This is a genomic window from Antarctobacter heliothermus, from assembly GCF_002237555.1.
Taxonomy (GTDB): domain Bacteria; phylum Pseudomonadota; class Alphaproteobacteria; order Rhodobacterales; family Rhodobacteraceae; genus Antarctobacter; species Antarctobacter heliothermus_B.
Genome location: NZ_CP022540.1, coordinates 2,269,798 through 2,381,205 on the forward strand (window position 1 = coordinate 2,269,798; position 111,408 = coordinate 2,381,205).

Here is a 111,408-nt window from a genome sequence, read left to right on the forward strand (position 1 = left end):
TGACAGTGCGGGGGCGGCGGCGGAACTGGCGCGGACCGAGGCGCGTGATGAGGGGGTTCTGGCGTCGGATCTGGCGGCGGAGATTTATGGGCTGCACATTCTGGCCCGTCATATTGAGGACCACGCCCACAACACCACGCGGTTCCTGTTGATGGCCCCCGATCCGGACACATCGCGGCGGGGCAGCGCGCGGATGATCACGACCTTTGTCTTTCAGGTCCGCAACATTCCGGCGGCGCTGTATAAGGCGATGGGGGGCTTTGCCACCAATGGGGTCAACATGACCAAGCTGGAAAGCTATATGGTGGGCGGGTCTTTCACGGCGACTCAGTTCTATGCGGATATTGAGGGGCACCCCGAGGATCCGGGTGTTCGGCGGGCGCTGGAAGAGCTGGACTATTTCACCGACATGCTGGAGATTCTGGGCGTTTATCCGCGTGATCCACGTCGGGATTGAGGCACGGAAAATGAGGGTGTCCACGCGTGGACAGATCCTCGGCTTATAAAAAATCAATGGGTTGCAGAGGCGTTTTTACCTCTGCTTAACCTTTTGGCCCGCTGCGACAATCTTCAGGTGCGAGGTTGCGCGCCCCGGAGCGTGTCGCGTTCAATTGAATTCATTCGTCGGGCTGAACGTGTTGTGCTTTGCAAACGCTGTCTCAGCCCGACGAAAGCATTGCTGACTCCGATCAAACGCGACACGCCTTAGATCAGCAGCCCGCCCGCGCCTTCGTGCCGCAAAAGCCAGACCTTGGTTTCGACGCCTGTGCCGCCGGAAAAACCGCCCAATCCGTTGGCGCCCAGTACCCGATGACACGGGATGAGCAGCGGGATGGGGTTGCCGCCACAGCCTCGGCCAACAGCCTGTGCAGGGGCGCCGAGGGCCTTGGCAATCTCACCGTAGGTGGTGGTTTCGCCAAAGGGGATGGCGGCGATTTTGGCGCAGACCTGTTGCTGAAAATCACTCGCCGCAACCGTCAGGGGCAGGTCGAAATCCGTCAGCGTTCCGTCGAAATAGGCGGCGACCTGTTCGGCGGCGCGGCGCAACAGCGGTGTGTCGTCGGCGGCCGTGCTAGTGATCCATGTCGCACTTGTGATCTGGCCACCGGTTTCAGTGATCTCAAACGGGCCGGTGGGTGTGGCGACGCAGAGGCGGGGCATCAGCCTGCCCACCAGTTTTGCGGTTTGACGCGTGCGCCGTGATCCCGGGCCAGCCAGAGCGCGAGACGGCGAAACCGTGACAGGGCCAACCGTCGCCAGACCCGTGCCGTCCAATGGGTATAGTCGCGGTTGAAGGGGCAGACCCGCAGGCAGATGGCGCAGTCGGAAGCGAGCTTGGCCCAGAAGCCGAAGCATTTTTCCGCATCCGAGGTCCATTTGCGCACGCCTTTGATGGCAGAGCGGTTGGGGCGGTCAGTCGAGGGCGCGCCATAGGGCAGGGCGGCCACCGGGCAGGCATCGGCGCATTTGGTGCAAATGTCGCAAAAGGCGGCCACACCCAAGGGTCGCGGCGTGTCATGGGTCAGAGGCAGGTCGGTGAAGATCTTGGAGAACCGCAGGCGCGGGCCAAGTTGCGGGGTGATCACCAATTGGTTGCGGGCGTATTCGCCCAAGCCCGCCTTGACCGCGTAGGGAATGACCAATGCGGTGTCGTTCATCGAGGCCACCGCCTGATAGCCAAGGTTGCGGATGAAGGTGGCCAGTTGCAGTGCCACAGCCGCCTCATGGCTATACGCCTTGCCAGTTGCGGCCCCCGCCAAGGCCGAGGGGTAGGTGGCGACCAGATCGGCGTCCATCTCATGACCCAGCACGATGACGCTGGTCAGCCCCTCTGGCAGGTCGTGCGGGGCCTCTGACATGTCGCGGGTGTCGACGCGGGCGGAGTAAAGCCAGCGGCGGTCGAAATCGGTGATGCCGCAAAGCTGCGCACCAAAGAATCGCGCGGTGCGTTTGACCTCTGCCGCCATGCGGGCCGGATCATCGACGGGGACGCGATCAGGGGAGACGGGGGTGTCGGCGCTGAGCGCCGCCTGAAACCCCTCACGCCGACCTTGGGCGGCGTGGCGGTCGGTCATGATGTCGGAAATCAGCCAAGACGCGTTGCGCAGGGCAAAATCGCGTTGGGTAAAGCCGTCTCCGCGTCGGGGCGCGGCCTCGATCCTATAGGAGGCGAAAAACGCGTCGGTGCGCGGGGAGCGGACGGACTCGTCCCACATGGCGCGGCTGAAGATGTCGTCGCGCTGGGCGAAGGGTTCAAAGGTTTCGTCCACCTCGATCCCGGCGGCGGCGTCGTCTGCGTGCTTTGCGCTGTTGGCGGGCCATGTCATGCGGCAACGCTAGGCGCGGGCGACGCTGCGCACAAGAAACATGTCGCTATCGGGATTGACCCCCGCGCGCCTGCACCGAAGGTTGGGCGCAAACAGGAGGGCATCATGGCCACGGGATTTATCGGACTGGGCGCGGTCGGCGCCAAACTGGCGGGCAACCTGCACCGCAATGGCGTGGCCTTGCGGGTCTTTGATCTGGACCCCGCCAAGATGGCGCAATTCGTTGAGGCCGGGGCCGAGGCGGGCACATCGGCGGCGGATGTCATGGCGGCCTGTGACATTGTCATTACCTCTCTGCCCAGCCCGGCGGCCTCGGAGGCGGTTCTGGCGCAGATGTTGCCGGAAATGGCACCGGGCAAGACATGGGTCGAAATGTCGACCACCGACCCGGCCGTGATCGTGGAACAGGCGGCACGGGTTGCGGCCAAGGGGGCGATTGCGGTCGAGGCACCGGTGTCGGGCGGCTGTCACCGGGCAGCGACGGGCAATATCTCTGTCTTTTGTGGCGCGCCGCGCGCGACCTTTGAGGCGATTCTGCCGCTGTTGACGATTCTGGGGCGGCAGGTTCTGCACACCGGCGACGTCGGCACCGCGTCCAAGCTGAAGGTGATGACCAACTATCTGGCCACCGCAAACCTGCTGACGTTGTGCGAGGCGCTGACCACCATGCAGGCCGCCGGGCTGGACATGGCCACGACCTATGAGGCGATCCGGGTGTCCTCTGGCACGTCGTTTGTGCATGAAACCGAAAGCCAGTTGATCCTGTCGGGCAGCCGCGACGTGGATTTTGCGCTGGATCTGGTGATGAAGGATGTGGGCCTGTTTCAGGCGCTGGCCGATGCGCATGGCGTGCCTCTGGAGCTGTCGCCGCTGGTGATTTCGATGATCAAGGACGGGCAGGCGCGGTTTGGCGCGCAGGCGCAGTCCGACCGGATGATCGAGCGGCTGGAAGAGGCCACCGGCCTGTCCGTGCGCGCGCCGGGATTCCCGCAGGAGTTGGTCGACGATGAGCCGCCCGCGCGCGGGGCCGAGGTGATTGTGCGCCGGGAGACCGTGTAGCGCCGCCAAGAATCCGGGGCCGCGAAGCTATCCGGGGCTTTCCCCTGTGCGATGCGCCCAGTAGGAGGGATGAGCGCAATGGCGGGGAAGAGACATGGCACAGGAAGAACTGGCACGGATCACGGCCTCGGCCTCGCGGCGGGTGATCGGTGTGGGCTCTATGATGGGGCTGGGGGCGTTGGTGGTCTATGTGGCCCTCAGCACGCCCGAGATGGCCCTTGGCTGGAAGGCCGTGTTGGTTGCGCTGGGCATCGTCGGGCTGGTTCTGGCGCAGTTGATGTGGCAGTCGACCGGCCATGTGCTGATCCTGACCGAAGAGGCGCTGACCGACAGCGACGGCACGGTTGTGGCGCGGCTGGAGAATGTGGCCAAGGTGGACCGGGGCATGTTCGCGATGAAGCCGTCGAACGGGTTTCTGGTGATCCTCAAAGAGCCGGGGCCGCGCGCGTGGCGGCCGGGCCTGTGGTGGCGGTTGGGACGGCGGGTGGCCGTGGGCGGTGTGACCGCCGGATCGCAGACGCGCCCGGTGGCTGACGTGATGATCCATCTGCTGCACAACCGGGACAACGGGTAGGCAGCGGGACGGGGCCGACGGATTGGACTTGATCTGACGAAAAAGGGCTGCGGTCGATGCCGCAGCCCTTTTTGTTTTGCAGTCGGGTCGGAGGTCAGGCCGATTGATCGTAGACCACCTGCGGCGCATAGCGCGGGCGGGTAAAGCTGTAGGTGCGGATTTCAAAGGCATCGAGACCCACGCTGATGGCCGGATTGTAGGCATCCCAGGTTTCCACCATGATCAACTGGTCGCCATTGGTGCCCGAGGGCAGTTTGTCGGCGTAGGTGGTCAGGTCGCCGGTGTTGAGCACCGGCTGATCGCCGCGTTCATCGGACCAGACCACGCTCCAGCCGCCATGGCTGTCGCTGTACTGGACCACCGTGACGCGCAGGTCGCTGTCTGCGCCGTTGGTCTTGGTCAGGTGACGCAAGAGGCCCTGGGCGTTGGTGAGGTAGTCCGGGGTGATCGCCGCCGTTTCGCGTGAGATCATGTCGCCGATCACATAGTTGGCTTTTTGGTTGACCGCCTGCTGGCGGAAGGCGTCGAAGTAGGTCCAGCCGACGCCAAACAGAAACAGCAGCGCAGGGAAGACGATGACCGCCTCGACGTTGACGAACCCACGGGTGTCAGTCGCGAAACGCTTGAGGAACGAAGGAAGGCGCATGGCTGGATCTCCTCAGCTGGGTTCGTAGACAAAGGCAGAGGTCGACACGATGGCGGTATAGCCCTCGTCGTCCTTGGGCAAGCTGGCGTTCAGCGTGGCCGCCGGGGTGGCGGGACGGAACTTGAAACAGGCGCGCAGGAACATCAGCTGCCCGCCGCCGCCGTGGCTGAAGGCGCGTTGCGGTGTGGCCTCTTGGCTGACGTCGACGCAATCGGCGGTGGCTGGCGGTTCAGCGTAGTTGCGCATGTTCAGCGGGACCATCTCAAGGTGCAGCATGCTGGTGCAGTTTTGCAGCACAGTGGTCTTGTCACAGATCGCCGCCTTGAGCGCGTCATGGGTGGGCGCGGTCACGCCGATCTTGACCTCACGCACGGTCTGATCCAGCGCGCGTTCCAGTTGGGTGTGGCGCACGGTGATCGTACCGATTTCGACCGTGGACACGATCAGGCCGACGAACAGCGGTAGCCACAGAGCGTAGGGGACAATGGCGTTGCCGGCCTCGTCGGCCCAGAAGCGGCGCAGGGGGGAAAGAAAGGCGCGGGTCATTGGGTCAACCTCAGTTGGGTGATGGTGTTGGCGATAGAGGCAAAGGTTTCTTCGAGGTCGGCTCCGTTGACGTCAAAGAAGTGGGCGGGCGACGAGGCGCAGTTGCGCATGGCATCCAGACCGCGCTGCGGTGCCTCAAATCCGATGGCGAAGACAACGACACCCTGTGCCTTGGCCGCGTCGCAGATGCTTTCGAGGCGGTTGTCGGCCGGGTCCGCGCCCACTGTGGCCTCATAAGCGTAGTAGATGTCGCTGTAAGTGCTGTAGGTAACGTAGCCATCATAATAGGGACGCTGGTACATCTTGCTGCCGACGGCGCGTGTGCCGAAGCGGGCGAACAGTTCGGCGTTGGTCATGCGGCGGGCGTTGGAACCACCGTCGGGCGTGCCACGATAGCGGTAACTCGACGAATATCCCTCATAACGCTGCCAGAAATAGGTGTCGTTGTCGCTGCCTGTGTTGTCGACCACGCGCAGTGAGAACCGGTCGTCCGACGGATCGCTGTTGCCGCGTTCGTCGATCCAGACGTCCGAATACCCGTATTTGTGCTGTGGTTTCAGGTCGTATTGGGTGGTGTTTTCACCGTCGGTCATGATGACCACATATTTTGAGCTTTCCGGGTCCGCGTAGGACGCCGGACGCACGGCGAAATCCGGATCGACCAGCCCATCGTCGGACATCGCGGCAATCGCCGGGCGCGCCGCCGGATCAAGCAGGGCGGCCCCCCATTTCATCCCAAGGTCGATGGCAGTGTTGCCGCCTGCATTCAGAGAGTCGATGTGGGCCTTGAGCGTCGCGGGATCGGACCGATGCGCGATGACGGCGCTGGTGTCGCCGGTGCGGCACCAGGGGCTGGCGATCTCTGTGGAATTGACGTTGGTCGAGTTCAGATCGAAATGCGCAAGGCGGGTCAGTTCCTCACTGGGGGAGATTGCCGCCTGATCAAAGTCGGATTGGTCGAACGTCACGCAGTTTGAATAGTCATGCAGGTCGTCCAGCGTGAAATAGCTGGCCGTTGTGGCGCCGAGGTTCACGGTCGCGTTGTAGGGCACGATGGATATCGTGGTTAGCGCCTGACCGTCCTCCGGCATCATGATGTCGACAAAGCTGCGCGCGGCATTGCGCATGTTGATGATCTTGCTGTTCCAGCCCATCGAGCCGGACACATCGAGCACCATGGAAATTTCGATATTGGCGGTGGCGTGTTCGGCGGTGGCCCTGCCGAAGGCGTCCAGCGTGTCGACCCCAATCAGCGACATGAAGTCGGATGAGATGGCGGACTGACCGATGGCGGACACCCGTTTGGCGGTCATGCTCTGCTCGACGTCAATCGAGGTCAGCGCTTCGCCCAGCCCCATGGCGGCAAAGTACTCTTCGACAACCTGCTGGGGCGCGATGGTGTTTTCGATGTTGGCGGCGGCCAGCACGGCGCGGTCCAGTGTGTTCTGCACTTTGATGCGCTTTAGCTCGGCGTGCATCATATCGATGCCGACCCCGCCAAAAACCATCATGACCAGCGATCCAACGATGGCGAGGTAGGACATGTTCCCGGAGGTATCTGCGGCAAACGCGCGAAGGCGCGACGAGAACGCGAAGCGGCTGTCTATGACGCCGGTCAGGCTGGTGGTCGATTTCAACATTTTGGCACCTTTTCAACCGCGTCGCTCAGCACCCCCATGCCGCGACCGGTTCAGTTTGATGACAATTTTATGCCATTTTAAAATGGCCAAACTTGGGCAATCGAACCCGTCTTTGCCTTGTTTCAGACGTGGCCCGCGCCACAGTGGGGCATGAATCGCAGGGTTTGTTTCAAACTTTCAGGCTAATCCGGGCCTTGTGCGGCTGTGATCCGGTCGATGCACGATTCGGGCAAAAGCAGGGTTGGGATGTGGCAGGGGCCGGGCTAGGCTTGGTTTTGCGGGTTCCCGTCAAGAGGAGCCACAGGCGCAGGGCGTATAGTCCGCGCGCGCAATGGAAAGGAAGGAAACCCATGTCCATCGCAAAATCCCGACCCGTCGTACCCTTGAACGAGCCGACGTTTCGGCAGTCTGTCGATCTGATGTACAACCGCGCCGTGGCGCTGATGGACCTGCCGCCGGGACTCGAGGAAAAGATCCGGGTCTGCAACGCCACCTATACGGTGCGTTTCGGCGTGCGGCTGCGCGGCAAGATCCAGACCTTTACCGGGTATCGGTCGGTGCATTCCGAACATATGGAGCCGGTCAAGGGCGGCATCCGCTTTGCCACCTCTGTCAATCAGGACGAGGTCGAGGCGCTGGCCGCGCTGATGACCTATAAGTGTGCGCTGGTGGAGACGCCGTTTGGCGGCTCCAAGGGCGGGCTATGCGTTGATCCGCGGCAGTATGATGAACATGAGATGGAGCAGATCACCCGCCGTTTTGCCTATGAGCTGATCAAGCGCGACCTGATCAACCCATCGCAGAACGTGCCCGCGCCTGACATGGGCACCAGTGAGCGTGAGATGGCATGGATCGCCGACCAGTACCGGCGCATGAACACCACAGACATCAACGGCAACGCCTGCGTTACGGGCAAACCCACCAATGCCGGGGGTATTCAGGGCCGGACAGAGGCGACAGGGCGCGGCGTGCAATACGCGTTGAAAGAGTTCTTTCGCCATCCCGAGGACATGGCCAAGGCGGGCCTTGACGGCACGCTGGACGGCAAGACGGTGATTGTTCAGGGGCTCGGCAACGTGGGTTATCACGCGGCCAAGTTCCTGCAGGAAGAGGACGGCGCGCGGGTCATCGGCATCATCGAACGCGACGGCGCGCTGTTCAATCCGGCGGGGTTGAACGTGGAGGCGGTGCATCAGTGGATCGTCAAACATGGCGGCGTGACGGGGTATCCCGATGCCAACCACACCGCCGAAGGCGCGGCAGTGCTGGAGGAAGCGTGTGACATCCTGATTCCGGCGGCGCTGGAGGGGGTGATCAACCTGGGCAACGCCCACCGGATCAAGGCCTCGATGATCATCGAGGCCGCCAACGGGCCGATCACGGCGGGGGCCGACGACATCCTGCGCGAAAAGGGCACGGTGATTATCCCCGACATGTATGCCAACGCAGGCGGTGTGACGGTGTCCTATTTCGAATGGGTCAAGAACCTCAGCCATATTCGATTTGGCCGGATGCAGCGCCGACAGGAAGAAGCCCGTCATGAGCTGATCGTGCGTGAGCTGGAGCGGCTGGACCGCTATCTGGGCGATGCGTGGTCCATGTCGCCGGACTTCAAGGCCAAGTATCTGCGCGGCGCGGGAGAGCTGGAGCTAGTGCGCTCGGGTCTCGATGACACCATGCGGATCGCCTATCAATCGATGCGTGAGGTCTGGCACAGCAGGCCCGACGTGACCGACCTGCGCACCGCCGCCTTTATCGTGGCAATTGGCCGGGTCGCGGCGAGTTATCGCGCCAAGGGGCTCTGACTCTGATGCGGATCTGGTGAACAGGGCGGCCCGAGAGGGTCGCCCTTTTCGATTGAGGCAGAGAGGATGCGGCGCGACTTTGTCAAAAATCCTCGGCGTTCGCCACATTCTCGCCGCAGTCCTGACCAGAGCCTTGACCGAATCTTACCCGAAAACGGCCTCTGTACCGCGCACCAATCCCGGCGGCGTCAACGGAGACCCATCATGGCACGATTTGCATTCTCCCCCCGTCCGGCCCAGCTGCGCGCCTCCGGCGCGATCGGGCGTTTTTGCGATAATGATGGGGGCAACATCACGATCTATTCCGTCTATATCGTGCTGCTGACGCTCACTATCATGGGCGCGTCGGTCGATCTGATGCGGCAAGAGGCGTCGCGTGCCCGGCTGCAGACCACGCTGGACCGCGCGGTTCTGGCCGCCGCCGATCTGGATCAGTTCCAAACGCCCAGCGACGTGGTGAGCGATTACGTCGCCAAGGCCGGGTTGGACAGCTACGTCACAGGGGTCGACGTCACGCTGGGCCTGAATGAGCGGACGGTCAGCGCGGATGCCGCCTCTAGCCTGTCGACGATCTTTCTGCGGATGTCGGGACGCGACATGTTGCCGGCGAACGCACTGGCCACCGCCGAAGAGCGGATCGCCAATGTCGAAATCAGCCTTGTCCTCGATGTGTCGGGGTCGATGCGCTACGACGAGCGGATGGACAACCTCAAGCCGGCCGCCAAGGCCTTTGTGGAAAAGGTCATGTCCGGCGGCACTGAAAGTGTTACGACCCTGAACCTGATCCCCTTCGCCGGGCAGGTGAACCCGGGCGACATCATGTTTGACTATTTCCTTGGCAAACGACCCAAGATCAAGGGCAACAACGGTTGGGGCAACGGCGATCAGGACGCGCCCGGCGGGTCGCTGTGCAACAACAACGCCGAAAACTACGATGAAGGACTGGCCGACCCTTCCTGCGCGGATGGCGCGGACGGACCTGTGGCGGGGGGCTTTTTCTCAGCCTGGCCGCAGGCGATCTCGAACGTTGTGGTCTATTTCGACACCGATGGCGACGATATCTATGATGTCGCCCACAAGATCGAGGATTTCCCCGAGGACGCCCCGCGCGATGCGGACGATTTTTTCAAGGGGGCGGTGGCCTACTTGATGGCACAGGACAGCGACCTGACCGATCCGGCGCAGTTCCTTGGCATCTCGATCAAGGGCGGCAAAGAAAAGAACCGCTATTTCCAAGTCAAAGGTAACCTGAACGGCGCCACCTCTGATCTTGGCCCGACCAAGAACAAAGGCAAGATCCCCGGCAACACCTATTCCTATTCGCAGATTGACTATCTCCTGTGGGAAGCGGCCTATGCCGGTCCCGAGGCCGAAGAGACCGGCCCGGCGGTCAACGTCAACATGCCCGGCTCTTGCGTCGAGATTGACGGTTTCGAATTTGCCAACTCCAGTCTGCCACTGTCCGATGAATACGTTCCGATCTTTCACCATTGGGCGATTGACCCTTCGGTCATGGACTGGGGCTGGTGCCCGGGCGAACAAATGGCCATTCAGTATTATTCTGATAACGCCGCAAGCCTGACGCAGTTCATTGACGACATCCGGATGCATGACGGCACGGGTGCGCAGTTCGGCATGAAGTACGCATTGGCGCTGCTGGACCCCACAACCCGCGATGCGGTCAGCCACCTGATCGACGCGGGCCTGATCGAAAGCCGCTTTGAGGGGCGCCCGATTGACTGGCACGACCCGGAGACCGAGAAATACATCGTTATGATGACGGACGGGCAGGTGACCGACCAATTCCGGCCCAACGATCCCGATGCGCCAATCAATGGTGAGGTCGAACTGCTTGATCAGGGCGCGAGCAGCTACAACGTTCGCACCGCCCGGGCCGCCAACCTCGACCATCTGTATCAACAGTGTGAGCTGGCGCGCACGCGCGGGGTGACCGTCTTTACCATTGCCTTTGAAACCACAGTGCAGGCGGCCGAGGAAATGCGCCTGTGCGCCTCTTCTGATAGCCATTTCTTCCATGTTCATGGCGGGGAAATTGTTGACGCCTTTGACAGCATCGCGCGTCAGATCAACAATCTAAGGCTTATCCAATGAACTGTGTATCTGGGCGTTTACTCGGCGTTAACTATTCTAAAGGGTATGTTAATTCATATCAAATCTTGAATAAGTCCCGAGTCTCGCCCGAATTTGCCGCAAAAACGGCCCAATTGTTAACCATTGCTTACTTCCGCCAAAACAGTCTTATTCGATGGGAGTGCAACTATGAACAGCCGCAAGATGCTAAGGTCGAAGCTGGTGCGCTTCCGGACCCGGGACGACGGCAACATCACTATCTTCTCTGTCATGATGGCCCTTTTGATCCTGGTTATATCCGGGGCAGCGGTGGACATCATGCGATTTGAGGCCACACGGGCCGTCCTGCAGACCAATATGGACCGCGCCGTTCTTGCGGCGGCGGATCTTGATCAGGTGCAGACATCGGATGCGGTCGTCGCCGACTACATGGCCAAAGCCGGGATGGACCATGTCCTGTCCGGTTCGCAAATTACGCATGGTGCGAACCACCGGACGGTCAGGGCCTGGGGCGAAACAACGATCCCGACCTTTTTCCTGAAAATGAGCGGCTATGACGAATTGACCCCACCCGCCGTCAGCGTGGCCGAGGAAATGATTTCTAACGTTGAAATCAGCCTCGTGCTCGATATTTCAGGCTCCATGCGGTACAACGACCGCATGACAAAGCTGAAGCCGGCGGCGCAGGCCTTTGTCTCCAAAGTCATGACCGACCAGACAGAAGGCGTGACCACCCTGAACCTTGTTCCCTTTGCGGGGCAGGTGAACCCGGGCGACATCCTGTTTGACTACTTCCGCGGCGAACGCCCGAAGCAAAAGCAGAACAACGGCTGGGGCAACGGCGATCAGGACGCGCCCGGCAATTCGCTGTGCAACAACAATGCCGAAAACTACGACGAAGGACTGGCTGACCCCTCTTGTTCCGATGGCTCTGACCCGACGTCTGTGGCGAATGGCCATTTCCCGACCTGGGGCAACGACATCTCGAACATCGTGCTCTACTTCGACACCGATGGTGACGACATCTACAACCGCGCCCACAAGATCGAGGATTTCCCCGACGACGGGCCGCGCGATGCCGACGATTTCTTCAAGGGTGCGGTCGCCTACATGATCGCACACGACAACCAAATCACTGATCCAAGCCAGTTCCTGGGTATCTCGATCAAAGGCGGCAAAGAAAAGACGCGCTATTTCCAGGTCAAGGGCGACCAGAACGGCACCGAGTCCGATCTTGGCCCGACCAAGAACAATGGCAAGATCCCCGGCGACACATTCGATTACGGTGATATCGACTATGACGCGTGGGAGGCTAGCTATGTGTCGCCGAACCCCGAGCCGGACCCGGATGCGGAAACGACGGAACCTGATCCGGTCAACATCAACATGCCAGGGTCCTGCATCGAGATCTATAACGCTGAGTTCGACACCACCGAGATGCCGCAGTCGGATGACTATGTCCCGCATTTCATGTTCTGGCCGATCGAGACCTCTGTGATGGACTGGGGCTGGTGCCCGGGTGAAGACACTGCAATCCAGTACTATTCCGACGACAAGGACTCTTTGATCCAGTTCATCGGTGACATGCGGATGCACGATGGTACCGGCACGCAGTACGGCATGAAGTACGGTCTTGCGCTGCTGGATCCGAACAACCGGGACGAGGTGAGCCACCTTATTGCCAACGGTCTTGTGGCATCGCGTTTCGAGGGCCGCCCGATCGACTGGCACGACCCCGAGACCGAGAAATATATCGTGCTGATGACGGATGGGCAGACCACGGACCAATTCCGCCCGAACGATCCGCGCGATCCGCTGAACGGCGAGACCGAACTTCAGGTCCAGGGCGGCGGCAGCTACTACACCCTGACGTCGCAGTCGACCAACGTGACCAACCTGCAAAAGCAATGCAACCTGGCCAAGGCCAATGGCGTGACTGTCTTTACCATTGCCTTCGAGACCAGCAGTTCGGCCGCGGACGACATGCGCCAGTGCGCCTCTTCGGACAGTCACTTCTTCTACGTCTACGGAGACGAAATCGAAGATACGTTTGACACAATCGCCCGCCAGATCAACAACCTGAGGCTGATCCAATGACAAATCGCCTGAACGCTTTCCTGAACAGGTTCCGCCGTGAAGAAGACGGGACAGCCACGATCGAATTCGCAGTCTACTTTACGATCTTCTTCTTCATTCTCGCGGCTGCAGTCGAGATGGGATACATGAACCTGCGCCACGCGCTGCTGGAACGGGGGGTGGATCTTGCAACCCGCGAAATCCGCCTCAACACCGGCGACATCCCGACCTACGAGGAAGTGCGGCAGAAGATCTGCGATGAGGCTGTGATCGTCGACGGCTGCGCCGACAACCTCCGGCTGGAAATGCTAGAGGTCGATCCGCGCAACTTTGCCGCCATTCCGCCGGGGGCCGATTGCAAGAACGCCGAGGAAGAGCCGCGCCCACTGCGCAGTTTTGTGGCCGGTCTGGACAACCAGTTGATGCTGGTCCGTGCCTGCCTGAAATACAAGCCCGCCATGCCGACCACCTCCTTTGGTCTGGCATTGAACAAGGACGCGCAGGGCTATGCCCAGATTGTCGTCACGTCCGCCTTTGTCCAGGAACCGAGGTAAGCGCCATGACATTTCCCAAGATCCAATCCCACCTGAGCCGCTTTGCCGAAGATACCAAAGGCAACATCGCAATCGAAAGCCTGATCTGGTTGCCGTTCATCCTGTTCCTGCTGGCGGCCACGTTCTCGCTGCATGACGCGTTCCGCTACAAGGCGCTGAACGTCAAGGCAGCCTACACGATCTCGGACGCGATCTCACGCGAGACGGACCCGATTGACGGCACCTATCTGGACGGCATGGTCGAACTGTTGGACTTTCTGGTCCGGCCGGGCGGCGAGTCGTCGCTGCGGGTGACACTGGTGCGTTACAACGGCAATACGTCCAGCTATGAATCCGAATGGTCACGGACGCGAGGCGGTCTGGGTGAGTTGCAAAGCGCGCAACTGTCTCAGATGCACGACAAGTTGCCGACCATGTTGCACAATGAACGTGTGATCGTTGTCGAAACTGAGACAAATTACGCGCCGCCGTTCGCTATTCCGGGTCTCACCGGGGCGGGACTGTTCTACAACTACGGCTTTACCCGCCCACGTTTCGCGCCCAAGATCGTGTGGAGCGACAGTTAAGCACAACATTGCTGCAACTGCACAAAAACGTCATGTCCTGTCGCTTGGGGGAATTGATCCCGGGCGGCAGGACTGCTTTTGTGCATCCCGGTTCACTTGGAGGGGGCGATGCGCTTTTCCGGACTCAGAGTTCTTGCTGAAGGGCTTACAGGAAATCGCGGCTGGAAGCCGCACTGGCGCGACCCGGCGCCTAAGGCAGAGTATGACGCCATCATCATTGGTGGTGGTGGGCATGGTTTGGCCACGGCTTTCTACCTTGCCAAGGAGCACGGGCTGACCAACATCGCCGTGTTGGAAAAGGGCTATCTGGGCGGCGGCAACGTCGGTCGGAACACGACCATCGTGCGCGCCAACTATGGGCTGCCCGGCAATTCTGAATTCTATTCCCATTCCCTGAAGCTGTGGGAAGGGATGGAACAAGAGCTGAACTTTAACACGATGATGAGCCAGCGCGGCGTGCTGAACCTGTTTCATTCGGACGGGCAGCGGGATGCCTATGCCCGGCGCGGCAATGCAATGCGCAATCAAGGCGACGATGCCGAGTTGCTGAATGCCGAAACTGTGCGCGAGATGGTGCCCTTTCTGGATTTCGACAACGGGCGCTTTCCGATCTACGGCGGGCTGTTGCAGCGGCGTGGCGGCACCGCACGGCATGACGCGGTTGCCTGGGGCTATGCGCGGGGCGCGGACCAGCGCGGCGTCGATCTGATTCAGAACTGCGAAGTGACCGGCATCGACATCGAAGGCGGTAAAGTGACCGGGGTGCAGACCTCTCGAGGGGCCATCCGGGCCAAGAAGGTGGGCATTGTTGTCGCCGGCCGTTCCGGGCAGGTGGCGGGGCTGGCCGGGATGCGTCTGCCGATCGAATCCCATGTGTTGCAGGCCTTTGTCACCGAGGGGCTGAAGCCCTGCATCGACAACGTCGTGACCTATGGCATGGGGCATTTCTACATCAGCCAGTCCGACAAGGGCGGGCTGGTCTTTGGCGGCGATCTGGATTTCTACGCCTCATATGCGGCGCGCGGCAACCTGCCGATGGCGGAGCATGTAATGGAGGCGGCCATGACACTGATGCCGATGATCGGCAAGGCGCGGGTGCTGCGCAGTTGGGGCGGCATCATGGACATGTCGCCGGACGGTTCTCCGATCATCGACAAAACCGGGATCGAGGGGCTCTATCTGAACTGCGGCTGGTGTTACGGCGGCTTTAAGGCGGTGCCGGGATCGGGCTATTCCTTTGCGCATTTGCTGGCCACGGACCGCCACCATGAGCCTGCTGCGCGGTTCCGGCTGGACCGGTTCACCACTGGCCACGGGTTGATGGATGAGGAGGGAACCGGTGCGCAACACAACCTCCACTGATGCCGTTCGTCTGCAAGACATGTGCATGCAATCTGCATGGGATCTGCGCGCTGTTTGTGCGGCGTGCTTGCCGGGTTGCGAACCTGGATTGCTACGAGGTGTAAAAACATGCGGCTGACCTGTCCGATTTGCGGGCCGCGCGACCGGCGCGAGTTTTACTATCAGGGTGACGCGATGATGCTGGACCGTCCGGATGCCGACGCCGCGCCGCAGGTTTGGGCCGATTGGCTGCATCTGCGCGACAACCCGGCGGGCCGCACGCGCGAACTATGGTATCACGAGGCGGGCTGCTCCGCGTGGTTGGCAGTGGAACGCGATACCGTCACGCATGAGATTTTTGCGGTCGAACTGGTGGAGAGCGCAGATGCGGATTGACGGCAAAGGCCGGGTGGATCGTAGTCGCCGGCTAAGCTTTTCCTTCGACGGCAAGCCCTACACCGGGTTTGCGGGCGATACGCTGGCCTCTGCTCTGTTGGGCGCGGATGTGCGTCTGATGGGGCGCAGTTTCAAATACCACCGTCCGCGCGGGCCTGTGACTGCCGGGTCCGAAGAACCCAACGCGCTGGTGACTGTGACGCGGGACGGGGATACCGATCCCAACATCCGTGCCACGGTGCAGGAGATTTACAGCGGGCTGGAGGTGGTTAGTCAGAACCGCTGGCCTTCGCTGGATGTGGACCTGCTTAGCGTGAACAACCTGGCCGCGCCGTTCTTTGGCGCGGGGTTCTACTACAAGACCTTCATGTGGCCCAAAAGTTTCTGGGAAAAGCTGTATGAGCCGATGATCCGCCGGGCGGCGGGTCTGGGCGCGCTGTCGGGCAAGTCCAACGCCGAACGCTATGAAAAGGCCTATGCCTTTTGCGACGTGCTGGTGATTGGCGGCGGGCCTGCCGGATTGATGGCGGCCCATGCCGCCAGCCGGACCGGAGCCGAGGTGATCCTGTGCGACGAGGGGTTCGATTGCGGCGGGCGACTGGCGTCCGAAGAGGAAGAGGTGGACTGTCAGCCGGGCCATGCATGGGCGCATGCCATGGCGGCGGAACTGGCGACTCTGCCGAATGTGCGCTTGATGCCACGCACCACGGTTACGGGGGCCTATGACGGCGGCACCTATGGCGCGCTGGAACGCGTGACGCATCATCTCGCCAATCCGGGCGACGCTCCGGTGGAATGTTTCTGGCGGATCGCTGCGAAACGCACGGTGCTGTGCGCCGGTGCGATGGAGCGACACATCGCGTTCCGCGACAACGACCGCCCCGGCGTGATGATGGCGGGCGCGCTGCGCAGCTATCTCAATCGGTGGGGGGTGGTGCCGGGGCAGCGGGTGGCGGTCTTTGGCAACAATGATGATGCGCACCGGACGGCGCGTGACATGCAAGCGGCGGGTGTCAAGGTTGAGGCGCTGGTGGATAGCCGTCATGACGCGCAGAACCTTGCGGGCGACGTGCCGTTTTTCCCCGGTTGGCAAGTGTCCCGCGCGCTTGGCGGCAAGGGGCTGGAGGCGATTGACCTGACGGGGCCGCAAGGTGCGCTGAAACGCCTGCAGGTCGACGCGCTGGGCGTGTCCGGAGGGTGGAACCCGTCGGTGCATCTGACCTGCCACCTGAACGGGCGTCCGGTCTGGAACGATCAGATCGCCGCATTCGTGCCGCGCGATGGAGCTGTGCCGGACATGAGTGTTGCGGGTTCTGCGCGCGGCACTTTCTCAACCACAGGCTGCTTGCGCGAAGGCGCAGAGGCGGGGTTCGAAGCGGCCACTGCGCTGGGCTTCAGCGGAGCGATGCCGGTGATCCCCGAGGCCGAAAATGCGGCTTACCGCGTGCGGCGGCTGTGGGCGGTGGCGGGCAAGGGGCGTGCTTGGCTGGATTTCCAGAACGATGTGACCGTGAAGGACGTCAAACAGGCCGCGACCGAGAATTACAAAAGCGTCGAGCATATGAAGCGCTACACGACGCAGGGCATGGCCACGGATCAGGGCAAAAGCTCGAACGTGTCGGCCTTGGCGGTTCTGGCCGATGCCACGGGCCGCGACATTCCCGAGACCGGCACAACCACCTTTCGCCCGCCTTATGTGCCTGTACCGATTGCAGTGATGGGGGCGGGGGCGCAGGGCGCAGGTTTTGCCCCACAACGCTATACCACCTCGCATGAGGGCAGTGTGGCGCGTGGTGCGCCGATGGTTGAGGCGGGGCTGTGGTATCGGCCCTCGTATTTTCCCAAACCGGGCGAAACCACTTGGCGCGAAAGCTGTGACCGTGAGGTCCGGATGGTGCGGGAAGCGGTTGGCGTCTGCGATGTGTCGACCCTTGGCAAGATCGATTTGCAGGGCCGCGATGTCGGCGCGTTCCTCGATTTTGTCTACTCCAACACCTTCTCGACGCTGAAGCCGGGGCGGGTGCGCTATGGGCTGATGCTGCGCGAAGACGGGCATGTCATGGATGATGGCACCACGGCGCGGCTGTCTGACACCCAGTGGGTCATGACGACGACAACCGCAGCGGCGGGGCCGGTGATGAAGCACCTCGACTGGGTGCGGCAGGCCTATTGCAGCCACATGGATGTGCGGTTCGTATCCGTCACCGAGCAATGGGCGCAGTTTGCGGTTGCCGGACCTAAATCTCGTGAGTTGTTGAACGCGCTGCTGGATCAGCCCATCGACGACGACAGCTTTCCGTTTATGCAGAACGGGCCGGTTAGCATCGGCGGTATTGCGGCGCGGCTGTTCCGCATCTCTTTTTCGGGCGAGCATGCCTATGAAATCGCGGTGCCTGCGCGCTATGGTGCCAGCCTCTTTGAGGTGTTGCTGGGCCGGGCCGAGGCGCTGGGCGGTGGTCCCTACGGGATGGAGGCTCTGAACGTTATGCGGATCGAGAAAGGGCATATCACCCATGCCGAGATTCACGGCCGCACAACCGCCTTTGACATCGGCTTTGCGCGGATGGTGTCGGCCAAGAAGGACTGTATCGGTAAGGCGCTGGCGGCCCGGCCCGGCATGGTGGCCGAGGAACGAGAGCAATTGGTTGGCTTGCGGCCCGAGACCGTGGGCAACACCCTGACCGCAGGGGCGCATCTGTTCGACGAGGGGGCCGAGGCGGTGCGGGTCAACGATCAGGGCTATATCACCTCGGTCGGTTTTTCGCCGACGCTGGGCACCTTTCTGGGTCTGGGTTTTCTGCGCAATGGGCGTGCGCGCCATGGCGAAAAGGTGCGGATGGTCGATCACCTGCGTGGGGTCGAAGAGGTCTGTGTTGTGACCGACCCGGTGGCGTTTGATGCGGATGGAGGACGGTTGCGTGGTTGAATTGACAGCTTTGACACCCTGCAACGGGATTTTGCCGATACAAACGGGGGAGACGACCCTGAGCGAGGTCGATCCGGGCCGGATCACCGCATTGATGCCGTTCAAGGGGCAGTCCGCGGATCTGACGACCGCGTTGCAGGCGGCGCATGGCCTGCGCTTTCCAGAACCGGGGCAAACCACCGTGGCCGAGGGCGCATCCTGTGTCTGGACGGCGCGGGGACAGGCCTTTTTGATGGGTCCGGCGCCGGATGACAGCCTAGCGCGCTTTGCCTCTGTGACAGATCAGTCGGACGCCTGGACGGTCGTTTTGTTGGCGGGTCTGGATGCCGAGGACGTGCTGGCGCGGCTTGTCCCGATTGATCTGCGCCTGTCGGCCTTCCCCGAAGGGGCGGCGGCGCGGACGTTGTGCCAGCATATGACGGTTCACATCAGTCGGCGGGCGGAGGGGCTGCAACTGATGGCGTTCCGGTCGATGGCGCGGACTCTTGCCCATGACATCGGTGAGGCCATGGCCTCGGTTGCCGGGAGGCGTGCGGCGGGCTAAATGGCCCTCTTGCCGCAGGTGAGCCAGAGGAGAGTGAGTGTCATGCGTGTGTTGGCAATGATCGCTGTGATCGGAATGACGGCATCCGGCTCTGTGGCGCAGGATGTCGATAAATGTGCCCTGACGGAAACATGGTTCAACGCCGCCGTGCAGGCGCGGCTGGACGGTGACACCATCGGCACGGTGCGCCGCGCGTTGCGCAAGGATATGGACCGGACGGCCGCCGAACAATTGGCCGAGTTCGTCTTTGCCCTACCCGAAGAGGCGCTGACGCCCGAGGTGGCCAAGGCCGCCCGCACCCAGTGTGAGGCGCTCTGATTCACAGCAGGACGGGACTGTTCGTCTGTCACGCGGTTGACGGCCTCTTGGCATTGGCGCCGCAAAGCCCGATATTGGCTGCATGAGTCTCCCCCCCGGTTTTCTGGATGAACTGCGCAATCGCTCCAGCCTCGCACAGGTGGTGGGGCGCAAAGTGCTGTGGGACAACCGGAAATCCAATCAGGGCAAGGGCGACCTGTGGGCGCCGTGCCCGTTTCATCATGAAAAGACCGCGTCCTTTCACGTCGATGACCGCAAGGGGTATTATTACTGCTTTGGCTGCCACGCCAAAGGCGATGCGATTTCCTTTGTGCGCGAGACGGAAAACGTGAGCTTCATGGAAGCGATCGAGATTCTGGCACAAGAGGCGGGCATGGAAGTGCCCAAGGAAGATCCTCGCGCGCAACAAAAGGCGGACCGCCGGACGCAACTGGTCGAAGTCATGGAACAGGCTGTCGGGTTCTTTCGCCTGCAACTGAAGACGGGGGCAGGGGCCGAGGCGCGCGCCTATCTGGCGCGGCGCGGTCTGGATGAGGCGGCGCTGGAACGCTGGGAAATCGGTTTTGCCCCGCCGGGTTGGGAAAACCTGCGAGAGGCCTTGGCGGGGCGGGGCGTGTCGCCCGACCTGATGCTGGCCGCCGGACTGGTCAAAGCGTCGGACAAGGGGCGCGCGCCCTATGATGTGTTCCGCAACCGAATCATGTTTCCGATCCGTGATGCGCGCGGCCGGGCGATTGCCTTTGGCGGGCGGGCGATGGACCCGGATGACAACGCCAAATACCTGAATTCTCCGGAAACCGAACTGTTCGACAAGTCGCGCAACCTGTTCAATTTCAAACCCGCGCGCGAGGCATCGGGACGGGGGCAGACCCTGATCGTCGGTGAGGGCTACATGGATGTGATCGCGCTGTCCGAAGCCGGGTTCACGGCCTCTGTCGCGCCGCTGGGCACTGCGGTGACTGAGTCGCAGTTGCAATTGATGTGGCGCGTTTCGGATGAACCGGTGATTGCGCTGGACGGCGACAAGGCCGGGTTGAAGGCTGCCTACCGGGTGATCGACGTCGCCCTGCCGCTGTTGGAGGCGGGCAAAGGCCTGCGCTTTGCCATCATGCCAGAGGGCAAAGACCCGGACGATCTGTTGCGGGCCGAGGGGCCGGAGGCCGTCAAGACGGTGTTGGATGCGGCGATGCCCATGGTGCAACTGCTGTGGCGGCAAGAGACCGAGGGTTTGGTGCTGGACAGCCCGGAACGCAAGGCGGCGCTGGACAAGGCTCTGCGCGCGCGGATCGGCAAGATCCAAGACCCCAGCCTGCGTCATCACTATGGCGAGGCGATCAAGGAACTGCGGTTTCAGGCCTTTCGCGCGCAACGCCCGCAGCAGGCCCCACGCCAACAGCAGGCCTATCGCGGCAAGGGGTTCAAACCTTTTCAGCCTCCAGCAGTGCCAACGGCTGGGGCAAAGGCGTCATTCCTCGCCTCGTCCGGTGAAGATGGGGAGCGCCGCTTGCGGTTGGAGGTGATCCTGGCCGCCGTTCTGTCTGCGCCGGGCATCGCCGAGGGGTTCGAGACGGAGTTAGAGGACATGCCCTGCGCCGACGGGACGCTGGCGGCCTTGCGGGACGCGATTCTCGACAGTATCGCCGAACCAGAGACGATGACCCGGCGCGCAGAGGCGGTGATCGGGGCGGAAGCCCTTGAAAATCTTTTGATGGGACGCCATGTGGCGGTGGTGCCCTGTATTCGCACGCCCGGAAATGCCGACCAAGCGCGGCTGACCGTGGCAGAGGAACTGGCGAAGCTCGCCGCCGCCGACGGGTGGCAAGTAGAACTGAACGAAGCCGTGGAGGACCTGGCCGACCATGCTGATGAGGCGCTGACATGGCGTCTTGCAGAGGCCGCAAGGGTTCGCGCGCAGGCGGGTCGCCGCCGGGATGAAGATGATGCCGAATATGACGTGGGGCCAAACGGGGCCCCGATTGACCGTGAGGAACGCAGCGCGTTCGATTCGCTCCTGTCGCAGATTCGATTCGACAAGGGCCGAAAATGAGCGTCGTATTGGTGACGAACTGGTAAACAAATAAGGTTAAACGGGTGTGCGAATCACTTTATCGCGTTATTGAGACGTTTCAACGAATCGCCCCGTTCCCGAGCCCCCCATCAGGAGAGCCGCATGGCAGCCAAGGACAATGAAGACGTCAAGTCCGAAGACCAGGAAGAGGATGCCGGCCTCGACATGAGCCAGGCGGCGGTCAAAAAGATGATCGCCGAGGCGCGTGAACGCGGCTACATCACCTACGATCAGCTCAACCAGGTGCTTCCCCCGGATCAGGTCTCCTCGGACCAGATCGAGGACGTGATGTCCATGCTGTCCGAAATGGGCATCCAGATCACCGAAGAGGAAGAGCAGGAAGACGACGACAGCAAGGGCTCGACCGATCTGGTCGAAACCAAAAAGCCTGGCGAAGTCACCTTGGCCGGGTCTGGAAACGAAAAGCTGGACCGCACCGATGACCCGGTGCGCATGTACCTGCGCGAGATGGGCAGCGTCGAACTGCTGAGCCGCGAGGGCGAAATCGCCATCGCTAAGCGGATCGAGGCCGGTCGCAACACCATGATCCTCGGGCTGTGCGAAAGCCCGCTGACCTTTCAGGCGATCACGATCTGGCGCGAGGAATTGCTGTCCGAGGACATCCTGCTGCGCGACGTGATCGACCTTGAGACCACGTTTTCTGGCCAGATGGGTGAGGACGGCGAACTGGGTGAGCCGGTGGTTGACGCCACCGCCAATGTCGACGCCGCCGCCAAACCGAAAAGCGATGAGCCGGAATACGACGCCGACGGCAATCCCATCGCCAAGGACGACGACGACGACGAGGACGACGAACAGGCGAACATGTCGCTTGCCGCGATGGAAGCCGCGCTCAAGCCGCGCGTGTTGGAAACGCTGGACCGGATCGCGCAGGACTATGAGCAACTGGCCGAAATGCAGGACAGCCGGATCTCGGCGACCCTGAATGAGGACGGGTCTTTCTCTGCGGGCGATGAGGCACTGTATCAAAAGCTGCGCTCTGAGATCGTTGAGCTGGTGAATGAGCTTCACCTGCACAACAACCGGATCGAGGCGTTGATCGACCAGCTTTACGGCATCAACAAGCGGATCATGTCCATCGACAGCGCCATGGTGAAGCTGGCCGATCAGGCCCGCATCAACCGCCGTGAGTTCATCGAAGAGTACCGCAACCACGAGCTGGACCCCAACTGGCTGGAGCGGATGGGCGAAAAGTCCGGACGCGGCTGGCAGATGTTCGTCGAACGCTCGACCGACAAGGTCGAAGAGCTGCGCGCCGACATGGCGCAGGTCGGCCAGTACGTCGGTCTGGATATTTCCGAATTCCGCCGCATCGTGAACCAGGTCCAGAAGGGTGAGAAAGAAGCCCGTCAGGCGAAAAAGGAAATGGTCGAGGCCAACCTGCGTCTGGTGATCTCGATCGCCAAGAAATACACCAATCGCGGGCTGCAATTCCTTGATCTTATTCAGGAAGGCAACATCGGCCTGATGAAGGCCGTGGACAAGTTCGAGTATCGTCGGGGGTACAAGTTCTCGACCTACGCAACGTGGTGGATCCGTCAGGCGATCACCCGGTCGATTGCCGATCAGGCGCGCACGATCCGTATTCCGGTCCACATGATCGAGACGATCAACAAACTGGTCCGCACCGGTCGCCAGATGCTGCACGAAATCGGACGTGAACCGACACCAGAGGAATTGGCAGAAAAGCTGCAGATGCCTTTGGAGAAGGTGCGCAAGGTGATGAAGATCGCCAAGGAGCCGATCTCTCTCGAAACGCCCATCGGCGACGAGGAAGACAGCCAGCTTGGCGATTTCATCGAAGACAAGAACGCGATCCTGCCGCTGGATTCCGCCATTCAGGAAAACCTGAAGGAGACGACGACCCGCGTTCTGTCCTCGCTGACGCCGCGTGAGGAACGGGTGCTGCGGATGCGTTTCGGCATCGGCATGAACACCGACCACACGCTGGAAGAGGTGGGTCAGCAGTTCAGCGTGACCCGCGAACGGATCCGCCAGATCGAGGCCAAGGCGCTGCGCAAGCTCAAGCACCCCAGCCGCTCGCGCAAGTTGCGTTCGTTCCTGGATCAATAAGCGATGTCGTTGTTGAAACGTCTTTTCGGGGGTGGCGGCGCGGATAAGACGCCCGCCGCCCCTGCTGCTGCCATCGACTACGAAGGCTACAGGATCATCCCGCAGCCGTCGCCCGAGGGTGGTCAGTACCGCATCGGTGCGCTGATTGAGGGTGAAGTGAACGGCGAGACCAAGAGCCATCACCTGATCCGCGCGGACCTGATCCGGGATGCGGATGAGGCTGCGGATGCGTCGATCCGCAAAGCCAAGCAGATGATCGACCAGATGGGCGCCCGCCTGTTCGACTGAACAGCGATTGGCCCCCGATGATATTTGCGGACATGACGGACCGGATGGTCCTTAGCCTGGGCTTTTTCGGGCTTGCCATCTTGGTTAACCTGCTGGCCTTTGCCTTGTTTGGTCTGGACAAGCGGCGCGCGCGCCGGAGGCAATGGCGGGTTCCAGAACGCAACCTGTTGACCCTTGCTGTGCTGGGCGGGTCGGTCGGTGCCAAGATCGGCCAGCGTGTCTTTCGTCACAAGACGAGCAAGCAGCCGTTTGCCGGGATATTGAACGCGATCTGTCTGATGCAGGTGGTTGCCGCCGTGGCCATGATGATCCCCACCAGCCGCGAGTGGATTTTGTCCGGCGTGTCGTTTCTTTCGAGGTGATCCGGATGTGATGGGTGCGGGACGCGCGGTTGACCAGCGCGCCCCGACTGGCTCAGGTCAGGTGCTCGTTGAAAAACGCAATTGTGCGCTCCCATGCGAGTTCTGCAGCCGCCTCATCGTAGCGGGGGGTGCTGTCGTTGTGGAAACCGTGGTTCACGCCGGGATAGATATGCGCGGTGTAGGTCTTGCCGTGCTCTTTCAGCGCGGCCTCATAGGCGGGCCAACCTTCGTTGATGCGCTCATCCAGTTCTGCGTATTGCAACAGCAAGGGTGCCTGAATTTTCGGCACGTCCTCGACGCTGGCCTGTCGGCCATAGAACGGGACAGAGGCCCCCAGTTCGGGATAGGCCACCGCCAGCGCGTTGCACACGCCGCCGCCATAGCAGAACCCGACGCAGCCGACCTTACCCGTGGTGTCCGCGTGATCGGCAAGGAATTCATAGGCGGCGAAGAAGTCGTTCATCAGCTTTACGCCATCGACGGTTTGCTGCAGGTCGCGCCCGTCCGCGTCGTTGCCGGGATAGCCGCCGACGCTGGTCAGACCGTCCGGGGCCAATGCGATGAACCCGGCCTTGGCAGCACGGCGTGCCACGTCCTCAATATAGGGGTTCAGGCCGCGGTTCTCATGTACGACCACGATTGCCGGCAGCGGGCCGGTGGCATTTGCGGGTCGCACCAGATATCCCCGGACGCTGCCGTGCCCGTTGGGAGAGGGGTATTCGATATAGTCCGCAACGATTTCGGGATCGTTAAAGCTGACCTGTTCGGCCATGGCATAGTTCGGTGACAGCATGTTCAGCAGGGCAAGTGCGGTCAGGCCGCCAACGGCAAATTTGCCTGCCTGATCCAGAAACTCGCGCTTTGTGATGCGCCCGTGCGCGTAAAAATCATACAGATCCAATAGATCCTGGTCAAAATCAGCCGCCGTCATGCGGCGTTGCGGGGTCTGGTCGTTCATCTGTAGGCTCCCTGAAATCCGCCTCGGTCCGTTGCGGCGCCGAAGTTCGGGTGCCAAAAGGATAGCCATGATTTGACGCGAGGGAAGAGGGTGCCGAATAACGTTTTCACGATCAGCACGCGCGGGCCGGGCCTGTATGAGATTACCGCTGAGGTGAGGGCGTGGGTTGCGCAGGCCGGGTTGGCTGACGGGCTGTGCGCCTTGTTCGTCCGCCATACCTCGGCCAGTCTGGTTGTTCAGGAGAATGCCGACCCGGACGTGCGCCGCGATCTGGAGGCGTTCTTTGCTCGGCTGGTGCCCGATGCGGATGCACCAGAGATGGCCTATCTGACCCACCGCTATGAGGGGCCTGATGACATGCCCGCCCATATCAAGGCGGCGCTGTTGCCGGTCAGCCTATCGATCCCGATAGTGAATGGCCGGCTGGCGCTGGGCACATGGCAGGGGATCTATCTGTTCGAACATCGCAGCGCGCCGCATCGCCGCGACGTGGTGTGCCATCTTTCCGGGTGAGGAATTCCGCCATTGTTCCGACCCGCCGGACTGATAGGGTCAGCGCCATAACTGCCAAGCTTTTCAAACCGTTTGTTTCGGGAATGAACACATGTCACGCATGACCAAAGGTCGGGCGTTTTTCGCCGTTGGTCTCCTGCTCGTCGCGGGCGGAGCGGGGGCGGTGATCGGCCTGCCGGAATATCTGGCCCGCCAGAGCGGCGTGGCCTCGACCTGTCTGGACGTCGAAGACCGCGCGCGGTTCTGCCGCTTTATCGGCGGCCCACTGCAGATGTCCGGTGAACCGGTGTTCATGGAGAATTTCCACCACGCCTTTCTGCCGACGCTGGCCAAGATCGATTTCATCGACGCCACCGGTGACAGATGGACCGCGCCGCCGAACACGCTGACTGATGGGGCCACGATCCCGGTGATCTTTGCGCCGCTGATCGGGGATCGCCAAAGCCGCGAGTACCTGATGGCGGCGGCGTTGCACGATGCCTATTGCGGTGTCGGGAACGAAGGGCTGGCCACGTTCCGGACCCGGTCGTGGCGCGAGGTGCACCGCATGTTCTTTGAGGCGTTGCTGGTCAACGGCACACCGCCCAAAAAGGCCAAGATCATGTATGCCGCCGTCTTTCTGGGCGGCCCCCGCTGGGATGAACCAGAGCGGTCGCTGAGCCACCTGCCAGAGGCAGTCTTGCGGCAGGAAATGGAATGGTGTCTGAAATGGATCGAACTGACCGATCCTACGCCAGACGAAATCGAACAATGGATGGAAGAGCGGGAAAAGGCGCTGTTGTCTGGTGAACCGCAGGCCATTCCCGACTATCTTCGTGATGCCAAGGACCCGAGAAACCTGTGACCAAAGCCATTGACGCCGCCGATGCCTGGATCGCGGACCATGCCGGGGATCTCTCCGACTGGTGTGCGCAGATTTTCGACTATGCGGAACCCGCGTGGCGCGAATACCGATCAGCGGCGTGGTACGTCGAGCGACTTCGCGCTGAGGGGTTTGAGGTAGAAGAGGGCTCTGGCGGGATGCCAACGGCGTTTTGCGCCCGCTGGCAGCAGGGGGAGGGGCCGATGGTCGGCATGTATGCCGAATACGACGCCGTCCCGGCCAATTGTCAGGCACCTGTGCCTTTTGAGGCCCCGCGCGCCGGGCTGGGCTCGCTTGCCGCCGGCCACACCGATCCGCATTCGGCCTTGGGTATGGGCGCACTGGCTGGCGTTCTGGCCACCAAGGCCGCGATGCAGGCGCAGGGCATCCCCGGCGGATTGCAGATCACCGGAGAGCCCGCGGAAAAGATCCGAGGCTCAAAGCCGATCCACGCCGCCGCCGGGTATTATGACGGGCTGGCGGCGATGCTGTCATGGCACCCGTTCTACATGCTTCCGCTGTGCAACACCGTGCGCTGGGACACCCATTGCGGCGCGGCCTACAGCTTTGTCTATCGGTTTCGGTGTGAGGTGCCGCAGGACTGGATGCGGGGCGGGAACGGCGCGCCGCCGATCCCGCAAAGCCATTCGGACGTGCGTGCGCCCGGGGCCAATGATGCACTGATTACAATGTACCAGCTGGGGCGGTCCCTGCGGGAGTCGATGCTGCCGCATCGCGGCGGCTGGTCCGTGTCAGAGGCGATCCTGTCCACCGGGCAGGCTAGCGCCGACAATCTGCCCGCTCGGCAGGCCGATCTGCAATACATGATCCGCGTGCCCGATCTGGACATGGCCGAACAGATCTCTGCGCAACTGGACCGGCTGGCAGAGAATGTGGCCCAGATGACCGGCTGTACGGTCGAAAAGATATGGGTCAGCAAATCCCGCCCTGGACTGCCCAATCATGCGCTGGCCAACCTTGCGTGGGAAGCTCTGCAGGAGGTCGGCGCGCCGGAGTATGGTTCTCGGGCGCTGGGTCTGGCCCGGCAGGTGCAGGCGGCCTGTGGGCAGGATCGTACGGACGATCCGCTGATCCCCGAATGCACCCGTCTGATCGCGCCGCAAGAGGCAGAGGCGATCCTGCGCCGCGATCTGCCGCCAGCCCAGCTAAACAGCACCTCGGATGACTATACCGACATGTGTTGGCATGCGCCCACGGCGCGGATTTACATCGCGCGCCCGGCGCTGCGTGGGGGGCCATATCCACCTTGGGCGATGAACGCGCAGGGGGGAATCCCTGAACTGATTGACCCAACCGTTGTGACCGCCGGTCGCGTTCTGTCGCGTACTGCGTTGCGATTGCTCACCGATTCCGGCGCACGCGACACCGCAGCCAAGGAGTTCACCCGCCGCCGCGCCGCCAATCCGATCCCGCCCTTGGCCGATTATCCGCCCGCGGTAGATTTGCCTTGGCCCGAATATGTTACCACCGCACGCGGGCGGCATTGGCACATTCCGGGCTGAACGCGCCTTATCTAGCGGCGGCAAATCACCACTACCCAAATTCTGGCGGCTCCCCTATACTGACTGTGGATAAGTGGGGGCCAACCCCATGACCAGAGGCAGGATCATCAAGAAAAACGAGGGGATGGGCCTATGCGCTGCCCGTTTTGCGGAAATATCGACACCCAGGTGAAGGACTCTCGCCCGGCCGAGGACCATGTATCGATCCGGAGGCGCCGGTTTTGTCCGGCGTGCGGCGGGCGGTTCACCACCTACGAACGCGTGCAGTTGCGCGACCTTGTCGTCATCAAGACGAGCGGTCGGCGCGAAGATTTTGACCGGGACAAGCTGGAACGCTCTATTCGCATGGCGTTGCAGAAACGCCCGCTGGACCCGGAACGCATTGACCAGATGATCTCTGGCATTGTGCGGCGACTGGAAAGTATGGGCGAGACGGACATTCCGTCCAAGATGATCGGTGAGATTGTCATGGAAACGCTGTCGCGGATCGACACTGTGGCCTATGTTCGCTTCGCCAGCGTCTATAAGAACTTTCAGGCGGCCGACGATTTCGACAAGTTTGTCAGCGAGTTGCGTCCCGAAGGTCAGGTCGAAAAGTGACATCGAACGACCGACGCCACATGGCCCACGCGCTTGGGTTGGGTCGGCGTGGCATGGGGCAATGTTGGCCGAACCCGGCGGTCGGCTGTGTCATCGTCCGCGATGGCCGTGTGGTCGGTCGCGGGTGGACGCAGCCGGGCGGGCGACCACATGCGGAAACCGTGGCGCTGGAGCAGGCTGGAGAGGCCGCGCGCGGAGCCACCGCCTATGTCACGCTGGAGCCTTGTGCGCATCACGGTAAGACGCCGCCTTGTTGCGAGGCGCTGGTGGCAGCGGGGATCGCCCGCGTCGTCGCGCCTATTGCCGACAGCGATCCCAGGGTCGACGGCCAAGGCTTTGACTACCTTCGCAAAAATGGGGTTGATGTCACAACCGGTATCGGCGCTGAACAGGCGCTGTTGGATCATGCCGGGTTCTTTTTGCGCCTCTCTCAGGGGCGGCCTTGGGTCACGCTTAAACTTGCCATGACGCTGGACGGGCGGATCGCCACGGCCACCGGCGAAAGCCAGTGGATCACCGGACCCGCTGCGCGGCGCGCAGTGCATGGTCTGCGCGCCACGCATGATGCGGTTATGGTCGGGGCAGGGACAGCGCGGGCCGATGATCCGCAGCTGACGGTGCGCGGTTTTGGCGACCGCCAACAGCCTGTACGTATTGTCGTGTCGCGCCTGATCGACGTTCCTTTGATGAGTTATCTGGCGCAAAGCGCCAGAGATGTGCCGCTGTGGTTTTGTCACGGCCCCGAGGCGCGCAGCGAGTTGCGCTCTGCCTGGGACGGGATCGGTGCACGACTTCTGTCCTGCCAGATCTCTGGTGGGCGCATAGATCCCCATGCGATGCTGCGCACCCTCGGCGCCGAGGGGCTTACTCGGGTGTTCTGTGAAGGCGGCGGGCAATTGGCCGGATCGTTGCTGATGCATGACCTCGTGGATGAACTGCACGTCTTTTCTGCTGGTATGGCACTGGGCGCGGAGGGCCATCCAGGGATCGGAGCGCTGGGCGTGGCGCGCCTTGACGAAGCCCCCCGGTTTCAGCTTGTGGATGTAATGTCCGAGGGTGCGGACATCCATCACGTTTGGCGTCGGCGGCTGGACGGCTAAACCAGCACGTTAACAAATGGTTAACAGAGCCATTTGCGTGGCTGACCATGCGTCTGCGTCTTGTGGATATATCTGGAAATAACTTTTAGATCAGGTTGATGGACCAATGAGCTGCCATGGGACGTTAACGGCGCCAAAGATGGGCCCGGCTGGCCAGCGCGCCTTGTAGTTTTGCCAGTCCTCGGTTGAGAGGGCCGGGCGACGGAATCCTGCCGGATTTCAAACGGCTGACGACCGTTTCGACCGAACAAGGTGAAGATGTCGTAGGGTCGAAATAGCGGGGATAGTCAATCAGAGTGGCGTGGGCCAATGCGTCCAGAGTTGGGCGCGGGCCATGCAACCTGCGGGCGGGCACCGGCGCCAGATCGCGCGTCAGACCCCACCCCGCGTAAAACGGCGCGCCCAGCGTCACCACACGACATCCGCGCATCAACGCCTCGAACCCGGTGAGTGAGGTCATGGTCCAGACCTCATCGACCTCTCGCAACAGCGCGCCGATATCGCAGTTTGACAGCACGGCATCGGCCCAACGATCGGGATCGTCGACCTTGCCGGACCGCAATCCGGCTTCGACGTCGGGATGGGGTTTCCAAAGGATCACGGAGTCGGGGTTTTCGGCCCGGACACGGGCCAGAAGATCCGCGTTTCGACCCATAGTAGGGCTGCCTGTGAGGATCGACGCGTCATCCTCGACCTGTCCGGGGACAAGAATGCGATGCCCGGGCGGGAGAGTTGGCGGATCTCCGGAAAGATTGTATTTGGATAAGCCGCCGGCCACCAGTGCCCGAACAAGGCTGTGGATACGTTGGGTTTGGTCCGGTCTCATCTTTGACGCTCGGCGCTGAATCCACGTCTCAAGCGCCGATGTGCGGGTCGGATCGTAGTAAATTCCCGCATCATCCAGCACCAAAGAGAGCGGCGGCACCAAATCAGCGCCCAAACCGCGTGATCTGAGGAATCCATCTTCTACCCGCACCGTTTCGCCCTGTGCCTTGCCCGCCCAACACATCTGTCGGCGAGCCTCGGCCCGCGCGATGTCCCCAGCTTTACCCACATCATCTTCAAAGCGCAGGCGCTTTTGCTGGCCAAAGAATTTCTGCAACGGGGCTCTTTTCCACAGCCGCATCCCCGAGGCGACCCAACCGGCTCGATCCTCGCGCCATGCGCGTGCGCGGGCCTCCAGCGCGCCCAGAATATCCTCAATGTCGCACAGGGTGTCGCTGTGCGGATCGTACCAACGCGGATAGAGGATCATCGCACCCGCGCAAAGCTGCGCCCGGGTCAGGGGGCGGGTCCGGCGGGCGATGACGTCTTCGTCCTCTGTAAGCCCCCATCCGGCGTAGAAGGGCAGGCCAAACACCCGAGGACGGTGCCCGGCCATGATCGCCTCAAACCCCATCTGCGAGGAGACGGTGTACACCGCCGTCGCGCCCCCCAATAGCAACCAAGGTGAGGCTGGCCCGTCATAGAGCGACACGGTCTCGCCAGTGTCGGCATCGGTGAAGTGGCCATCGCGATAGCCTGCGCCTGTTTCCGGGTGTGTTTTCAGTACGATGCGCGCGCCGGGGTTCTCCTCACGCGCGACAAACAGCATCTCCAGAAACCGCGACCGATCCGCGCCACTGGCCCGCACAGAGGCATCGCCACGGGTCTGGTCTATGACCAGAACATAGCCGGGCTCGGGCACATCGACGTCCAGCCGGGTGGCGGAATACTTGCTCAGATGCGCCTCTTGCATCCGGGCTGCAACACCGCGCGCACGGTCCAGCAGCGCGGTATCGTCCAGCGGATGCGTGTTCAGAAGCGTCTCAAGGTCGGACGGCGCGCGCCCGTCGAAATGCACGCCCGTGTGGTCGATCAACAGCCCCAGAGGCGGCTCTCCGGCGCGCCCCGGGTGCAAAGAGCGCAGAAAGGCGTCCTCGACCCGCACCAGCCCCGCGCCGGTCTTTGCGGCCATAGCCTCCCCCCGGTGGGCATAGGGGGACTGGCCCCAGACACCGATCAGGTCGCCAGCGCCGGGACGTCCCAAAGACACGCGGTAGCCCGCCAGCGACAGAATTCGCCGCAGCCTGCGCTGCCACACAAACCCGCCGTTGTAGACAAAAAAACGCCGGGGGTCGTGGCCCCCGGCGTTACCTGTCTTTTCACCCGATCCCTGCAAGGGAGGTCAGCCCCCGGTCAGCGTGTCGGCGGCAGAGGTGATTGTGGTCACCGCGCCCAAAGTGCCGGTAAACGAGGCGATGACCTTGTTCCACTGGGTAAAGGGTGCTTCGGTCACATACAGCGTGTCCTGATCGCGGATGACGAAATCGCGCGCCATAAACATGCCGTTGGGCTCTGTCAGGTCCAGCACATAGACCATCCGCTGTGCGCCGATTAGATCGTCGCGGCCCAGCACCTGATTGGCGATCTCTGCCGGTTCATTGCGCAGCACAAACACGCCGGTCGGATCGGCAGAGGCGGACAGCAATCCGCCGACCTGCGCGATGGCCTCAACCGCCGAGATAACCTGTGTTTCAAACGGCACGCGGGCCTGTGTGCCGGTCGCGCCCAAGGCGGTGAAAGAGCGGGTGTCTTCCTCGACCAGAACCCGGTCGCCGCCGCGCAGGGCGATGTCGAACTTGGGGTTCTCGTAGAGGTCCTGGAACCAGATCTTGCCCTTTTGGTCGCCGCGCAGGACTGTCACCTGCGCGATTTCCGGCTGGATCGTGATGCCACCTGCGCGCGCCAGCATGGCCGACAAGGTGCGGGTGGGGCGCTCGATCGCAAAGACGCCCTGACTGCCGACCGCGCCGACAAGGCTCACGGTGGATCCGTCACCCGCCAGACGCCGCACCTCGACCTGCGGGTCGGGTGTCTGGTCTTCGAGGCGTTCGGTGATGATCTGGCGAATGCGCTCTGGCGTGTTGCCCGCCGCGCGGATGCGGCCTGCGTAGGGGACAAAGACAAAGCCCGGAGATATGCGCAGAAGTTGGTGACGCGTGATCAGGCGGCGTTTTGAAGTTGGCGGACGCCGTCGCGGAACTCAACCCCGCTGATGACCTCCGGGAGGCGATTCCGCCCGTCGAGTTTTCGCCATTTCGTCTGAGCAGACATCATCAGCCGGAAAGCCATGGCGAGCCCAGTCTTGCGGCTGAGGCAGCCCTTGGTGCGTTTCGTCCTGTGTCTGACGGTGGCGAACGTGCTCTCGATCGGATTTGACGTCCGGATGTGTTTCCAGTGTTCGGCCGGGTAGTCGTAGAAGGTCAGTAGTGCATCCCGATCCTTGACCAACTTGGCGACTGCCTTGTCCCATTTCACGCCGTAGGCATCGACGAAGAAGTCGAAGGCGGCCGACGCCGCGGCTCGGGTTTCGGCCTGCCAGATGTCGTGCAGGTGCGCCTTGGCCTTGGCTTGCACCGATTTCGGCAGCGCGTTGAGCACGTTCATGGTTTTGTGGAGCCAGCACCGCTGCTCCTGTGTCGAGGGGAAGACCTCGCGCAGTGCCGCCCAGAACCCCAGGGCGCCGTCGCCTATGGCGAGCTTGGGATCCTGCTTCAGTCCGCGGCGTTTGAGATCGAGCAGAACCTCGCGCCAACTCTGAGTGCTTTCGCGGAAGCCGTCGGTCATGGCCAGCAGCTCCTTGCGGCCGTATTCATCCGCACCCACGATCACCAAAACGCATTGTTTTTCCTCGGCCCTTCGCGGCTTGAAATAGACGCCGTCGGCCCAGATGTAGAGAAACCGCCGGGTGCCGAGGTCACGCTTTTCCCAGGCCTCGTACTCGGACCACCAGTCCGCTTTCAGCCGCGTGATCGTAGTGGCCGAGAGGCCCTTGGCGTGTGGCCCCAGCAGGGCGGCAAGCGCCTCACTGAAATCGCCGGTGGACACGCCCTTCAGGTAAAGCCAGGGCAGCAGCTCTTCGACCGACTTTGCCTTGCGCAGATACCGCGGCAGGATGCTGGGCGTGAACGCGATCTTGTCCGTGCCCGGCTTGCGGTCCCGCACACGCGGCACCGTCACGGCAACAGGCCCGACACCGGTCAAAATCTCACGCTCGGGCAGGTGCCCATGACGAACCAGTCTTGCGCGACCATCCTCAAGCTTGTGATCGGCAAAGGCGCCAAGCAGCGTGGACAGTTCCGCCTCAATCGCCTGCTCGATCAGCTTGCGCGCGCCGTCCCGGATGAGGTCGGTCAGCGGGTCCGGCGAAATCCCGGATGGATCAGATAGCTGGGTGATGGTATTCTCTTGCATGTGGCATATCCCTTTCTCGGTTGAGAATTGACGGCGCTTCGACACCGCCATGATATGTCGCCCCTCAGGGCATCACCAACTTTCGCGCATATCTCCAAAGCCCGCGCCATCCACCTGAACCTCTTCGAGGATCGTGGCATTGGCGGTTTCTGCGGCCAGCAGCCCGTCGTCGACGTTTTCCCAGATCGTCAGGCCCAGCGTATCGCCGGGGCGGATCGTGTCCGATCCGAGCAGGCTGGCGTTTTTAAAGGTATCGGAAAAGCCAAGTGAGGGCACCACGGCGGTAGCGCGCGTCACCCGGTCATTGACGGAGACGATGAAGGCATCGCCTTCGCGTTGTACGGAACCGGCAAAGATTTCACGTTTGTTGGGACCAACGCGGGGCAGGCCGCAGGACGCAACAAGCGATACCGCGACCAGGAACGCGATTCCACGCGCCCACCGGGAAATGGGTTGTTTCACTGCTCGGTCTCCTCGACCTTGTTATTCTGCCTCAGGTTTTTTGTTTAACCTACGGGACTCCGGCATTAATTGCCAGTCCGGCGTTCCGCGTGGCCTAGTGCACCACGCGCAACTGTTGCCGTGGGGCCGCGGTGCCATGGCTGAGCGCATCATAGGGATCATCCGGCGACAGCATCATGTCGACCACCTGCCGCAGCAGTTGCCGCCGCCCTCGGGCAGAGTAAAAACCACCCGGAAGTTGCGAGGTTTCCAGCAGATAACGCCGGTAATCCTTGTAGGCGCGGTTGTCTGGCCGGGTCGGCATGTCAAAGAAGTCTGGTAGCGATTGGGTCGAGACAAATTCAGGTTTGGCATAAACCGCGTCGCCAAAAACCTTGAGCGGGATTCCGCGCCACAGCACCTGTTGCGCGGCGGTGGAATTGACCGTGACCGCACTACGCGCGTCGTTCAAAAGCTGCGCCAGCTTGCCGCCACGGACATAGTGCACCCGGTCAAGGACGCCGTGTTTGCGCGCCGATACGGCCACCGCTGCGCGCACCCGCGCCCGGCCGTCCTCCAGTGGATGCGCCTTGAACACCAGATGGTGATGCCCCGGCGCGCCCTCTGCAAAGCCTCCGATCACCAGATCGACAAAATCCGGCATCGTCTTGAATGGAGAGTGTTTTTGAAAACTGGAGTCATGTTCCAACTGCATCAGCGCCAAATGGTAGGGGAACCCGCCCAGTCGGATGCGCGCAGTCGAGATCACCCTGTCCAGCCAACTGACAGGCATCAGGAACAGCCGCCGCAGATACAGCAGAAACTCCTGAAAGACACTGATGGACCGGTGGGGTTGAAAGTTGCGGTAGTCGCCGTTTCGGAACATCACGAACCAATGGTAGAGCGCGCCGTAAAAGATGTGCTGGCGCATGTCTCCCCAATGGGCCGGGGGCAGGGGGGCCTCCATATCGGACAGTTCCAGCGCGCGGCGCATGTCCTCCACGCTCATCTGCATCAACCGCGAATGGCCGTTGCTGCCGCCGCGTTCATAGGTGACCCAATAGGGCCGCATATAGCCCTCTTCGAAGACATGGACGGTCAAGCCGCGCGCGCGGGCCTGTTCCACCGCCTGCGCGTGGATGGGGCGGACATCACCGTACAAGACGATGTCGGTCACATTGCGTGTTTCGATCAGGTCGACAAACCAGGCGCACCAATCGTCGGGTGTGCCGCGATAGGGCAGATAGCTGCGAGGGTGGAACCAGAATGCGCGGTCGCCGGCGTTGAACCCGACTCGCCAGACCTCTGCCCCCGTCTTGCGCAGCATTGTGCCAAGTCGGTGAAAGAACGGTCCGTGGGGGCCCTGCAGGAACAGAAAGACCCGTTTGTCGCCGGTTGCCTTGGTCATTGTGCCGCTTTATGTCGGGTGTCTGAACACATCTTTACCGCCTGAGTTCGTCGAAAATAAGGCTCTGCGGCAGGGGAAAGGGCACATTCATGTTCACCGGCATCGTCACCGATCTTGGCACTGTCCGCACGCTGGACCATCGCGGCGACCTGCGGGCGCGGATCGCCACCTCTTATGACACGGCCGGCATCGACATGGGCGCATCAATTTCCTGTAGCGGGGTCTGTCTGACGGTTGTGGGTCTGGGCGACGATTGGTTCGACGTGGATATCTCGGCAGAGACGGTGTCCAAGACCAATGTCGGCGACTGGGTCGAAGGCAAGCGCATCAATCTTGAGCGCGCCTTGCGGGTCGGGGACGAATTGGGCGGGCACATCGTGTCCGGTCATGTGGACGGCGTCGCAGAAGTGGTGGGCATGGCGGATGAGGGCGACAGCACTCGCGTCACCTTTCGTGCGCCTGACGCGCTAGCGCGGTTCATCGCACCCAAGGGATCGGTGGCGTTGAACGGGACGTCGCTGACCGTGAATGAGGTCGACGGATGTGATTTCGGGATCAACTTCATCCCGCACACCAAGTCCGTCACCACTTGGGGAGAGGTCGCAGTGGGCGACCGGATCAACTTAGAGATCGATACGCTGGCGCGCTACGTTGCCCGTCTGCAAGAGTGGGGCTGACCGACGGGCACATGCGCGTTTGGCCGCGCTTGGCGCGTCCGGATCACTCTGCCGGTTGAAACCCGACAATCAACTGCCGCAGTCCCAGTGCCGCCCCGGCAAAGATCGCCGCAAAGGTCACCGGGGCAGAGATTGCCAGCACCGAAAAGGCCGACAGGCCCTGACCGATGGAACAACCCAGCGCCACAACCGCGCCGCCGCCCATCAGTGCCGCACCAATGATCTGGCGGCGCAATTCGCGCGGATCTTCGCAGGCTTCCCAGCGGAAATGCCCCTTGATCAGTGAGGCGATAAAGGCCCCGCCCCAGACGCCCGCCACCGATCCGACAGCGAAACTCAGCGGTCGGGCACTGCCGGTCATCCACCAAAGGATCGTGTCGCCCAAAGGTGCTGCAAAGCTGTGTGAGACCACCGGCAGCGCCTCGAACCCGCCGCGCGCCACCCATGTGGTGCCCGCCCAGGCCCCGACCACGGCCAGACCCACCGCTGCGGCCCAACCCACCTGCGCCGGCTTTTTCCAGACCTCGCGGGACGCGGCCGCGCCCGCAAGGATCAACAGGCCGACAACGATTCCGATCACATTCACTGACACGCCGCTGAGCGCGGACAGCTGGTGCGCAATCCCCGGCGGCACATCCGTTGTGACCTCGGTCTGTGGAAAGACCATCGCCCGCACGGGGGCCAGCGGACCGGATAGCACCACAAAGGTGGCCACCCCCATCACCAGCACAATCACAAAGCTGCGCAGATCGCCGCCGCCCAGCCGGGCAATCGCGCCGTAGCCACAGTTGCCCGACAGTGCCATGCCATAGCCAAACACCAATCCGCCCAGAATCGAGGCCATCGGTGCCCAGCGGATCGACAGATAGAAGGTGTCCGCGCCCGTCAACAGGCCCGTTGCCATCAGGGTAAAGCTACCGACCACGGCCAACCCGATCGCCATGCCCCACATCCGCAGCCGTACGGTCGATCCGCCATACAGCGCGTCCTCGATCGCCCCAAGCGTACAAAACCGGCCCAGCCGTGCGGCCAGACCCAGCGGAATCCCCGTCAGTAGCCCAATCAGGGCCACCAATTGGTGTTCGGACAAAAATGAGATCATGGCGGGGCCTCCTCCTGACACGCCGAAACTCAATTTATCAAGTATGCAGGGGCCACATGCCTGCGGCAAGCATCGCGCCTATGCGGACGGATCAGTCGTCGTCGCGACAGAACAGGTCGTAGACACATTCCAGCATCTTGCGCGGCCGGTCGTCGGCCAGCCGGTAGTAGATCGCCTTGCCGTCACGGCGCGGCACCACCAGCCCCTCCAGCCGCAAGCGCGACAATTGCTGGCTCACGGCGGCCTGGCGCGCGGCCAGCAGTTCTTCAAGCTCGGTGACAGATTTCTCTCCGGTGACCAGATGGCACAGGATCATCAACCGCCCTTCGTGGCTGATGGCTTTCAGGAACGACGACGCGGCGGTCGCCTTTTCGACGATTGCATCAAGCTCATCGTCGGTCATGTTGTCATGCAATACCGGAAGCGCCATCAGTCCTGTTTTTCCTCAGTCATTGCTGCCAGGTGCGAAGGTCGTGTGCTCGTCGAGAAGGCGGGCGTAAAGCGGCCAGAAGAAATCCTCGCCGACATAGCCCTCCATACGGGCAAGCTCTTGGCCGTCCTTCACAAGGATGAATGTCGGGGTAAAGTTGACCCGGCGGGCATAGGTCACACCGTCAGGCGGTCCCATGTGCAGGTCCGCACGCTCCAGCGGGGCGAATTTACCCTCGTCCGTGTGGGGGTACGCAGGGGCGATCTGATCATTCCACGCAGCGCAATAGGCGCATCCCGGCTGTTCGACCATGATCAGTCTGACATCGCTTGCCAGCGCAGAGGTGCCAGTCAGCACAAGGCTGAACAGGGTCGCGAACAGGAAATTCAAGGTTCTCATGGTGCACCAATTGACGTCGGCCTGACAAACAACTTAATCTGAATATGTGAATTGATCAAGGAAAGGCGCGCCAGGTGCTCGACATTTCATTTGCGGGTGCAGCATTTGCTGGTTTGCTCAGCTTCTTTACCCCCTGCATCCTGCCGATGGTGCCATTTTACCTGTGCTACATGGCAGGCATTTCGATGTCTGAACTGCGCGACGATGCGGGCATCACCCCCGGCGCGCAGCGGCGGCTGATCCTGTCGTCGGTGTTCTTTGCCGCCGGTGTCACGACAATCTTTGTCTTGTTGGGGATGGGGGCCACGGCGGTTGGTCAGGCTTTTGCCGACTACATGGGCTATCTGAAATGGGTGGCGGTGGTCGTTCTGGCCATCTTCGGCCTGCATTTCCTTGGCGTTCTGCGCATTGGCCTGCTGTACCGAGAGGCCAAGATCGAAAGCAGCGCAGAGCCGACAACCATCTTTGGCGCCTATGCTATGGGCTTGGCCTTTGGCTTTGGTTGGACGCCTTGTGTGGGCCCGGCGCTGGCCTCGATCCTGATGATTGCCAGCGGCATGGGCGACATCGGGCGGGGGGGGCTGTTGTTGCTGGTCTACGGTGTCGGCATGACCGCGCCGTTTGTGATTGCAGCGCTGTTCTCGGGTCCGTTCCTGCGCTGGACCGCGCGCCACCGGGACAAGCTGCAATATGTCGAGAAACTCATGGGCGTGATGCTGATCCTGTTTGCGATCCTCATTGCGACCGATACTGTCAACCTGATCGCCCAGTGGATGATCGAGACGTTTCCGTCTTGGACATCGCTGAGCTGAATACGCTGCATTTGCGGTCGCGGGGCCGTCTGGCCCCCGCCGTGCCACTTGGGAGGACACCCTGATGAAACACTGGATCGGAGCGGCGCTGGCCGTGGTCATGGCGCTGCCCCTTGCGGCGCAGGAAATGGGCGACGACGGGCTGTATAAAAGCCCGTGGATGCGCGACACCTTCAAGGATCTGCGCGAGGATCTGGACGAAGCAAACGCCGAGGGCAAGCGGCTGGTCCTGTTCTTTGAACAGCGCGGCTGCATCTACTGCAAGAAAATGCACGAAGAGGTGTTTTCCGATGCGCAGGTCTCGGAGTTCATCGACGAGAATTACTTTGTGGTGCAATTGAACCTGCATGGCGACATCGAGGTGACGGATTTCGACGGTGAGGTGCTGACCGAAAAGGACATGGCCCGCAAATGGCGCGTCCTGTTCACCCCCAACATTGTTTTCCTCCCCGAAGAGGTGCCAGAGGGGCAAAGCGCGCTGGACGCGGCAGTTGCCGTGATGCCGGGCGCTTTTGCCAAAGGCACCTCGTTGGACATGTTCACTTGGGTCGCGGAAAAGCGTTACGAGATGGCAGATGAGACTGGCGAGGACTTTCAGCGCTACCATGCCCGCCGCATTCAGGAACGCAACAACGGCAGTTTCGACTGAGCACCATAGGCCCCGAATCGCCCCCTGTGCCTGACAAACTGCCGGGGGCGGGCCGCGATTATCAGCACGCGGCCCGTCGATGTGGGCGTTGTCCGGCTTCGCGTCCGCGCATTTGGTCGAGATTTCCAATTGTGGGACATGTCATGGCCTGAGATTTTCGCCTGATTGTCATGACCGGCGGCACGGATTGACGCATCCATGCGGTGACAATGAACTGATTTTTAAGATGAAATTCAGGTGTTCGTTGCCGATCCGGCGTCCAAGGGGCGCAAGAACGGGCCTCGTGGCGTGCGGCGAAACGGAGTAAAAATTCACATCACTGAATTTGTTGTTGCGTGGAGGTCGCCCGGTAGCCTACGGTATACACCAACAGGTATAAGCGAGGGCCTCCTTTCGGGGGCCCAAAAGCCTAGGGAGGGAACATGAGGCTTACAGCAATCACGGCGGCGGCGGTCCTGGCGACCGGAGCGGCGTTCGCGGACACGGTCGCCCCCGGCGACGTCCAGTTTGGCGAATATGGCGAAGTCGCCACCTCACTCAGCGGCATGGACGGGGATGCGGACGCCGGACGCGTCATCTTTTCGTCGCGGTCCAAAGGGAACTGCGCGGCGTGCCACGCCGTTGCCCAATTGCCGGACGTTGCCTTTCAGGGCGAAGTTGGCCCCGAACTGACCTGGACCGGCGAGGCACGCACCGCCGAAGAACTGCGCGGCATCGTGTCCAACGCCAAGATGACCTTCCCGGACACGGTGATGCCCGCCTTCTACAAGACAACCGGCTTCACCCGTCCCGGCGACGGCTACACCGGCAAGGCCGCCACAGGTGAGTTGTCACCGATCCTGTCGGCTCAGGAAATCGAAGATGTGGTCGCATTCCTGCTGACACTGCAGGAAAGCTGACCCCCGATCACATTAGGAGAAACATGATGATCTTCACGCGACGTGATACACTGGCGTTGGGTGCCGGCGCCACCGCACTGGCCTTGTTGCCGCTGCGCGCCATGGCCCAGGCCGATCCGAATGCCGAAATGGTCGGGACCCCCGACGACTTTCTGGCTGGCGCGACCGCCGGAACGGGTGATCTGACCCTGACCGCCCCGGAAATTGCCGAAAACGGCAACACCGTTCCGATCTCTGTCGATGCCCCCGGTGCCGTCGAGATCCGCGTTTATGCTTTGGGCAACCCGACCCCGGGCGTGGCCAGCTTCCGCTTTGGCCCATTGGCTGGTGCGCAGGCGGCATCGACCCGTCTTCGTCTTGCCGGAACGCAGGACGTGCAGGCAATCGCCAAGATGGCAGACGGCAGCTATGTGACCGCGATGAAGACCGTCAAGGTCACCATCGGCGGCTGCGGCGGCTGATCAGCGGAAACCTAGAGGAGTTCTGAGAAAATGGCATCTGGTGTCAAACCCCGCGTCAAGGCCCCCAAGAAGGCATCCGCCGGTGAGGTCGTGACCATCAAGACCCTGATTTCCCACAAGATGGAATCGGGTCAGCGCAAAGACGGATCGGGCAACGTGATCCCGCGTTCGATCATCAATCGCTTCACTTGCGAATTCAACGGTGAGAGCGTGATCGACATTGTCCTTGCTCCGGCGATCTCGACCAACCCCTACTTCGAATTCGACGCGATCATTCCGGAAGCGGGCGATCTGAAGTTTACCTGGTATGACGATGACGGCGACGTCTACGAAGATACCAAAACGGTCGCTGTCGGCTGACCTGGCAAGAAAAATCCTGTCCCGCACGACGCGGGGCAGGATCGCCAATTGGGAGGGATACCTATGAAATTCAGGGCATTGACGGCAGTAGCCGCACTGCTGCTCGCGCCTGCGGCCTTTGCCGGCGGCGCAGATGACGATACGTTGACCATCAACGGCGATCTGGACATGGTCACCAAGGCCGCCGCCCCGGATCACCTGTCGGACGTGTTGGACGAGGTCATCTCGGGCTGGCACTTTCGCTCGGACGAAACCCAGCAGCTGCAAACTGACGATTTCGAAAATCAGGGCATGATCTTTGTCGATCAAGCCATCGATCAGTGGAACACAGCCGAAGGCACTGAGGGCAAATCCTGCGCGGATTGCCACAGCGATCCGGCGGACAGCATGGTGGGCGTAACGACCACCTATCCGAAATGGAACGAAGACGCTGGTGAGATGCGCACCGTCCAGATGCAGGTCAATGACTGCCGGACCAACCGCATGGGCGCCGAGGCATGGAAATACGATGCCGGCGCTGCCGTGTCGATGGAGGCGCTGATTGCGTCTGTCTCGCGCGGAATGCCGGTGGACGTGGCCATCGACGGCCCGGCTGCCGAATACTGGGAGGCGGGCAAGGACATCTACTATACCCGCTATGGCCAGCTCGAACTGTCGTGTGCCAACTGCCATGAGCAGAATTATGGCAACTACATCCGCGCCGATCATCTCAGCCAGGGCCAGATCAACGGTTTCCCGACCTACCGTCTGAAGAACGCCCAGCTGAATGGCGCGCATTCGCGCTTTAAGGGCTGCATCCGCGACACCCGCGCAGAGACCTTCAGCGCCGGTTCGGATGAGTTCATCGCGCTTGAACTGTATGTGAAATCGCGTGGCAACGGCCTCTCGGTCGAAGGCCCCTCGGTCCGCAACTAAGATACACGAACCCCGCGTCAGGTGACTGGCGCGGGGTTTCTTTTCCCTGATAAATTCACACATGCGCATGTGTGTCATGAGATAGAAAGACCCTCCCATGATCTCAAGACGCGATTTCCTGCAGGTGTCCATGGCGGCCTCGGCGATGCTCGGGGCCTCTGGCTTTGGCAACTGGGCGCGGCTGGCGGCCCAGCAAAAGCTGACACAGGACCAGCTGCTGCAATTCGACACCTTCGGCAACGTCAGCCTGATCCACGTCACCGACATCCACGCGCAGCTAAAGCCGATCTATTTCCGCGAACCGTCGGTCAACATCGGTGTCGGCGGCAACAAGGGCGCGGTCCCGCATGTCACCGGCGCGGATTTCCGCAAACTGTACGGCATCGAAGACGGATCGCCCTCGCATTACGCGCTGTCCTCGGGTGACTTCAGCGCGCTGGCGCAGGGCTATGGCCGCGTCGGCGGCATGGACCGCGTCGCAACGGTTGTGAACTCGATCCGCGCTGATCGCCCCGATGCGCTGCTGCTGGATGGCGGCGACACATGGCACGGCTCTTACACCTGCTACCACACCGAAGGGCAGGACATGGTCAATGTCATGAACGGGCTGAAGCCCGACGCGATGACCTTCCACTGGGAATTCACGCTGGGCACCGACCGCGTCACAGAGCTGGTCGAAGGGCTGCCCTTCGCAGCCTTGGGCCAGAACATCTTTGACGCCGAATGGGACGAACCCTCGGAGCTGTTCAAACCCTACCAGTTCTTTGAGCGTGGCGGCGTCAAGATCGCCGTTATCGGGCAGGCCTTCCCCTATATGCCTATCGCCAACCCGCGCTGGATGTTCCCCGAATTCTCCTTCGGCATCCGCGACGAGAATATGCAGGCCATGGTGGACGAGGTCCGCGCACAGGGGGCCGAACTGGTTGTTTGCCTGTCGCACAACGGCTTTGACGTCGACAAAAAGATGGCTTCCAAGGTCACCGGCATTGACGTGATCCTGACCGGCCACACCCATGACGCGCTGCCCGAACCTGTTCTGGTGGGGGAAACGATCCTTGTCGCCTCCGGGTCCAACGGCAAGTTTGTCAGCCGCGTCGATCTGGATGTGCAGAACGGCCGCATGTTGGGCTTCCGGCACAAGCTGATCCCGATCTTCTCGGACGTGATCACGCCCGACCCGGAAATGGCCAGCCTGATCGAGGAACAGCGCGCGCCCTACAAGGCGGACCTCGAAGAGGTTATCGGCCAGACGGATTCGCTGCTGTACCGCCGTGGCAATTTTAACGGCACATGGGACGACCTGATCTGTGACGCCCTGCTGTCCGAACGTGAGGCCGACATCGCCATGTCGCCCGGCGTTCGTTGGGGGCCCTCGCTGATCCCCGGCGACGACATCACCCGTGAGGACATCTGGAACGTCACCTCTATGAGCTATGGTGAGGCGTATCGCTCGGAAATGACCGGCGAATTCATCAAGGTGATCCTAGAGGACGTGGGCGACAACATCTTCAACCCCGATCCCTATTACCAGCAGGGCGGCGACATGGTTCGCATTGGCGGCATGGGCTATCGCTGCGACGTGACCAAACCGCAGGGTGAGCGGATCTCGAACATGACCTTGCTCAGCACCGGAGAGCCGATTGATCCGGCCAAGACCTATGTGGTCGCCGGTTGGGCCAGCGTGAACGAGGGCACCGAGGGGCCAAAGATCTGGGATGTGGTCGAAAACCACATCCGCAAGCAGGGCTCCGTCTCGATTGCGCCCCGCGACAATGTCGAGGTGGTGGGCATTTAATCCCCCCACAGCTTTCAGCGGGCCTCGGCCCGCCGATTTTTCAGCCAATTCATTCACATAGATGAATGAGATGATCCGTAAGGAGAACGCAATGAGCAAGGAAGCAAACGGCCCCTCGCGCCGCAAATTCCTGACCAGCGCCGCCGCACTTGGGGCAGGGGCGGTGGCTGCCACCGGCGCCCGCGCCGCGGGCCCCGATCCGCTGATCACCGAAATGCAGGACTGGGCCACCGGCTTTGGCGCGGGTGTCGATGAGGTCCCCTATGGCTTGCCGATCAAGTTCGAAGACGATGTCATCCGGCGGAACGTCGAGTGGCTGACCGCCGATACGATTTCCTCGATCAACTTCACCCCGATTCACGCGCTGGACGGCACGATCACTCCGCAAGGGTGCGCGTTTGAGCGCCATCACTCGGGCGCAATCGAGCTGTCCAAGCCCGACTACCGCCTGATGATCAACGGATTGGTGGATAAGCCGCTGATCTTCTCCTACGAGGATCTGGAACGTTTCCCGCGCGAACAGCACGTCTACTTCTGCGAATGCGCCGCCAACACCGGCATGGAATGGGCGGGCGCACAGCTGAACGGCGCGCAGTTCACCCACGGCATGATCCACAACATGGAATACACCGGCGTCCCGCTGCGCACCCTGCTGGCAGAGGCCGGTCTGGACGCTGCGGGCGACTTCAAGGACAAATGGGTCTACGTCGAGGGCGCGGATGCCTCCTCCAACGGTCGTTCGATCCCGATGGAAAAGGCGATGGACGACGTTCTGGTCGCCTTCAAGGCCAACGGCGAGGCCCTGCGCAAGGAACACGGCTATCCCGCCCGCCTTGTCGTTCCCGGTTGGGAAGGCAACATGTGGGTCAAATGGCTGCGCCGGATCGAGGTCATGGATGGCCCGGTCGAGAGCCGCGAAGAGACCTCGAAATACACCGACACGCTGGCCGATGGCACCTCGCGCAAGTGGACCTGGGTTATGGACGCCAAGTCGGTCGTCACCTCGCCCAGCCCGCAAGCGCCGATCAAGCACGGCCACGGCCCGCTGGTCATCACCGGCATGGCGTGGTCCGGCCACGGCAAGATCACCCGCGTTGACGTGTCCAAGGACGGCGGCATCACATGGGAAACTGCCCGTCTGGCGGCCCCGGGTGAGGACAAAGCCCTGACCCGCTTCTATCTTGACACAACATGGAACGGTGAGGACATGTTGCTGCAATCCCGCGCGATGGATGAGACCGGCTATGTCCAGCCGACAAAGGCCCAGCTGCGCGATGTGCGCGGGCTGAATTCGATCTATCACAACAACTGCATCCAGACATGGCACGTCAAAGCCAATGGGGAGGCCGAAAATGTCGAAGTCTCTTAAACTCTACGGTGGCGTCGCCGCGGGCATCGGCCTGATGCTGGTGGGCGCGTATAACTTCGCCGATCGCAATATCGCGGGCTATCCCAGCAATCCGCAGGTTCTCGCAGACCTGCCCGCCCCCATCCCCGAGCCTGTGGCCCCGGTGCAGACCGCTGCCGCCCCGGACGCGGCGGACCCGGCGGCGCTGGATGGCGGCATCGTGGCGGCCGCCCACGCCGACAATGGCGACAGCACCGGCCTGCGCTTTGGCCTTGGCCGTGAGGCGCTGGCAGAAGAAATCGCCGCGTGGGACGTGGACGTCAGCCCTGATGGCACCGGCCTGCCGGTGGGCACCGGCAACGCACTCAACGGCGAACCGCTGTTCGAGGACAACTGCGCCGCCTGCCACGGCTCTTTCGCCGAGGGCGTTGGCAACTGGCCGAAACTGGCCGGGGGCGACGGCACGCTGGCCGACGACGACCCGCTCAAAACCGTGGGCTCCTACTGGCCCTATACTTCGACGATCTGGGACTATGTCCACCGCTCCATGCCCTTTGGCGCGGCGCAGACCCTGTCGGACGACGATGTTTACGCCATCGTGGCCTATATCCTCTATTCCAACGACATCATCGACGATGAATTCGAGGTCTCCAACGAAACCCTGCCGACGATCACGCTGCCCAACGCCGACGGCTTTATCGTCGATGACCGGGCAGAGACGGAATATTCGATCTGGCGGACAGAGCCCTGCATGGAAAACTGCAAGGATAGCGTCGAAATCACAATGCGCGCCACTGTGCTGGACGTGACCCCCGACGAAGAGGGCACAGAGCCCGCCGTTGACCCAGCCCCCGCTGCCGCCCCGGCAGAGGCGGCCGCCGTCGACCCGGAGCCGGAAGCAGAGCCGGCCGCCGACCCCGCCGCCGCCCCGGCTGAGGACACACTTGATCCCGAACTGGTCGCCGCTGGTGAAAAGCTGTTCGGCAAATGCAAGGCCTGTCACCAGATCGGCGAGGGGGCCAAGAACCGCGTCGGTCCGCAGCTGACAGATGTGGTGGGCCGCGACATCGGCGCAATCGAGGGGTTCAAATACTCCAGAACCATGGCGGACATGGGCGGCACCTGGGACGAAGACATTCTGGGCGCTTTCCTTGCCAATCCGCGCAGCGCGGTGAAAGGCACCAAGATGGCCTTTGCCGGTCTCAAAAAGGATGAAGAGATCGCGGCAATGATCGCCTACCTTAAGTCCGTCTCTGACTAAGGCACACAGATGATGAAGCGGCTGATAACAACGGCCCTCGTCGCGCTGGCCCCCCTTGTGGGGCCAGCCACCGCAGAGGAAGAGGCCCAGCTGATCGGCGATGCCGAGCGTGGGGCAAAACTGTTTGCGCAATGCTCTGGCTGCCACCAGATCGGACCAGAGGCGCAGAACCGCATCGGCCCGCATCTCAACGGGATCTTTGGACGCCGGGCCGGCAGTCTGGAGGGGTTCGACTACTCCAGATCCATGGAACGCGCCTCTGGCGACGGCTTGACGTGGACCTACCAATACCTTGACGCCTATATAGAAAACCCGCGTGTCCTGTTGTCTGGCACGCGTATGTCGTTCCGGGGCATCAAGAACGAACAGGACCGCCATGATGTGCTGGCCTACCTGCGCCAGTTCTCCGCCAATCCGCAGGATATTCCAGAGGCAGCGCCCACCGCCATCGCGCGTGAGGTAGACTTGCCGCCCGACATACTCGCTATCGTGGGCGACGTGGCCTATGGCGAATACCTCGCTTCGGAATGCCTGACCTGCCACAAACGTGACGGCAGCGATGACGGCATCCCCCCGATCGTCAAATGGCCGGAAGAGGATTTCGTTATCGCAATGCACGCGTACAAGCGTAAACTGCGGGTGCATCCGGTGATGCAGATGATGGCCGGACGCTTGTCGGATGAGGAAATCGCCGCTCTGGCGGCCTATTTCGCAACCATCGAATGACAGGGGGTCAGGTATTCCGCAATTGAGCAAAAGCCGCCCAGATAGGAAAGTGCTCGCGCGGGGCAGACAGTCCCGCCGCAGCGGGTCGATTTTTGCCCCTGCGTGTTTGCGTTCCGCCGGGGCTGCCCCGGCCAGTTTGGATGGATTTCATGCGGATGCCCTTCGCTACCCGGATACTGATGTTGGGCGCTTTGCTGGCGCTGGCGGCGTTTTTCGGCCTCCTGCCGACTTGATGCCGCCGGGCCATATCGTGCCCCAACGACCTTTTCTGACACCACGTCGCCCCGCGCAGCCCCGTGCCGCGCGGGGTTTTTTGTGGGTTTGGAAAAGCCTTCCGTGCGTTCGATTTTCGACCCCGAAAGGGGGGTGCACCAAGAAACCTGTCCAATAAGGAGGAGTACGGACATGACATTTAACAGACGCACATTTCTGGGAACCGCTGTTGCCGCCACGTCGCTGACAGCACCGATGGTGCAGGCCGCCAGCCATGCCCGCCCGCGCGCCGTTGTGATCGGCGGCGGGGCAGGGGGCGCGACCGCGGCCCGCTATATCGCCAAGGACAGCAACGGTGAGATCGATGTCACCCTGATCGAGCCGTCGCGCAGCTATTACACCTGCTTTTTCTCCAACCTCTACATCGGCGGCTTTCGCGATCTGCAAAGCATCGCCCACAATTATGCCAAGCTTGCCTCAGACTACGGCGTCAATGTCGTTCATGACTGGGCTGTGGGCGTAGACCGGGACGCAAAGACCGTGGCACTGGCCGGGGGCGGCAGCGTGCCCTACGACCGCCTTGTGATCTCGCCGGGCATCGACTTTGTCGACGGCGCTGTGCCGGGCTGGGACGTCTCTGCGCAGACCGCAATGCCGCACGCCTACAAGGCCGGAACCCAGACCGCCCTGCTCAAGGCGCAGATCGAGGCGATGCCAGAGGGCGGCACATATGTCATGGTCGCCCCGCCCAATCCCTACCGCTGCCCGCCCGGCCCGTATGAGCGGATTTCGATGGTCGCCCATGTGCTCAAGGCCACCAATCCCACCGCCAAGATCCTCATCGCCGACCCGAAAGAGGGCTTTTCCAAACAGGCGTTGTTCGAGGAAGGCTGGCAAAAGCACTACGGCGGCATGATCACCCGCATCGGCCCGGATTTCGGCGGCGGCAACGTCACGGTGAATCCCGACACGATGGAGGTCGACATCGACGGAGAGGTGGTCAAGGCGAATGTCTGCAACGTCATCCCGGCGCAAAAGGCGGGCATGATCTGTGCCGCCGCTGATCTGACCGATGGCAATTGGGCGCCGGTCGACGGTCACACCATGCAATCGCGACTGGATGAGAACATCCACATCCTTGGCGATGCGACCAATCAGGGCGACATGCCGAAATCCGGTTTTTCCGCCAACAGTCAGGCCAAGGTCGCGGCGATGGCAGTGCGCGGCGCTCTGACCGGCAGCCGCGTCTTCCCGGCCAAGTACTCCAACACCTGCTGGTCGCTGATCGCCACCGATGACGGCGTCAAGGTTGGCGCCGCCTACGAGGCGACGGATGAAAAGATCGCATCGGTTTCCAGCTTTGTCAGCCAGACAGGTGAGGATGCGGCGATGCGCAAGGCCACCTATGAGGAAAGCATCGGCTGGTACGCGGGCATCACCTCGGACATGTTTGGCTAAGGGCAGACACGCCGGCAAAACTGGGTCCGCCGCGCATTCCCCGCGGCGGACCACGGTTCGGCGGTTTAGCGCGCGCCCCGGTCGCGGGCGGGCGGGGCTCCCTTGACCCTGCCTGAAAACGGGCGCTTCCTCGGCCCATGCCACACGGACACCACCACCATCACCACGTCGACCCTGAGGCCGGGGATGCCCGCATGGCCGCCGCCGTCGGTGTGAACCTCTTGCTGACCGTCGCGCAGGTCATCGGCGGTGTGCTGTCCGGCTCGCTTGCGATGATCGCCGACGCGCTGCACAACTTCTCGGACGCGGCCAGCCTGATCATTGCCGCATGGGCCCGCCGCATCGCCCGCCGCCCGGCGGATGCGGACATGACCTTTGGCTATGGCCGGGCCGAGGTGGTGGCCGCGCTGATCAATCTGACCACCCTCATCGTGATCGGCCTCTACCTGATCTACGAGGCGGTGATGCGCTTCTTTCAGCCGCAGGAGGTGATCGGCTGGCTGATTATCGTCATCGCCGCGGTGGCGCTGGTGATCGACCTTGTGACCGCCGCACTGACCTACCGTATGGCGCAGGACAGCGTGAACATCCGCGCCGCCTTTTTGCACAACCTCGCCGATGCGATGGGATCGGTCGCGGTGATCGTGGCGGGGGCGCTGATCTGGGCCTTTGACTGGGCATGGGTCGACCCGGCCATCACCCTGCTGATCGCGGGCTATATCCTGTGGATGGCATGGTCCGAAATCGGCGGCGTCATCCGCATCCTGATGCTGGGCACTCCGCCGCGCATAGCCCCCGAACAGGTCCTGCACACCGCCGAATCCGTGGACGGCGTGCAAAGCCTGCACCACGCCCACCTGTGGCAGATGGATGAACATGCCGCTGCCCTGCAGGCGCATCTGGTGATCGAGACCGGCGCATGGGACCGCGCCGACGCGATCAAGACAGAGGTCAAGACCCAACTGGCCGCAGCGCACGGGCTGACCCATGTTACGCTGGAAATGGAATGCGCCGAACACATCTGCGTGGACGCGCGCCGCATCGGGCACTGACCCGCGCCGCATCCCGGCGCGCGGATGGGTCTTGAATGGCCCCCGCGCGTCGCTATCTAAAACGCTCACCCCGAAACCCCCACCAGCCCCCGAAACCGCAAGAGGCCGCGCCGCGAAAGCGACCCGACACCAGCCCCGCGACCAATCCGTTTTGGCCTGCGCCCCTTGCAGCCCCCCAAGGGCAACACTAAGACTCAGGTAACACTCAGGCGTTACATCTTTGACAGCAGTTGCAGGCAGGCCGAAATGACAGATCCCATTGAGACATACATGAACCTCGTTCCCATGGTCGTTGAACAGACCAGCCGCGGGGAACGCGCCTATGACATCTTTTCCCGACTGCTGAAGGAACGGATCATTTTCGTCAACGGTCCGGTCCATGACGGCATGTCCTCTCTGGTGGTGGCACAGCTGCTGCACCTTGAGGCGGAAAACCCGTCGAAAGAGATTTCGATGTACATCAACTCACCCGGCGGGTCGGTTGTGGCGGGCCTGTCGATCTACGACACGATGCAATACATCAAACCCAAGGTGTCGACACTGGTGTGCGGTCTGGCGGCCTCGATGGGCTCTGTCATCGCGATCGGTGGCGAAAAGGGCATGCGCTACTCGCTCCCCAACGCCGAATTCCTCGTGCACCAGCCGTCCGGCGGCGCACAGGGCACCGCGGCGGACATCCTGATCTCGGCGCGCCACATCGAACAAACGCGCGAACGGATGTACAAACTGTACATGCGGCACTCTGGCCGCGACTTTGACACCGTCCGTGAGGCGCTTGACCGTGACAAGTGGATGACCCCCGAAGAAGCCAAGGAATGGGGTCATGTGGACGAAATCGTGACCTCGCGCGTTACCGAAGGTGATAGCGACGCCTAATGAGGCAGCCCCGCGCCACAGGGTGGCCCGGGGCGAACTTTCGGATTGTCGCGCCCGGCGACGTGGCCTAAGCTGTGCGGATACTGGTGGCAGGTCGCGTTGTGGGGGCGCAAATGTCGGTCGCTGGCGAAGCAGGAAACCGGAACTGAAACCGGGAAAGGTGCACTATGGCAACGAATTCAGGCAGCGATAGCAAGAACACTCTCTATTGCAGCTTCTGTGGCAAGAGCCAGCATGAGGTGCGCAAGCTGATCGCGGGCCCCACCGTGTTCATCTGCGACGAATGCGTTGAGCTCTGCATGGACATCATCCGCGAGGAAACCAAAGGCGCCGGGCTGAAGGCGGCTGATGGTGTACCCACCCCGCGTGAGATCTGCGATGTGCTGGACGATTATGTGATCGGGCAGGCAACGGCCAAGAGGGTTCTCTCTGTCGCCGTGCACAACCATTACAAACGTCTCAACCACGCGCAGAAATCGTCCGACATCGAACTGGCGAAATCCAACATTCTGCTGATTGGCCCCACCGGCTGCGGCAAGACGCTGTTGGCGCAGACCTTGGCGCGCATTCTGGATGTGCCCTTCACGATGGCCGATGCCACCACGCTGACAGAGGCGGGGTATGTCGGTGAGGATGTGGAAAACATCATCCTCAAGCTGTTGCAGTCGTCGGAATACAACGTGGAACGCGCGCAGCGCGGCATCGTCTACATCGACGAGGTCGACAAGATCACGCGCAAGTCGGAAAACCCGTCCATCACCCGGGACGTTTCGGGTGAGGGCGTGCAGCAGGCCCTGCTAAAGCTGATGGAAGGCACCGTTGCCTCCGTTCCGCCGCAGGGCGGGCGCAAGCATCCGCAGCAGGAATTCCTGCAGGTCGACACCACCAATATCCTGTTCATTTGCGGCGGTGCATTCGCCGGTCTCGACCGCATCATCAAGCAGCGCGGCAAAGGCTCTGCCATGGGCTTTGGGGCCGATGTGCGCGATGACAGTCTGATTGGCGTCGGTGAGACGTTCAAGGAACTGGAACCAGAGGATCTGCTGAAATTCGGCCTGATCCCTGAATTTGTCGGTCGTCTGCCGGTCATCGCCACGCTTGAGGATCTGGATGAAGACGCGCTTGTCACCATCCTGACCCAGCCCAAGAACGCCTTGGTCAAGCAGTATCAGCGCCTGTTTGAGATGGAAGACACCAAGCTCGACTTCACCGAAGACGCGCTGTCGGCCATCGCCAAAAAAGCGATTGAACGCAAGACCGGCGCGCGCGGGCTGCGCTCTATCCTTGAGGGCATTCTGCTCGACACCATGTTCGAATTGCCGGGCATGGATGAGGTGACAGAGGTTGTCGTCAATGAGGAATCGGTTGTCTCCGAGGCCAAGCCGTTGATGATCTACGCCGATGCCAAAAAAGAGGGTGCCTCGGCCGGGTAAGGCCGCGACATTTCGAACCACGTAACGACACCATGTAGGGCGGGGATTTTCCCCGCCTTTCCTATGTCCGGAGGACAGACACCATGACCATCACCCGCATCTCGTCCGGCAGTCCGTTTGAGGAACAGATCGGTTATAGCCGCGCGGTTGTCGCTGGCGGCTTTGTCCATGTCGCCGGAACGGTGGGGCAGGGCGAAACGGTGCAGGAGCAGTGTCGCGCCGCTTTGGCCACGATCCAGTCGGCGTTGGAAAAGGCAGGGGCCAGCCTGTCCGACGCGGTGCGGGTCACCTATTACCTGCCGGACCGGGCCGAATTTGAACCTTGCTGGCCAATCCTGCGTGAGACGTTCGGCGCAAATCCCCCCGCCGCCACCATGGTGGAATGCGCGCTGATCGACCCGAAATATCGGATCGAAATCGAGGTCACGACGCTTGCCCCCTGATCATGGCGCAGGGCGGGATTTACCCCCGCCCACGCCTGAAACATCGCGCGCAAAGTAAAGAGATAGTTAAACCGTCTCTGCAAGCCATTGATTTTATTATGGCGTGCATCTGTCCACGCGTGGACAGCCCTTATCCCGCCAGCCGGCTGCCCTCGTCGAGCAGCTCAAAATCCGGCCCCAAAAGCGCCCGAACCTCATCCTCTCCGGGCTGCTCCCAAACCGGGCCGGGGGCCACGAATCCGCTCCCCAAAAGGGCCGCCTGAACCGCCGCAAAATCCGGCTCCCCCACGGCCAATCTTTTTCGAACCTGCCCGGCCGGCATCCATGCCCGGCGCAGGGTCTCGATCCACAAAGGCGCCCGCCCCGAAAAGCTCTCAAGATGCGTCGAGATATGCTGCGTCGCCCCGGAGCGCCGCCGCAAAATCATCGCCACCTGCTGATCCGGCCGCGCCACAAAAGCCAGAAAATGGAGCGACGATCCCTCCGCCGCCACGATCTGCTTGGCCGCCTTGTAGCGGGCCACCTGCTCGGTCAAGGAATGCGCCTGCGGGTGGAAAATCTCATAGCCCTCTGCCGCCAGATACGCCTCCAGCCGCGCCTCCCCCAACAACGCGCCCTTACCAGTCCCAAGCCGAGAGCGGCTGATATACAGCTTGTCAGACCCCTCCGGCGCGACGCTCTGACCGAACCGCAGGGCCACCGCCTCGATGAACCGATCCGTGCCGCGACTGATCTCTCCCAGACCAAAGCCCTGACCGGGGACGATCAACTGATCCGGAATGCAAGGCACGCGCGCCTCATGGATCGGCAGATCACATCCCATCAGGGACAGGAACTCACGATGAAACGCGGGCAAGGGCTCCGTATTGGCCGGGTTCTTGGGCGTGAACAGAATGCCATCAAAGCGCGATGAGTCGATATGCTCCAGCGCCCAAAGTCGGGTCACGCTTTCGGTCACGAAATGCGGAAAATACCGCCACAGGACACCGCCCCACAACCACCGTCCCGGCAGCCGCTCTGCCTGCAGCGGGCGCGCGGGCGGCGGGGTCAGCAACCGCGCGGCCCGCCAGGTCGCCGCGTGCGGCACCACTTGCCCCTCGGCGGTCAGAACGCCTAAGGGCTGAACATGAGACCGATGTGTCGGCGGGACGACCACGGGGTTTTTCAGCCGCGCGATCTGACAGGACCAGCCGCCGACCGGATTAGGCGGTTCCATCCGGACAAGGTTGCGCGTGCAGGTCCAGACATGACGAGTAGAGACGTCTTCGGACTTGCGGAATCCCATCGACCGCAGCCGATCCTTGCAGGTTCTGGTGCCGCCAGCACCATAGACCGTTGGATGAAACTCGACCACCACCGCGCGGATACCCTTGAGAGTGGCGTGTTCAAGAAATTCCAGTTCACCGCCTTCGATGTCCATGATCAGCACGTCTGGGCGAAACTCTTCGATCACGGCATCAAAAGAGGCGGTCGGCACCTCGACAGGGCGCGTCTGACGGTTGTCCGCATCCACCAGCGAAGAGCCAAGAAAGGAGTTACGCAGATAAAATGTGCGGGTGTCCGGCCGTTCGGGCGCGCTCATCAACACCTGATTGCGCAGTTCGATCCGGTCCTGAAGTCCGTTCAGGTCATGCAAGGCGCGGATGTGGGGGATCAGGTCGGGGTTGGCCTCAAACGACAAGACGGCCTTTGGGTTGGCGTTCTTCGCGATCACCGCCCCGACAACGCCTAGCCCTGCACCCAGTTCCAGCACCCTGTCGCCGGGCCGGACAACGGCCAGAGCGCCTGCTATTTCATCGGCCTCATAGCGCTCTTCGGCCATGCGTCGCTGGCGCGTCTCGGTCAGAAAGGGAGAGGCGGGCACAGCCACGCCCCGACAAGTGACTGTCGTCAAAGTATCCTGCATCACTGCTTGCCCGTATTTGGTCTTTTTGGTTCCAATTTTGGTGCCACCCGTTTGTGTTAAGATTATGTTCACCACGATTGTCGCGCCAGAACCTTCATCAAGTGAGGTAAACGGGAAACATGCGTCATGGCTGCCACTGGACCCCGCGCCGGGAATTCGCCATACAAGGGCCAGACACACGAGGAGTCGTCCATGGGCATTCTCAATACCCTTTTGCGCGCCGTGACATGGTGGAATGGCGCCACTCTCAACACCTTGATCTACACCAGCCGCAAAGGCGTGAAGGTGGGGGAAGATGAGCAGGGCAACACCTTTTACCACACTCGCGACGGCAAGCGCCGCTGGGTGATTTTCAACGGCGAGGCCGAGGCCACTCGTGTCAGCCCTGACTGGCATGGTTGGCTGCATCACACCTTCAAGGAAGCGCCGACAGACCGCCCGCTGCCGCACAAGGCATGGGAAAAGCCGCATATTGAGAACCTGACCGGCACCGCGCTGGCCTATGCGCCTGCCGGGTCCATTCGCCGCGAAGTACCAGCAGATCGTCGCGACTATGAGGCATGGTCGCCCAAATGACTCATTCCGTGGCCGAAGTGACCGTCGGCGGCGCTGTGCTGGCGGCGGCGATTGTTTTTGGCGCCTACACCGTTCAAAGCACCGGCTTTTCCTTTGGTTCAACCGGGTATGAGCTATCAGCCTCTTTCCGGTCAGTCGAAGGGATCAGCGTCGGCACCGACGTGCGTCTAGCAGGCGTCAAGGTGGGCACCGTCAGCGGGATCGACCTGAACGCTGAAACCTATCGCGCCGACACCAAAGTGGTTCTGAACGACGGCGTGCTTGTGCCCGATGACAGCGTGATCGCCATCGCGTCCGAAGGACTACTTGGCGGCAACTACGTTGAGATTTCTCCCGGCGGATCGCTGTTCTATTATGGCGCGGGCGAAGAGATTCTTGATACCCAAGGCTCTGTCAGCCTGCTCACGCTTTTGCTGCGCTATGTTGGCGGCGGGAGCGAGGATACAGCGGAATGAACCTGCGCGTCGTGGGCGCCTTGCTTGCGCTGGCCGTTGCTGGGCCGGTTGCGGCGCAGGATACGGTCACGTCCGGGACCGGGGCCATTCTGCGCGGTCTGGACAAGCTGAACGCCAAAGTGACCGACATCGTGCTGCAAAACGGTGAGACAGAGGTTCTTGGTCTGATCGAAATCGCGCTGAAAGACTGCCGCTACCCCGAGGGGGATCCGTCGGGCGATGCCTATGCGTTTCTGACTATCCGAGAGGCAGGGGTGGCCCAGCCGCTGTTTTCGGGCTGGATGATTGCCTCTTCTCCGGCATTGAACGCCATGGATCATGCGCGGTTTGATGTCTGGGTCTTGCGTTGCACCCTGCCGGACTGATCGCTTTTTCCCTTAGAGAAATCAAAGGCTCAGCCGTCGAAGGCCGGGTCAAATAATGGTAACCCAATGGCCGGACTGCACACAGTCCGGCCATTGGGTTTTCTTCGTCAGGCTGCGGCCTTGGCCGCCGCAGTGGCTGCGGCGTCCGCCTTGCGTGCTTTCGGGAAAAAGCTGAAGTACAGCACTGGAGCCGCGATCAATGTCAGGACTGAGGCAAAGCCAAGACCACCCATGATCGTCACCGCCATGGACGCAAAGAAGGCGTCAGACAGCAGCGGGATCATGCCAAGGATCGTGGTTGCCGCAGCCAACACAACGGGCCGCAGACGCGATGTGGACGCGTCCAGGACCGCCTTGCGAAAGCCTACGCCCTCGGCCCGGACCAGATCGATCTCCTCGACCAGAACAATGCCGTTCTTGATCAACATGCCCGACAGGCTGAGCAGACCGAGCAAGGCGGTAAAGGAGAAGGGCAGCCCGGTGCCAAGCAGACCCAATGCGACGCCGTTGACGCTCATTGGGACCAGCAGCCAGATCACCACTGGCTGACGGATCTGGCCAAACAGCAGGACAGAGATCAGCACCATGATGATCAGTGACAAGGGCAGTTGCTTGCCCAGGGCGGCCTGCGCCTCTGTCGAGCTTTCGTATTCGCCGCCCCATTCCAGAGTGTACCCTTCGGGCAGTTCAATGGCTTCGATCCCGGCGCGGATCTCGTTGAAGACAGCCGAGGCATTCACTCCGGCGGGGACGCCCGCCTGTACCGCGATGGTGGGCACCCGGTCGCGACGGCGCAGCAGCGTGTTCTGCGCCTCCCAGTCGTAGCCGTCAATCAACTGCAACACCGGGATGTAAGACTGTGCCGCGCTGGAATAGACGGGTTGATCAGCCAGATGCGCGCCCCCTTCCTGCGCTGCCACATCGGTGCGCAGGATGATCGGGATCAGGCGATCCCCTTCGCGGTAGACGCCCGCCTGCAACCCGTCAGAGCCCAGCAGAAGCGAATTGGCCAGGTCTTCGCGGGTTACACCAGCCGCTTTGGCGCGTTCATCTGCAAAGATCGGCTTGATCACCATCTCCCGCTCGCGCCAGTCGGTGCGCAGATCCTGCAACTGGTTGGAGCCGTCCCGGAGTTCGGCCATCGCTTTTTCTGCCAGTTCACGCAGTACGACGGGGTTCGGGCCGGAAAACCGTGCCTCGATCGGGGCGCCGCCGCCGGGACCAAAGGCCAGGCGTTCGGTGCGGAACTCTCCATCCGTCAGGGTATTGCGGCCAAAGGACTCCAGTTCGTCGCGCAAAGACGGGATTTGTTCCAGGCTTTCGGTTCGGATGATGAGGTGTCCGTAGGTCGGCAGCGCCTCTTCGGGAGCGTAGGTCAGCATGAACCGGGTCGCGCCGCCACCGACAAAGGTCGAGACTGAAACCACGTCGTCTCGCTCTGCCAGCCAAGCTTCCAGCAGCTTCATGTCCTCGGCCGTACGGTGGATGCTGGCCCCTTGCGGGAGCTTGTAGTGGACATAGAACAGCGGCGTGTTGCTGTCGGGAAAGAACTGCTGCTTGACCTGCCCGAAACCGATGTAACAGACCACGGTCAAGCCGATCAGCCCGGCGATCACCAGCCAGCGCAGACGTAGCGCAAGGTTCAGAGTCGCACGGTAGGCGCGGAACAGCGGACCGCCGTATTGGTCGCCTGCGTCACCCGACCCGACCTTGAAGAAGTAATGCGCCAGAAGCGGGGTGGCGGAAATCGCGAGGACCCACGACAGCAGCAGCGAAATGCCAATCACCGCAAACAACGAGAACAGGAATTCGCCTGTGGCGTCCGGGGACAGGCCGATGCCCGCAAAGGCCATGATGCCGATTACAGTAGCGCCTAGCAGAGGGGTCTGCGTCTTGGCGGCCACGTCCTCGGCGGCATCGCGGGCGGATTTGCCCTGTGCCATGTCGCCTTGCATCCCCTCGGCGACCACGATGGCGTTGTCCACCAGCATCCCCATGGCGATGATCAGCGCACCGAGAGAGATCCGTTCCATCTCGATCCCGAAAATCGCCATGACAAAGATCGTGCCGACCACCGTCAATAGCAGGGTTACCCCAACAACAACCGCCGCCCGCCAGCCCATAAAGAGCGCGAGAACGATCACCACGATGGCCACCGACATGGCAAGGTTCACCAGAAAGGCGTTCGATGCCTCGTCCACGACGACGTGCTGTTGGTAGATCGGATGCAATTCCACGCCGGCGGGAATGTCGCGCATGATCTCTGCCAGCCGTGCGTCGACCCGTTGCCCGATCTCGACAATGTTCAGGTCCGCTTTGCCGGAAACGCCTAGGGTAAAGGCCTCTTGGCCTTGAAAACGGATGATTTCGGTCGGTTCCTGAACCCGATCCCGGGTCACATTGGCAATGTCCAGCAGGTCGATAACCTCGCCGCCGACACCAATGGTCAGCCGCGCGATTTCATCAACGGTTGCGTCGCCGGCCGGGGCCTGAATGCGGATGTCCTGCCCGTTCTGGACAATGCTGCCGGCGGGCGTGCGTGTGTCGGTGTTGGCAAGTGCGGTCGCCATTGCCGTGGGAGCGATTCCGAGGTTGCTGAAAATCGCCGGGTTGGCGTCAACATAGATTGCCTCGGACGGCAGACCGGCCAGCGCCACATCCGCAACGCCATCCACGGCCAGCAGTTCGCGCCGCAGATAGGCAGAGATCTCGTGCGTTTCCGCATCGGTAAAGCCCGGCGCAGTTACTGCATAGAACACGCCGTAGACGTCGCCGAAATTGTCGTTGACGATGGGCGTGCCTGCCTCTGCGGGCAGGCTGCGTTGGGCGTCTTGAACCCGGTTGCGCAGCTTGGTCCAGATCGCAGGCAGTTCGGTACCGTCAAAGGTCGATTCGATATTGACCGAGATGCGGCTGACGCCCGGTTTGTTCGATGAGGTGATGAAGTCGATTTCACCCATCTTCTGGATTTCGGATTCGATCGGCTCACTCACCTCGCGGGCGACCTGTTCGGCCGTCGCGCCGGGATATTGGGTGATGATGATCGCGTTCTTGATGGTAAAGGCGGGATCTTCGAGGCGGCCGATGGTGGCAAAGCCCCAGACGCCGCCCAGAAGGCAGATCAGCATCAAGAGCCAGGTGATCAGCGCCTTGTCGATGGAGGCACGCGCGATGGACATGAGATTATTCTCCGACGCGAGTGAAAGGACGAACGGCTTGGCCGTCCGTGACCAGCGCCGCACCGGTCAACATGATCTGAGTGCCATCCTCTAGCCCATCCTTGAGATAGGTTTGCCCGTCGGTGCGTATCTCGATCTCAATCGGCGTGCGGCGCACCGTGCCGTCTGTGTAGACCATGACGGCTGCAGTCCCGTCCGGCGCGTAGATCAGAGCCGTTTCAGGCAAAACAACGCCATTTTGGCCGTTTGTGCTGGCCGCGGCAATCACCGTCACTGACGCGCCAGGAAAGACAAAATCCCCCGGCGGATCATCAAAACTCAGCGTCAGGGTATAGGTCTGGCCAACCGAATTGGTTTCGGTCTCGAATTCGCGCATGGTCAGCGGATAGCTGGTCGGGTCACCGGGCAATTGGGCGCTGAACGTCACTGTGTCGGAACCGCCAGCTTGGCGGAACAGCACTTCGGGCACTTCGATATCCACCCGCAATTCGGACACGTCATGCAGCCGAACAACGGGCGTCCCCGCGGAGACGGTTGTGAAATTGGCCACAAGACGGCGTGCGATCAATGCCTCGAAAGGGGCATGCAGCGTGGCGTGTTCCAGATTGTCCCGCGCGTCCTCAAAGGCGATTTCTGCAAGGTTCAACTGGGTCTGGGCATCGTTCACCGACACTTCGGAGACGGCTTGGCCACGCAGGCTTTCAAGGCGGGTCAAATCTCTTTGGGCTTTGGTCAGGTTAACTTCGGCCTGCGACATCGCGCGGCGAAACCGATCCAGATCCAGTTGGGCGATCTGTTGGTTCTTTTTCAGATAGGTGCCTTCTTCGGCGTCCAGTGTCTCAATCTGACCGGCGACCTGAAAGGCCAGATCGACTGTTTGCAGCGCCTGCACCTGTCCGTAGAACAGGCGATGGATCTGCGTTGGTTTGGAACTGATTTCCATCAGCTTGACCGGCTTGGGCACCTCCTGCGCAACTCCGGCAGAGGCAAACAGACAACAAGCTAGGGCAAAGGCAAGGGAACGCATCGACGGTCTCCGGATACGGCTAATGGCGGTTGGTCCCGGCACATAGCGATTCTCACGAGAAATTCAAACCGTTCAGTTCACTTTTGCCGCCGCACAGGTGCTGTGCGACTGCGGCGTGTTCGATTTTTTAGAACAGGTGCCGATTGGCCGCAGTTTATTGACCTGAGGATGTGGTGGCCGCTGCGGTTGCCGCTGCGTTACGGGTAACAACTTCGGCCCCGGCGTGGGCAAGAGGGGCTGACAGAATATCGGCTTCGGTCTTCAGCGCGGTGGACAAGCGCGCGCGATAATCGTGCCGGGTGATCTCAATCCCGCCGAGGGTTGCCAGATGCGGAGTCAGAAACTGCGTGTCGAACAACATGAATCCGGTGCGCCGGAGTAAATCCATCAACCAGGCCAGCGCGATCTTTGACGCATCTCGGCGGCGCGAAAACATCGACTCGCCGCAAAAGGCCGCGCCCACGGTCACGCCATAGACGCCGCCGACCAACTCGCCCGCCATCCACACCTCTAACGCGTGGGCGCGGCCCTCGATGTGCAGCGCATGGTAAAGGTCGCGGATTTCTGCGTTGATCCATGTTTCATCGCGGTCTGCGCATCCGTCGATCACGCCAGTGAAGTCGGCGTTCAAGGTGACCTTGTAATCATCTCGGCGCAACCTCTTGGCCAGACTGCGTGAAATGCGAAACCCGTCCAAAGGCAGAATGCCGCGACGCCGGGGATCGACCCAAAAGATTTCCGGATCGTCATGACGTTCTGCCATCGGAAAAATTCCGGTGCGATAGGCGTGAAGCAGCAGTTCGGGGGTAACGCTCATGAGGTATGTGAAATCATTTGGTAAAGGTGATCAACAATGTGGGTATTTGCCCAGGGGGGCAAGCCCGGACCGAAACCGGACCGGCGGAGCATCGCGCAGGCGCGACCTGCGTGGTCGCGGTGGCAATCCCCTCCGCGTCCCAGCAGGACACCCCGACAGGAGGCAGGATTACTCCAGCCCGCCTGCCTCCAACCATTTTTCCAACCAGTGGATGTTATAGTCGCCGGTGTGGATGTCCTTTTCGCGCAAAAGCGCGTGGAACAGCGGCACCGTTGTGTCGATGCCATCCACGATCAACTCTCCCAATGCGCGGTTCAGACGGGCCAGGGCCGCAGGCCGGTCGGCCCCGTGCACGATCAACTTGGCAATCAGGCTGTCGTAGTAGGGGGGGATGCGGTAGCCGTCGTAAAGCGCGGAGTCCATGCGCACGCCCAGACCGCCGGGGGCATGAAAATGTGAGATGGTGCCGGGGGAGGGCCGGAATTCCGGCAACTTTTCCGCGTTGATCCGGACCTCGATGGCGTGGCCGTTGATCTTCAGATCGTCCTGCGTGAACGATAGCGGATGCCCTGCGGCAACCCGGATTTGCTCGCGCACAAGATCGACACCAAAGATGGCCTCGGTCACGGGGTGTTCCACCTGCAGGCGAGTGTTCATCTCGATGAAATAGAACTCGCCGTCTTCGTACAGGAACTCGATGGTGCCAGCGCCGCGATAGCCCATTTCTGAAATCGCCTTGGCGCAGATGCCGCCGATATGGGCGCGTTCCTCGGGGGAGATCGACGGGCCGGGGGCCTCTTCAAACACTTTCTGGTGGCGGCGCTGCAACGAACAGTCCCGTTCTCCCAGATGCACGCCATTGCCCTGACCGTCGCCAAAGACCTGAATCTCGATGTGGCGCGGCCGTTGCAGGTATTTCTCGATGTAGACTTCGTCGTTGCCAAAGGCGGCCTTGGATTCGGACCGCGCGGTCAGATAGGCGCGCTCCATTTCATCTTCGTCGCGCGAGACCTTCATGCCGCGGCCGCCGCCGCCCGCGGTGGCCTTGACGATGACCGGATACCCGAAGGAGGCGCCGATTTTCTTGGCCTCTTCGACAGAGCCGACGCCGCCCTCTGACCCCGGAACAACCGGAATGCCCAAGGTCTTGGCCGTTTCCTTGGCGGTGATTTTGTCACCCATCGTGCGGATATGTTCCGCCGACGGGCCGATAAAGGTGATGTCGTGATCTTCGACAATCTGCACGAAACGGGCGTTCTCGGACAGGAAACCATAGCCGGGGTGGATTGCCGTAGCCCCGGTGACTTCGCAGGCCGAGATGATCGCAGGAATCGACAGATAGCTGTCGGTGGACGGCGCGGGGCCGATGCAGATGGTTTCATCCGCCATGCGCACATGCATCGCGTCGGCGTCGGCGGTGGAATGCACCGCGACTGACGGAATGCCCATTTCACGACAGGCACGAATAACGCGCAGCGCGATTTCGCCTCGGTTGGCAATAAGGATTTTGTCGGTCATGCGCTTACTCGAGGATCACAAGCGGGGCGCCGTATTCGACCGGGGCGCCATCCTCGACAAGGATACGCTTGACGGTGCCTGCGCGCGGTGCCGGAATGTGGTTCATCGTCTTCATCGCTTCGACGATCAGCAGCGTGTCGCCTTCTTTAACGGCAGTGCCGACGCTGATGAACGGATCGGACCCCGGTTCCGCCTGCATGTAGACCGTGCCCACCATGGGCGAGGTCACGGCACCTGGATGGGCTGCCGGATCTTCGGGCATCTCAGGGGCAGCGCTCGCAGCGGGGGGCACTGCAGGCGCGGCATGTGCCACCGGAGCAGCGGGCGCGGCGATGGCCGGAGCGGCCACCGGGACAACGCGGCTTATGCGCACTTGCAGGCTGTCGTCATCGCCGTATTCGCGCATGACTTCCAGTTCCGTCAGGTCGTTCTCCTGCAGGAGTTCCGCCAGCGCCTTGATGAAGGCCACATCTGCCTCGGTCTTCTTCTCGCTCATGCCATCCTCGCCATGTTCATCGGCCCGTTACCGGTCACACCGGCGGGTTCTGCGCAGCTTATAGGCTATGGCGCGGCGAAGGAAAAGCGATGCCGCGCAGGTTCCGGCGCGGCTTTTGCCGGCTGTCGCGGTCTGGTTCCATGAGGTCGGTGCGCGACGGCGGTCTCGGTAGCGCTGGCAGCGCGCCCTGCACCAGACCTCGCAACGGCGGCAGATCTGTTCCAAGCCGTGTTGCGGCCAAGCGGAGCCGCGCATAGCATTCCACCCCGGGGAGGACCATCCATGAATATTTCCACTTGGCTTGCCCGCACGGCGCAGCAATCACCGGACTGTCCGGCACTGTTTCTTGGTTGCGATCCGGTGGCAAGCTACGGCCAATTCCACTTTGCAGCGCAGTGTCTTGCCGGGGCGTTGATTGCCCGGGGCATCCGGCCCGGCGACCGGGTTGCCCTGTTCATGAAGAACGTGCCTGACTATCTGATCGCGCAATACGGCGCGTGGTACGCAGGTGCCGCCATCGTTCCGATCAATGCCAAGCTGCACCCGCGTGAGGCGGATTTCATCCTGACAAACTCTGGCGCGTCGCTAGTCTTCGCAACGCCCGACTTGGCCCCGGATCTCGCGGTCGTAACTGCAACCGAAGTGATCGAGACCGGCAGCGCCGGATGGCAGGCTCTGCTTAATGCGCCAGCGAGCGACGCACCTGTCCAACGCGCGCCGGATGATCTGGCATGGCTGTTTTACACGTCCGGCACCACGGGCCGGCCAAAGGGGGTGATCATCACCCACCGGATGCTGGTGACCATGTCACTGAGTTACCAATGCGACTGTGATCTCGTCCGTGCCGAAGATGCCGCCCTTTATGCCGCTCCGCTCAGCCATGGTGCAGGCATCTACAACATGATGCACGTTCGCGCCGGGGCCCGTCATGTGTTTCCTCCGTCAGGCGGATTCGATGTCAAGGAGACACTGGACCTTGCCGTGCATTTCAGGGGCGTCCACATGTTCATGGCGCCTACCATGGTGCAGCGCCTGACCCGCCACGCCAAAGAGACAGACTGTCCTGGCACCGGGCTGCGCACCATCGTTTACGCCGGTGGCCCGATGTACAATGCCGACATAATCGAGGCAGTTGACCATTTTGGACCGATTTTTGTGCAGATCTATGGTCAGGGGGAGTGCCCGATGGGCATAACTGCGCTGTCGCGCCATGACGTTACGGACCGGACTTATCCGCGTTGGCGGCAGCGTCTGGGCTCCGTCGGACGGGCGCAATCTGCGGTCGAGGTGCGCATCGCCGATGAAGACGGCAAGACGGTGCCAACAGATGCCGTGGGTGAGATCCTTGTGCGTGGTGACATCGTAATGGCCGGCTATTGGAAGAACCCGGAGGCCTCGGCAAAAACGCTGAAGGACGGATGGCTGTGGACTGGCGACATGGGTGCGATGGATGGTGACGGCTACGTCACGATGAAGGACCGGTCCAAGGATCTGATCATCTCGGGCGGGACCAACATCTACCCGCGCGAGGTTGAAGAGGCGCTGCTGGAACACCCGCAAGTGTCCGAAGTTGCCGTGGTCGGACGTCCGCACCCCGAATGGGGCGAAGAGGTGGTAGCCTTTGTCGTCTGCGACGGCTCTTTGGACGAGGCCGCACTGGATGCGCATTGCCTCGCCCGAATTGCGCGTTTCAAACGGCCAAAGGCCTATGTGATGCTGCCGGCGCTGCCTAAGAACAACTACGGCAAGGTGCTGAAGACCGACTTGCGCGCGTCGTTCGGTTCTGCCGATTGATCGACTGTGGCGGGGCCGTCTCCTGACGTGACCTTGTCCACATAGAGCTGCGAGTCCGGGGGGGGCTCAACTGTTTGGGCGTTGGCTGTGGTGTCTGACTCGGGGTTGTCAAAGTCCGGGTTTTGCGCGTCCAGCAATCGGCTGATGGTTATCTGCATGATCGATGGTGGCGGGGCATTGGTCGAGGGGTCGGGCTGGCCAATGGCGGCGCGCCAAAACTTGGTCGGCTCCAGCCCGTCATTAAGCCGCGCCTCGGGGTTGCGGGCGTTGGCGATCGGCTGGACTTTGGTCTGCGCGCGGGTCTCCGGTTGTTCGCCCGGCAGCCCTTGCGGGTGGCCGGTGACCTGCGGCGCGGTTAGCGTCGGTGGAAAGTTCGTTTGCATGCGGCTGCTCCATCCAGAGCGCCCCCACATAAAGACATGTTAACATCCGAGGCATAGTTTTGCAGCGGGTTGGGTCGAATTGTGAAGAAAATCCGGCGATGGCAGGGCGGGGCTGTCCGGCGCAGGGCGAGCGGTTGTTTTCCCGCGCAACGATAGGGGCTTGGCGACTGCATTGCATGCGTTTGACATGCCGCAGGGGCACGCAGCGCACCAGACTGATGCGTCTTGGTAAACAGCGTCCCGCAAGACAACCTGCCGATTGGCGCGGCGACGCCCCTGAAACACGTCAGCCGCCGATTAAATCGGCGGCTGACCGGGTGGTGGTGGTCAGATCACGCCTTATTCATCCGATTATCGATGAGATCGTCGACGACTGAGGGGTCGGCGAGGGTGGAGGTGTCGCCGAGGGCGCCGTAGTCGTTTTCGGCGATCTTGCGCAGGATGCGGCGCATGATTTTGCCGGAGCGGGTTTTCGGCAGGCCGGGGGCCCATTGGATCAGGTCCGGCGAGGCGATCGGGCCGATTTCGGTGCGGACCCAGGTGCGCAGCTCCTTGCGCAGATCATCCGTCGGCTCGACGCCGTTCATCAGGGTCACGTAGCAATAGATGCCCTGACCCTTGATCTCATGCGGGTAGCCGACAACCGCCGCCTCGGCGACCTTTTCATGCGCGACAAGGGCGGATTCGACCTCTGCCGTGCCCATGCGGTGGCCCGACACGTTGATCACGTCATCGACCCGGCCGGTGATCCAGTAATCGCCGTCCGTGTCGCGGCGGCAACCGTCACCGGAGAAGTAATAGCCTTTGTAATCAGAGAAGTAGGTCTTTTCAAACCGCGCGTGATCGCCCCAGACGGTGCGCATCTGGCCGGGCCAGGAGGCCTTGATCGCCAGCACGCCCTCGGTCGGGCTGGCGTCGATTTCAACGCCCGACTGCGGGTCCAGCACCACCGGTTCGATGCCGAAGAACGGCTTCATCGCGGCGCCCGGTTTGGTTGCATGGGCGCCCGGCAGGGGGGTCAGCAGGTGGCCGCCGGTTTCGGTCTGCCACCAGGTGTCGACGATCGGGCAGCGGCCGCCGCCGACCACGTCGTTGTACCAGTTCCACGCCTCTGGGTTGATCGGTTCGCCCACGGTGCCAAGGATGCGCAAGGACGACAGGTCACATTTCTCAACAAATTCCGTGCCTTGCCCCATCAGCGCGCGGATCGCGGTGGGCGCGGTGTAGAACTGCGTCACCTTGTGCTTTTCGCAGACCTGCCAGAACCGGCTGGCGTCGGGGTAGGTCGGCACGCCCTCGAACATCACGGTGGTGGCGCCGTTGGCCAGCGGACCGTAGACGATGTAGCTGTGCCCGGTGACCCAGCCGACGTCGGCGGTGCACCAGTAGACATCGCCGTCATGCACGTCGAACACCACCTCGTGGGTCAGCGCCGCGTATAGAAGATAGCCGCCCGAGGAGTGCACAACCCCCTTGGGCTGGCCGGTCGAGCCAGAGGTGTAGAGGATGAACAGCGGGTCTTCGGCATTTATTTCAGCGGGTTGGCTGTAGTCCGATGCCTCCAGCGCCATTTCGTTATAGTCAAAGTCGCGGCCATCGACCCATGTGGTCTGGCCGCCGGTGCGCTTGACCACCAGACATTTGACGTCGTCCTTGCAGTGCAGCAGCGCCTTGTCGGCATTGGTCTTGAGCGGGGTCTTGCGACCGCCGCGCGGTGCTTCATCCGCTGTGATCACAACCTTGGCGTCGCAGCCGTTGACGCGGGCGCTGAGGGCATCGGGGCTGAAGCCGGCAAAGACGATGGAATGGATCGCGCCGATGCGGGCGCAGGCCAGCATGGCATAGGCGGCCTCGGGGATCATCGGGAGATAGATGATGACGCGGTCGCCTTTGCGAACACCCAGCGTTTCCAACACGTTGGCCATGCGGCAAACGCGGCGGTGCAGGTCGTTATAGGTGATCGACTGCGCTTGTTCGTTGGGATCGTCGGGCTCGAATATGATGGCGGTCTGGTTGCCGCGCGTTTCCAGATGGCGGTCGATGCAGTTGGCGGCGACGTTCAGGGTGCCGTCGCGGAACCACTCGATGCCGACCTGGCCAAGGGTGAAATCGACGCTCTTGATCTCGGTCGGGGCCTTCATCCAGTCCAACCGCTGCGCCTGCTCGGCCCAGAACCCCTCAGGGTCACTGATCGAGGCCGCATACATCGCGTCATAGCGCGCTGCGTCGACGTGGGCGCTTTTGACTTGTTGGTCGGATGGGGGGTAGGTCTTGCTCATCGGGCTCTCCTCCAGAAAGTGATTGGGGGCAGGGAAAACCTCCCCGCCCCCGAAATCAAGTGGTTCCTAAGTCGCGTGGGCGGATCAGATGGCCAGATATTCAGCACGAAGCGCCTCATTCTCCAGCACTTCGGCGGCGGTGCCGTCAAAGACGATGGAACCTGTGTCCAGAATTACCGCCCGGTCGGCCAGTTGCAGCGCACGCACGGCGTTCTGTTCGACGATGACCGTGGTCATGCCCTGCTCCTTGACGTGGCGCAGGGTCTTTTCGATCTCATCAACGATGACGGGTGCGAGCCCTTCGTAGGGTTCGTCCAGCAACAACACCTTGATGTCGCGTGCCAGAGCACGTGCGATGGCCAGCATCTGCTGTTCGCCGCCCGACAAAGTAACGCCCTCTTGTTTGCGACGTTCACCCAGGCGGGGAAAAAGATCATAAAGCCGGTCCAGCGACCAACCGATCGGGGGGGCGATCTGTGCCAGTTGCAGGTTTTCCTCAACCGTCAGGCCGGGGATGATGCGGCGATCTTCGGGGACAAGGCCCAGACCCGCGACCGACGCCTGATGCGATTTCATCAGGTGCAACGGTTGGTGGTCCAGCCAGATCTCGCCCTGGTTCACCTGTGGGTCATCCAGGCGCGCGATGGACCGCAGCGTCGTGGTCTTACCCGCGCCATTGCGGCCCAGAAGAGCAAGGATTTCGCCCTCGTGGACGTTAAAGCTAACGCCTTGGACGATGTAGCTTTCGCCGTAGTAGGAATGCATGTCGTAGATTGACAGGAACGCGGGGGCCGTTTCGGCCATGTTCGAGTTCTTGGAAAAATCGGGACGGACGTTCATTTCGGGTCTCCCGTCCCGGGCATGTCCCGGGACATCAAGGGTGGAGGCCCCGGCAAAGGGCCAGGGCGCGTGTCATTGGTTCAATGCGCTTCGCCGAGATAGGCTTCTCTCACCTTGGGATGGCCCTTGATGTTTTCAGGCGCATCCTCAACCAGCGGCGTGCCCTGCGCCAGAACCGTGATCCGGTCGGCGAGGGAGAAAACCACATGCATGTCGTGTTCGATGATGGCGATGGTGATGTCGCGCTCATCCTTGATCTGCTTGAGTAGGTCGATGGTATTGTTGGTGTCTGCGCGTGCCATGCCGGCGGTGGGTTCGTCCAGCAGCAAGAGTTTCGGCTCTTGCACGAGGCACATGGCCATTTCCAGCCGCCGCTTGTCTCCGCGCGACATCGAGGCAGAGTGCATGTGGCGCTTGTCCAGCATGTTGACCTCTTCCAGCATTTTCTCGGCTTCTTCGATGAGCGTGCGTTCATTGAAAACGGATTCGATCGCATGTAGCCGATAGGCGCCGTCCCGTTTGGCAAAGAGCGGGATCATCATGTTCTCGAATACCGTGAGATCCCCAAAGATTTCGGGCGTCTGAAAGACGCGGGAAATCCCCATCTGGTTGATCTCATGCGGGCTGCGTCCCAACACCGATTGCCCTTGGAACATGACTGATCCCGTGTCGGGGATCAGCTTGCCCACCAGACAGTTCAGCAGGGTGGATTTACCCGCGCCGTTCGGCCCGATTATCGCGTGGCAGGAGTTTTCCTGCACAGACAGGTTCACATCTGACAGCGCCTTCAGGCCACCAAACCGTTTACCCACGTCTTTGATTTCAAGGATACCCATAGGTTTCTCTCCTTATTCCGCAGGTTCGGTTTTGGCCGACTTGGGATCTTCTGCCTTTTTGCGGCGGAAGAGGCGCGCGATGCGTTGACCACCTTCGACAAGGCCACCAGGCAGAAAGATCACCACCAGCATGAAGATGATGCCAAGGGTGAGGTGCCAACCTTTGCCAACGAAGGGGTGGATGATGAAGACGACAAAGTTCTCGATCCCGTCTGGCATGAAGCTGAACCAGCTGTGCAGCACGTTGTCGTTGATCTTCGAAAAGATGTTTTCGAAGTACTTGATCATGCCAGCGCCCAGCACCGGGCCGATCAGTGTGCCCGCGCCACCTAGGATGGTCATCAGGACAACCTCACCCGAGGCGGTCCATTGCATCCGCTCAGCCCCGGCAAGCGGGTCCATCGCGGCCATCAGGCCACCTGCCAGACCGGCATACATGCCGGAAATAACGAAGGCCGCCAGTGTGTAGGGTTTAGGGTTCAGGCCAGTGTAGTTCAGTCGCTGCTGGTTCGACTTGATCGCACGGAGCATCAAACCAAAGGGAGAACGGAAGATGCGGATGGACAGGTAGAAGGCCAGCAGCATGACCACTGCGCAGACGTAGTAGCCCGCCGAAAAGGTAAAGCTCCATGGTCCGACAGCCATGTCAAACGCGCCGCGCATTTCCAGCCCAAAGAGATTGGTCACTGGGATGGAGCCGTCGGCCGTTTGCGACACGCCAAGGATCCGGGGATCGTTCAGCGTCAGTTGCAGGCCGGTTTCCCCATTGGTGAGCGGTGTCAGCACCGAGTAGGCCAGCGCAAAGGACATCTGCGCAAAGGCTAGGGTCAGGATCGAAAAGTAGATCCCGGTCCGGCGCAGGCTGACAAAACCGATGACCAGCGCAAAGACACCCGCGATGACAACCGAAAGAAGGATCGCCGGGATGATGTTCATCGACAGAAGTTTGAACATCCAGACGGCCGAGTAGGACCCGATCCCCAGAAAGGCAGCGTGGCCGAACGAGAGATAGCCGGTCAGACCGAACAGGATGTTAAAGCCGATGGCAAAGATCCCGAAGATCACGAAACGCTGCATCAGGTCTGGGTAACCGGCGTTGAACTGCGCCAGACCGCTTTCGGTCGGGAAGGGGTTGAGGATGAAGGGGGCGAGCATTGTCAGCGCCACCACGATGAGCAGCAGAGTGCTGTCTTTCTTGTCGAGTCCAAGCATGGCGGTTTACTCCATCACGCCTTTGCGACCCATCAGACCGCGCGGACGGGTCAGAAGGATGACAATGGCGACAAGGTAGATGATGATCTGGTTGATGCCGGGGATCAGGGTGATGACCTGTTCCATGGAGGCAAAACTTTCTAGGATGCCAAGCAGGAAACCGGCCAGCACGGCACCGGGCAGAGAGCCCATGCCGCCGACAACGACAACCACAAAGCTAAGCACGAGGAAGTCCATGCCCATGTGATAGTTCGGTGCGTTGATCGGTCCGTACATGACACCTGCCAGACCGGCGACGGCGGCGGCGATGCCAAACATGATGGTGAACTTGCGGTCGATATCGATGCCCAGCAGACCCACGGTTTCCCGGTCGGCCATCCCTGCGCGGACAACCATCCCGAAGGTGGTGAATTGCAGGAAGGCAAAGACCGCGCCGATGATGACCAGCGAAAAGCAGAAGTAGACGATGCGCCAGACCGGGTAGACGATGGTCGATGTCAGTTGCGCGATGCCAGAAAGCGCCTCGGGGGCGGGTGTTTGGATCGGATTGGCACCGAAGTAGTATTTGACGATTTCCTGCAACACGATCGCCAGACCAAAGGTCACAAGGATCTGGTCAGCATGGGGACGCTTGTAGAAGTGCTTGATCAATCCGCGTTCCATGATGAAGCCGATGCCGATCATGATTGGGATGGCGAACAGGATGGCTAGGGGGACGGACCAATCTATGATGCTTGATCCCACCTCGGGACCAAACCAGCTTTCGACGTAGGGTGTCTTGACCTTGAGCGGGTTGCCGAGAAAGTCGGTTTGTGTTGCGTCTATGGTTTCATACGACAGGTTCAGGATGCGTTGCAGCGTCACAGAGCAAAACGCGCCGATCATGAACAACGCGCCGTGCGCAAAGTTGACCACGCCCAGCGTGCCAAAGATGAGTGTCAGACCCAGCGCGATCAGCGCATAGGCAGAGCCCTTGTCGAGCCCGTTCAGTATTTGGAGGATAATAGCGTCCATTGTCCCACCCTTTGCGGTCGGAGTGCGGAGAAAACGGGACCCGTCAGACGGGCCGAGGGGAATGAAGGCGTTGGGGCAGGGCGCGTTGCCCTGCCCCTACAGACGGTCCCAACGGGACCGATCCGTCAGGCGCCCGGGTTGCAGGAACCCAGCTGACCACCGGCGAACATCGGGTGATCGGGGGCGTATTCAACCTGCGCACGCGGGGTGATTTCCACGATCTCGAGAAGGTCAAATTCCGAGGTCGGGTTCTCTTTACCCTTCACGACCAGCACGTCCTTGAAGCACTGGTGGTCTTCCGCACGGTAGAGTGTCGGGCCGTTGCCCAGACCGTCGAATTCAAAGCCTTCGAGGGCTTCGCCAACGGAGCAGGGGTTGAACGAGCCGCCACGCTGAACGGCATCCGCATAAAGCAGGGTCTGCACATAGCAGGTGTGTGCGGCCTGGCTCGGCGGGAAGCCGTACTTGGTACCGAAGGACTTGACGAATGCCTTGGACCCTTCATCCTGCAGCGACCAGTGCCAGTTGGTCGATCCGAAGATGCCCTTGACGTTGGCACCGGCACCCTTGGCCATAAGGCGCGAGTAGAGCGGAACAACGATCTCGAACTGTTTGTTCTCGACCATCTTTTCACGCAGGCCGAACTGAACGGCGTTGGTCAGCGAGTTGACCATGTTTCCGCCGTAGTGGTTCAAGACCAGAACATCGGCACCCGAGTTCAGGACCGGCGCGATATAGGACGAGAAGTCCGTTGCCGCCAGCGGGGTCAGCACGTTGTTGACGGTCTGCCACCCCAGTGCTTCTGTCGCGGCTGCGATCGACTCTTGCTGGGTCCAGCCCCAAGTGTAATCGGCGGTCAGGTGATAAGCCTTGCGGTCATTGCCGTAGTTCTTGGCAAGCACAGGGGCCAGTGCTGCGGCGGACATGTAACCGTTGAAGAAGTGACGGAAACCGTTCGCCTTTTTGTCTTTGCCGGTGGTGTCGTTCGAGTGCGTCAGACCTGCCATGAAGATGACACCGGCCTCTTGGCACAGACCCTGAACAGCAACGGCCACGCCGGAGGACGAACCGCCGGTGATCATGATTGCGCCGTCTTTTTCGATCATCGACTTGGCCGATGCGCGGGCGGCGTCGGATTTGGTCTGGGTGTCGCCGGTCACATACTCGACCTTGCGGCCCAGAATGCCGGTGCCGTCCAGCGATTGCGATGAGAAGGTCGACAGCATGCCGCCGTCGCCGCCACCGTTCAGGTGTTCGACCGCCAGCTCATAGGCGCGCAGTTCGTCCGCACCTTCGTCAGCATAGGCGCCGGTCTGCGGAACGTTGAAGCCCAACGTGACTTTGTCGTTGCCGGGCGCGTTGGTAAAACCTGTGTGGCTGGCAGCGGACAAATAGGTCGGCAGCGCAAGGCCGGCACCGGCTGCTGCGCCGGTCTTGATCACGCCACGGCGCGTCACATTCTTGATGGACATGAAAATCCTCCCGTTTCGAGAAATCCGCCCAGCATTCTCCTCAGCATGCGGGGCGATCGCACATCTGTGCAAAATCAGTATGGCAGCGAGATGGAAAATTGCGCAACAAGCGCTTTACGAATAAGGGTTTTTTTGTCAACGTCTGAAAAGTAATTCCGGGTTTCTTGTAAATGTGTTTATATTGCGCCGCAGAAACCCCTTGAATCCGCAGAGGAATGCACCATGCCCCGCGATACCTTGACCGGATCGCGCATCCGCGAACGACGGGTGCTGCGGGGGCTCAAACAGGCCGATCTTGCCCGACGCGCAGGAATCTCGGCCTCGTACCTTAATCTGATAGAGCATAATCGGCGCAGAATCGGCGGCAAGCTGCTACTGGTGATCGCCGACATTCTCAGGGTCGAACCGGCCGCGCTGACCGAGGGGGCGGGCGCCGCATTGATTGCTTCGCTGCGCGAGGCTGCGGCTGACAAACCGCAGGTCGGGCCGGAACTGGACAGGGTGGACGAATTTGCCGGACGGTTTCCAGGCTGGGCGCAACTGCTGGCGGACGGGCGTTCACGCATCGCCCAACTGGAACGCAGCCTTGAGACCCTGAATGACCGCATGACCCACGATCCGCATCTGGCGGCCTCCTTGCACGAAATGCTGTCAACCGTGACGGCGATCCGCTCTGCCGCCTCTATCCTGGCCGAGCCGGGGGAGGTGGACGCAGAATGGCAAGCCAGGTTTCACCGCAACATCTACGAGGACAGTGCCCGCCTAGCCGAAACCAGCCGTGGTCTGGTGAATTATCTCGAAGCGGACGAGACTTCCTTGCTTGAGACGGGCGCACCGCAGGAAGAGGTCGACGCTGTTTTGGAAAGTGTTGGGCATTCTATCCCCGAACTTGAAGAGGGCGCATCCGTGGATACGGCGCTGTCGCGACTGGGCAGTGGCATGTCCGGTCCCGCGCAGGGCGTGTTCCGGCAATGGTTGGAGCGCTACTTTGCCGACGCCCAGGCGCTGCCTATGGCAAGGCTTCGCCCGGCGATTGAGGTGCACGGGCCGAATCCTGTCGCTCTGGCAGCTGATCTGGGGGCCGATCCGGCGCGTGTCATGCGTCGTTTGGCTGCCATGCCGCCTGATGTGTTGCCCACGCCTGTCGGGCTGGCCATCTGCGACGCGTCCGGGGCGCTGACCTACCGCAAGCCGCTGCCGGAATTTCCCATGCCGCGCTTTGGGGCGGCCTGCCCGCTATGGCCGTTGTATCGTGCGCTCAGCCGCCCGCACGTTATCCTGTCGGGACCAATCGGCCAGGCCGGGCGCGGGGGCGCAGCGCTTTGGGCCGAGGCGCTGGCCACGCCGCTGGGCGGTCCTGCGGTGAATACCGACCCACTTTACCAGGCGCAAATGATGGTTCGCCCACTGCCACCGGGCGCTGAGGTGCCTGCCGCTTTACCCCAATTGGGCGTGGCCTGCCGGGTTTGCCCCCGAGAGGCCTGCGAAGGAAGGCGCGAACCGTCGATCCTTGCATCCTCCGGCCGACGTTGATCGAAACCCGCCTATGTGGACCCTTGCTGTGTCCCACTTGGTCCGCTGGTAATGGCCCTTGATGCCACAAGGCGCTGGGTTGGACGCCCATGCCAAGACTGGCAGACACTGGTTTTCAGTCCGACCAGCGACCGAGGTTGCAAGAAAACCTTTGCCATGGGGCAACAGTTTTTTGACACGGGCAGAAAATACCGCCTAAAATCACTCCATCTGCTGGGGGACGGGCGCCAAAAGACCCGGGAGGCGGAGAGCGGGGGATAGAATGGGCGGACAAGTTCTGCTGATCGAGGACGAGCCGAATATCATCGAGGCAATCCGGTTCATACTGTCCCGAGACGGATGGCAGGTGCATACCCATTCCAACGGGATTGACGCGGTCCAGATTGTCCGCGAACGGGCACCGGATGTGGTGATCCTAGACGTCATGCTGCCGGGCCGGTCGGGCTATGACATCCTGCGAGAACTGCGCGACGACCCGGCCCATGTCGATTTGCCGGTTCTGATGCTGACCGCGCGCGGACAGAGCAAGGACCGTGAAATGGCCAAACGCGCGGGGGCCAGCCAGTTCATGACAAAACCCTTTTCAAACGCCGAAGTGCTCGACGCAGTCCGCGCTTTGTCGACACAATGAGCAGCACTGGCAGCGGTTTGCCCATCCGGCCGTCTGGCAAGCCACCCACTGGCCCGGCGCCGATTCAGGTCGAACGTCAAACCGTTCGCCGCCGCCGGCTGATAGATGCCACCTGCGCGCTTCCGCTGCTGGGCTGGATCCTCTGGTGGTTGCCGCTGCTCTGGAATGGGGCTGCTGAAAGTGTCCCTGCCTCTCAGGCCCTGATCTATATTTTCGGGGTTTGGATCGCTCTGGCCATCGGAGTCGGGCGACTTGTCCATTTGCTGACCCGTAGCCGACCTGTCGTCGGACCCGGGACCTACGGAGGCGGGCGGTGAGCACGCTCAACCTGCTGGCGGTGATTTCGCTCGCCTATGTAGCCCTGTTGTTTTCCGTCGCCTTTTTTGCCGAACGCGCCGCGATGCGAGGTCGCGCGCGTTGGTTTCGTGCGCCCTTGGTCTACACCCTGTCGCTGTCGATCTACTGCACCGCCTGGACCTTTTACGGCGCGGTGGGCAGTGCTGCGCGCAACGGGTTCGAGTATCTTACGATCTATCTTGGCCCCAGCCTTGTCATGTTGGGATGGTGGTGGATCCTGCGCAAACTGGTGCGGATCGGGCGCAATCAACGCATTACCTCTATCGCTGACCTGATCTCATCACGATATGGAAAATCCAACCTGTTGGGTATCGGTGTCACCATTCTCGCGGTTGTCGGTTCAACGCCTTATATCGCCCTGCAACTTCAATCCGTAACCCTATCAGTTGAGGTTTTTGCTCCGGCCCAATTTGTTGACGGGGACGGGCCGCGCTTTACCGCGTTCTGGGTTGCCGCAGGCCTTGCGGTCTTTACCGTCATTTTCGGCACCCGCAATCTGGACGCCAATGAACGCCATCATGGGGTCGTGATGGCGATTGCCGTCGAAGCGGTGGTCAAATTGACTGCCTTGATCGCTCTGGGCATTTTTGTGGTCTGGGGCCTGTCGGATGGCGTGTCCTCCACACTGGCCCGTATCGATGCGTCGCCGCTGGGCACCTGGTCGGTCGACAACGGTCGCTGGGCCGGGGTCATGCTGCTGTCCGCAGCGGCGTTCCTGTGTCTTCCACGGATGTTTCAGGTTCTGGTCGTCGAGAACGACAATGACGCGCAACTCCGCATGGCTGCCTGGGCCTTTCCACTGTACCTCATGGGGATGAGCCTGTTTGTGGTTCCGATTGCGGTAACCGGGCTTGAACTGTTGCCGCCCGGATCCAACCCAGACCTGTTTGTGCTTACGTTGCCGCTGAGTCAGGGCAAGGAAGGGTTGGCCATGCTGTCTTTCCTCGGCGGCTTTAGCTCGGCCACGTCCATGGTGATCGTGGCGGCCATTGCCCTGTCGACGATGGTGTCGAACCACATTGTCATGCCGGTTTGGCTGCGTTTGCGCGTGGGATCGGCCAGCGTTTCTGGCGACGTGCGACATGTGGTGCTGCTGTCCCGGCGAATTTCGATCGCAGGGGTGCTGTTGCTGGGCTATCTCTACTACACCCTGTCCGGTGGCCGGACAGAGCTTGCCGCGATTGGGTTGGTGTCCTTTACCGGTGTAGCTCAGGTCTTGCCCGCGCTCCTTGGCGGGATTTTCTGGCGTGGAGCTACCCGAGTGGGCGCCTTGGCGGGGTTGACCGTAGGGTTTGTGATCTGGCTTTACACCCTGTACCTGCCCAGTTTCGGACCGGGTACAGTATTGCCGGATGCATGGTTCATATCCGGACCACTGAACATCGTTGCGCTGCGGCCCGAGGCGTTGTTCGGAATAGGCTTTGACGACAAGCTGCTACATGCCGTGTTCTGGAGCTTGCTGCTCAACACGCTGGTCTTTGTCGCCGGTTCATTGATGAGCGAAGCGTCGCCACTGGAACGTCTGCAAGGTGCGCATTTCGTCTCTGTCCAGCAAGCGGGGCCAGGTCCCCGCAACTGGTTGCCAAGCACGGCGGAAAGCGAAGACCTGATGGTCATGACGCAACGCATTCTAGGAGCGCAAGAAGCGCAGGACCTGTTTCTGCGTGAAGCGCGGGCGCAGGGAGTGGAGGGCGATCTACCTGCCTCGACGCCAGAGTTCCTGCAGCGCCTGGAGCGCGAACTTGGGGGGTCTGTGGGCGCGGCGACGGCACATGCGATGGTGAGCCAGATCGTTGGCGGGTCTATGGTCTCTGTCGAGGATCTCATGGCGGTGGCCGACGAGACGGCGCAGATGATGGAATATTCTGCCCGGCTGGAGGCGCAATCACAGGAGTTGACGCGCACTGCGGGAGAGCTTCGCCGCGCCAACGAGAAACTGACCCGTCTATCGGTTCAGAAAGACGCTTTCCTGAGTCAGATCAGCCATGAATTACGCACGCCGATGAGTTCTATCCGTGCGTTTTCAGAGATCCTGCGGGACGCGCAAGGCCTGACTCGGTCCGAGCAGAACCGCTATGCCTCTATCATCCATGATGAGGCACTGCGGTTAACCCGTCTGCTGGATGATCTACTTGATCTATCAGTGCTGGAAAACGGCCAAGTCAGTCTGAACGTGACAGAGGGCAGGCTGGAGGATGTGCTGGACAGGGCGGTTTCCGCGGCGTTGGCAGACGAGGCTGGCTCCGGGATCCGGGTAATCCGGCGGCGGGTCAACGAACAAGTCTGGCTGTCGACAGACGTCGAACGGCTGGCGCAGGTCTTTATCAACCTGATCGCCAATGCGCGGAAATACTGCGATGCGGCCACCCCAGTCCTGCACATCGTCGTGACCGAGGCGCGCGATGATTTGTTGGTCGATTTCATCGACAACGGGTCCGGCGTCGCGCCCGAGGCACAAGACGTGATATTTGAGAAATTCGCCCGTGTGAGCGATCAAAAAGCAGGTGGTGCCGGGCTGGGGCTGGCAATCTCGCGTCAGATCGTGGCGCGATTGGGGGGCGAAATCAGCTACCTGCCAGATCGCGACGGCGCGGCATTTCGCGTGGCATTGCCGCTGCGGCAGGTGCTTGCTGCACAGTAGGGTATTCGGACACCGAATTATTCAAACAAAACTCAGAGCGTTAAAGCCCTTGGTAACCAAATCGGCCGATAACGATGGCCGGAGGCAGATTTTGATGGGCATTCATTTGCATGGCTGACGGCGCACGCAATGACGTGATGGGTCAAAAGGCTCAAGCGGCACAACGGGCCTTTGAGGCGCGGGGCATGTCGCTGGCCAAGGCGTTGCGCCGGGCCCTTTCGCGCACGGCTGACGTGCTGTGGGATCTTGCCCTTGTCACGCAGTCCGTCACGGTCGAGACGATGGACCAGGACGAGGTGGTCGATGCGCTCGGCAAAACGGATCTTCTGGTCTTGCTGGATGGACCGGACGGTGCAGTTGGGATCGCCTCGGTCGATCGTCAAGTCATGACCGGAGTGATCGAGGTGCAAACCATCCAGCAAGTCACCCAGATGCCGGTTGAGGATGATCGCATCCTGACGCAGACCGACGCCGCGATGCTTGCGCCGCTTCTTGATGGTGCTTTGGGGCGTCTGGCCGACACACTGACGGAACACCCCTTGCATAGCCAGCTGGTTGGCTATCGCTTTGGCGCGATGATTGAGGACTCGCGCGCCGCCGGGCTGCTGTTGGATGCTGCGGGCTATCGTTCGTTCCGGGCCGACATTGATCTTGCGCTGGGTCGGCGGCGTGGTGTGCTGACCCTCTTTTTGCCTGAACGCAAACCCAAGCGCAGCACGCCGGGAGTAGTACAAGGTGCCGGCCCACACGAGGAACGGTTGAGCCGCGTACCTGCGCGACTTGACGCAGCCTTGGCACGGATCACTTTACCCCTCAGCAAAGCGGAGGCGTTGAAGCCCGGGGATCTGCTGAACCTGCCGCCAGATGCACTGTCCAAGGTCGAGGTGATGGCCGGTCGTGGTCATTTGGTCGCCTGCGGTCGTCTTGGTCAATTAAACGGGCTGCGGGCAGTCCGCCTCACATGGCCTGCTGGCAATGCCGCGATCTCCTCTGCGGCGGACCCGGCCGGGGCGGTATCGGTCGGTCTGCCAAAGGTAGAAAAGACCGCGTCATTCAACGGTACGCAGCAAGATGCAAAAGCGGGATTGCCCGCGCTTACCGACACACCGGTCAGCGATGCCGATGCGTCAGAGGATTTGCCGGACCTTCCACCGATGGACTTCGAGGCTGGCTCTGCAGATTTCGATTTCAGCGATCTGGGTGGGGAATTCGGTGACGTCGGAAATGCCCAACCTATGGAGGCGTTGCCCGAGATCGACAACAGCGAAGGTTTCGCGTCGGCGTCGATGGATTTCGATTTCGATGAAACATAGATCGCGCCGCACTCTGGGGCGCGATACTCAGGGGCGGGCCAGCGTTTCTAGCGTCGGGCGAAGCCCGGCCAGATTGTAGCCCGCCTTGGCCGCGGCCTCGATCACCGCGTCTGCGCCCAGCGTTTCGGCGTTGCCCAGCGCCCAGATCACCGAACAGCGCGTGCCCGATGCACAATAGGCCAACACCGGACCATTGGCGGCGGCCACAAGTTCTGCCTGTGCAAGAATGTTTTCCGCAGTCATGGTCTGATGCGTGATTGGCAGCGCGGAAAAACGCAGCCCGACCGCCTCTATTGCCTGTTGCATCGCTTTTGTCTGATGCGAAGGCGGAACCTCTGCATCAGGGCGGTTGTCGATGACCAGAACATACCCCGCCTCCTTGATCGCCGCAGCATCCTGCGGGTCAATCTGGGGGGACACATGGTATCGGTCTGTCAGTGCGCTTGGTGTCATGATCACGGTCTATTCTGCTGGAACCACTCTGTCCAGATGCGCCCGCGCAAATGGCGCAATCAGCATCCCGCCCATCATGGCGGCAAGGAAGACATACAACGACGGACCTCCATAGCTGAGCGACGCGATGGATGGTCCCGGGCACAAACCGACAAGCCCCCACCCCATACCGAACATCACGGAACCGAGAATGAGCTTGCCGTCTATCTCCGTCGAAGGGGGCGGCGGCAAAGCCTCACCTGTCAGCGACGTGGTGCGCTGCTTGCGGATCAGCCAGGCGATGGCCATTGGGATCATGGCGCCCACCATGACAAAGGCCAGGGTCGGATCCCATGCCCCGAAAACATCCAGCCAACCCTGGACTTTGGTTGTGTCGGTCATGCCCGACACAAAGAGCCCCGATCCGAAAAATCCGCCTGCGATGAAGGCTATGATCAGCTTTAACATGTCAGATGATCCCCAGGATGTGACGGAAGATAACGACCCCGACGCCACCGGCGAAAATGTAGATGAAGGTGGCGACAAACCCTCGGATCGAAAGCCGCGACATGCCGCAAACGCCGTGACCTGACGTGCATCCGTTGGCGATACGCGTACCGATCCCGACCAGAAGGCCGGCGGCGATCAGCACGGCGTAGTTGTCAGTGATGTGCGGATCGACTTCGCGGTAGAAAGGCGCCAGCAAGACCGGCAGCAGTGCGACTCCGATCAAGAAAATGGCGCGTTCTGCGGCTGTGGACCAGCCCGATCCATCGACAAGGCCGCCGATGATGCCACTGGCACCCATAATGCGGCCATTGCCAAGAAGGTAAATGGCCCCGCCAGTGCCGATCAGCAAGCCGCCGATCAGCCCCCAGATCCAGTCGATAGGCATGAGTGAATTTCCTTTGTTGGGTAGGCCAAAAGCGCCCGGTTCACGATGGGACGTAGCTTTGCCGAAACGTCGGCTCTACGGCATGAACCGCCGGAGTTCATAGATTTTGTCAAAGTTTGTTGACGGGCACTTTGAGGAACACGTCGCCCTTCTCGTCGGCCGGGGGCATCTGACCGGCCCGCATGTTGACCTGCAGCGACGGGATGATCAGCTTGGGCATGGCCAGCGACGCATCACGTTGGTCGCGCATCTCGACAAATTGCTCTTTGGACTTGCCTTCGCCGACGTGCACATTCCGTGTTTTTTGCTCACCCACGGTGGTTTCCCAAGCATATTCTTCGCGCCCCGGTGCCTTGTAGTCGTGTCCGACAAAGATACGGGTCTCGTCGGGCAGGGTCAGGATTTTCTGGACAGAGTCGAACAGCGTCTCAGACGAGCCACCCGGAAAATCACAGCGCGCTGTGCCAAAGTCCGGCATGAACAGCGTGTCGCCGACAAAGGCCGCGTCACCGATGGTGTAGGTCAGGCAGGCCGGGGTGTGGCCGGGAGTATGCAGCACGTCGCCGCGCATCTGGCCAATGTGAAAGCTGTCGCCTTCCTGAAACAACTGGTCAAACTGTGATCCGTCGCGTTGGAATTCGGTGCCTTCGTTGAAAACCTTGCCAAAGGTATCCTGCACGATCTTGATGCGATCGCCGATGCCGATCTTGCCGCCCAACTGCCCTTGAATGTAAGGCGCGGCGGAGAGGTGATCGGCGTGGACGTGGGTTTCCAGCAACCACTCTGCCGTGTACCCCTTGTCCTTGACGAAGGTGATGATCGCGTCTGCCGATTTGGTATCGGTCCGGCCGGACGAGTAGTCAAAGTCCAGCACGCTGTCGATGATGGCGCAGGACAAGCCATTGGGATCGCGCACGACATAGGAGATCGTGTTGGTTGCGTCGTCAAAGAAGGCGGTGACTTCAGGTTTCATGGCGGTTCACTCCAATCAGTTCTGCAAGTCATATACGCAAAAATGAATGTGTTGCAAGAGACAAGCTAAGATTGATGTGTATCAAGGTCGTTGTCACATTCTTTTGACAAAGTCCGTCCGGGGTTAAGGAGGCCTGCGTCATGTCCCATCACGTTCAGAAACTGATCTTGCTCGAAAGATTGCGCGCATTGGGTGTGCGATTGGACGGAATCGAAGAGGCGCTAGAGGCGCCGCATTCAAAGGACTGGGACGAGATGGCCGTGGAACGCGAGGGGGAAGAAGTGCTGGAGCGGTTGGGGGAAAGCGGCAAGGCCGAAATCGCCCGGATCAAGGCGGCTCTGGGGCGCATGGCGCAGGGCGAATACGGTTTCTGTGCGCGGTGTGGCGGTGAAATCTCTGCAGAAAGGTTAGCCGTGGTGCCGGAAGCGCCGCTTTGCAAAGGCTGTGCTGCCGAGGTCTGAAACCGGGGAACATCAAGTCAGGAGAGAACGGATCATGTCTGGATATGAACACCTCGAAGCGCGTATCGACTCTTTGCGCAAGGAAATTTCCACGACGAAAGGCAAGGCCCGAGAGGATCTGATGGAACATCTCGATCAGGCCGTACTGGGGTTGGAAAACATCGGCGGGACGGCTCCGGCTTGGGCGCGCGAAGTGTTGGAAGCCGAGCATGAGGACGACGCCGAAGACGGCTTTGACAACATGCCCTTGTAAGGTGCCCGACGAGAAGCGTTGTTGCCCAGGTCTGAAGGGGCGGGGCAGGGCGCGCGCCTGATGTCCTCAACGGTAGGCGCGCGCCTTTGACGGGTCACCTAGGGTGCTTAGTCGGGCGTGTGATCAAGGTTGTGCGGGCGCGTCGAATGCGGGCAGGCTATGGAGTGCCTGTTTCAAAGCCTCGCTCCAACCGTCGCTGATGGTCCGGTAATAGGGATCATCAAGTTCGATCCGACCGGTTTTGCCTCGGACAAGGCTATCGGCCTCGTAGAGGTGATAGTCGAACGGGGCGCCTACGGTCAGGTTCGCCTTCACGGTACTGTCGAAACTGACAAGCAGAAGTTTCACAGCTTCGGCAAAGCTGGACGCTGGATCATAGGCACGCACCAGAATCGGACGACCGTATTTGATCTCGCCGATCTGAAAGAAGGGCGTGTCGGGGCCAGCCTCGATAAAGTTACCTTCGGGGTAGATCAGGAACAGCCGCGGCGGACCGCCAGCTATCTGACCGCCTAGAATCAACGTGGCGTTGAAGACCGAAGAGGCGCGCTGTCCGGTGTCGGAATGGCGCGCGATCACGTCACGCAACGTGTCCGCGATCATTCTCGCGGCCTGATACATCGACGGCACATCCAGAATTGATGGATTGCGGTCTTCGCGAGCCTTTTCGCGTTCATCTAGTTCGCTGACGACCGCCTGCGTGGTTGCCAGATTACCCGCACTGAGCAGCGTGATGACGCGGTCGCCCTTTGTCTCCCAGATCTTGGTCTTGCTAAAAGTCGAGATGTTGTCCATCCCGGCGTTGGTTCGGGTGTCGGACATAAACACCAATCCCCGATCCATCATCATTCCTACGCAATAGGTCATCGATCGTCCCCGAGTGTCCTACGGGTCACGCCCGATTCGTCGGGGACATTACTGCTGCGCTACCTCTATTGCCACATCCAGAGATTCTGCAGCTCCGCCCTGACGCGTTCCACGCACGGGAGCGGCATCGTGATAGTCCATTCCCGTGGCAACGCGGACATAGCGGTTGTCTGGGGAAATGCAGTTGGCGCAGTCAAATCCGACCCAACCCAACCCGGGGATATGCGCCTCTGCCCATGCGTGCATGGCATCCTGTTCGATCTTGTCATCCAGCAACAGGTAGCCAGAGACATAGCGCGCAGGCAGACCCATCTCCCGCATGCAGGCAATAAAGACATGGGCATGATCCTGGCAGACGCCGCGCCCTTCGGCCAGTACGGTTTCTGCGGTCGAGTTCGAGTCAGACGTTCCCACCTCGTAGGCCACGGCCTCGGCCACCGCTGCCATCAAACCATGCGCCTGATCCAGTTCGGTTTCGCCACCTACCGCGCGGATCAATGCCCGTACCCCGGCCCCCGGACGGGTTTGCGGCGTGACCCGCTCATACAGCCAGAGCGGGGCAGGGCCCTGATGGCGTCCGACGATGCCATTCGATTCACCGATTGAGACCTCACCTTCACAGGTGATGGTCAATTCCTGCGTGCCCCGGTCGACTTCGATTAGGTCGACGGTATTCTGGTGGTGGTCGACATAGGTCAGCCCCTTTTGCCCGCCCGTGACTTTTGTCGTCCAATTCACAACGGTCTGATTGTGACGGGATTTTGGTGTCTTGCGCAGCTGCTGAAGCCCAAAACTCACAGGCTCTTCAAAGCTGTAGCGGGTGGTGTGGCTGATGGTCAGGTTCATATGATTCTCGGGAGCCTCACGCTCGGAACGGGGGGAGAGGGTTCATTCGTAGAACCGGTAATCGACTTCGATCTGTTTTCCCAGTTCGCTGAGCGACGTCAGCATGGTCTGGATGAACTCATGCAAACCATAGTCGAACACATCGTCGATGTCGAAGCTCAGGTAAGCCCGTTCGATATGGTCGATTTTGGCAAAAGATGGTGCGTTGTGCCCATATTCCGAAGCCAGATAGCCAAGATTGTCGCGCAGCTTGTGCGCGCAAAAGGCAAGGGAACGGGGCATGCGCCGGTTCAGGATCAGGAACTGAGCAATATCGCGCGGTTCGGTCGAAGCACCGTATTCCATACGAAACCCGCCACGCGCCGAAACGGAGCGCAGGATCGTTTCCCATTGCACGTTGTCCAAAGACGTCCCGACGGATGTCACAGAGGGCAGGAGCACATAGTATTTCACATCGATGATACGCGCGGTGTTGTCCGCGCGTTCTAGAAAGGTGCCGATGCGAGCAAAATCGTAGATGTCATTGCGCAGCATGGTGCCATGCGTTGCCCCGCGTACAAGCCCTGTACGCTGTCGGATCATGCCCAGAACACCTGGCAGATCGCGTTCGCTGATCTTGCGGGCGAGCACCTCTTTGACACGCATGTAGGTGCCGTTCAGGGCCTCCCAGACTTCGCCGGTCAGCGCGGTCCGTACTGTCCGAGCGTTTTGCCGGGCATGCTCGACGCTGGACAATACCGAAGACGGGTTATCCTTGTCGCGTAACAGCCAGTCGATGGCGGCGTCCTTGGTCACTTGCTCATGACGTTGAGTGAAACCATGCAGTGACCCGGCAGTTTGCAGGACGGATCGCCACTCGTCGTCAGTGCTGCCTAGTCGAGTCAGCGCGATGCGCTGCCCGGTTTCGATCAAGCGGGCGGTGTTTTCAGCCCGTTCAAGACCGCGGTACATCCAGAACAGGCCGTTTGCAGTTTTTCCCAGCATCGCGCGTCAGTCCTCCAGCACCCAAGTGTCCTTGGTGCCCCCGCCCTGGCTCGAATTGACGACGAGCGACCCTTTCTTCAGCGCCACACGGGTCAGTCCGCCGGGCGTGATGTTGATTCCCTTGGGGCTGACCAGAACATAGGGCCGCAGGTCAACGTGGCGGGGCGCAAGGCCCGCGCGGGTAAAGATCGGCACCGTCGACAGGCTCAGCGTGGGCTGGGCAATGTAGTTGGACGGCCGCGCCTCCAGCTTCTTGCGGAACTCGGCGATATCCTTCTTGGTCGCGGTCGGTCCGATCAACATGCCGTAACCGCCCGACCCATGCACTTCCTTGACGACCAGATCGGCAAGATTTTCGAGCACATAGGCCAGCGCGTCTTTTTCGGAACAGCGCCATGTCGGCACGTTTTCCAGCAACGGCCGTTCCCCGGTGTAGAATTCGACGATCTCGGGCATGTAGCTGTAGATTGCCTTGTCATCGGCAATGCCCGTTCCTGGCGCATTGGCGATGGTCAGACGACCAGCGCGGTAGACATCCATGATGCCCGGAACGCCCAAGGCGCTTTCTGGGTTGAACGACAGTGGGTCCAGATATTCATCATCGACCCGGCGGTATAGCACGTCGATGGGTTTGTACCCGCGCGTCGTGCGCATGTTCAGTTGACCGTCCTGCACGCGCAAGTCATGACCCTCGACAAGCTCGACTCCCATCTGATCCGCCAGAAAGCTGTGCTCAAAATAGGCAGAGTTGAAGATGCCCGGTGTCAGAACGCCCACGGTCGGCTTGCGGTCCAGTCCTTGGGGGGCGCAAGCAGCAAGCGAATTGAACAGGTCGGTCGAGTAGGTCGATACCGGCTGTACACGGTTCTCCGAAAACAGTTCGGGGAACATCTGCAGCATGGTCTCGCGGTTTTCCAGCATATAGCTGACGCCGGATGGTGTGCGTGCATTGTCCTCAAGCACATAGAACTGATCGGGGCCGGTCCGGACCAGGTCGATCCCGACGATATGAGTATAGACACTGCCCGGCGGTTGCACGCCGATCATCTCTGGCAAGAACGCCTCGTTGCGGGCGATCATTTCTTGCGGCACTCGCCCCGCTTTCACGATCTCCTGCCCGTGATAGATGTCGTAGAGAAAGGCATTGATGGCGCGGACGCGCTGTTCGATGCCACGAGAGAGCTTTTGCCATTCTCGCCCCGAGATGATCCGCGGGATGATGTCAAAGGGGATCAACCGTTCTTCGGCTTCGGCGCGGCCGTAGACGTTGAAGGTGATGCCGGTCAGGCGAAAGAGATCCTCTGCCTCACGCTGTTTGGCGCGCAGATGTTTGGGATCTTCGCCGTTTAGCCAGGTGTTGAAAGGCGCGTATGGGGCACGAACCGTGCCCTCTGTCCCGCCTGTGCCCCACATTTCGTCAAAATAGACTTGATCACTCATGCCTGTGTGGCCCACCCCGTCACTGATTTGTGCCTCCCACGCTAGCGGGGTGTTGCGGGGCATGCAACGGTCGTGAAAGGCAAGTCGTAGCCTCTCAAAGGCAATTTGCTGAATAATCGGGCAGGGTTGTGCGTCTACACTCCGCCTGCCCGCCCATGCGTTCAGGACATGCCAAGGGCAGCCTTGTACATGTCCAGTACGGCCTCTTCTTCGGCAATGTCGTCCGCGTCGCGTTTGCGGAGCGAAATTACCTTGCGCATGACTTTTGTATCATAGCCGCGGCCTTTGGCCTCTGCCATGACTTCTTTGATCTGCTCGGCGATCTCTTTCTTTTCTTCTTCAAGCCGTTCGACGCGCTCGATGAACTGTTTCAACTCTCCGGCGGCGACGCCATAGCTGTCCGTTGGGGTGTCCTGCATGTCTGCCTCTTCAGCCTTGTGACCGTTTGTTTGGGCCTCTCGATAACCCATGGCTGCGTCCTGCATCAAGTGCATGTGGGCATGGGGTTGCCTAGACAGGCAAGGGTGCGCTAGGCGCGTCGGCGATGGCAAACGGAAGGATCCGGAATATGGCGGGATTGATCTGGGGAGGCGCTGCAATGTCGGCGGCCGGGCTTGGCGGTTTGATCTGGTGCATTATCCGGGTTTGGTCGGCGCGTCGTGCGGGATTGTCGGACGAAGAATTGCGCGATGCGGTGCGCAAGGTGGTTCCCTTGAACATGGGCGCACTGATGTTGTCGGTTCTGGGTCTGATGATGGTGATTCTTGGGATCTTTCTGGGATAGCGCGATCGCCTATGCGTCCGGGGTCAAAAACCGAACGCCTGGCATGTCTCCGATAACCTCAAGATCATCTTCGTAGATTTCGGTCAGCATATCGACATAGGCGGCGTCCCACCCTGGCAGGTCCAGTTCTTCCTCGATCTTGTCGTCCAGCGCGTATTTGTCCAGAAACGCCATCATCACGCGCCGCTTCTGGCCTTCGGTGATCGTTGGGTTCTCTTTGAGAAAGGCGCGGAAACGCTGCATCCCCTCGCGGGAGATGATCTGGGAATACAGGTCAAAGGCCCCGGTGATCTTGCGACCCAGGGCGATTCCGGCCATCTCGCGGATGATCTGACCCCAAAGAAACGGGGTGTCTTCATTGCACCACAAAGTGATGGGCAGTTCCGGCAGTGTTCCCCTGATCCGCCGGATCAGGTCCGACCAGCGAAACCGCATCGGGTCCAGCCCCTCCATGAAATCCGAGAAATCTGCATGTGGGGTTGCAGCAAAGGCGGCTGGTAAAAAGCTAGCAGGATCGCGCAACCCCATGAAAAGTTGCAGATCACTGTCCCGGAAAACCTGGGACAGAGTTGTCAGTCGCTCTTCAGCACGATGATAGATGTAGCCGTTCTGAAACATCAATTTTGGCACAGAAAAGAAATTGTCATTGGACAGAACGAGCCGTGAGAACTGACCCACGTCGTCCTGAAGGATCGCATCCAGAAGGACATCGCGCGTTTCAGGATCTGGTGTGCCTCCGCGCAGCTTATTGAGAGCCTCGGTCAGCAGGGTCCGATAGTTGGAGGGGCCGGGGATCGCAACACCTTCATGACGCCACGCCTCGGCGTTGCGCAAAAGACCTTTCAGAAGGCGGTCCTCGTCCGTGCAATGGACCCCGGTGTGTAGAATAACCTGCATGTTTATCGATTTCTTTGTTTGCTCTGGGCGCAGTATAGCCGGGTGATCGGACAAGGGAACCGGGCGAGGTGGCGGCTTGGCGCTTTCAGACGCGAAAAACGCGAATTCGAGGCTTCCTTTGGCTTGCAAGACAGGCTAAACACCCCGCACGCCGAAGCACCGGGACGCCCGGGACATGGCCCGGCGCCCCTATAGCTCAGCTGGTAGAGCAACTGATTTGTAATCAGTAGGTCCGCGGTTCGAGTCCGTGTGGGGGCACCATTTATTTCCAAGAAGTTTAAGAAAATCAATGGCTAGGCTGTCATGGGCGTACTTCTGTCCACCTTTCCGTCCACCTAGCCATCTTGGTGCCGCAGCCCTGTCGCTCATTGATGGCTACCCTACGATGTTGCGTTGCGGTGCATCGGTGACTAGGACAGGACACCGCCCCAATCCATGGTAGACTGGCAACATGACCATACGAGTTATTGATCTATTTTTGCGGGCCGGGAGGCTTTTCCGCAGGTTTTGAAGCCGCCGATTTCGAGGTGGTGGCTGCTCTCGACTATGACAAAGCCGCAGTGTCGACCTTCAGCGCCAACCATGGCATTCAAGCCCGGCAACAAGACCTAACAGATTTTGACTACAGCACGTTGCCGGATGCTGAGGTCGTGATAGGTGGCCCGCCCTGCACTCAGTTCAGTTCAACTAAGTCGAACAAAACTAGGGTCAGGATTCATTAATTTTGGTCGCGCAGCATGATTCACGGCTCGGAAAATGGAGCGGTGACATGAACGATCTCTTCTGGCTGACCGACCCGCAGATGGCCCGTCTGGCGCCTTTCTTTCCCAAGTCCCATGGTAAGCCTCGGGTCGATGACAGACGCGTGTTGAGTGGGATTATCTTCATCAATCGCAATGGCTTGCGGTGGCGCGATGCCCCTGCCGCCTGTGGGCCGCACAAAACGCTCTACAGCCGGTGGAAGCGGTGGAGCAAAAAAAGGATCTTTGCGCGGATGATGGTCGGGCTGGCGGCAGAACACGGCGAAGAGAAGACCGTGATGATCGATGCGACATACCTGAAGGCACACCGAACGGCGACCAGCATGGCCGCCAAAAAGGGGGACGTGGCCGCCTGATCGGTCGCACCAAGGGCGGCATGAACACCAAACTGCACGCCATCTGCGACAGCCAGGGGCGGCCCATCGACCTGTTCGTAACCGCTGGACAGGTGAGCGACTATATCGGCGCACGCGCGATGCTCCGCGGCTTGCCAAACGTCAAATGGATGCTCGCGGATCACGGCTATGACGCTGACTGGTTCAAAGAAGCGTTGCAGGACAAGGGCATACGCGCCTGCATCCCCGGTCGGAAATAACGCAAGACGCCGGTCAAATACGACAAGCGCCGATTCAAGCGGCGAAACCGCATCGAGATCATGTTCGGCAGACTTAAGGATTGGAGGAGGGTCGCCACCCGCTATGATCGATGCCCAAAGGTGTTCCTCTCAGCCATCGCCCTCGCGGCGGTCGTCATCTATTGGTTACGAATCCTGACGCTAGCGATTGACCGCAAAGGGCCGGTCATGAAGCAGGCGTTGGCGGGCCCCTCATGCTTTGTCATTTTCCTCATTTCTCTTGGGACGAGAGAATAGAAATTGCAGAAGCGTCAAGACCCCTCCAAGGGCGCCCATCAAGAGGACAACCGGATCCGACCCCAACGAATCTATGATCGTGGGGCCAATCACAACCGGGTCGGTCCGAAAATAAAGAAGCGTTAAATCAACTGGCGCATAGTCTGAAATCGCGGTGACCCTCATTATGGATGTGTCCGGGTCGGGTATGGAAATTTGCAGTCTGGCCTGCGCCGCCGGGACACCCATCGGAGGGACCAGTGCGTCGTCTTCTTGCGCGCTGGACTGATGCAGGCACTCCCTGCCACGATCTGTAAAAAGCACCTTCAGGCGCGATTGCAGATCCCCGTCGTGCCGACAGAAAAAGAGTTGGGCACCGGACCTGACCTCGCCGGTTTTCAGGATGCGGCGCCCGAACCCCAGAGCACTTGACGGTGTGTCTCCGTTGATTTGGTAGTTGCCCTCCGTCAATGGAATTCCATCCGCTTCAATCGGCCCCGCCCCAAGCACAGCAAGGCCTGAAATCGACAGACTGCCGAACCTTGTGAGCGCCTCCTTTTCCAGGATGAGACCGCCGCGCAACAATTTTCCGACGTCTGTTTCGGCGTATTCGTCGGGAACGCTTATCACTCGGATCGCCAACCAGTCGGCGCCGATTGAAAACGTCAATTCCGTGCCCTTTGGCAAAACAGCCGCGAATGTTTCGCCGGGAGGCGCTGACAGGTCGTGGGTTCTACTGTTGCAGCCAGATTCAACCTTTGCCGTGCTCAGCATGATCTCTGACTTTGCGCGCGCGCGGCACACGCGTGCCCCGAGAAAGGTCTTGTTCATTTCACTAGTCAGCGTCACGTGCAGTGTTCCGGTGTCAGCCTGCACAAGAACGCTGCGTGAGCGGGTATTCTCGTACCATTTCGGTCCGACGACGGACAACAGTACGACACTCAAGATCGTCAGCTTGCGCCTGTTTCGCAGGATCCATGCCCAAACTTGTCCGCTCAAAGACCCAACGTTTTCAGCCATGTCGCCCCCTCAGTCGCGCGGCCGAACGGGTGACACTTCTAAAACGAAGGATTCTTCAGTATTGCTGCGCGTTATGAAAAAGGTCAGCCTTGCATTCTTGTCCGGCGGAAGAAATTCCGTAGGGATCGCGCAATCGGCGGTGTATTTGAGGCCGGTCAGTTCAGACACGTCTTTGCAGGCCTCAAAAAAACGATCGCCACGTCCAACCGCGACCGAAGAGGGGTTTCCGGCAGCGTTGAGATAAACGTGAAGCACCGAATTCTGTGTGCGCGGTGTGGCCCGCCACAGGGTCGGAACCGCCGTCCGGTTGCGGTTGCCGCATCGGTCCGGCACGACGAGCGCAACAGCCGTCCGATCCGCAAGAAAGTCAGCGTGTTCGCCAGTGTACGGAAAATCCGCGCTATCAATGTCAAAGCCGGGTGGGACCATGTAGGTGTTTTCGGCCTCGTACCGTCCATCTTTAGAAACGATCCGCACGCAGACAGGGACGGGCTTTTCAGGGCGCTTCCAAAATGTTGGTATACCGGTGATCACCGTGGGTGGCAGATCCGAGGGCGAGTCGTCGGTCAGCATGACGCCCATCACGATATCCCCGGACACTTTGGACGTTTCGCTTACGGTCTCATGGAAAACATCCTTTTCCAAACCGATTCCCTGTGCCAAGCTTGGAAGAGGAAAGAATATTAAAATAAAAAGGGCTTTAATTGACATGGTTCCGCTCAACTGATGTTTCGCTTCCAGTGGAAAAATAGTATCGGCTTTCTGCTATTGTGGCTAGTCCTTGGATCGACGGCACAAGCACGTGTCGTCGGGGTCGAAGATGGCGCCGGTTCGGGGTTCATGTACACCCACCGCGGCAATTGCTTTCTGATACTTCCAACGCATTTGCACGGCCTCATGCGGGAGGGGATCCGGATCGGGGCCCCCCAAAGCGGAGAAATTGGCACGGCGCAGATTGTCTATCAGGCGCCGGGGGGATCAGATATTTCTCTGGCTCTGGTGCGTGGTGGTATCACCCGCGATTGCGGGGCGCAGTGGGCCGAACTGCCGCGCAGCCTCTCTGGCGATCTTGATATCGGCGGCGGCGTATTACTTGAACGCGCCCGGCAGAAATCGACAGAGGGGCGGCAGGTCATTATCCATAGCAAGAACTTCCGACAAGTGCGTCTGGTCCCCGCTGCGGGCGAGGCGGTGGATCTGTTCGGCGGCACAAGCGGCGCAATCGCGTTTCGCGGCGCGGTTCCGATTGCCATGGTGCTGGATGCGGAAAGCACGGACGCAGTCTGGGCGACGCGGATGGATGAGATCGTGAACCTTCTGGCGCGTTTTATGGGAGAAGTTCCGCTGGCCGACGATTGCGCTGAAGGCGGCGTTTTATCAGAGGCCTGCGCGGCGGCCCCCGCCCCTGTCGCGGGCGATCCCTTTGAAATCACCGCTTGGTCGGCCCATCCGGTCGAAGGCGCGGCTGATCCCGCCGGGATGGTGGCCGGAGAAGGAGCCTACGTCGCGTCGCTGGTTGCCGGTATGGCTTTTGAGCTGCAACTACAACTTACGGAAACCGACAGGCTCAGCCGGGTACAGATTTTCACCGATCCGAGTAGTGGGCAGGCCGTGCCGAAAACAATCGAAATCATCACCGACATGGCAAACGGGCGATCCAAGCGCCCCAATCCGATGCCATTGCGCGATATGTCCCCCGACGGGGTCTATGAAAACCGTGTGGGCGAACGATTTGCGAAGGTGGTGACGATCCGCGTGATTTCGTCCTGGGGCGGCGGATCGCCGGTCCGGATAGACCGGATCGTGATCGACTGATCAACGCCCTAGGTCGATAACAACTTCGGTCCGGTAGCCACCAATCATGGGTGTTCCCATAAGGCGGCCTGAATCGTCGAGAGCGACCTGCGCCCAACCGTCCATTCGAATGCTGATTTCGCCGGAATTGATCCGAAATAGACAGTAACGGCTTTCCCGCAGGTCCACCCAGCACTTTGCGTCTTCCGAGTACTGCCCGACCGCAAGGGGGACGCGGGCGGATTTGTCGGCATTTATCGTACCGCGGAAGTGCTTAACTCTATTCCGGAAGTTGTTATTAATATCCCTTTCTTCCGGATACCAGCGCGACACAAGGATTGGCTGAGAGTCGAAGACTGCTGTAACTGCGGCCATCCGTATAGCGGGGTTCGTACTGGACAACCCGTGCTCAATGGCCATCTGTTTTTGTTGCGTGTCGCCTTTTGTGATCAACAATTGCATGGCGGTCATTGCCCGATCGGGATCAGGATCGTTCAGGCGGTCGCGGAAGGCCGCCATTTGATCGCTGCGCGAATCCATAGCCTTATCAAGATCATCCAGACTCACCTGAGCTGCTGCGCTCGACGCACAAACAAGACTAAGGCCCACCAAGGCCGCACGAATCATATTCATACAGGGGAATTCCTTTTACAGACCGGTCATTCGTTCAAATCGATAGTGGCGTTTGTCAGGTTGTCGTTTATGGCCTGTTGGCCGATCAATTTTCCAGAATTGTCCAGAGTGTAGTTCCCCCAGCTTCCGCCAAAGTTAATGTTTACGACCTCGCCTCGCATTCGGGCCAAGCAGGGAGTGTAGACGCCATGTGTATAGGTCCAGCATTGTTCTTTTTCGTCGAAGCCAGAAATTTTGCGGAGAACTTCGGAAGACTTGTCGTCTTTAACGACACCAGCGCTTTGTTTTATCGTTCTAAAATAATATGTGTCCGGCTCTTCAGAGACCGGTACGAAGGTCAAAACCAACGTCGGTTTGGAATCAAGGATCGCGCGCAGGGTGGTGGCGCGGATTGCCGAGTCCGTGCTTTGCAACCCATGGCGGATCGCAAGGCGGCGCTGATCGGGGTCGCCTTTGACAATCAACAATTTCAACACCGCAAGCGCGCGGTCAGGGTCCGCGTCGTTCAGTCGATCCTGAAACGCCCGCAGTTCCTTGCTTCGCGCATCCATCACCTCATCAGCATCGTCCAGACTTACTTGCGCGGCAACGGCTGAGGCGGCCAACACAACGATCAGTGCTATCATTAATCTCATCGGAATTCGATCCTCGCTGGGAAAACGGACTTCGTGTTGAATCTCATGATCTGCCCCGCAAGAGCGCCGGTCTCATCGAGGGCGAACTGGCCCGAAAGCCCGTCACCGTAGTTAAAGACCATGTCCACGCGAATGCCAGAAACGCTGAGGTTGCGCCCCGGATAGCATTCTGACGAGGCATCGACGTTGATGCACTGCGTATCGGGGAACTTTTCTCGAAGAGTCCAGGTTTGCAATGGACCGAACCAGTCATTCAGATTCGATTTTTCCTCTGTGTCGAGATCCGTCGTGTCGACGATGACAGACACTGAATCTTTTCGAGCCAGCGCCTCCCAAAGCGCCCTTGCGCGGATCCGGGAGTCCGTGGCGGATAGCGCTGAATTTATGGCCACCTCTATCAAGGTGGCATCGCCAGATTCGACCATCACATCAAAGGCGGCAAGCGCTCGGTTGGCGTCTGCTCCCTGCAGGATCTCGATAAGTTGTTGATATTGCCCACTTCGCGTATCAATGCGCGAGAGCAAGGCGTCTATATCGGCGATCTGGGCTTGGGCCGGTACTGAAAGAGCCACCGCCACGATGGCCACCGAAGAGTGTTTAATCATATTCTTCATATGCATAATCCAAACAACGAAAATGCCAGATTATGGAAGTATTCCAAATTTTTGTCTTTTGGGCAAGGTATTAGAATATTATAGCAACAGACGATGCCCGAGCCGAATGGTTAGGTTATGTTGACAAAAGGGATTCCCACCGACCGCTGATCGTGATTCAAGCTGGTATTTGCAATGGAGATCAGCTTGGCACGAGACCTCATGTCGGACGAGGAGTGGACATTCTTTGAACAGTTCATCCTGGCCGTTCGCGCCCCGAATGGGCGCAAACCGACCAACCACCGCATTGTTCTTGATGGAATTTTCTGGATAGCGCGAACAGGAGCGCCGTGGCGTGACCTGCCGGAAGAGTTCGGCAAATGGTCGAGCGTTTATCGCCAGTTCCGACGCTGGACACTGGCAGGACTATGGGAAGAGATCATGGACGCCCTGAACGACAGCGGGGCCGTGCCGGACGCCCTACAAATGATCGACAGCACTGTAATTCGCGCGCACCATCAGGCAGCGGGCGCAAAAGGGGGACTCCGCGGCAGGGTTTTGGCCGCTCAAGAGGTGGCTTCACGACCAAGATCCATCTCCGCGTCAATGCAGCAGGTCTGCCCATGAGAACCGAGATCACGCCCGGTCAGACTTCCGACTATCTGGGGTTCGATCTGGTCATGGCCGACAACCTGCCTGAACCGCGCGTCCTGTTGGCCGATAGAGGCTATGATTCTGATAGAATACGCAAAAAAAAGGATGCCCGGGATGTTCTAACCCAAATCCCGATGCGCAAATCACGCAAGATGCGTGTCGGTGTCGATCATTCGCTGTATTCCTTGCGCAACCTGGTCGAGCGCTGCTTCAACAAGCTCAAAAACGCCCGCCGCGTCGCAACCCGCTATGACAAGACCGCCGGGAGCTTCCTCGGCTTCATAGACATAACGTCAATCCGCCTTTGGCTGCAGCTTTTGTCAACATGACCTAGCAAACGCCCCTCCGATGCGCTCCGCACTTGTGGCCGCGATTTTAAGCCTCATCCTGCCGTATGGCGCACTGGCGCAAAGCCCGGTCATCCAGACCGAAGGGCCGATCATCCAACTTGCGGACAATCTGGGTGAAGAGGCCATGTTCGGCTGGTGTATCGACACCGAAGGACGTGGGCGGACCGATCAGCTTCACGCGCATTCCTGCAAACCGACCGGGAACGATGTGCCGATCTTCTATGGCGCGGACAAAGGGCGCATTGAATCTGCGACTTACACCGGTCGGTGCATGGTGCACAAAGCGCCGGACAGCGAGGAAAAGCCGTTTGGATTGATCGCATGCGACGATACGGACCCGAACCAGCGCTTTGTCCATGACGCCGAAAGCGGGCAGATCCGTCTGGGTTCCGAGGCGACGTAATGAGTGACGGTCAGTGCCACCATCGACGATGCTGGACCCTTCCAGTCGAAAGACCTGCTTCTGGGGGCGTGCGACGACCTCGATCCGAGTTTCCCGACGTGGGCCATTCGCGGCTGAACGGTGTCTGCCGAATTCGCATCAAACAGGGGTCAGGCGGGGTTCTTATTCAGGAAGCAAGTCTCTCCGATGAGTTGTCTGCCTGACCGGCGTCCCGAGCCGATGGTCCTCCAGACACAGAGAAAGGCTTCACTCACTCCAAGCTGACAAAAGCGTGAGCACTGCGACGGAACTTGCGGCAGGATGCGTATCAAGTGGGATGAGGCCCTCAGACAGGTAGAAAAACATGCGCCATCTATCAGACAGACCTGACCGTTTCGGCCCCGTACGCCGCGCGTTTCTCTGGAGCATGGCGGCGCTCTTTGCACTGCAATTTTCGTCGGCGGCTGCTCATTGGGCGCTGCCGCGTGACACTATCCTGCGCGAGACGCTGTGGAGCTATCACGTCGATCTGGGGCTGACATTATTCCTGCTGGTGCTGCTGCGGGGCATGTGGGAGCTTTGTAACTTTCGTCAAAGGCCGCGACATCAGGGTCTGGTAGAGCGGGAGGCCAGCGCGGGAAATGCGGCGCTCTACCTGCTCATGATGATCGTTCCTTCCGTCAAGATCATGGCCGCTGCAGGGCGCGCGCGGACTCAGCTACTTCGGTATCTCGCTCGTCCCGGCACGCGAGACGGAGATTGCCTAGACGCAGGCAATGGCAGAGTGGCATAGCATGGTAGGATGAATATTGGCGACCCTCGTCCTCGGGCACGTCGTGGTGGCAATTGATTGGCATCGTTTCGTCGAGCGGGATGATGTATTGAGCCGCATGGCCTGATGGCCGCCCGAAACCCAAACCACCCGCAGGCCCAGAGGGCCCAAGCGCGTTCTGGAGCTCGTATTGTCTTGAAGAAACTCATCACTGTTCTCCTCTCACTGGCCGTTCTCGTCGGCGCCTACCTAGTCGCTTTCGGCGTGCCCCTGCAGGTCGCGCAGTATTGGGGCATCGCCCTGACCGAGGAGGCAACGCCTGCGGCGCGCGGTGGGCCGGGCGGCTTCCCTGGAGGCGGCCCGCGTGGCCAAGGCCGGGCCACGACGGTGGTTCTCGCGCCACTCGAAGAGCTCGCCTACACTCTTGTTTTGCGGACGATCGGCAGCGGCGTCTCTTTGCGCCGCGCTGACGTTGTGGCGACCGAAGCGGGTGAGGTGGTCGAGACCGCGCTTCATGCCAACCAACTGGTCGAAAAGGGCGACGTTCTTCTTCGTCTGGACGATCGCACCGAACAGTTCGCACTGGAAATCGCGCTGGCTAACCGCGATCAGGCGTTGGCAACGGTGACCCGCTACAAAGGTCTTAATCAGAACGGTAACGCTGTAGTAACAGAAGTTGCCCTGTCCGAGGCAGAAGTAGCATTGCGACTGGCACAAGCAAATGTCGGCCTGGCCGAGGTCGCACTGGAAAACCGGACGATTGTCGCGCCGTTCTCTGGTCGCCTCGGGCTGAGTGACGTAAGCGTCGGCGACCGGCTGTCCATCGGGGATGCAATCGTGACGGTGGACGATTCCACGTCCCTGTTGGCCACCTTCGAGGTGCCTGAACGCTCGATAGGTCTGCTTGCCGAAGGCAAGCCGGTTCTCGTCACAACCCCGACTTTTGCGGGGCGGGTTTTTGAGGGGACCATTACCGCGTTCGACAGCCGCCTCGACAGCCTCACCCGTAGCGCCACAGTCCAAGCGGAGATCGACAATTCAGAAGGGTTGCTTCTGGCGGGTATGACCTTTGCGATCCGCATGACCGAAGAGACAGATCCATTGCCCATGGTGCCCTCGACCGCGATTACATGGGACCGCGCAGGTGCGGGAATCTGGATCGCTGAAAATGGCATCACGCGCCGTGTACCCGTCACGATCCGGTATCGGAACGGGGATCAGGTCTGGGTTGAGACAGACGCCCCGATCGGCGCGCAGATCGTAACCGAAGGCGCATCGAAGCTGCGCGATGGTGCGCAAGTGGCCGCAGCGGACGTGCGCAAGGGACTCGGCACATGAGTTTGGAAAAAAGAGCGCACAAGGCCGGTTTCGCCGACACGTTTGTGGCGCGGCCGATCTTTGGGATCGTCCTGAACCTCTTGATCATCATCGCAGGGCTTGCTGCACTCAGCAGCGTCGACATTCGTGAAATGCCCGATGTGGATCGCCCCGTATTGTCCGTGCGGACAACCTATACCGGAGCTGTTGCAAGCACGGTGGACACGGAAGTGACCCAAGTTCTCGAAGACGCCCTGAGCGCGCTTGATGGAATGTCCTACATCGAATCCACCTCCAGCGAGGGATCAAGCCGTATAACGATTGATTTGTCCGACGGCACGGACGTCGATATCGCGGCCAACGAAGCACGCGAGATCGTGTCGAACACGTTGCGGTCCTTGCCCGACGATATTGACGACCCCAGCGTGAGCAAGAGCGACAGCAACGCAGACGCGATCATCCGCCTTGCTCTGCTGGGCGACGCAAGCTTTGACGACCTCACCCGGATCGCCGAGGGCGCGGTTTATGAACGCCTTTCTCTGATCGACGGCATTGCCGAGGTGACCGTCCGTGGCAACCGGGCCAACCAGTTTCGGGTGGCGGTGAACATGCCCTCGCTGCTGAGCCGCGGCCTGACCGTCTTTGACGTCTCCGCCGCCCTGGAACAACTGCGTGACGACACCGCGCTGGGATCGCTCTCGACAGAGTCCAAGACACTCTCCCTGCGGGTAGGCAACGAAGAGGTTACTGTCGAAACCATCAACCAGCTGCCGATCAACGACACCACCAAAGTGGCCGATATCGCCTTTGTTCAACTGATCCCGGAGGACACCGATGTCTATAGCCGGGTAAATGGCGTAACCGCCGTCGGCCTTGACATCACGCGGCAATCGGTCGGCAACACGCTGACAATCTCCCGCGCTGTGAGCGAGGCGGTCGAGGAATTGCGCAGCCAGTTGCCAGAGGGCGTGCAACTGCTTGTGACCTCTGACGATGGTATCTTCATCGAAGGGTCAATCAACGAGGTGGTCAAATCCATCCTGATGGCCACCGCCATCGTGATTGCAGTGATCTTCCTTTTCCTGCGCTCGCCGCGCGCGACATTGATCCCTGCGGTGACAATTCCGGTCGCCCTTATCGGCACGCTGGCCGCGATCTGGCTGACAGGATTTTCGGTCAACACGATCAGCCTGCTGGCGTTGGTTCTGGCGACCGGGATGGTGGTGGACGATGCCATCGTGGTGATCGAGAACATCGTGCGTAAACGCAAATCGGGGATGGGTGCCTTTGCGGCAGCCGCATCAGGCACCAACGAGGTGTTCTTCGCCGTTATCTCGACCACGGCCACACTCGCCGCCGTGTTCATCCCGATCTCATTCCTGCCCGGTCAGGCAGGCGGGGTGTTTTCAGAGTTCGGCTTTGTGCTGGCCTTTGCAGTCACGCTGTCGTCGATCACTGCGCTGACGTTGGCACCGATCCTAGCGGCCTTACTGGACCCAGGGAAGTCACAGACCAACGTTAAAGAGATCAAACCAAGTGCGCTTGCGCGCGCATTCGATAGCGTAATGGACTTCGCTATCCGCACGCCGCTCATCGTGCTGTCCGTTGCCATCGGCTTTGCGATGATCGCCTTGGGCGCGGCGATGACACTGCCCTCCTCGGTGACGCCGGACGAAGACCGCGGCTTTTTCCTCGTACAGGCGCGTGGGTCCTCGGACACGACGGTCGACTATCTCGATACTCAGGTCCTTCTGGTCGAGGAAATCCTTGCCCCCTATCAAGAAAGCGGCCAGATCGAGACTGTGCAAAGCATCATCGGAGTCGGCGGTGGCACCAGTGCTTTCATCGTCGTGCGCTTGCCGGATTGGGCCGACCGCGACTACACTCAGCAGGAGCTGATCGCGCAGATTAGTGGCCAGCTGTCTTCGGTGCCCGGGGTGCAGGTCAGCGCCCGTTCCACCAACAGCCTCAATATTCGCGGCGCTGGCCGGGGGCTTGGTTTTGCAGTCACAGGCACCAACCTAGAGCGTATGACCGAGGCAGCCGAGACCCTCGTTGCGGCCATGTCGCAGGACGCCACCTTCCTCAACCCGCAATTGTCCAACAACAGCGTAGATGCACAGCTGGCGGTAACCGTCGACTCCGCCGCTGCGGGCGACATGGGGTTGAACACCTCGGACGTCACAAGCCTCGTGCGGGCTCTCGTGCAGGGCGAAGTCGCGGTCAGCGTCTTTTCCGATGACGTTGAGATCGACGTCAATGTCGTCCCCGGCGGCCCGCCCATCGACGATCCTTCCGACATCGAGTCCCTATCCATCCGTCTGAACAGTGGCGCTTACATCCCACTTTCTGCTGTAGCCTCGCTGGACACGGTGGTCAGCGACGCGCAGATCGTACGCCTCGGCGGCGCCTTGGCGGTGTCATTGCAGTCGAATCTAGGCGAAGGGATCGATCTGTCGACCGCCATGAGTCGGTTGCTAGAAATTTCCGACGAGGTCCTGCCCGACGGCATGGGCATCGCCTTCACCGGCGAGGCCGCGACGCTGGATGACACGGCGGGGGGGATGTACGCGGTGTTTGGCGTTGCTCTGCTGGTCGTTCTGCTGGTGCTGGCCGCCCAGTTTGAGAGCTTTGCCAGTGCGGTTGTCATCATGATGACGGTGCCGTTCGGCCTGGCCGCTGCGCTGCTCGCAATTTCGATCACCGGCGGATCGCTGAACTACTACAGCCAAATCGGCCTTGTGATGCTGATCGGAGTGATGGCGAAGAACGGCATTCTGATCGTAGAATTTGCCAACCAGTTGCGCGAGGCGGGTGAGGATATCGACAGCGCCATTCGCAACGCTTTGCGTCTGCGTATCCGGCCTGTGATGATGACGATGGTGTCCACGGTCTTCGGCGGCTTGCCCCTGATCCTGACATCGGGCGCGGGCGCCGAAGCGCGCATCGCCGTTGGTTGGGTGATCGTGGGGGGCCTTGGCTTTGCGACCGTGTTCACCTTGTTTCTGACGCCGATCTTTTATCGCTGGATCGCCGTCTGGGGCGCAGCGCCCGGCGCCGCCGCCAACAGGCTGCGGACCGAGACAGAGGAAGTAGCGATCACATAGTCTCGAACCTGTCACCGGGGCCTGTGGCGCGGGTCCCGGAACGACACTTCTTTTTGTCCGAGGCGCTTCATACAGAGCCGAGAGGCCTCTGCTAGGTGTTTAGTCCCGGCATTTGGTGGATCGGATTGATGATGAATCTATCGGGCTCTGATGTCCAAATTTTGCAGATGCATTCGTAGGGTGTGAGCCCGCTGAGCATCTTGAGCCTGCGCACGAAGTAATGGGCCGCCATGAAGTCCGCGAGGTGCGTGCACCGCGGATCACGACCGTCGTTGCGGTATCGTGTGACGGTCGCCTCCTTGATCGTGCGGTTCATCCGCTCGACTTGGCCGTTGGTCCAGGGGTGGTTCGGCTTAGTGAGCCGATGCTCGATCCCATTCGCCTCACAGATCATGTCGAAGCGCGTCTGACGCGATGTTCCGGTTCCGAGCCGTCCCATAGTGCTTCTTTCCGTTCATGAGAAAGGATCACACTATCAAACCGTGGGATCACCCCCCCTAGGGCGGCGGCCATGTCAAACACGCGCTGCCCAAGATCAACCTATTGGCTGGAGTCTCACGCGGTTAACACCTTTGGATGGAGGCTCACGCGGGCACCGATCTGGACCCGGTCATAGAGGTCCTTGATGTGCTCGTTTGTCAGCCGCGCGCAGCCGTTCGATACGGCGGTGCCGATGGTCGAAGGCGCGTTCGTGCCGTGGATGCGCAGGTAGGTGTCGCGCCCGTTCGCGTCGTACAGATACAACGCCCGCGCGCCGAGCGGGTTGTTTGGGCCGCCCTTCATGCCGTTCTTGTACTTGCTGTATTTGCCGGGTTCGCGCCGGATCATTGCTGGCGTGGGCCGCCACCACGGCCATTTGGCCTTGCGCGCAACGGTAAATATACCGGACTCGTACAGGCCCTTGCGCCCGACGCCCACGCCATAGCGGATTGCCGCCCCGTCCTGACCCATCAAGAAAAGGTGGAACTCGTCCGGCACGACATGGATTTCCCCGGGCAGCCAGTCGGTGCGGCCGGTCTGGACGGCGACCGGGTTGAAGTGTTCGGGCAGTTGGACCTTGTGGGCGCGCGCCAGCGTCGGCGCGACCAATGCCACGGCCAGCCCCGTGATCATGCGGCGTCGTGAATATCGAGTCATGGCAGCTCCTGCTTTAGCGTGAATGTCAGCAGGCCAGCTCACACCGTCCGTGCCCAGTCAAATGCCTGTGAACATGCCCGGACAGGCGAAATTGTTTCCGGAACGGCACGGTTTTCGGACCGGTCCGGAACCCTCCAGCGCTGGAAGGACGTTGTTTCCACATTCGACCCAAGCAGGAGAGGATTGATGAAATATTCCAGATTTTTCCTAATGATCGGCACATCGACGCTGGTGATGTTCATGCTGATGTATCTGAACATCTATCTCGTCGGGCACGTCTTCTTTTCCGAGACGCGCGCCTGGATGGCGGTGCTGATGGGCGCAACGATGGCCTTTGTCATGCTATCCTTCATGTTGTCGATGTATACGAACAAGGTGATGAACGCGGGTATCTTCGTGGGCTCCGTCGTGGTCTTTGTGCTGTCCCTCTGGCTGGTGCGCAGTCAAGTGACGGTGCAGGACCAGTCCTTTATGCGCGCGATGATCCCGCATCACTCGATTGCCATCATGACCTCGTCGCGGGCTGAGATCACCGATCCCCGCGTGGCCAAACTGGCCGAGGCCATCGTTTATGCGCAGGACAAGGAGATTGCCGAGATGCGCTATCTGATCGCGGATATTTCGGCCAATGGCAACGCCGCGCCAGAGGACGTCACGCCCGAAGCCCGGGTCCGAAGCGCCGCTGATGCGTTGGAGACAGAGGTTATCGCGACCGTCGATCCCGAATTCCTGACCGAGGCCGATATCGCCAAGGTCCTGCCCGATGGCGCCTCCTGCCGCTTCACTTATACGGCGTCCAGTCCCGCTGTTCTGGCCGTCGGCCCGAATTCTGCCGTGATGAAGATCAGCGGCGACCTCGTACGGCTCTCCGCACAGAGCGCCAGTGGCCAGACCCTGCGCTTCGCCGACGGCCTGCTCCGCGCCGAATTGCGTAGGGGCGACGACCTGACCGACATGATGGTCACCGCCGGGCCGGACTATACCGCCGGGTTCCGCGGCCAATACCGTTGTGAAGGAGGCTTGTGATGCCCGAGGACACGCAAACCGCGACGCTTTACCGGATGGTCATGCCGGACCACCTGTGCCCCTTTGGGCTGAAATCCAAGGACCTGTTGGAACGGCAGGGCTATACGGTGGATGACCGCCACCTGACCACGCGCGAGACAACCGACGCCTTCATGGCGAAACACGCGGTCGAGACCACACCGCAGACCTTCTTTGGCGGTAAGCGGATCGGCGGCTATGACGACCTGCGCGTGTTCTTCGATCTCGACCCGCCGAAGGAGGATCAGAGCGACACCAGCTATCAGCCGGTCATCGCCATCTTTTCCGTCACGGCGCTGCTGGCGCTGGGTCTGTCCTGGCATCAAGACGGCACCGTCCTGACGCTGCGCGCGCTGGAATGGTTCATCTCGCTGGCGATGACGATCCTCGCGATCCAGAAATTGCAGGACGTCGAGAGCTTTTCAACCATGTTCCTGAACTACGACCTGCTCGCGCAGCGATGGGTGCCTTACGGCAAGGCCTATCCTTTTGCCGAGGCGCTGGCGGGCATCCTGATGACTGCGGGCGCGTTGACGTGGATCTCGGCCCCCGTGGCTCTGTTTATCGGCACAATCGGCGCAGCAAGCGTGTTCAAGGCGGTTTACATGGACAAGCGCGAGTTGAAATGCGCCTGTGTTGGCGGATCGTCGAACGTGCCGCTGGGCTTTGTTTCTTTGACAGAAAACCTGATGATGATCGTCATGGGCCTTTGGATGGGCGGCAAGGCGCTGATCGGCTGACCTGTCAGATCCGTGAGCATGTGGTGCTTGACCCACCCCCGCAATTTATCGCACTCTCTGCCGCAATCCAAAGCGGAGAGCCTGTGCGCCTGATCCTCGTTCTTGTCCTGACCGGCCTGCTTGCCGTGCTGGCCCTTCCCGGGGCGGCGGTCGCGCATGGCGCGTCCGACGTGGCGATGTTGGACCACATGCCGGGTTGCGCCGATTGCTCCGAGATCTCCGGTGGCCCGAGCATTGACCATGACTGCCCGCATGTCACGGGCTGCGGCGCGATGGTGACGGTCAGTCCGGCGATGTGGCCTGCAACGATTGCACCGCAAAGCCAGCCCCACGATCGCGCTGGGGCAAACCTGTTGAATGGCATTCCCTCCCGGATCGACCTGCCGCCGCCGCGATCTGCCGCCTGACCCTTGCCTCATCGGCGGTATCTCCGCCACCAGACAGGATCAGCGCAGCCCGCAGAGGCGCGCGCGACACAGGACCATATCATGAAGATCAAACTGATCGCTGGGGGCGCTGCCCTCGTCATCGGCGCCGGTGCGTATTACCTGACGCGCGGCGATGCCCTCGAAGAGGCTGCCAAGGCCAGGACTGCCCAAGGCGCGCCCATCGTCGAAGTGACCCTTCCCGACACGCTCAGCGCCAAGGCCGAGATCGGCAAGCATGCGTTTGACGCGGTTTGCGCCGACTGCCACGGGCAAAATGCTGCGGGAAAGTTGGGGTTTGGCCCACCGCTGGTGCACAAGATCTACGAACCGAACCACCACGGCGACATGGCCTTTTACATGGCGGCGCAGAACGGCGTGCGGGCGCATCACTGGAAATTCGGCGACATGCCTGCGCAGGACGGGCTGACCAAGACCGATGTCGCCGGGATCGTAACCTATGTGCGCGAGCTTCAGCGCAACAATGGCATCAACTGAGGAGATGCGCATGGAACTCAACCGCAGGGCTTTTTGCGCCGGGATGGCCGGGGTCACCGGGCTGGCGCTGGCCCGCCCCGCATTGGCCGCAACTAATAGGCTGACCGCGCGCAAGGCCAGCGTGCAGCTGGCCCCCGAAGGCTATCCCGCGACCGAAGTCTGGTCCTATGACGGGACCATTCCCGGCCCGCTGATTCGCGCCCCGCAGGGAGGACGCGTGACCCGGCAGCTGGTCAATGAACTGGACGAGCCGACGTCGATCCACTGGCACGGCATCCGCATCGACAACGCCATGGACGGTGTCGCGGGCCTGACGCAAGAGCCTGCTGCGCCGGGCGAGACGTTCGAATATGACTTTGCCGTGCCGGATGCGGGAACCTATTGGTATCACGCGCACAAGAACTCGATGGAGCAGGTCGCGCGCGGCCTGTCCGGCGTGCTGATCGTGGGCGAACCGACGCCGCCGGACGTGGACCGCGACGAAGTGCTGATGCTGGACGACTGGCTGCTTGATCCGGATACGGGCCAGTTCGCCGAGCCGTTCAATCATCCGATGATGATGAGCCACGGCGGCCGCAGCGGGAACCTGATCGGGGTTAACGGGCAATACGCCTATACGATGCAGGCCGAGACGGGCGAACGCCTACGCCTGCGGCTGATCAACGCTGCAAATGCCCGCATCTTTGGCTTGAAGCTGGAAGGCATGACCGGCTGGACCGTTGCGCTGGACGGGATGCCGTTGGATACCCCCGAGGCAGTGACCGGCGAGATCGTCCTGGCCCCCGCCCAACGTACCGACCTGATTGTCGACGTCACCGCGACCGATGGCCTTGCCGCGCTGCTGATGTCCCTCGGTGGCGACACGTGGGAAGCGTTGGTCGAGATCACCATCACCGGCGCGCGCGCTGCGCGCGACACCGTCCCGTCTCCGCTGCCCGCCAATCCGAACACTGCGCTGCCAGACCTGTCGAACGCGCGCAGCTTTGCCATGGTGATGGAGGGCGGCGCAATGGCGGGCATGGACAGTGCCACCTATGAGGGTGAACAGCTGGACTTCCGGGCGCTGATCGAAAAAGGCCAATACTGGGCGCTGTCAGGTCAGGCCGGGATGTCCGACACGCCCTTTGCCGCCCTGAAACGCGGCGAAGTGGCGCGGATCAAGCTGACCAACCGAACGGTCTTTCCACATGCCATGCACTTGCACGGCATGCATTTCCGTGAGGTCCGCGCCGATGGCAGCTTTGGCCCGATGCGCGACACCATTCTCAGCATCCCAAATGAACCGCTTGAGATCGCTTTCACCGCCGACAACCCCGGAAAATGGCTGTTCCATTGTCACATGCTGGCCCACGCGGCCTCGGGCATGACCGCATGGATTGACGTCGCATGACTCTCATCAAATCAAAGGAAATCGGAACAATGAAAAAGACTGCATTCGCTGTGGCGCTGATTGCGCTCGGAACCGCGGCACTGGCGCATGGCGGCGTCAAGAACAAGGACGTTATGGCCCGTATGGAAGTCATGAAGTCGATCGGCGATCAGATGAAGATCATCGGGTCGATGGCCAAAGGTGAAGCCGACTTTGATGCAGGCGTCGCCAATGCCGCCCTGACCGAGATCGCGGCACAGTCTGCGCAAATCCAGTCGCTGTTCGAAAGCCGCGCCGACGATCCGAAATCCGAGGCTCTGCCCGCGATCTGGAAGGATTGGACGGATTTCGCGCACCTCGCCTCGACAGCCGAAATCACCGCCGAGGGAATGATCGGGACGATTTCTGCCGAAGCCGATCTTGGCCCGGCTCTGGGCACGTTGGGCGGGACTTGCAAGGCCTGTCATTCCAAGTACCGCAAGTGATGCTGCCGCGCCCCGTCTACTGCGGGGCGCGCACCTGCAAGCGATCAGCCTGCCAGCAGCGTCTTGCGCGCAGAGCAATCCTCGGGGTCAATCTCGCCTCGGGCAAGGCGCATGTCCAGTGCAGCGATGGCAGCACCTGGTCGCTGCGTCGGATTGGCATCGGTGCGCCGGACGAACCAGATCACCCCGGCCACGACAATGCCCAGCACGATCAGCCAAAGGGGCAGGGCGAACATCATCATCCCGAAACCGTACCCATCCATTATATAGCCACGACCGTCGTCCCGGTCGGCCAGCGCAGGGTCAGCGGCCAAAACCATCGGAAATACAAGGCGTTTCATCGGGATCGCCTGTCGGTTTACATAGGTCTTATCCTGCACCGGGCGCAACTGCGCAGCCTTGCTCCTGAGCAAGGAAACGGCCCCGAAGGGCCACCCCGGCACCACATCGCAATCACTCTGCCATGATCTCGGTCACGGCCAACTTACCGTTCACGCGATCCGCAACAAAGGCTACCTTTGCGCCCTCGGCCAGCCCGTCCATCATGCCGTCCGCATAACCGAAGACCATCTTCATGGCGGGCATGTCGAGGTTCTCCAGTGGGCCGTGGTCGATGGTGACCTTCTTCCACTTTGTGTCGATCTTGGTGATGGTGCCGTGGCTTTGTGGCATGGCCTCCTGTGCCAGTGCGGCAGTGGCGGTCATCAGGCCAAGGGTCAGTGCATAGATGAGTTTCATGGCGCGTTTTCCTTTGTTGCGTCAGTGATCGTGTTTGAGGTGGGATTTCGGAGTGACCTGCGTGGCAGGCCCGTTGGCGCGGGCAAATTCGGGCATGTCGCCTGTCCACTCATACGCCTGCGTGCCGGGCGGATTCACATACCAACCGGGGTCGGAATAATCGTCGGGGGCAATGCCCTCGCGCACCTTGACCACGCTGAACATGCCGCCCATTTCCAGCGGGCCATACGGCCCCCAGCCCGTCATCATCGGGATGGTGTTGTCGGGCAGTTCCATTGACATCTCACCCATGTCGGCCATGCCGGCAGTGCCCATTGGCATGTAGCCCGGTTGCTGGCGGCGGATCATCTGGGTCACGCGGCGCTTGTCCGTGCCGATGAAGGTCGGCAGGTCATGGCCCATGGCGTTCATCGTGTGGTGCGACTTGTGGCAATGGATTGCCCAGTCGCCTTCATGGATGGCGTCGAATTCATAGGCACGCATGGCACCGACGGGAATGTCGATGCTGACCTCGGGCCAGCGGGCGCTTTTGGGCACCCAGCCGCCATCGGTGCAGGTGACCTCGAAATCATATCCATGCATGTGGATCGGATGGTTAGTCATCGTCAGGTTGCCACAGCGCACCCGCACCCGGTCGCCCTTGTTGACAACAAGTGGGTCGATATCCGGGAAGATCCGGCTGTTCCACGTCCACATGTTGAAGTTGGTCATCTCGGCGACGCGCGGGATATAAGTGCCCGGGTCGATGTCATAGGCCGCCAGCAAGAAGGCAAAGTCGCGATCTACAGGCATGAAGGCCGGGTCGCGCGGATGCACGATAAACAGACCCATCATGCCCATCGCCATCTGCACCATCTCGTCGGCATGGGGGTGGTACATGAAGGTGCCAGACTTCGTCAGGTCGAACTCGTAGACAAAGGTCTTTCCGGGCGCGATCGCGGGATGGCTGAGCCCGCCGACGCCGTCCATCCCCGAGGGCAGGATCAGCCCGTGCCAATGCACGCTCGTGTGTTCGGGCAGACGGTTGGTGACGTAGATGCGCACGCGCTCGCCCTCGACCGCCTCGATGGTTGGGCCGGTGGACTGGCCGTTATAGCCCCACAGCCGCGCCATCATGCCATCAGCCATGATGCGTTCCACCGGCTCAGCGACAAGGTGAAATTCTTTGACGCCCGCGTTCATCCGCCACGGCAGCGACCAGCCGTTCAGCGTGACGACAGGATTATACTCGAGCCCCGCCATGGGGCGGTCAGGCACCTGCGTATAGGGGCTGTCGGTAAAGGCGGCCTCGGGCAGGTCACGGAAACGGGTTTCGGCGGCGGCGGCAGAGGCCAAAACGGCCCCCGCGCCCCCGGTCAGCAATTGACGGCGGTTCATTCGGCTCCTCCCGGGATCGGTCCCCAGATGACGGTTTTCAGATCGGATTCTGCGCGCCAGTAGGCTGCTTTGGCTTTTGCAGTCTCCAGTTCTGCCTCCAGCCCGTCGCGGGCGTCCTCGATCAGCTCGAAGGTCGACGTCAGCATCCCGTTGTAGGATTTCAGCGCCTCGCGGTCGATTTCGCGGCGCAACGGCAGCACCTCGTCGCGCCAGTGGCGGGCGATGTTGTAGGTGCCGGTGACGGCGGCATGGGCCGAGCGCGCCTCGGATCTGGCGTTGACCGCCCGCTGGGCTAGTGTATGGGCCGCGCGGCTGTATTCCAAAGCGCCTCGTCGCGAGGTCAGCGGCCCGGCATCGTACAGCGGGATTTCAAACCCCACCGCCAATACAGGCGAGGCTTCGGTTTCGCGGGCATCGCTCCGTTCGATTTCGACCCCGACGCTGAGATCTGCCGAGGACAGGCGCCGCGTCTGCGTGTCCAGACGATACTGCTGCGCGATGGCCTCAAGCTCAAGCTTGGCGATGGCCAGGTCGGTGCGGTGTTCAAGGGCCAACCGTTCCGCGTTGCTAGGCGCGGGCCTGCGACCGGGCAGCGAGGGCAGGCTGTCAGGCACATAGTAGTCGGTTCCGGTGCCATACAGCCCCATCAGCCGGGTCAGCTTTTCCTTGGCCAGCTGCGCTGCAAGCCGCGCCTCTGTGCGCTCAGCCGCCAGTTCGGCGGTAAATACATGCTCGCGCGCCTGGTCGGCCCGATTCATCGCCCCGGTGCGCCCCAGTTCGGCGGCCAACTCCGACGCAGCCTCGGCTGTGCCTTGCGCCCGCCCGATCATCGACGAGACCTCAAAGGCGGCGACAGCGTCGATCCAGGCGCGGCGCGTCTCGGCGGCCAGCGCGACGGTATCGGCCAAGGCCATCATCTGCGCTTGCCGAAAGCGCGTCTCGGCCAATTTGGTGCGTGGTTTCTGCGTGGCCAGATCAAGGATCGCCCCGGTCACCACCGCTTCGAGCGATCGGGCCAGCCCGGCCTCGCCAATGCCGCTGATCCCGATCTCCAGCCTTGGGCGCGGGCCAAGCGCAACGTCCCAAAGGTCCGTGGCGGACAGGCCCAACTCGGCATAGGCCGCCTGAATCCTGCGATTGTTCATAAGCGCGACCTGAACGGCGGTCTCGGGGCCAACGGTCTTGCCCGCAACCAGCGCCCTGACGCGGGCCTCGTTCGCGGCAACCTCGGCCGAGGTCTGCGCCCACGCGGCGCTGGCCCCGGTCGACCGTTTTGCACCGTCCTCGACAAAGCCAAACCCTGCGCGCGGGTCAGATGCCCTGTCCACCACCGTCTGATCGGTACATGCGGCCAACAGAACCAGCGAGGCCAAGCCCAACAAACGCGCGCTCATGTGCCACTTCCGGGCGCCTGAGCGTCGTTTAGTTGCCGCCAGTCGAGCGGCTCGGAAATGGCATGTGCCTTGTATGCGACACTCGGACCCGGCGGCAAAGGCGCCACCAATTTGGGATCGGCGGCACGGACAAGCGCACCACCGTCAGGTAGCACCAGCGGCTTTGCACAGCCTGCAAGCGCAAGCGGCACGAGGGCCGCGAAACGATATTTCATGGAAAGACTCCGGAGGGATCAATGGCAACGGCGCAAAATGCGCCCGCGATGCACGATGATCAGACCCGTGGAGGACGCTTCAGCCCAAATGGCCCCGACTGTTTGCGCGGAGATGTGCTGTCCCAATCGCGCGGCAGAGATGTTTCGCGAAACGCGGTCGGCCGCTCGCCGATCTGAAAAAGGAAGTCGACAGAGCAGACCTTGTCACAGCAAGTGTTCTGATCGATGAACGTGCTGATATGCGCGGACTTGCCGTAATTGGCATGCATCATGTGGCCCGCTTGCGTATGCGCCTGATGTGCGCCGACTTCGGTGATACCACATCCCGTTTGCCCGAACGCGGCTTGGGCTACGACCGGAGAGATCGTAACCGAAAGACCCGCCAAAACGACAAGCATGGTAAGAATGAACCGTTTCACCATGCCGAAATCGATGACCGAAGCCGTGAAGCAGGGCAACTCACGAAAGCGT

107 protein-coding genes, 1 tRNA gene and 5 pseudogenes (1 of these 113 only partly in view) are annotated in these 111,408 nt (G+C 61.0%); 64 read left to right on the forward strand and 49 right to left on the reverse strand.

Features of this window, described 5'->3' with window-relative positions; genetic code table 11:
- A protein-coding gene (locus tag ANTHELSMS3_RS10800; RefSeq protein ID WP_094034872.1) for a prephenate dehydratase crosses the window boundary here: on the forward strand, positions 1 to 457 show its 3' portion. The gene continues 377 nt to the left of window position 1, outside the view; 457 of the gene's 834 nt are visible here — the last part of the coding sequence; its start codon lies off the left edge, out of view; its stop codon occupies positions 455 to 457.
- Positions 458 to 705: 248 nt separating this feature from the next.
- Here the strand turns inward: ANTHELSMS3_RS10800 and ANTHELSMS3_RS10805 are convergent, their stop codons facing one another.
- Positions 706 to 1,161, reverse strand: a complete 456-nt coding sequence (locus ANTHELSMS3_RS10805; RefSeq protein ID WP_094037061.1) for a methylated-DNA--[protein]-cysteine S-methyltransferase — start codon at positions 1,159 to 1,161, stop codon at positions 706 to 708.
- Positions 1,161 to 2,327, reverse strand: a complete 1,167-nt coding sequence (locus tag ANTHELSMS3_RS10810) for a 4Fe-4S double cluster binding domain-containing protein (protein WP_094034873.1) — start codon at positions 2,325 to 2,327, stop codon at positions 1,161 to 1,163. The genes ANTHELSMS3_RS10805 and ANTHELSMS3_RS10810 overlap by 1 nt, the downstream gene beginning before the upstream one ends.
- 105 nt (positions 2,328 to 2,432) lie before the next feature.
- On the opposite strand from ANTHELSMS3_RS10810, the gene ANTHELSMS3_RS10815 reads away from it, so the two are divergent.
- On the forward strand, positions 2,433 to 3,386 hold the full coding sequence (locus ANTHELSMS3_RS10815) for an NAD(P)-dependent oxidoreductase (protein ID WP_094034874.1): 954 nt from the start codon (positions 2,433 to 2,435) through the stop codon (positions 3,384 to 3,386).
- Positions 3,387 to 3,480: 94 nt separating this feature from the next.
- On the forward strand, positions 3,481 to 3,960 hold the full coding sequence (locus tag ANTHELSMS3_RS10820) for a hypothetical protein (RefSeq protein WP_089277451.1): 480 nt from the start codon (positions 3,481 to 3,483) through the stop codon (positions 3,958 to 3,960).
- A gap of 94 nt (positions 3,961 to 4,054) precedes the next feature.
- Here the strand turns inward: ANTHELSMS3_RS10820 and ANTHELSMS3_RS10825 are convergent, their stop codons facing one another.
- From ANTHELSMS3_RS10825 to ANTHELSMS3_RS10835, 3 genes are read right to left on the reverse strand one after another with little or no spacing between them, the layout of a single operon-like run.
- Positions 4,055 to 4,606, reverse strand: coding sequence for a TadE/TadG family type IV pilus assembly protein (locus ANTHELSMS3_RS10825; protein ID WP_094034875.1), 552 nt, complete (start codon positions 4,604 to 4,606; stop codon positions 4,055 to 4,057).
- A gap of 12 nt (positions 4,607 to 4,618) precedes the next feature.
- Entirely contained in the window at positions 4,619 to 5,152 is a 534-nt protein-coding gene (locus ANTHELSMS3_RS10830) for a TadE/TadG family type IV pilus assembly protein (RefSeq protein ID WP_094034876.1), read from the reverse strand.
- Positions 5,149 to 6,792: a TadE/TadG family type IV pilus assembly protein gene (locus ANTHELSMS3_RS10835; RefSeq protein WP_094034877.1), complete on the reverse strand. Its 1,644-nt coding sequence runs from the start codon at positions 6,790 to 6,792 to the stop codon at positions 5,149 to 5,151. The genes ANTHELSMS3_RS10830 and ANTHELSMS3_RS10835 overlap by 4 nt, the downstream gene beginning before the upstream one ends.
- A gap of 350 nt (positions 6,793 to 7,142) precedes the next feature.
- Here ANTHELSMS3_RS10835 and ANTHELSMS3_RS10840 point away from each other — a divergent pair, with 350 nt between their 5' ends.
- The 14 genes from ANTHELSMS3_RS10840 (at position 7,143) to ANTHELSMS3_RS10905 (ending at position 24,221) form a co-directional block, all read left to right on the forward strand.
- Entirely contained in the window at positions 7,143 to 8,597 is a 1,455-nt protein-coding gene (locus tag ANTHELSMS3_RS10840; RefSeq protein WP_094034878.1) for a Glu/Leu/Phe/Val family dehydrogenase, read from the forward strand.
- 204 nt (positions 8,598 to 8,801) lie between these two features.
- Positions 8,802 to 10,709, forward strand: a complete 1,908-nt coding sequence (locus ANTHELSMS3_RS10845) for a TadE/TadG family type IV pilus assembly protein (protein WP_157733481.1) — start codon at positions 8,802 to 8,804, stop codon at positions 10,707 to 10,709.
- A gap of 168 nt (positions 10,710 to 10,877) precedes the next feature.
- A complete protein-coding gene (locus tag ANTHELSMS3_RS10850) occupies positions 10,878 to 12,785 on the forward strand; it encodes a TadE/TadG family type IV pilus assembly protein (protein WP_094034880.1) in 1,908 nt (635 codons plus the stop codon).
- A complete protein-coding gene (locus tag ANTHELSMS3_RS10855) occupies positions 12,782 to 13,318 on the forward strand; it encodes a TadE/TadG family type IV pilus assembly protein (RefSeq protein ID WP_094034881.1) in 537 nt (178 codons plus the stop codon). Before ANTHELSMS3_RS10850 ends, ANTHELSMS3_RS10855 begins: the two co-directional genes overlap by 4 nt.
- A gap of 5 nt (positions 13,319 to 13,323) precedes the next feature.
- Positions 13,324 to 13,884, forward strand: coding sequence for a TadE/TadG family type IV pilus assembly protein (locus tag ANTHELSMS3_RS10860; protein ID WP_254694903.1), 561 nt, complete (start codon positions 13,324 to 13,326; stop codon positions 13,882 to 13,884).
- Positions 13,885 to 13,992: 108 nt separating this feature from the next.
- Positions 13,993 to 15,246 (forward strand): sarcosine oxidase subunit beta family protein, encoded by a 1,254-nt coding sequence (locus tag ANTHELSMS3_RS10865; RefSeq protein ID WP_094034882.1) that lies wholly within the window; start codon positions 13,993 to 13,995, stop codon positions 15,244 to 15,246.
- Positions 15,247 to 15,354: 108 nt separating this feature from the next.
- The gene (locus ANTHELSMS3_RS10870) at positions 15,355 to 15,621 is read left to right on the forward strand and encodes a sarcosine oxidase subunit delta (protein WP_094034883.1); all 267 of its coding nucleotides are present in this window, start codon (positions 15,355 to 15,357) and stop codon (positions 15,619 to 15,621) included.
- Positions 15,611 to 18,547, forward strand: coding sequence for a sarcosine oxidase subunit alpha family protein (locus ANTHELSMS3_RS10875; RefSeq protein WP_094034884.1), 2,937 nt, complete (start codon positions 15,611 to 15,613; stop codon positions 18,545 to 18,547). Before ANTHELSMS3_RS10870 ends, ANTHELSMS3_RS10875 begins: the two co-directional genes overlap by 11 nt.
- Positions 18,540 to 19,091 (forward strand): sarcosine oxidase subunit gamma, encoded by a 552-nt coding sequence (locus tag ANTHELSMS3_RS10880; RefSeq protein ID WP_254694904.1) that lies wholly within the window; start codon positions 18,540 to 18,542, stop codon positions 19,089 to 19,091. The genes ANTHELSMS3_RS10875 and ANTHELSMS3_RS10880 overlap by 8 nt, the downstream gene beginning before the upstream one ends.
- A gap of 42 nt (positions 19,092 to 19,133) precedes the next feature.
- Positions 19,134 to 19,409, forward strand: a complete 276-nt coding sequence (locus ANTHELSMS3_RS10885; protein WP_094034886.1) for a hypothetical protein — start codon at positions 19,134 to 19,136, stop codon at positions 19,407 to 19,409.
- An 82-nt stretch (positions 19,410 to 19,491) separates the two neighbouring features.
- The gene (dnaG, locus tag ANTHELSMS3_RS10890; RefSeq protein ID WP_094034887.1) at positions 19,492 to 21,456 is read left to right on the forward strand and encodes a DNA primase; all 1,965 of its coding nucleotides are present in this window, start codon (positions 19,492 to 19,494) and stop codon (positions 21,454 to 21,456) included.
- A gap of 123 nt (positions 21,457 to 21,579) precedes the next feature.
- On the forward strand, positions 21,580 to 23,571 hold the full coding sequence (gene rpoD, locus ANTHELSMS3_RS10895; protein ID WP_094034888.1) for an RNA polymerase sigma factor RpoD: 1,992 nt from the start codon (positions 21,580 to 21,582) through the stop codon (positions 23,569 to 23,571).
- 3 nt (positions 23,572 to 23,574) lie between these two features.
- Positions 23,575 to 23,859, forward strand: coding sequence for an HlyU family transcriptional regulator (locus tag ANTHELSMS3_RS10900; protein ID WP_094034889.1), 285 nt, complete (start codon positions 23,575 to 23,577; stop codon positions 23,857 to 23,859).
- 44 nt (positions 23,860 to 23,903) lie between these two features.
- On the forward strand, positions 23,904 to 24,221 hold the full coding sequence (locus ANTHELSMS3_RS10905; RefSeq protein ID WP_094037063.1) for a DUF1294 domain-containing protein: 318 nt from the start codon (positions 23,904 to 23,906) through the stop codon (positions 24,219 to 24,221).
- 52 nt (positions 24,222 to 24,273) lie between these two features.
- Here the strand turns inward: ANTHELSMS3_RS10905 and yghX are convergent, their stop codons facing one another.
- Entirely contained in the window at positions 24,274 to 25,179 is a 906-nt protein-coding gene (yghX, locus tag ANTHELSMS3_RS10910) for a YghX family hydrolase (protein ID WP_094034890.1), read from the reverse strand.
- Positions 25,180 to 25,269: 90 nt separating this feature from the next.
- Between yghX and ANTHELSMS3_RS10915 the strand changes: the two genes are divergently transcribed.
- The 5 genes from ANTHELSMS3_RS10915 to ribD all read left to right on the forward strand — a co-directional run bounded on the left by ANTHELSMS3_RS10915 (position 25,270) and on the right by ribD (position 29,777).
- Positions 25,270 to 25,692, forward strand: coding sequence for a secondary thiamine-phosphate synthase enzyme YjbQ (locus ANTHELSMS3_RS10915; protein WP_094034891.1), 423 nt, complete (start codon positions 25,270 to 25,272; stop codon positions 25,690 to 25,692).
- 91 nt (positions 25,693 to 25,783) lie between these two features.
- A complete protein-coding gene (locus ANTHELSMS3_RS10920; RefSeq protein WP_094034892.1) occupies positions 25,784 to 26,536 on the forward strand; it encodes a DUF1353 domain-containing protein in 753 nt (250 codons plus the stop codon).
- On the forward strand, positions 26,533 to 28,077 hold the full coding sequence (locus ANTHELSMS3_RS10925; protein WP_094034893.1) for a peptidase M20: 1,545 nt from the start codon (positions 26,533 to 26,535) through the stop codon (positions 28,075 to 28,077). Before ANTHELSMS3_RS10920 ends, ANTHELSMS3_RS10925 begins: the two co-directional genes overlap by 4 nt.
- Before the next feature lie 132 nt (positions 28,078 to 28,209).
- The gene (gene nrdR / locus ANTHELSMS3_RS10930; RefSeq protein ID WP_094034894.1) at positions 28,210 to 28,677 is read left to right on the forward strand and encodes a transcriptional regulator NrdR; all 468 of its coding nucleotides are present in this window, start codon (positions 28,210 to 28,212) and stop codon (positions 28,675 to 28,677) included.
- A gap of 20 nt (positions 28,678 to 28,697) precedes the next feature.
- Positions 28,698 to 29,777 carry a bifunctional diaminohydroxyphosphoribosylaminopyrimidine deaminase/5-amino-6-(5-phosphoribosylamino)uracil reductase RibD gene (ribD, locus tag ANTHELSMS3_RS10935; RefSeq protein ID WP_094034895.1) on the forward strand — a complete coding sequence of 360 codons (1,080 nt, stop codon included), beginning with the start codon at positions 28,698 to 28,700 and terminating at the stop codon, positions 29,775 to 29,777.
- Positions 29,778 to 29,901: 124 nt separating this feature from the next.
- Here ribD and ANTHELSMS3_RS10940 read toward each other — a convergent pair whose 3' ends face one another.
- From ANTHELSMS3_RS10940 to ANTHELSMS3_RS10960, 5 genes and pseudogenes are all read right to left on the reverse strand, one after another.
- On the reverse strand, positions 29,902 to 31,860 hold the full coding sequence (locus ANTHELSMS3_RS10940; protein ID WP_254694905.1) for a capsular polysaccharide biosynthesis protein: 1,959 nt from the start codon (positions 31,858 to 31,860) through the stop codon (positions 29,902 to 29,904).
- Between the two features lie 84 nt (positions 31,861 to 31,944).
- A pseudogene (locus ANTHELSMS3_RS10945) lies at positions 31,945 to 32,730 on the reverse strand (polysaccharide biosynthesis/export family protein); the annotation flags it as partial.
- 32 nt (positions 32,731 to 32,762) lie between these two features.
- Positions 32,763 to 34,013: an IS256 family transposase gene (locus tag ANTHELSMS3_RS10950; protein WP_094033518.1), complete on the reverse strand. Its 1,251-nt coding sequence runs from the start codon at positions 34,011 to 34,013 to the stop codon at positions 32,763 to 32,765.
- A 96-nt stretch (positions 34,014 to 34,109) separates the two neighbouring features.
- A pseudogene (locus tag ANTHELSMS3_RS10955) lies at positions 34,110 to 34,463 on the reverse strand (polysaccharide biosynthesis/export family protein); the annotation flags it as partial.
- A gap of 106 nt (positions 34,464 to 34,569) precedes the next feature.
- Entirely contained in the window at positions 34,570 to 35,862 is a 1,293-nt protein-coding gene (locus tag ANTHELSMS3_RS10960) for a capsule biosynthesis protein (protein ID WP_094034896.1), read from the reverse strand.
- Positions 35,863 to 35,951: 89 nt separating this feature from the next.
- Here ANTHELSMS3_RS10960 and ANTHELSMS3_RS10965 point away from each other — a divergent pair, with 89 nt between their 5' ends.
- Positions 35,952 to 36,539, forward strand: a complete 588-nt coding sequence (locus ANTHELSMS3_RS10965) for a riboflavin synthase (RefSeq protein WP_094034897.1) — start codon at positions 35,952 to 35,954, stop codon at positions 36,537 to 36,539.
- Between the two features lie 43 nt (positions 36,540 to 36,582).
- On the opposite strand, the gene ANTHELSMS3_RS10970 is transcribed toward ANTHELSMS3_RS10965, so the two are convergent.
- The 3 genes from ANTHELSMS3_RS10970 to ANTHELSMS3_RS10980 all read right to left on the reverse strand — a co-directional run bounded on the left by ANTHELSMS3_RS10970 (position 36,583) and on the right by ANTHELSMS3_RS10980 (position 38,470).
- The gene (locus ANTHELSMS3_RS10970) at positions 36,583 to 37,641 is read right to left on the reverse strand and encodes a YeeE/YedE family protein (protein WP_094034898.1); all 1,059 of its coding nucleotides are present in this window, start codon (positions 37,639 to 37,641) and stop codon (positions 36,583 to 36,585) included.
- A gap of 91 nt (positions 37,642 to 37,732) precedes the next feature.
- Entirely contained in the window at positions 37,733 to 38,071 is a 339-nt protein-coding gene (locus tag ANTHELSMS3_RS10975) for an ArsR/SmtB family transcription factor (RefSeq protein WP_089277480.1), read from the reverse strand.
- Between the two features lie 15 nt (positions 38,072 to 38,086).
- Positions 38,087 to 38,470: a hypothetical protein gene (locus ANTHELSMS3_RS10980; protein WP_094034899.1), complete on the reverse strand. Its 384-nt coding sequence runs from the start codon at positions 38,468 to 38,470 to the stop codon at positions 38,087 to 38,089.
- A gap of 74 nt (positions 38,471 to 38,544) precedes the next feature.
- Between ANTHELSMS3_RS10980 and ANTHELSMS3_RS10985 the strand changes: the two genes are divergently transcribed.
- The 15 genes from ANTHELSMS3_RS10985 to ANTHELSMS3_RS11055 all read left to right on the forward strand — a co-directional run bounded on the left by ANTHELSMS3_RS10985 (position 38,545) and on the right by ANTHELSMS3_RS11055 (position 53,171).
- On the forward strand, positions 38,545 to 39,282 hold the full coding sequence (locus tag ANTHELSMS3_RS10985; protein WP_094034900.1) for a cytochrome c biogenesis CcdA family protein: 738 nt from the start codon (positions 38,545 to 38,547) through the stop codon (positions 39,280 to 39,282).
- Between the two features lie 64 nt (positions 39,283 to 39,346).
- Positions 39,347 to 39,931, forward strand: coding sequence for a thioredoxin family protein (locus ANTHELSMS3_RS10990; RefSeq protein WP_094034901.1), 585 nt, complete (start codon positions 39,347 to 39,349; stop codon positions 39,929 to 39,931).
- Between the two features lie 422 nt (positions 39,932 to 40,353).
- Complete coding sequence (gene soxX, locus ANTHELSMS3_RS10995; RefSeq protein WP_094034902.1) at positions 40,354 to 40,830, forward strand: sulfur oxidation c-type cytochrome SoxX; 477 nt, start codon at positions 40,354 to 40,356, stop codon at positions 40,828 to 40,830.
- 26 nt (positions 40,831 to 40,856) lie between these two features.
- Positions 40,857 to 41,291 (forward strand): thiosulfate oxidation carrier protein SoxY, encoded by a 435-nt coding sequence (soxY, locus tag ANTHELSMS3_RS11000; RefSeq protein ID WP_094037065.1) that lies wholly within the window; start codon positions 40,857 to 40,859, stop codon positions 41,289 to 41,291.
- Positions 41,292 to 41,321: 30 nt separating this feature from the next.
- Positions 41,322 to 41,651 (forward strand): thiosulfate oxidation carrier complex protein SoxZ, encoded by a 330-nt coding sequence (gene soxZ / locus ANTHELSMS3_RS11005; RefSeq protein WP_094034903.1) that lies wholly within the window; start codon positions 41,322 to 41,324, stop codon positions 41,649 to 41,651.
- Positions 41,652 to 41,714: 63 nt separating this feature from the next.
- Positions 41,715 to 42,566 (forward strand): sulfur oxidation c-type cytochrome SoxA, encoded by an 852-nt coding sequence (gene soxA / locus ANTHELSMS3_RS11010; RefSeq protein ID WP_094034904.1) that lies wholly within the window; start codon positions 41,715 to 41,717, stop codon positions 42,564 to 42,566.
- 97 nt (positions 42,567 to 42,663) lie between these two features.
- Positions 42,664 to 44,361, forward strand: a complete 1,698-nt coding sequence (gene soxB, locus ANTHELSMS3_RS11015) for a thiosulfohydrolase SoxB (RefSeq protein ID WP_094034905.1) — start codon at positions 42,664 to 42,666, stop codon at positions 44,359 to 44,361.
- A gap of 91 nt (positions 44,362 to 44,452) precedes the next feature.
- Positions 44,453 to 45,730 carry a sulfite dehydrogenase gene (gene soxC, locus ANTHELSMS3_RS11020; RefSeq protein ID WP_094037066.1) on the forward strand — a complete coding sequence of 426 codons (1,278 nt, stop codon included), beginning with the start codon at positions 44,453 to 44,455 and terminating at the stop codon, positions 45,728 to 45,730.
- The gene (locus ANTHELSMS3_RS11025) at positions 45,714 to 46,970 is read left to right on the forward strand and encodes a c-type cytochrome (protein ID WP_094034906.1); all 1,257 of its coding nucleotides are present in this window, start codon (positions 45,714 to 45,716) and stop codon (positions 46,968 to 46,970) included. The genes soxC and ANTHELSMS3_RS11025 overlap by 17 nt, the downstream gene beginning before the upstream one ends.
- A 12-nt stretch (positions 46,971 to 46,982) precedes the next feature.
- Complete coding sequence (locus ANTHELSMS3_RS11030; RefSeq protein ID WP_439098673.1) at positions 46,983 to 47,696, forward strand: c-type cytochrome; 714 nt, start codon at positions 46,983 to 46,985, stop codon at positions 47,694 to 47,696.
- 405 nt (positions 47,697 to 48,101) lie between these two features.
- Entirely contained in the window at positions 48,102 to 49,367 is a 1,266-nt protein-coding gene (locus ANTHELSMS3_RS11035) for an NAD(P)/FAD-dependent oxidoreductase (protein WP_094034908.1), read from the forward strand.
- A 137-nt stretch (positions 49,368 to 49,504) separates the two neighbouring features.
- Positions 49,505 to 50,419: a cation diffusion facilitator family transporter gene (locus tag ANTHELSMS3_RS11040; RefSeq protein WP_094034909.1), complete on the forward strand. Its 915-nt coding sequence runs from the start codon at positions 49,505 to 49,507 to the stop codon at positions 50,417 to 50,419.
- Positions 50,420 to 50,665: 246 nt separating this feature from the next.
- Positions 50,666 to 51,295: an ATP-dependent Clp protease proteolytic subunit gene (locus ANTHELSMS3_RS11045; RefSeq protein ID WP_089277493.1), complete on the forward strand. Its 630-nt coding sequence runs from the start codon at positions 50,666 to 50,668 to the stop codon at positions 51,293 to 51,295.
- Positions 51,296 to 51,462: 167 nt separating this feature from the next.
- Positions 51,463 to 52,728: an ATP-dependent Clp protease ATP-binding subunit ClpX gene (gene clpX, locus ANTHELSMS3_RS11050; RefSeq protein WP_094034910.1), complete on the forward strand. Its 1,266-nt coding sequence runs from the start codon at positions 51,463 to 51,465 to the stop codon at positions 52,726 to 52,728.
- Positions 52,729 to 52,811: 83 nt separating this feature from the next.
- The gene (locus ANTHELSMS3_RS11055) at positions 52,812 to 53,171 is read left to right on the forward strand and encodes a RidA family protein (protein WP_094034911.1); all 360 of its coding nucleotides are present in this window, start codon (positions 52,812 to 52,814) and stop codon (positions 53,169 to 53,171) included.
- 130 nt (positions 53,172 to 53,301) lie between these two features.
- On the opposite strand, the gene ANTHELSMS3_RS11060 is transcribed toward ANTHELSMS3_RS11055, so the two are convergent.
- A complete protein-coding gene (locus ANTHELSMS3_RS11060; protein WP_094034912.1) occupies positions 53,302 to 55,077 on the reverse strand; it encodes an FkbM family methyltransferase in 1,776 nt (591 codons plus the stop codon).
- A gap of 192 nt (positions 55,078 to 55,269) precedes the next feature.
- Here ANTHELSMS3_RS11060 and ANTHELSMS3_RS11065 point away from each other — a divergent pair, with 192 nt between their 5' ends.
- From ANTHELSMS3_RS11065 to ANTHELSMS3_RS11075, 3 genes are read left to right on the forward strand one after another with little or no spacing between them, the layout of a single operon-like run.
- Positions 55,270 to 55,653: an NADH:ubiquinone oxidoreductase subunit NDUFA12 gene (locus tag ANTHELSMS3_RS11065; protein WP_094034913.1), complete on the forward strand. Its 384-nt coding sequence runs from the start codon at positions 55,270 to 55,272 to the stop codon at positions 55,651 to 55,653.
- On the forward strand, positions 55,650 to 56,108 hold the full coding sequence (gene mlaD, locus ANTHELSMS3_RS11070; RefSeq protein WP_094034914.1) for an outer membrane lipid asymmetry maintenance protein MlaD: 459 nt from the start codon (positions 55,650 to 55,652) through the stop codon (positions 56,106 to 56,108). Before ANTHELSMS3_RS11065 ends, mlaD begins: the two co-directional genes overlap by 4 nt.
- Entirely contained in the window at positions 56,105 to 56,473 is a 369-nt protein-coding gene (locus tag ANTHELSMS3_RS11075) for a DUF2155 domain-containing protein (protein WP_094034915.1), read from the forward strand. The genes mlaD and ANTHELSMS3_RS11075 overlap by 4 nt, the downstream gene beginning before the upstream one ends.
- A 107-nt stretch (positions 56,474 to 56,580) precedes the next feature.
- Here the strand turns inward: ANTHELSMS3_RS11075 and ANTHELSMS3_RS11080 are convergent, their stop codons facing one another.
- The 5 genes from ANTHELSMS3_RS11080 to accB form a co-directional block, all read right to left on the reverse strand.
- Positions 56,581 to 59,652, reverse strand: coding sequence for an efflux RND transporter permease subunit (locus ANTHELSMS3_RS11080; protein ID WP_094034916.1), 3,072 nt, complete (start codon positions 59,650 to 59,652; stop codon positions 56,581 to 56,583).
- Between the two features lie 4 nt (positions 59,653 to 59,656).
- On the reverse strand, positions 59,657 to 60,679 hold the full coding sequence (locus ANTHELSMS3_RS11085) for an efflux RND transporter periplasmic adaptor subunit (RefSeq protein ID WP_094034917.1): 1,023 nt from the start codon (positions 60,677 to 60,679) through the stop codon (positions 59,657 to 59,659).
- Between the two features lie 154 nt (positions 60,680 to 60,833).
- On the reverse strand, positions 60,834 to 61,496 hold the full coding sequence (aat, locus tag ANTHELSMS3_RS11090; protein WP_094034918.1) for a leucyl/phenylalanyl-tRNA--protein transferase: 663 nt from the start codon (positions 61,494 to 61,496) through the stop codon (positions 60,834 to 60,836).
- Between the two features lie 168 nt (positions 61,497 to 61,664).
- Complete coding sequence (gene accC, locus ANTHELSMS3_RS11095) at positions 61,665 to 63,014, reverse strand: acetyl-CoA carboxylase biotin carboxylase subunit (protein WP_094034919.1); 1,350 nt, start codon at positions 63,012 to 63,014, stop codon at positions 61,665 to 61,667.
- Positions 63,015 to 63,018: 4 nt separating this feature from the next.
- Positions 63,019 to 63,510, reverse strand: coding sequence for an acetyl-CoA carboxylase biotin carboxyl carrier protein (accB, locus tag ANTHELSMS3_RS11100; RefSeq protein WP_094034920.1), 492 nt, complete (start codon positions 63,508 to 63,510; stop codon positions 63,019 to 63,021).
- Between the two features lie 282 nt (positions 63,511 to 63,792).
- Between accB and ANTHELSMS3_RS11105 the strand changes: the two genes are divergently transcribed.
- On the forward strand, positions 63,793 to 65,304 hold the full coding sequence (locus tag ANTHELSMS3_RS11105) for an AMP-binding protein (RefSeq protein WP_094034921.1): 1,512 nt from the start codon (positions 63,793 to 63,795) through the stop codon (positions 65,302 to 65,304).
- On the opposite strand, the gene ANTHELSMS3_RS11110 is transcribed toward ANTHELSMS3_RS11105, so the two are convergent.
- The 7 genes from ANTHELSMS3_RS11110 to ANTHELSMS3_RS11140 form a co-directional block, all read right to left on the reverse strand.
- Positions 65,250 to 65,687: a hypothetical protein gene (locus ANTHELSMS3_RS11110; RefSeq protein WP_094034922.1), complete on the reverse strand. Its 438-nt coding sequence runs from the start codon at positions 65,685 to 65,687 to the stop codon at positions 65,250 to 65,252. The two genes, ANTHELSMS3_RS11105 and ANTHELSMS3_RS11110, sit on opposite strands and share 55 nt — an antisense overlap.
- A gap of 332 nt (positions 65,688 to 66,019) precedes the next feature.
- On the reverse strand, positions 66,020 to 67,966 hold the full coding sequence (gene acs / locus ANTHELSMS3_RS11115; protein WP_094034923.1) for an acetate--CoA ligase: 1,947 nt from the start codon (positions 67,964 to 67,966) through the stop codon (positions 66,020 to 66,022).
- Between the two features lie 84 nt (positions 67,967 to 68,050).
- Positions 68,051 to 68,806, reverse strand: coding sequence for an ABC transporter ATP-binding protein (locus ANTHELSMS3_RS11120; protein ID WP_094034924.1), 756 nt, complete (start codon positions 68,804 to 68,806; stop codon positions 68,051 to 68,053).
- Between the two features lie 80 nt (positions 68,807 to 68,886).
- Positions 68,887 to 69,642 (reverse strand): ABC transporter ATP-binding protein, encoded by a 756-nt coding sequence (locus ANTHELSMS3_RS11125; RefSeq protein WP_094034925.1) that lies wholly within the window; start codon positions 69,640 to 69,642, stop codon positions 68,887 to 68,889.
- A gap of 12 nt (positions 69,643 to 69,654) precedes the next feature.
- On the reverse strand, positions 69,655 to 70,854 hold the full coding sequence (locus ANTHELSMS3_RS11130; protein WP_094034926.1) for a branched-chain amino acid ABC transporter permease: 1,200 nt from the start codon (positions 70,852 to 70,854) through the stop codon (positions 69,655 to 69,657).
- A gap of 6 nt (positions 70,855 to 70,860) precedes the next feature.
- Positions 70,861 to 71,868, reverse strand: a complete 1,008-nt coding sequence (locus tag ANTHELSMS3_RS11135; RefSeq protein WP_094034927.1) for a branched-chain amino acid ABC transporter permease — start codon at positions 71,866 to 71,868, stop codon at positions 70,861 to 70,863.
- A 125-nt stretch (positions 71,869 to 71,993) separates the two neighbouring features.
- Entirely contained in the window at positions 71,994 to 73,340 is a 1,347-nt protein-coding gene (locus ANTHELSMS3_RS11140; protein WP_094034928.1) for a substrate-binding protein, read from the reverse strand.
- Positions 73,341 to 73,562: 222 nt separating this feature from the next.
- Between ANTHELSMS3_RS11140 and ANTHELSMS3_RS11145 the strand changes: the two genes are divergently transcribed.
- The 4 genes from ANTHELSMS3_RS11145 to ANTHELSMS3_RS11165 all read left to right on the forward strand — a co-directional run bounded on the left by ANTHELSMS3_RS11145 (position 73,563) and on the right by ANTHELSMS3_RS11165 (position 79,815).
- Positions 73,563 to 74,873, forward strand: coding sequence for a helix-turn-helix domain-containing protein (locus ANTHELSMS3_RS11145; RefSeq protein ID WP_094034929.1), 1,311 nt, complete (start codon positions 73,563 to 73,565; stop codon positions 74,871 to 74,873).
- A gap of 262 nt (positions 74,874 to 75,135) precedes the next feature.
- Entirely contained in the window at positions 75,136 to 75,504 is a 369-nt protein-coding gene (locus ANTHELSMS3_RS11150) for a response regulator transcription factor (protein WP_094034930.1), read from the forward strand.
- A gap of 313 nt (positions 75,505 to 75,817) precedes the next feature.
- Positions 75,818 to 78,502: an ATP-binding protein gene (locus tag ANTHELSMS3_RS11160; protein ID WP_094034932.1), complete on the forward strand. Its 2,685-nt coding sequence runs from the start codon at positions 75,818 to 75,820 to the stop codon at positions 78,500 to 78,502.
- 110 nt (positions 78,503 to 78,612) lie between these two features.
- Positions 78,613 to 79,815, forward strand: coding sequence for a FliM/FliN family flagellar motor switch protein (locus tag ANTHELSMS3_RS11165; RefSeq protein WP_094034933.1), 1,203 nt, complete (start codon positions 78,613 to 78,615; stop codon positions 79,813 to 79,815).
- A gap of 27 nt (positions 79,816 to 79,842) precedes the next feature.
- On the opposite strand, the gene ANTHELSMS3_RS11170 is transcribed toward ANTHELSMS3_RS11165, so the two are convergent.
- The 4 genes from ANTHELSMS3_RS11170 to ANTHELSMS3_RS11185 all read right to left on the reverse strand — a co-directional run bounded on the left by ANTHELSMS3_RS11170 (position 79,843) and on the right by ANTHELSMS3_RS11185 (position 82,115).
- Entirely contained in the window at positions 79,843 to 80,268 is a 426-nt protein-coding gene (locus ANTHELSMS3_RS11170) for a TIGR01244 family sulfur transferase (protein WP_094034934.1), read from the reverse strand.
- A 9-nt stretch (positions 80,269 to 80,277) separates the two neighbouring features.
- Entirely contained in the window at positions 80,278 to 80,715 is a 438-nt protein-coding gene (locus tag ANTHELSMS3_RS11175) for a DUF6691 family protein (protein WP_094034935.1), read from the reverse strand.
- Position 80,716: 1 nt separating this feature from the next.
- Positions 80,717 to 81,142, reverse strand: a complete 426-nt coding sequence (locus ANTHELSMS3_RS11180) for a YeeE/YedE family protein (protein WP_094034936.1) — start codon at positions 81,140 to 81,142, stop codon at positions 80,717 to 80,719.
- Between the two features lie 109 nt (positions 81,143 to 81,251).
- Entirely contained in the window at positions 81,252 to 82,115 is an 864-nt protein-coding gene (locus tag ANTHELSMS3_RS11185) for an MBL fold metallo-hydrolase (RefSeq protein ID WP_094034937.1), read from the reverse strand.
- Positions 82,116 to 82,255: 140 nt separating this feature from the next.
- Here ANTHELSMS3_RS11185 and ANTHELSMS3_RS11190 point away from each other — a divergent pair, with 140 nt between their 5' ends.
- Complete coding sequence (locus ANTHELSMS3_RS11190) at positions 82,256 to 82,576, forward strand: TraR/DksA family transcriptional regulator (protein WP_094034938.1); 321 nt, start codon at positions 82,256 to 82,258, stop codon at positions 82,574 to 82,576.
- Between the two features lie 34 nt (positions 82,577 to 82,610).
- On the forward strand, positions 82,611 to 82,829 hold the full coding sequence (locus tag ANTHELSMS3_RS11195) for a hypothetical protein (RefSeq protein WP_094034939.1): 219 nt from the start codon (positions 82,611 to 82,613) through the stop codon (positions 82,827 to 82,829).
- Positions 82,830 to 82,952: 123 nt separating this feature from the next.
- Here the strand turns inward: ANTHELSMS3_RS11195 and ANTHELSMS3_RS11200 are convergent, their stop codons facing one another.
- The 5 genes from ANTHELSMS3_RS11200 to ANTHELSMS3_RS11220 all read right to left on the reverse strand — a co-directional run bounded on the left by ANTHELSMS3_RS11200 (position 82,953) and on the right by ANTHELSMS3_RS11220 (position 87,385).
- On the reverse strand, positions 82,953 to 83,696 hold the full coding sequence (locus ANTHELSMS3_RS11200; protein WP_198319923.1) for a peptidase: 744 nt from the start codon (positions 83,694 to 83,696) through the stop codon (positions 82,953 to 82,955).
- A gap of 48 nt (positions 83,697 to 83,744) precedes the next feature.
- Positions 83,745 to 84,542, reverse strand: coding sequence for a transglutaminase family protein (locus tag ANTHELSMS3_RS11205; RefSeq protein ID WP_094034941.1), 798 nt, complete (start codon positions 84,540 to 84,542; stop codon positions 83,745 to 83,747).
- Between the two features lie 42 nt (positions 84,543 to 84,584).
- A complete protein-coding gene (locus ANTHELSMS3_RS11210; protein WP_094034942.1) occupies positions 84,585 to 85,526 on the reverse strand; it encodes an alpha-E domain-containing protein in 942 nt (313 codons plus the stop codon).
- A 6-nt stretch (positions 85,527 to 85,532) separates the two neighbouring features.
- Positions 85,533 to 86,966, reverse strand: coding sequence for a circularly permuted type 2 ATP-grasp protein (locus ANTHELSMS3_RS11215; RefSeq protein WP_094037067.1), 1,434 nt, complete (start codon positions 86,964 to 86,966; stop codon positions 85,533 to 85,535).
- Between the two features lie 161 nt (positions 86,967 to 87,127).
- Positions 87,128 to 87,385, reverse strand: a complete 258-nt coding sequence (locus ANTHELSMS3_RS11220; protein WP_089279990.1) for a DUF2312 domain-containing protein — start codon at positions 87,383 to 87,385, stop codon at positions 87,128 to 87,130.
- Positions 87,386 to 87,534: 149 nt separating this feature from the next.
- On the opposite strand from ANTHELSMS3_RS11220, the gene ANTHELSMS3_RS11225 reads away from it, so the two are divergent.
- Positions 87,535 to 87,750, forward strand: coding sequence for a hypothetical protein (locus ANTHELSMS3_RS11225; RefSeq protein WP_094034943.1), 216 nt, complete (start codon positions 87,535 to 87,537; stop codon positions 87,748 to 87,750).
- 9 nt (positions 87,751 to 87,759) lie between these two features.
- Here the strand turns inward: ANTHELSMS3_RS11225 and ANTHELSMS3_RS11230 are convergent, their stop codons facing one another.
- The gene (locus ANTHELSMS3_RS11230) at positions 87,760 to 88,647 is read right to left on the reverse strand and encodes a hypothetical protein (protein ID WP_094034944.1); all 888 of its coding nucleotides are present in this window, start codon (positions 88,645 to 88,647) and stop codon (positions 87,760 to 87,762) included.
- Between the two features lie 185 nt (positions 88,648 to 88,832).
- Here ANTHELSMS3_RS11230 and ANTHELSMS3_RS11235 point away from each other — a divergent pair.
- The 3 genes and pseudogenes from ANTHELSMS3_RS11235 to ANTHELSMS3_RS11245 all read left to right on the forward strand — a co-directional run.
- Positions 88,833 to 88,908: transfer RNA gene (locus tag ANTHELSMS3_RS11235), tRNA-Thr, on the forward strand.
- A 269-nt stretch (positions 88,909 to 89,177) separates the two neighbouring features.
- Entirely contained in the window at positions 89,178 to 89,369 is a 192-nt protein-coding gene (locus ANTHELSMS3_RS26465; RefSeq protein WP_368074437.1) for a DNA cytosine methyltransferase, read from the forward strand.
- A 47-nt stretch (positions 89,370 to 89,416) separates the two neighbouring features.
- Positions 89,417 to 90,171: pseudogene (locus ANTHELSMS3_RS11245) on the forward strand (IS5 family transposase); the annotation flags it as partial.
- A gap of 63 nt (positions 90,172 to 90,234) precedes the next feature.
- Here the strand turns inward: ANTHELSMS3_RS11245 and ANTHELSMS3_RS11250 are convergent.
- A complete protein-coding gene (locus tag ANTHELSMS3_RS11250) occupies positions 90,235 to 91,278 on the reverse strand; it encodes a hypothetical protein (RefSeq protein ID WP_094034946.1) in 1,044 nt (347 codons plus the stop codon).
- A gap of 9 nt (positions 91,279 to 91,287) precedes the next feature.
- Complete coding sequence (locus tag ANTHELSMS3_RS11255; RefSeq protein ID WP_157733482.1) at positions 91,288 to 91,989, reverse strand: hypothetical protein; 702 nt, start codon at positions 91,987 to 91,989, stop codon at positions 91,288 to 91,290.
- A gap of 186 nt (positions 91,990 to 92,175) precedes the next feature.
- Between ANTHELSMS3_RS11255 and ANTHELSMS3_RS11260 the strand changes: the two genes are divergently transcribed.
- The gene (locus ANTHELSMS3_RS11260) at positions 92,176 to 93,093 is read left to right on the forward strand and encodes a hypothetical protein (protein WP_094034948.1); all 918 of its coding nucleotides are present in this window, start codon (positions 92,176 to 92,178) and stop codon (positions 93,091 to 93,093) included.
- Here the strand turns inward: ANTHELSMS3_RS11260 and ANTHELSMS3_RS11265 are convergent, their stop codons facing one another.
- From ANTHELSMS3_RS11265 to ANTHELSMS3_RS11275, 3 genes are read right to left on the reverse strand one after another with little or no spacing between them, the layout of a single operon-like run.
- Positions 93,094 to 93,705: a hypothetical protein gene (locus ANTHELSMS3_RS11265; protein ID WP_094034949.1), complete on the reverse strand. Its 612-nt coding sequence runs from the start codon at positions 93,703 to 93,705 to the stop codon at positions 93,094 to 93,096.
- A gap of 26 nt (positions 93,706 to 93,731) precedes the next feature.
- Positions 93,732 to 94,340 (reverse strand): hypothetical protein, encoded by a 609-nt coding sequence (locus ANTHELSMS3_RS11270; RefSeq protein ID WP_157733483.1) that lies wholly within the window; start codon positions 94,338 to 94,340, stop codon positions 93,732 to 93,734.
- A complete protein-coding gene (locus ANTHELSMS3_RS11275) occupies positions 94,337 to 94,954 on the reverse strand; it encodes a hypothetical protein (protein ID WP_157733484.1) in 618 nt (205 codons plus the stop codon). The genes ANTHELSMS3_RS11270 and ANTHELSMS3_RS11275 overlap by 4 nt, the downstream gene beginning before the upstream one ends.
- Positions 94,955 to 95,155: 201 nt before the next feature.
- Here ANTHELSMS3_RS11275 and ANTHELSMS3_RS11280 point away from each other — a divergent pair.
- From ANTHELSMS3_RS11280 to ANTHELSMS3_RS11300, 5 genes and pseudogenes are all read left to right on the forward strand, one after another.
- Positions 95,156 to 95,916 (forward strand): annotated as a pseudogene (locus ANTHELSMS3_RS11280) (IS5 family transposase).
- A 19-nt stretch (positions 95,917 to 95,935) separates the two neighbouring features.
- Positions 95,936 to 96,340, forward strand: a complete 405-nt coding sequence (locus ANTHELSMS3_RS11285) for a hypothetical protein (RefSeq protein WP_094034953.1) — start codon at positions 95,936 to 95,938, stop codon at positions 96,338 to 96,340.
- A gap of 343 nt (positions 96,341 to 96,683) precedes the next feature.
- Positions 96,684 to 97,112 (forward strand): hypothetical protein, encoded by a 429-nt coding sequence (locus ANTHELSMS3_RS11290; protein ID WP_254694715.1) that lies wholly within the window; start codon positions 96,684 to 96,686, stop codon positions 97,110 to 97,112.
- Between the two features lie 174 nt (positions 97,113 to 97,286).
- Positions 97,287 to 98,429, forward strand: a complete 1,143-nt coding sequence (locus ANTHELSMS3_RS11295; protein WP_094034954.1) for an efflux RND transporter periplasmic adaptor subunit — start codon at positions 97,287 to 97,289, stop codon at positions 98,427 to 98,429.
- Positions 98,426 to 101,515: an efflux RND transporter permease subunit gene (locus ANTHELSMS3_RS11300; protein WP_094034955.1), complete on the forward strand. Its 3,090-nt coding sequence runs from the start codon at positions 98,426 to 98,428 to the stop codon at positions 101,513 to 101,515. The genes ANTHELSMS3_RS11295 and ANTHELSMS3_RS11300 overlap by 4 nt, the downstream gene beginning before the upstream one ends.
- Before the next feature lie 91 nt (positions 101,516 to 101,606).
- On the opposite strand, the pseudogene ANTHELSMS3_RS11305 reads toward ANTHELSMS3_RS11300, so the two are convergent.
- Together ANTHELSMS3_RS11305 and ANTHELSMS3_RS11310 are read right to left on the reverse strand one after the other, a co-directional pair.
- Positions 101,607 to 101,915 (reverse strand): annotated as a pseudogene (locus ANTHELSMS3_RS11305) (integrase core domain-containing protein); the annotation flags it as partial.
- 155 nt (positions 101,916 to 102,070) lie between these two features.
- Positions 102,071 to 102,628, reverse strand: coding sequence for a L,D-transpeptidase (locus ANTHELSMS3_RS11310; RefSeq protein ID WP_254694716.1), 558 nt, complete (start codon positions 102,626 to 102,628; stop codon positions 102,071 to 102,073).
- A 210-nt stretch (positions 102,629 to 102,838) separates the two neighbouring features.
- Here ANTHELSMS3_RS11310 and ANTHELSMS3_RS11315 point away from each other — a divergent pair, with 210 nt between their 5' ends.
- The 6 genes from ANTHELSMS3_RS11315 (at position 102,839) to ANTHELSMS3_RS11340 (ending at position 107,213) form a co-directional block, all read left to right on the forward strand.
- On the forward strand, positions 102,839 to 103,678 hold the full coding sequence (locus tag ANTHELSMS3_RS11315; protein WP_094034957.1) for a DUF305 domain-containing protein: 840 nt from the start codon (positions 102,839 to 102,841) through the stop codon (positions 103,676 to 103,678).
- Positions 103,678 to 104,436, forward strand: coding sequence for a glutaredoxin family protein (locus tag ANTHELSMS3_RS11320; protein WP_198319794.1), 759 nt, complete (start codon positions 103,678 to 103,680; stop codon positions 104,434 to 104,436). Before ANTHELSMS3_RS11315 ends, ANTHELSMS3_RS11320 begins: the two co-directional genes overlap by 1 nt.
- Positions 104,437 to 104,459: 23 nt before the next feature.
- On the forward strand, positions 104,460 to 104,843 hold the full coding sequence (locus tag ANTHELSMS3_RS11325) for a hypothetical protein (RefSeq protein WP_157733485.1): 384 nt from the start codon (positions 104,460 to 104,462) through the stop codon (positions 104,841 to 104,843).
- Positions 104,844 to 104,921: 78 nt separating this feature from the next.
- The gene (locus ANTHELSMS3_RS11330) at positions 104,922 to 105,359 is read left to right on the forward strand and encodes a c-type cytochrome (protein WP_439098674.1); all 438 of its coding nucleotides are present in this window, start codon (positions 104,922 to 104,924) and stop codon (positions 105,357 to 105,359) included.
- Positions 105,360 to 105,369: 10 nt separating this feature from the next.
- A complete protein-coding gene (locus ANTHELSMS3_RS11335) occupies positions 105,370 to 106,749 on the forward strand; it encodes a multicopper oxidase family protein (protein ID WP_094037069.1) in 1,380 nt (459 codons plus the stop codon).
- A gap of 29 nt (positions 106,750 to 106,778) precedes the next feature.
- Positions 106,779 to 107,213 (forward strand): c-type cytochrome, encoded by a 435-nt coding sequence (locus tag ANTHELSMS3_RS11340; protein ID WP_094037070.1) that lies wholly within the window; start codon positions 106,779 to 106,781, stop codon positions 107,211 to 107,213.
- 44 nt (positions 107,214 to 107,257) lie between these two features.
- Here the strand turns inward: ANTHELSMS3_RS11340 and ANTHELSMS3_RS11345 are convergent, their stop codons facing one another.
- The 5 genes from ANTHELSMS3_RS11345 to ANTHELSMS3_RS11365 all read right to left on the reverse strand — a co-directional run bounded on the left by ANTHELSMS3_RS11345 (position 107,258) and on the right by ANTHELSMS3_RS11365 (position 110,937).
- On the reverse strand, positions 107,258 to 107,554 hold the full coding sequence (locus ANTHELSMS3_RS11345) for a hypothetical protein (RefSeq protein ID WP_094037071.1): 297 nt from the start codon (positions 107,552 to 107,554) through the stop codon (positions 107,258 to 107,260).
- 112 nt (positions 107,555 to 107,666) lie between these two features.
- A complete protein-coding gene (locus ANTHELSMS3_RS11350; RefSeq protein WP_094034960.1) occupies positions 107,667 to 107,951 on the reverse strand; it encodes a copper-binding protein in 285 nt (94 codons plus the stop codon).
- A 21-nt stretch (positions 107,952 to 107,972) separates the two neighbouring features.
- Complete coding sequence (locus tag ANTHELSMS3_RS11355; RefSeq protein WP_094034961.1) at positions 107,973 to 109,328, reverse strand: multicopper oxidase family protein; 1,356 nt, start codon at positions 109,326 to 109,328, stop codon at positions 107,973 to 107,975.
- On the reverse strand, positions 109,325 to 110,722 hold the full coding sequence (locus ANTHELSMS3_RS11360; RefSeq protein WP_198319795.1) for a TolC family protein: 1,398 nt from the start codon (positions 110,720 to 110,722) through the stop codon (positions 109,325 to 109,327). The genes ANTHELSMS3_RS11355 and ANTHELSMS3_RS11360 overlap by 4 nt, the downstream gene beginning before the upstream one ends.
- Complete coding sequence (locus tag ANTHELSMS3_RS11365) at positions 110,719 to 110,937, reverse strand: hypothetical protein (protein ID WP_094034962.1); 219 nt, start codon at positions 110,935 to 110,937, stop codon at positions 110,719 to 110,721. Before ANTHELSMS3_RS11365 ends, ANTHELSMS3_RS11360 begins: the two co-directional genes overlap by 4 nt.
- Positions 110,938 to 111,408: the final 471 nt, after the last annotated feature.

Excerpts from the sequence above, each read along its gene's own strand:
- ANTHELSMS3_RS11265 (WP_094034949.1), bottom strand. The coding sequence starts at position 93,705 with ATGAATATGATTCGTGCGGCCTTGGTGGGCCTTAGTCTTGTTTGTGCG.
- ANTHELSMS3_RS10990 (WP_094034901.1), top strand. The coding sequence starts at position 39,347 with ATGAAACACTGGATCGGAGCGGCGCTGGCCGTGGTCATGGCGCTGCCC.
- ribD (WP_094034895.1), top strand. The coding sequence starts at position 28,698 with ATGGCCCACGCGCTTGGGTTGGGTCGGCGTGGCATGGGGCAATGTTGG.
- ANTHELSMS3_RS10960 (WP_094034896.1), bottom strand. The coding sequence starts at position 35,862 with ATGACCAAGGCAACCGGCGACAAACGGGTCTTTCTGTTCCTGCAGGGC.
- ANTHELSMS3_RS11130 (WP_094034926.1), bottom strand. The coding sequence starts at position 70,854 with ATGCTTGGACTCGACAAGAAAGACAGCACTCTGCTGCTCATCGTGGTG.
- ANTHELSMS3_RS11195 (WP_094034939.1), top strand. The coding sequence starts at position 82,611 with ATGTCTGGATATGAACACCTCGAAGCGCGTATCGACTCTTTGCGCAAG.
- ANTHELSMS3_RS11345 (WP_094037071.1), bottom strand. The coding sequence starts at position 107,554 with ATGAAACGCCTTGTATTTCCGATGGTTTTGGCCGCTGACCCTGCGCTG.
- ANTHELSMS3_RS11210 (WP_094034942.1), bottom strand. The coding sequence starts at position 85,526 with ATGCTGGGAAAAACTGCAAACGGCCTGTTCTGGATGTACCGCGGTCTT.
- yghX (WP_094034890.1), bottom strand. The coding sequence starts at position 25,179 with ATGAACGACCAGACCCCGCAACGCCGCATGACGGCGGCTGATTTTGAC.
- ANTHELSMS3_RS11125 (WP_094034925.1), bottom strand. The coding sequence starts at position 69,642 with ATGGGTATCCTTGAAATCAAAGACGTGGGTAAACGGTTTGGTGGCCTG.
- ANTHELSMS3_RS10980 (WP_094034899.1), bottom strand. The coding sequence starts at position 38,470 with ATGAGAACCTTGAATTTCCTGTTCGCGACCCTGTTCAGCCTTGTGCTG.
- ANTHELSMS3_RS11200 (WP_198319923.1), bottom strand. The coding sequence starts at position 83,696 with ATGACCTATTGCGTAGGAATGATGATGGATCGGGGATTGGTGTTTATG.
- soxC (WP_094037066.1), top strand. The coding sequence starts at position 44,453 with ATGAGCAAGGAAGCAAACGGCCCCTCGCGCCGCAAATTCCTGACCAGC.
- nrdR (WP_094034894.1), top strand. The coding sequence starts at position 28,210 with ATGCGCTGCCCGTTTTGCGGAAATATCGACACCCAGGTGAAGGACTCT.
- ANTHELSMS3_RS11040 (WP_094034909.1), top strand. The coding sequence starts at position 49,505 with ATGCCACACGGACACCACCACCATCACCACGTCGACCCTGAGGCCGGG.
- ANTHELSMS3_RS10850 (WP_094034880.1), top strand. The coding sequence starts at position 10,878 with ATGAACAGCCGCAAGATGCTAAGGTCGAAGCTGGTGCGCTTCCGGACC.
- ANTHELSMS3_RS11335 (WP_094037069.1), top strand. The coding sequence starts at position 105,370 with ATGGAACTCAACCGCAGGGCTTTTTGCGCCGGGATGGCCGGGGTCACC.
- ANTHELSMS3_RS10970 (WP_094034898.1), bottom strand. The coding sequence starts at position 37,641 with ATGATCTCATTTTTGTCCGAACACCAATTGGTGGCCCTGATTGGGCTA.
- ANTHELSMS3_RS10810 (WP_094034873.1), bottom strand. The coding sequence starts at position 2,327 with ATGACATGGCCCGCCAACAGCGCAAAGCACGCAGACGACGCCGCCGCC.
- ANTHELSMS3_RS11350 (WP_094034960.1), bottom strand. The coding sequence starts at position 107,951 with ATGAAACTCATCTATGCACTGACCCTTGGCCTGATGACCGCCACTGCC.
- ANTHELSMS3_RS11290 (WP_254694715.1), top strand. The coding sequence starts at position 96,684 with ATGCGCCATCTATCAGACAGACCTGACCGTTTCGGCCCCGTACGCCGC.
- soxA (WP_094034904.1), top strand. The coding sequence starts at position 41,715 with ATGAAATTCAGGGCATTGACGGCAGTAGCCGCACTGCTGCTCGCGCCT.
- ANTHELSMS3_RS10920 (WP_094034892.1), top strand. The coding sequence starts at position 25,784 with ATGTCACGCATGACCAAAGGTCGGGCGTTTTTCGCCGTTGGTCTCCTG.
- ANTHELSMS3_RS10815 (WP_094034874.1), top strand. The coding sequence starts at position 2,433 with ATGGCCACGGGATTTATCGGACTGGGCGCGGTCGGCGCCAAACTGGCG.
- ANTHELSMS3_RS11080 (WP_094034916.1), bottom strand. The coding sequence starts at position 59,652 with ATGTCCATCGCGCGTGCCTCCATCGACAAGGCGCTGATCACCTGGCTC.
- ANTHELSMS3_RS11055 (WP_094034911.1), top strand. The coding sequence starts at position 52,812 with ATGACCATCACCCGCATCTCGTCCGGCAGTCCGTTTGAGGAACAGATC.
- ANTHELSMS3_RS11215 (WP_094037067.1), bottom strand. The coding sequence starts at position 86,966 with ATGAGTGATCAAGTCTATTTTGACGAAATGTGGGGCACAGGCGGGACA.
- soxY (WP_094037065.1), top strand. The coding sequence starts at position 40,857 with ATGATCTTCACGCGACGTGATACACTGGCGTTGGGTGCCGGCGCCACC.
- ANTHELSMS3_RS11205 (WP_094034941.1), bottom strand. The coding sequence starts at position 84,542 with ATGAACCTGACCATCAGCCACACCACCCGCTACAGCTTTGAAGAGCCT.
- ANTHELSMS3_RS10975 (WP_089277480.1), bottom strand. The coding sequence starts at position 38,071 with ATGGCGCTTCCGGTATTGCATGACAACATGACCGACGATGAGCTTGAT.
- ANTHELSMS3_RS11275 (WP_157733484.1), bottom strand. The coding sequence starts at position 94,954 with ATGAAGAATATGATTAAACACTCTTCGGTGGCCATCGTGGCGGTGGCT.
- ANTHELSMS3_RS10840 (WP_094034878.1), top strand. The coding sequence starts at position 7,143 with ATGTCCATCGCAAAATCCCGACCCGTCGTACCCTTGAACGAGCCGACG.
- ANTHELSMS3_RS10855 (WP_094034881.1), top strand. The coding sequence starts at position 12,782 with ATGACAAATCGCCTGAACGCTTTCCTGAACAGGTTCCGCCGTGAAGAA.
- ANTHELSMS3_RS11065 (WP_094034913.1), top strand. The coding sequence starts at position 55,270 with ATGGGCATTCTCAATACCCTTTTGCGCGCCGTGACATGGTGGAATGGC.
- soxZ (WP_094034903.1), top strand. The coding sequence starts at position 41,322 with ATGGCATCTGGTGTCAAACCCCGCGTCAAGGCCCCCAAGAAGGCATCC.
- ANTHELSMS3_RS10835 (WP_094034877.1), bottom strand. The coding sequence starts at position 6,792 with ATGTTGAAATCGACCACCAGCCTGACCGGCGTCATAGACAGCCGCTTC.
- rpoD (WP_094034888.1), top strand. The coding sequence starts at position 21,580 with ATGGCAGCCAAGGACAATGAAGACGTCAAGTCCGAAGACCAGGAAGAG.
- ANTHELSMS3_RS11175 (WP_094034935.1), bottom strand. The coding sequence starts at position 80,715 with ATGTTAAAGCTGATCATAGCCTTCATCGCAGGCGGATTTTTCGGATCG.
- ANTHELSMS3_RS10820 (WP_089277451.1), top strand. The coding sequence starts at position 3,481 with ATGGCACAGGAAGAACTGGCACGGATCACGGCCTCGGCCTCGCGGCGG.
- ANTHELSMS3_RS11035 (WP_094034908.1), top strand. The coding sequence starts at position 48,102 with ATGACATTTAACAGACGCACATTTCTGGGAACCGCTGTTGCCGCCACG.
- ANTHELSMS3_RS10830 (WP_094034876.1), bottom strand. The coding sequence starts at position 5,152 with ATGACCCGCGCCTTTCTTTCCCCCCTGCGCCGCTTCTGGGCCGACGAG.
- ANTHELSMS3_RS10845 (WP_157733481.1), top strand. The coding sequence starts at position 8,802 with ATGGCACGATTTGCATTCTCCCCCCGTCCGGCCCAGCTGCGCGCCTCC.
- ANTHELSMS3_RS10950 (WP_094033518.1), bottom strand. The coding sequence starts at position 34,013 with ATGCAAGAGAATACCATCACCCAGCTATCTGATCCATCCGGGATTTCG.
- ANTHELSMS3_RS11075 (WP_094034915.1), top strand. The coding sequence starts at position 56,105 with ATGAACCTGCGCGTCGTGGGCGCCTTGCTTGCGCTGGCCGTTGCTGGG.
- ANTHELSMS3_RS11085 (WP_094034917.1), bottom strand. The coding sequence starts at position 60,679 with ATGCGTTCCCTTGCCTTTGCCCTAGCTTGTTGTCTGTTTGCCTCTGCC.
- ANTHELSMS3_RS11320 (WP_198319794.1), top strand. The coding sequence starts at position 103,678 with ATGCCCGAGGACACGCAAACCGCGACGCTTTACCGGATGGTCATGCCG.
- ANTHELSMS3_RS11030 (WP_439098673.1), top strand. The coding sequence starts at position 46,983 with ATGAAGCGGCTGATAACAACGGCCCTCGTCGCGCTGGCCCCCCTTGTG.
- ANTHELSMS3_RS10900 (WP_094034889.1), top strand. The coding sequence starts at position 23,575 with ATGTCGTTGTTGAAACGTCTTTTCGGGGGTGGCGGCGCGGATAAGACG.
- ANTHELSMS3_RS11300 (WP_094034955.1), top strand. The coding sequence starts at position 98,426 with ATGAGTTTGGAAAAAAGAGCGCACAAGGCCGGTTTCGCCGACACGTTT.
- ANTHELSMS3_RS11105 (WP_094034921.1), top strand. The coding sequence starts at position 63,793 with ATGAATATTTCCACTTGGCTTGCCCGCACGGCGCAGCAATCACCGGAC.
- ANTHELSMS3_RS11045 (WP_089277493.1), top strand. The coding sequence starts at position 50,666 with ATGACAGATCCCATTGAGACATACATGAACCTCGTTCCCATGGTCGTT.
- ANTHELSMS3_RS11360 (WP_198319795.1), bottom strand. The coding sequence starts at position 110,722 with ATGAGCGCGCGTTTGTTGGGCTTGGCCTCGCTGGTTCTGTTGGCCGCA.
- ANTHELSMS3_RS10875 (WP_094034884.1), top strand. The coding sequence starts at position 15,611 with ATGCGGATTGACGGCAAAGGCCGGGTGGATCGTAGTCGCCGGCTAAGC.
- ANTHELSMS3_RS11365 (WP_094034962.1), bottom strand. The coding sequence starts at position 110,937 with ATGAAATATCGTTTCGCGGCCCTCGTGCCGCTTGCGCTTGCAGGCTGT.
- ANTHELSMS3_RS11315 (WP_094034957.1), top strand. The coding sequence starts at position 102,839 with ATGAAATATTCCAGATTTTTCCTAATGATCGGCACATCGACGCTGGTG.
- aat (WP_094034918.1), bottom strand. The coding sequence starts at position 61,496 with ATGAGCGTTACCCCCGAACTGCTGCTTCACGCCTATCGCACCGGAATT.
- accC (WP_094034919.1), bottom strand. The coding sequence starts at position 63,014 with ATGACCGACAAAATCCTTATTGCCAACCGAGGCGAAATCGCGCTGCGC.
- mlaD (WP_094034914.1), top strand. The coding sequence starts at position 55,650 with ATGACTCATTCCGTGGCCGAAGTGACCGTCGGCGGCGCTGTGCTGGCG.
- ANTHELSMS3_RS11230 (WP_094034944.1), bottom strand. The coding sequence starts at position 88,647 with ATGCAGGTTATTCTACACACCGGGGTCCATTGCACGGACGAGGACCGC.
- clpX (WP_094034910.1), top strand. The coding sequence starts at position 51,463 with ATGGCAACGAATTCAGGCAGCGATAGCAAGAACACTCTCTATTGCAGC.
- dnaG (WP_094034887.1), top strand. The coding sequence starts at position 19,492 with ATGAGTCTCCCCCCCGGTTTTCTGGATGAACTGCGCAATCGCTCCAGC.
- ANTHELSMS3_RS10825 (WP_094034875.1), bottom strand. The coding sequence starts at position 4,606 with ATGCGCCTTCCTTCGTTCCTCAAGCGTTTCGCGACTGACACCCGTGGG.
- ANTHELSMS3_RS10805 (WP_094037061.1), bottom strand. The coding sequence starts at position 1,161 with ATGCCCCGCCTCTGCGTCGCCACACCCACCGGCCCGTTTGAGATCACT.
- ANTHELSMS3_RS11135 (WP_094034927.1), bottom strand. The coding sequence starts at position 71,868 with ATGGACGCTATTATCCTCCAAATACTGAACGGGCTCGACAAGGGCTCT.
- ANTHELSMS3_RS11140 (WP_094034928.1), bottom strand. The coding sequence starts at position 73,340 with ATGTCCATCAAGAATGTGACGCGCCGTGGCGTGATCAAGACCGGCGCA.
- ANTHELSMS3_RS11150 (WP_094034930.1), top strand. The coding sequence starts at position 75,136 with ATGGGCGGACAAGTTCTGCTGATCGAGGACGAGCCGAATATCATCGAG.
- ANTHELSMS3_RS11145 (WP_094034929.1), top strand. The coding sequence starts at position 73,563 with ATGCCCCGCGATACCTTGACCGGATCGCGCATCCGCGAACGACGGGTG.
- ANTHELSMS3_RS11285 (WP_094034953.1), top strand. The coding sequence starts at position 95,936 with ATGCGCTCCGCACTTGTGGCCGCGATTTTAAGCCTCATCCTGCCGTAT.
- ANTHELSMS3_RS11185 (WP_094034937.1), bottom strand. The coding sequence starts at position 82,115 with ATGAAACCTGAAGTCACCGCCTTCTTTGACGACGCAACCAACACGATC.
- ANTHELSMS3_RS10865 (WP_094034882.1), top strand. The coding sequence starts at position 13,993 with ATGCGCTTTTCCGGACTCAGAGTTCTTGCTGAAGGGCTTACAGGAAAT.
- soxX (WP_094034902.1), top strand. The coding sequence starts at position 40,354 with ATGAGGCTTACAGCAATCACGGCGGCGGCGGTCCTGGCGACCGGAGCG.
- ANTHELSMS3_RS11310 (WP_254694716.1), bottom strand. The coding sequence starts at position 102,628 with ATGATCACGGGGCTGGCCGTGGCATTGGTCGCGCCGACGCTGGCGCGC.
- ANTHELSMS3_RS11260 (WP_094034948.1), top strand. The coding sequence starts at position 92,176 with ATGCGGGAGGGGATCCGGATCGGGGCCCCCCAAAGCGGAGAAATTGGC.
- ANTHELSMS3_RS10965 (WP_094034897.1), top strand. The coding sequence starts at position 35,952 with ATGTTCACCGGCATCGTCACCGATCTTGGCACTGTCCGCACGCTGGAC.
- ANTHELSMS3_RS11025 (WP_094034906.1), top strand. The coding sequence starts at position 45,714 with ATGTCGAAGTCTCTTAAACTCTACGGTGGCGTCGCCGCGGGCATCGGC.
- accB (WP_094034920.1), bottom strand. The coding sequence starts at position 63,510 with ATGAGCGAGAAGAAGACCGAGGCAGATGTGGCCTTCATCAAGGCGCTG.
- ANTHELSMS3_RS11110 (WP_094034922.1), bottom strand. The coding sequence starts at position 65,687 with ATGCAAACGAACTTTCCACCGACGCTAACCGCGCCGCAGGTCACCGGC.
- ANTHELSMS3_RS11250 (WP_094034946.1), bottom strand. The coding sequence starts at position 91,278 with ATGGCTGAAAACGTTGGGTCTTTGAGCGGACAAGTTTGGGCATGGATC.
- ANTHELSMS3_RS11255 (WP_157733482.1), bottom strand. The coding sequence starts at position 91,989 with ATGTCAATTAAAGCCCTTTTTATTTTAATATTCTTTCCTCTTCCAAGC.
- ANTHELSMS3_RS11180 (WP_094034936.1), bottom strand. The coding sequence starts at position 81,142 with ATGCCTATCGACTGGATCTGGGGGCTGATCGGCGGCTTGCTGATCGGC.
- ANTHELSMS3_RS11355 (WP_094034961.1), bottom strand. The coding sequence starts at position 109,328 with ATGAACCGCCGTCAATTGCTGACCGGGGGCGCGGGGGCCGTTTTGGCC.
- ANTHELSMS3_RS11170 (WP_094034934.1), bottom strand. The coding sequence starts at position 80,268 with ATGACACCAAGCGCACTGACAGACCGATACCATGTGTCCCCCCAGATT.
- ANTHELSMS3_RS10860 (WP_254694903.1), top strand. The coding sequence starts at position 13,324 with ATGACATTTCCCAAGATCCAATCCCACCTGAGCCGCTTTGCCGAAGAT.
- ANTHELSMS3_RS10905 (WP_094037063.1), top strand. The coding sequence starts at position 23,904 with ATGGTCCTTAGCCTGGGCTTTTTCGGGCTTGCCATCTTGGTTAACCTG.
- ANTHELSMS3_RS11340 (WP_094037070.1), top strand. The coding sequence starts at position 106,779 with ATGAAAAAGACTGCATTCGCTGTGGCGCTGATTGCGCTCGGAACCGCG.
- ANTHELSMS3_RS11060 (WP_094034912.1), bottom strand. The coding sequence starts at position 55,077 with ATGCAGGATACTTTGACGACAGTCACTTGTCGGGGCGTGGCTGTGCCC.
- acs (WP_094034923.1), bottom strand. The coding sequence starts at position 67,966 with ATGAGCAAGACCTACCCCCCATCCGACCAACAAGTCAAAAGCGCCCAC.
- ANTHELSMS3_RS10870 (WP_094034883.1), top strand. The coding sequence starts at position 15,355 with ATGCGGCTGACCTGTCCGATTTGCGGGCCGCGCGACCGGCGCGAGTTT.
- ANTHELSMS3_RS11270 (WP_157733483.1), bottom strand. The coding sequence starts at position 94,340 with ATGAGATTAATGATAGCACTGATCGTTGTGTTGGCCGCCTCAGCCGTT.
- ANTHELSMS3_RS10885 (WP_094034886.1), top strand. The coding sequence starts at position 19,134 with ATGCGTGTGTTGGCAATGATCGCTGTGATCGGAATGACGGCATCCGGC.
- ANTHELSMS3_RS11165 (WP_094034933.1), top strand. The coding sequence starts at position 78,613 with ATGGCTGACGGCGCACGCAATGACGTGATGGGTCAAAAGGCTCAAGCG.
- soxB (WP_094034905.1), top strand. The coding sequence starts at position 42,664 with ATGATCTCAAGACGCGATTTCCTGCAGGTGTCCATGGCGGCCTCGGCG.
- ANTHELSMS3_RS11220 (WP_089279990.1), bottom strand. The coding sequence starts at position 87,385 with ATGCAGGACACCCCAACGGACAGCTATGGCGTCGCCGCCGGAGAGTTG.
- ANTHELSMS3_RS11190 (WP_094034938.1), top strand. The coding sequence starts at position 82,256 with ATGTCCCATCACGTTCAGAAACTGATCTTGCTCGAAAGATTGCGCGCA.
- ANTHELSMS3_RS11225 (WP_094034943.1), top strand. The coding sequence starts at position 87,535 with ATGGCGGGATTGATCTGGGGAGGCGCTGCAATGTCGGCGGCCGGGCTT.
- ANTHELSMS3_RS11120 (WP_094034924.1), bottom strand. The coding sequence starts at position 68,806 with ATGAACGTCCGTCCCGATTTTTCCAAGAACTCGAACATGGCCGAAACG.